At 70.3% G+C, this 91,344-nt stretch carries 79 protein-coding genes; 31 read left to right on the top strand and 48 right to left on the bottom strand.

The features are described 5' to 3' along the window. A partial coding sequence (locus HOW07_RS18525) for an HNH endonuclease signature motif containing protein (protein WP_175118209.1) occupies positions 1-896 on the top strand: 896 nt, incomplete at its 5' end. A 117-nt stretch (positions 897-1,013) separates the two neighbouring features. On the opposite strand, the gene HOW07_RS18520 is transcribed toward HOW07_RS18525, so the two are convergent. From HOW07_RS18520 to HOW07_RS18505, 4 genes are all read right to left on the bottom strand, one after another. Next, on the bottom strand, positions 1,014-2,075 hold the full coding sequence (locus HOW07_RS18520; RefSeq protein ID WP_175118207.1) for a hypothetical protein: 1,062 nt from the start codon (positions 2,073-2,075) through the stop codon (positions 1,014-1,016). Beyond that, positions 2,072-3,244 carry a sensor histidine kinase gene (locus tag HOW07_RS18515; protein WP_079002866.1) on the bottom strand — a complete coding sequence of 391 codons (1,173 nt, stop codon included), beginning with the start codon at positions 3,242-3,244 and terminating at the stop codon, positions 2,072-2,074. The genes HOW07_RS18520 and HOW07_RS18515 overlap by 4 nt, the downstream gene beginning before the upstream one ends. A gap of 67 nt (positions 3,245-3,311) precedes the next feature. After that, positions 3,312-3,968: a response regulator transcription factor gene (locus tag HOW07_RS18510; protein WP_064294846.1), complete on the bottom strand. Its 657-nt coding sequence runs from the start codon at positions 3,966-3,968 to the stop codon at positions 3,312-3,314. A 77-nt stretch (positions 3,969-4,045) separates the two neighbouring features. Then, complete coding sequence (locus HOW07_RS18505) at positions 4,046-5,350, bottom strand: class I SAM-dependent RNA methyltransferase (RefSeq protein ID WP_175118205.1); 1,305 nt, start codon at positions 5,348-5,350, stop codon at positions 4,046-4,048. 62 nt (positions 5,351-5,412) lie between these two features. Between HOW07_RS18505 and HOW07_RS18500 the strand changes: the two genes are divergently transcribed. From HOW07_RS18500 to HOW07_RS19915, 3 genes are all read left to right on the top strand, one after another. After that, complete coding sequence (locus tag HOW07_RS18500) at positions 5,413-6,063, top strand: nucleoside triphosphate pyrophosphatase (RefSeq protein WP_175118204.1); 651 nt, start codon at positions 5,413-5,415, stop codon at positions 6,061-6,063. Positions 6,064-6,158: 95 nt separating this feature from the next. Continuing rightward, on the top strand, positions 6,159-7,919 hold the full coding sequence (locus HOW07_RS18495; RefSeq protein ID WP_121291919.1) for a biotin carboxylase N-terminal domain-containing protein: 1,761 nt from the start codon (positions 6,159-6,161) through the stop codon (positions 7,917-7,919). Positions 7,920-7,973: 54 nt separating this feature from the next. Further along, positions 7,974-9,611, top strand: coding sequence for a LuxR C-terminal-related transcriptional regulator (locus tag HOW07_RS19915; RefSeq protein WP_175118202.1), 1,638 nt, complete (start codon positions 7,974-7,976; stop codon positions 9,609-9,611). Positions 9,612-9,649: 38 nt separating this feature from the next. Here HOW07_RS19915 and HOW07_RS18485 read toward each other — a convergent pair whose 3' ends face one another. Continuing rightward, positions 9,650-11,086, bottom strand: coding sequence for an NAD(P)H-quinone dehydrogenase (locus HOW07_RS18485; protein ID WP_079002871.1), 1,437 nt, complete (start codon positions 11,084-11,086; stop codon positions 9,650-9,652). A 128-nt stretch (positions 11,087-11,214) separates the two neighbouring features. On the opposite strand from HOW07_RS18485, the gene HOW07_RS18480 reads away from it, so the two are divergent. Both HOW07_RS18480 and HOW07_RS18475 read left to right on the top strand, forming a co-directional pair. Further along, the gene (locus HOW07_RS18480; protein ID WP_079002872.1) at positions 11,215-12,048 is read left to right on the top strand and encodes a purine-nucleoside phosphorylase; all 834 of its coding nucleotides are present in this window, start codon (positions 11,215-11,217) and stop codon (positions 12,046-12,048) included. Further along, positions 12,045-13,742 (top strand): phospho-sugar mutase, encoded by a 1,698-nt coding sequence (locus HOW07_RS18475; protein WP_175118200.1) that lies wholly within the window; start codon positions 12,045-12,047, stop codon positions 13,740-13,742. The genes HOW07_RS18480 and HOW07_RS18475 overlap by 4 nt, the downstream gene beginning before the upstream one ends. Before the next feature lie 58 nt (positions 13,743-13,800). Here HOW07_RS18475 and HOW07_RS18470 read toward each other — a convergent pair whose 3' ends face one another. From HOW07_RS18470 to HOW07_RS18420, 11 genes are all read right to left on the bottom strand, one after another. Then, the gene (locus HOW07_RS18470; RefSeq protein WP_175118198.1) at positions 13,801-14,073 is read right to left on the bottom strand and encodes a PTS sugar transporter subunit IIB; all 273 of its coding nucleotides are present in this window, start codon (positions 14,071-14,073) and stop codon (positions 13,801-13,803) included. Further along, entirely contained in the window at positions 14,070-14,537 is a 468-nt protein-coding gene (locus tag HOW07_RS18465; RefSeq protein ID WP_064294837.1) for a PTS sugar transporter subunit IIA, read from the bottom strand. The genes HOW07_RS18470 and HOW07_RS18465 overlap by 4 nt, the downstream gene beginning before the upstream one ends. Positions 14,538-14,657: 120 nt before the next feature. After that, positions 14,658-15,815 (bottom strand): adenosine deaminase, encoded by a 1,158-nt coding sequence (locus tag HOW07_RS18460; RefSeq protein WP_064294836.1) that lies wholly within the window; start codon positions 15,813-15,815, stop codon positions 14,658-14,660. Between the two features lie 62 nt (positions 15,816-15,877). Then, positions 15,878-17,170: a thymidine phosphorylase gene (locus HOW07_RS18455; RefSeq protein ID WP_175118196.1), complete on the bottom strand. Its 1,293-nt coding sequence runs from the start codon at positions 17,168-17,170 to the stop codon at positions 15,878-15,880. After that, complete coding sequence (locus HOW07_RS18450) at positions 17,167-17,586, bottom strand: cytidine deaminase (protein WP_064294834.1); 420 nt, start codon at positions 17,584-17,586, stop codon at positions 17,167-17,169. Before HOW07_RS18450 ends, HOW07_RS18455 begins: the two co-directional genes overlap by 4 nt. 2 nt (positions 17,587-17,588) lie before the next feature. Beyond that, a complete protein-coding gene (locus HOW07_RS18445; RefSeq protein WP_121291931.1) occupies positions 17,589-18,890 on the bottom strand; it encodes an ABC transporter permease in 1,302 nt (433 codons plus the stop codon). Further along, entirely contained in the window at positions 18,887-20,173 is a 1,287-nt protein-coding gene (locus HOW07_RS18440; RefSeq protein WP_079002876.1) for an ABC transporter permease, read from the bottom strand. The genes HOW07_RS18445 and HOW07_RS18440 overlap by 4 nt, the downstream gene beginning before the upstream one ends. Further along, positions 20,170-21,684 carry an ABC transporter ATP-binding protein gene (locus HOW07_RS18435; protein ID WP_064294832.1) on the bottom strand — a complete coding sequence of 505 codons (1,515 nt, stop codon included), beginning with the start codon at positions 21,682-21,684 and terminating at the stop codon, positions 20,170-20,172. The genes HOW07_RS18440 and HOW07_RS18435 overlap by 4 nt, the downstream gene beginning before the upstream one ends. A gap of 140 nt (positions 21,685-21,824) precedes the next feature. Next, complete coding sequence (locus tag HOW07_RS18430; RefSeq protein WP_064294831.1) at positions 21,825-22,931, bottom strand: BMP family protein; 1,107 nt, start codon at positions 22,929-22,931, stop codon at positions 21,825-21,827. A 251-nt stretch (positions 22,932-23,182) separates the two neighbouring features. Continuing rightward, positions 23,183-23,533: a VOC family protein gene (locus HOW07_RS18425; protein WP_175118194.1), complete on the bottom strand. Its 351-nt coding sequence runs from the start codon at positions 23,531-23,533 to the stop codon at positions 23,183-23,185. 100 nt (positions 23,534-23,633) lie between these two features. Next, complete coding sequence (locus HOW07_RS18420; RefSeq protein ID WP_254628487.1) at positions 23,634-25,334, bottom strand: ABC-F family ATP-binding cassette domain-containing protein; 1,701 nt, start codon at positions 25,332-25,334, stop codon at positions 23,634-23,636. A gap of 263 nt (positions 25,335-25,597) precedes the next feature. Between HOW07_RS18420 and HOW07_RS18415 the strand changes: the two genes are divergently transcribed. Continuing rightward, positions 25,598-26,599 carry a hypothetical protein gene (locus HOW07_RS18415; protein ID WP_175118192.1) on the top strand — a complete coding sequence of 334 codons (1,002 nt, stop codon included), beginning with the start codon at positions 25,598-25,600 and terminating at the stop codon, positions 26,597-26,599. A gap of 40 nt (positions 26,600-26,639) precedes the next feature. Here the strand turns inward: HOW07_RS18415 and HOW07_RS18410 are convergent, their stop codons facing one another. Both HOW07_RS18410 and HOW07_RS18405 read right to left on the bottom strand, forming a co-directional pair. Further along, complete coding sequence (locus HOW07_RS18410) at positions 26,640-27,128, bottom strand: hypothetical protein (protein WP_137243432.1); 489 nt, start codon at positions 27,126-27,128, stop codon at positions 26,640-26,642. A gap of 13 nt (positions 27,129-27,141) precedes the next feature. After that, the gene (locus HOW07_RS18405; protein WP_064294827.1) at positions 27,142-28,257 is read right to left on the bottom strand and encodes a mannose-1-phosphate guanylyltransferase; all 1,116 of its coding nucleotides are present in this window, start codon (positions 28,255-28,257) and stop codon (positions 27,142-27,144) included. A 107-nt stretch (positions 28,258-28,364) separates the two neighbouring features. On the opposite strand from HOW07_RS18405, the gene corA reads away from it, so the two are divergent. The 5 genes from corA (at position 28,365) to HOW07_RS18380 (ending at position 33,157) form a co-directional block, all read left to right on the top strand. After that, complete coding sequence (gene corA, locus HOW07_RS18400) at positions 28,365-29,489, top strand: magnesium/cobalt transporter CorA (protein WP_071262530.1); 1,125 nt, start codon at positions 28,365-28,367, stop codon at positions 29,487-29,489. A gap of 194 nt (positions 29,490-29,683) precedes the next feature. Further along, positions 29,684-30,112, top strand: coding sequence for a succinate dehydrogenase, cytochrome b556 subunit (gene sdhC / locus HOW07_RS18395; RefSeq protein ID WP_255376691.1), 429 nt, complete (start codon positions 29,684-29,686; stop codon positions 30,110-30,112). After that, the gene (locus HOW07_RS18390; RefSeq protein WP_064294824.1) at positions 30,112-30,558 is read left to right on the top strand and encodes a succinate dehydrogenase hydrophobic membrane anchor subunit; all 447 of its coding nucleotides are present in this window, start codon (positions 30,112-30,114) and stop codon (positions 30,556-30,558) included. The genes sdhC and HOW07_RS18390 overlap by 1 nt, the downstream gene beginning before the upstream one ends. 26 nt (positions 30,559-30,584) lie before the next feature. Next, positions 30,585-32,387, top strand: coding sequence for a succinate dehydrogenase flavoprotein subunit (gene sdhA / locus HOW07_RS18385; RefSeq protein ID WP_071262531.1), 1,803 nt, complete (start codon positions 30,585-30,587; stop codon positions 32,385-32,387). A gap of 2 nt (positions 32,388-32,389) precedes the next feature. Next, on the top strand, positions 32,390-33,157 hold the full coding sequence (locus HOW07_RS18380; protein WP_064294822.1) for a succinate dehydrogenase iron-sulfur subunit: 768 nt from the start codon (positions 32,390-32,392) through the stop codon (positions 33,155-33,157). An 84-nt stretch (positions 33,158-33,241) separates the two neighbouring features. Here HOW07_RS18380 and ptsP read toward each other — a convergent pair whose 3' ends face one another. Continuing rightward, entirely contained in the window at positions 33,242-34,900 is a 1,659-nt protein-coding gene (gene ptsP / locus HOW07_RS18375; protein ID WP_175118190.1) for a phosphoenolpyruvate--protein phosphotransferase, read from the bottom strand. Between the two features lie 57 nt (positions 34,901-34,957). On the opposite strand from ptsP, the gene HOW07_RS18370 reads away from it, so the two are divergent. The 3 genes from HOW07_RS18370 (at position 34,958) to trpS (ending at position 38,195) form a co-directional block, all read left to right on the top strand. Continuing rightward, positions 34,958-36,265 carry a YihY/virulence factor BrkB family protein gene (locus HOW07_RS18370; protein WP_175118188.1) on the top strand — a complete coding sequence of 436 codons (1,308 nt, stop codon included), beginning with the start codon at positions 34,958-34,960 and terminating at the stop codon, positions 36,263-36,265. Positions 36,266-36,274: 9 nt separating this feature from the next. Beyond that, a complete protein-coding gene (locus HOW07_RS18365) occupies positions 36,275-37,120 on the top strand; it encodes an exodeoxyribonuclease III (RefSeq protein ID WP_064294819.1) in 846 nt (281 codons plus the stop codon). Positions 37,121-37,190: 70 nt separating this feature from the next. Beyond that, positions 37,191-38,195 carry a tryptophan--tRNA ligase gene (gene trpS / locus HOW07_RS18360; protein ID WP_159879465.1) on the top strand — a complete coding sequence of 335 codons (1,005 nt, stop codon included), beginning with the start codon at positions 37,191-37,193 and terminating at the stop codon, positions 38,193-38,195. Between the two features lie 59 nt (positions 38,196-38,254). Here the strand turns inward: trpS and HOW07_RS18355 are convergent, their stop codons facing one another. From HOW07_RS18355 to HOW07_RS18340, 4 genes are all read right to left on the bottom strand, one after another. After that, on the bottom strand, positions 38,255-39,154 hold the full coding sequence (locus tag HOW07_RS18355) for a hypothetical protein (RefSeq protein WP_082915972.1): 900 nt from the start codon (positions 39,152-39,154) through the stop codon (positions 38,255-38,257). Between the two features lie 451 nt (positions 39,155-39,605). Further along, a complete protein-coding gene (gene glpK, locus HOW07_RS18350) occupies positions 39,606-41,120 on the bottom strand; it encodes a glycerol kinase GlpK (RefSeq protein ID WP_064294818.1) in 1,515 nt (504 codons plus the stop codon). A gap of 101 nt (positions 41,121-41,221) precedes the next feature. Beyond that, positions 41,222-41,974 carry an MIP/aquaporin family protein gene (locus HOW07_RS18345; protein ID WP_175118186.1) on the bottom strand — a complete coding sequence of 251 codons (753 nt, stop codon included), beginning with the start codon at positions 41,972-41,974 and terminating at the stop codon, positions 41,222-41,224. Positions 41,975-42,121: 147 nt separating this feature from the next. Further along, entirely contained in the window at positions 42,122-43,858 is a 1,737-nt protein-coding gene (locus HOW07_RS18340; RefSeq protein ID WP_121291945.1) for a glycerol-3-phosphate dehydrogenase/oxidase, read from the bottom strand. 134 nt (positions 43,859-43,992) lie between these two features. On the opposite strand from HOW07_RS18340, the gene HOW07_RS18335 reads away from it, so the two are divergent. From HOW07_RS18335 to HOW07_RS18305, 7 genes are all read left to right on the top strand, one after another. After that, the gene (locus HOW07_RS18335; RefSeq protein WP_064294816.1) at positions 43,993-44,979 is read left to right on the top strand and encodes a sugar-binding transcriptional regulator; all 987 of its coding nucleotides are present in this window, start codon (positions 43,993-43,995) and stop codon (positions 44,977-44,979) included. A gap of 332 nt (positions 44,980-45,311) precedes the next feature. After that, entirely contained in the window at positions 45,312-46,388 is a 1,077-nt protein-coding gene (gene ribD, locus HOW07_RS18330; RefSeq protein ID WP_175118184.1) for a bifunctional diaminohydroxyphosphoribosylaminopyrimidine deaminase/5-amino-6-(5-phosphoribosylamino)uracil reductase RibD, read from the top strand. A 21-nt stretch (positions 46,389-46,409) separates the two neighbouring features. After that, positions 46,410-47,105, top strand: a complete 696-nt coding sequence (locus HOW07_RS18325) for a riboflavin synthase (protein WP_175118182.1) — start codon at positions 46,410-46,412, stop codon at positions 47,103-47,105. After that, a complete protein-coding gene (locus tag HOW07_RS18320; RefSeq protein WP_064294814.1) occupies positions 47,102-48,385 on the top strand; it encodes a bifunctional 3,4-dihydroxy-2-butanone-4-phosphate synthase/GTP cyclohydrolase II in 1,284 nt (427 codons plus the stop codon). The genes HOW07_RS18325 and HOW07_RS18320 overlap by 4 nt, the downstream gene beginning before the upstream one ends. An 82-nt stretch (positions 48,386-48,467) precedes the next feature. Then, on the top strand, positions 48,468-48,938 hold the full coding sequence (ribH, locus tag HOW07_RS18315) for a 6,7-dimethyl-8-ribityllumazine synthase (RefSeq protein ID WP_064294813.1): 471 nt from the start codon (positions 48,468-48,470) through the stop codon (positions 48,936-48,938). Between the two features lie 202 nt (positions 48,939-49,140). Beyond that, the gene (locus HOW07_RS18310) at positions 49,141-50,487 is read left to right on the top strand and encodes an MFS transporter (protein WP_064294812.1); all 1,347 of its coding nucleotides are present in this window, start codon (positions 49,141-49,143) and stop codon (positions 50,485-50,487) included. A 182-nt stretch (positions 50,488-50,669) separates the two neighbouring features. Then, on the top strand, positions 50,670-52,598 hold the full coding sequence (locus tag HOW07_RS18305) for an ABC transporter ATP-binding protein (protein WP_175118180.1): 1,929 nt from the start codon (positions 50,670-50,672) through the stop codon (positions 52,596-52,598). 70 nt (positions 52,599-52,668) lie between these two features. On the opposite strand, the gene HOW07_RS18300 is transcribed toward HOW07_RS18305, so the two are convergent. Then, positions 52,669-53,631: a hypothetical protein gene (locus HOW07_RS18300; RefSeq protein ID WP_175118178.1), complete on the bottom strand. Its 963-nt coding sequence runs from the start codon at positions 53,629-53,631 to the stop codon at positions 52,669-52,671. 167 nt (positions 53,632-53,798) lie between these two features. Then, complete coding sequence (locus HOW07_RS18295; RefSeq protein ID WP_175118217.1) at positions 53,799-55,664, bottom strand: phosphoenolpyruvate carboxykinase (GTP); 1,866 nt, start codon at positions 55,662-55,664, stop codon at positions 53,799-53,801. 123 nt (positions 55,665-55,787) lie between these two features. On the opposite strand from HOW07_RS18295, the gene HOW07_RS18290 reads away from it, so the two are divergent. Continuing rightward, positions 55,788-57,245: a helix-turn-helix transcriptional regulator gene (locus HOW07_RS18290; RefSeq protein ID WP_064294809.1), complete on the top strand. Its 1,458-nt coding sequence runs from the start codon at positions 55,788-55,790 to the stop codon at positions 57,243-57,245. On the opposite strand, the gene HOW07_RS18285 is transcribed toward HOW07_RS18290, so the two are convergent. Beyond that, positions 57,230-58,417, bottom strand: coding sequence for a DUF4192 family protein (locus HOW07_RS18285; RefSeq protein ID WP_158596611.1), 1,188 nt, complete (start codon positions 58,415-58,417; stop codon positions 57,230-57,232). The two genes, HOW07_RS18290 and HOW07_RS18285, sit on opposite strands and share 16 nt — an antisense overlap. 223 nt (positions 58,418-58,640) lie before the next feature. On the opposite strand from HOW07_RS18285, the gene HOW07_RS18280 reads away from it, so the two are divergent. Together HOW07_RS18280 and HOW07_RS18275 are read left to right on the top strand one after the other, a co-directional pair. Further along, the gene (locus HOW07_RS18280) at positions 58,641-60,365 is read left to right on the top strand and encodes a thiamine pyrophosphate-binding protein (protein WP_175118176.1); all 1,725 of its coding nucleotides are present in this window, start codon (positions 58,641-58,643) and stop codon (positions 60,363-60,365) included. Positions 60,366-60,399: 34 nt separating this feature from the next. Further along, positions 60,400-61,194 (top strand): alpha/beta fold hydrolase, encoded by a 795-nt coding sequence (locus HOW07_RS18275; RefSeq protein ID WP_371743719.1) that lies wholly within the window; start codon positions 60,400-60,402, stop codon positions 61,192-61,194. 19 nt (positions 61,195-61,213) lie between these two features. Here HOW07_RS18275 and HOW07_RS18270 read toward each other — a convergent pair whose 3' ends face one another. From HOW07_RS18270 to HOW07_RS18260, 3 genes are all read right to left on the bottom strand, one after another. Continuing rightward, entirely contained in the window at positions 61,214-63,484 is a 2,271-nt protein-coding gene (locus HOW07_RS18270) for an efflux RND transporter permease subunit (RefSeq protein ID WP_175118174.1), read from the bottom strand. Positions 63,485-63,562: 78 nt separating this feature from the next. Further along, positions 63,563-64,138 carry an isochorismatase family protein gene (locus HOW07_RS18265; RefSeq protein WP_121291961.1) on the bottom strand — a complete coding sequence of 192 codons (576 nt, stop codon included), beginning with the start codon at positions 64,136-64,138 and terminating at the stop codon, positions 63,563-63,565. 99 nt (positions 64,139-64,237) lie between these two features. Continuing rightward, a complete protein-coding gene (locus HOW07_RS18260) occupies positions 64,238-64,432 on the bottom strand; it encodes a hypothetical protein (protein ID WP_064294803.1) in 195 nt (64 codons plus the stop codon). 60 nt (positions 64,433-64,492) lie between these two features. Between HOW07_RS18260 and HOW07_RS18255 the strand changes: the two genes are divergently transcribed. Both HOW07_RS18255 and HOW07_RS18250 read left to right on the top strand, forming a co-directional pair. After that, positions 64,493-65,356 (top strand): endo alpha-1,4 polygalactosaminidase, encoded by an 864-nt coding sequence (locus HOW07_RS18255; RefSeq protein ID WP_175118172.1) that lies wholly within the window; start codon positions 64,493-64,495, stop codon positions 65,354-65,356. A 128-nt stretch (positions 65,357-65,484) separates the two neighbouring features. Continuing rightward, complete coding sequence (locus HOW07_RS18250) at positions 65,485-66,390, top strand: LysR family transcriptional regulator (protein WP_175118170.1); 906 nt, start codon at positions 65,485-65,487, stop codon at positions 66,388-66,390. Between the two features lie 12 nt (positions 66,391-66,402). Here the strand turns inward: HOW07_RS18250 and HOW07_RS18245 are convergent, their stop codons facing one another. The 13 genes from HOW07_RS18245 to HOW07_RS18185 all read right to left on the bottom strand — a co-directional run bounded on the left by HOW07_RS18245 (position 66,403) and on the right by HOW07_RS18185 (position 81,218). Then, positions 66,403-67,857 (bottom strand): LCP family protein, encoded by a 1,455-nt coding sequence (locus tag HOW07_RS18245; protein ID WP_175118168.1) that lies wholly within the window; start codon positions 67,855-67,857, stop codon positions 66,403-66,405. Between the two features lie 82 nt (positions 67,858-67,939). After that, positions 67,940-69,097, bottom strand: coding sequence for a CPBP family intramembrane glutamic endopeptidase (locus tag HOW07_RS18240; RefSeq protein ID WP_217485415.1), 1,158 nt, complete (start codon positions 69,095-69,097; stop codon positions 67,940-67,942). Positions 69,098-69,171: 74 nt separating this feature from the next. After that, complete coding sequence (locus HOW07_RS18235; RefSeq protein WP_175118166.1) at positions 69,172-70,161, bottom strand: LacI family DNA-binding transcriptional regulator; 990 nt, start codon at positions 70,159-70,161, stop codon at positions 69,172-69,174. Positions 70,162-70,248: 87 nt separating this feature from the next. After that, the gene (locus tag HOW07_RS18230) at positions 70,249-71,169 is read right to left on the bottom strand and encodes a hypothetical protein (protein WP_217485414.1); all 921 of its coding nucleotides are present in this window, start codon (positions 71,167-71,169) and stop codon (positions 70,249-70,251) included. A gap of 84 nt (positions 71,170-71,253) precedes the next feature. Next, positions 71,254-72,663 carry an L-fuculokinase gene (locus HOW07_RS18225; RefSeq protein WP_205847526.1) on the bottom strand — a complete coding sequence of 470 codons (1,410 nt, stop codon included), beginning with the start codon at positions 72,661-72,663 and terminating at the stop codon, positions 71,254-71,256. A 159-nt stretch (positions 72,664-72,822) separates the two neighbouring features. Then, positions 72,823-73,878: a DUF4432 family protein gene (locus tag HOW07_RS18220; RefSeq protein WP_175118165.1), complete on the bottom strand. Its 1,056-nt coding sequence runs from the start codon at positions 73,876-73,878 to the stop codon at positions 72,823-72,825. Positions 73,879-73,961: 83 nt separating this feature from the next. After that, positions 73,962-74,729, bottom strand: coding sequence for an SDR family oxidoreductase (locus tag HOW07_RS18215; protein ID WP_175118163.1), 768 nt, complete (start codon positions 74,727-74,729; stop codon positions 73,962-73,964). A gap of 56 nt (positions 74,730-74,785) precedes the next feature. Next, complete coding sequence (locus HOW07_RS18210; RefSeq protein WP_121291975.1) at positions 74,786-75,532, bottom strand: SDR family oxidoreductase; 747 nt, start codon at positions 75,530-75,532, stop codon at positions 74,786-74,788. Beyond that, positions 75,529-76,371 carry a class II aldolase/adducin family protein gene (locus HOW07_RS18205; protein ID WP_175118161.1) on the bottom strand — a complete coding sequence of 281 codons (843 nt, stop codon included), beginning with the start codon at positions 76,369-76,371 and terminating at the stop codon, positions 75,529-75,531. The genes HOW07_RS18210 and HOW07_RS18205 overlap by 4 nt, the downstream gene beginning before the upstream one ends. Then, positions 76,368-77,849 carry a rhamnulokinase family protein gene (locus HOW07_RS18200; protein ID WP_175118160.1) on the bottom strand — a complete coding sequence of 494 codons (1,482 nt, stop codon included), beginning with the start codon at positions 77,847-77,849 and terminating at the stop codon, positions 76,368-76,370. The genes HOW07_RS18205 and HOW07_RS18200 overlap by 4 nt, the downstream gene beginning before the upstream one ends. Continuing rightward, positions 77,846-78,850: a 1-phosphofructokinase family hexose kinase gene (locus HOW07_RS18195; RefSeq protein ID WP_175118158.1), complete on the bottom strand. Its 1,005-nt coding sequence runs from the start codon at positions 78,848-78,850 to the stop codon at positions 77,846-77,848. Before HOW07_RS18195 ends, HOW07_RS18200 begins: the two co-directional genes overlap by 4 nt. Further along, positions 78,847-79,632: a DeoR/GlpR family DNA-binding transcription regulator gene (locus HOW07_RS18190; protein ID WP_175118156.1), complete on the bottom strand. Its 786-nt coding sequence runs from the start codon at positions 79,630-79,632 to the stop codon at positions 78,847-78,849. The genes HOW07_RS18195 and HOW07_RS18190 overlap by 4 nt, the downstream gene beginning before the upstream one ends. Then, a complete protein-coding gene (locus HOW07_RS18185; protein ID WP_175118154.1) occupies positions 79,629-81,218 on the bottom strand; it encodes an FGGY-family carbohydrate kinase in 1,590 nt (529 codons plus the stop codon). Before HOW07_RS18185 ends, HOW07_RS18190 begins: the two co-directional genes overlap by 4 nt. 132 nt (positions 81,219-81,350) lie before the next feature. Here HOW07_RS18185 and HOW07_RS18180 point away from each other — a divergent pair, with 132 nt between their 5' ends. Both HOW07_RS18180 and HOW07_RS18175 read left to right on the top strand, forming a co-directional pair. After that, entirely contained in the window at positions 81,351-82,121 is a 771-nt protein-coding gene (locus HOW07_RS18180; protein WP_175118152.1) for a DeoR/GlpR family DNA-binding transcription regulator, read from the top strand. 55 nt (positions 82,122-82,176) lie between these two features. Further along, complete coding sequence (locus HOW07_RS18175) at positions 82,177-82,995, top strand: class II fructose-bisphosphate aldolase (protein WP_175118151.1); 819 nt, start codon at positions 82,177-82,179, stop codon at positions 82,993-82,995. 38 nt (positions 82,996-83,033) lie between these two features. Here the strand turns inward: HOW07_RS18175 and HOW07_RS18170 are convergent, their stop codons facing one another. The 6 genes from HOW07_RS18170 to HOW07_RS18145 form a co-directional block, all read right to left on the bottom strand. Further along, entirely contained in the window at positions 83,034-83,333 is a 300-nt protein-coding gene (locus tag HOW07_RS18170) for a hypothetical protein (RefSeq protein WP_175118149.1), read from the bottom strand. A gap of 122 nt (positions 83,334-83,455) precedes the next feature. Further along, positions 83,456-84,451, bottom strand: coding sequence for an ABC transporter substrate-binding protein (locus HOW07_RS18165; protein ID WP_064294787.1), 996 nt, complete (start codon positions 84,449-84,451; stop codon positions 83,456-83,458). Between the two features lie 72 nt (positions 84,452-84,523). Further along, a complete protein-coding gene (locus HOW07_RS18160) occupies positions 84,524-85,609 on the bottom strand; it encodes an ABC transporter permease (RefSeq protein WP_064294786.1) in 1,086 nt (361 codons plus the stop codon). Then, positions 85,606-86,367, bottom strand: coding sequence for an ATP-binding cassette domain-containing protein (locus HOW07_RS18155; RefSeq protein ID WP_064294785.1), 762 nt, complete (start codon positions 86,365-86,367; stop codon positions 85,606-85,608). Before HOW07_RS18155 ends, HOW07_RS18160 begins: the two co-directional genes overlap by 4 nt. Positions 86,368-86,497: 130 nt before the next feature. After that, positions 86,498-87,592, bottom strand: a complete 1,095-nt coding sequence (locus HOW07_RS18150; RefSeq protein WP_175118147.1) for a class I mannose-6-phosphate isomerase — start codon at positions 87,590-87,592, stop codon at positions 86,498-86,500. Next, a complete protein-coding gene (locus tag HOW07_RS18145; protein ID WP_175118146.1) occupies positions 87,589-88,626 on the bottom strand; it encodes a LacI family DNA-binding transcriptional regulator in 1,038 nt (345 codons plus the stop codon). Before HOW07_RS18145 ends, HOW07_RS18150 begins: the two co-directional genes overlap by 4 nt. 356 nt (positions 88,627-88,982) lie before the next feature. Between HOW07_RS18145 and HOW07_RS19910 the strand changes: the two genes are divergently transcribed. Continuing rightward, complete coding sequence (locus HOW07_RS19910) at positions 88,983-90,191, top strand: HAD-IA family hydrolase (RefSeq protein WP_175118144.1); 1,209 nt, start codon at positions 88,983-88,985, stop codon at positions 90,189-90,191. A gap of 315 nt (positions 90,192-90,506) precedes the next feature. Next, positions 90,507-91,344 (top strand): hypothetical protein (locus tag HOW07_RS18135; protein WP_175118142.1); only part of this gene is annotated, 838 nt, incomplete at its 3' end.

The following is a 91,344-nucleotide window of genomic DNA, read 5'->3' as shown; positions in this document are numbered from 1 at the left end:
TCGACCAGCTCAGTGACGTGCCGACCGCGGGGCGGGCGGTGTTCCTCGCGGAAGTCCTGCCGGTCGCGGAACACTCCACCAATGCGTACCTCCGGAAGCGCGCCCGCGTTCTGCGCGAGCGCCTGCACCCGGAATCGATCACTGCGAGAGCGGTCCGGTCCGAGGCGGACCGCCGGGTCGAGTTCGAACCCGCCGCGGACGGCATGGCGTGGGTGCACCTGTTCACGACGGCACCCATTGCGCAGGGCATCCTCGAGCGCGTCGAAGCGGCCGCCGCGGAGTCACGTAAGGTCGGTGACAACCGCACCTGCGCCCAGCTGCAGGCGGACGCCCTCGCGGCGCTCGCGCTCACCGGCGTAACCCCGGAAGACGTGATGTCGAGCCCGGTCCTCCCGCACCCGATCGAGGTCCAGGAGCACATCAAACCGACCGTACAGATCACGGTCCCGGCGTTGAGCATGGCCGGTGCCTCAGAGGCCCCGGCAACCCTCGACGGCTACGGGCCCATCGACCCGGAGACCGCAGCACGTATCGCGGTGAACGCCCCCAGCTTCACCCGGATCCTCATTCAGCCAGAGACGGGTGCGATCCTCTCCGTCGGCCGCAACCAGTACCGCGTCCCGGCCGACCTGCAACGGGCGGTGCGCCTGCGGGACGGCACCTGTCGGGCACCTGGCTGCGGGAGACGTGCTCGGGCGTGCGACCTCGATCATTCGGTCGCGTGGGAGGACGGCGGGACGACGGATGTCGGCAATCTCTCCTGCCTGTGTCGACATCACCATCGGATGAAGCATCTCCCCGGATGGGACCTCGACCATGGTCCCGGCGGCGTCCTCGAGTGGACGACACCCGACGGGAAACACCACCGGACCGAACCGGACCCGGCACCGTTCTGAACCCGCCGACGAAGGGTTCCTCGTGGGCACTTCGACAAGCTCAGTGACCGGAGGAGGTGTGTCCGCGCCGTTTCGGTCCCTGAGCCTGTCGACGGGCGCTGCCCTCGTCGGAGCGGTTCAGTCCTCGTCGGACACGCCGACCGCACCCACGCCAGCACGGGAGCCGTCGCGCGGGATCTCGAGCCAGACGTCGAGTTCCTCGTCGTCGTCGTCCGGACCCGCAGCCACGCCCGGTTCCCGGTGCACCGCACGCAGGCCGACCACGGTCACCGCGACGCGTTCGTCGTCCGGGACGCTCCGCACGATGAGGCGCGTCGCGTGCGAGGCGGCGAGCGCTTCGGCGATCTGCTCGTGGATCGCGTCGAGGACGCCGGCGTCCAGCTCCTCGAGGCCACCTTCGTCCAGCATGTTCACGATCGCGCCGCGCCGCCGGGCCGCGAGCACCTCGGACCGGACCGGGTCGCTCAGGAGGTGGCGGCCACGGATCTCGTCGCGGAGACTGGCCTCGAGCGTCCGGCACTCCGTGCGATCGGCCACCGACAGCCTGCCGCCGTTGGCGATGATCGTACGGAGCATCGGGGTCGCCAGTCGGCCCGTCTGGCTGAGGCGTCGTCTCCGCTCGTGCACGTGCGCGTACTGCGCAGCCTGCCAGTCCGAGGTCGCATGCTCCGCCTGTGTCAGGCGCTCGGCGTCGTGCTGCGCCCCGGCGATCGATCGGGTGAGCACACTCGCGAGGACGACCCAGATCAGGCTGCCCGTGACACCCATCCCGAGCGCCAGTCCCGGACCCGCCCAGAGGAGCGACTGGACCGTGAGGAAGACGATCCCGATGTAGGCGACCGCCTCCCGCTGCCGGACCACGGTGATCGTCATCAGTGTTCCGATCGACGCGACGTGCCAGGTGGCGTAGCCGTTGTTCCGCGTGGGGTCGAGCTGGCTGGTGACGAGCAACGGGACGACGATCGCGGTCGCGAGGTTGATGCTCGCGAGCCACGACGGCATGCGCGTCGTGCCCATCGGCCAGAGGCTCAGGACGCTCGCGACGGCGTAGACGAGCATCGCGATGAGGACGGGGACGACGTCGCGGGGTGTCTCGAGCGTCAGCGCCGCGCGGAGCAGGTGGTAGGCCGAGAACAGCGCGGCGAGGATGACGAGGGCGTACCGCGGTGCCGGGGTCACGAGTCGTGCTCCGGTGACCACTCGATGCGGATCACGGCACCCTCACCCGGACGGGAGATCACCGTCGAGCGTCCGCCGACCGCGGCGACCCGCTCGACGATCGAGACCTTCAGCCCGAGCCGCTCCTCGGCGACCTGCTCGGGGCAGAACCCGACGCCGTCGTCGCCGACGATGACGCAGACGCCGCCGGAGACCGTGCCCTCGATGGACAGGCTCCGCGCCACTCCCGAACCCGCGTGCTCGACGCTGTTGACCATCGCCTGCACCGTCGCCCAGTAGACCGCGTTCGCGACCGTGACGGGCAGGACCCGGCCGGACGCCCCCTCGACCGTGACGGAGAACGGTTCACCGAGCATCGACGCGGCCGCACGCAGCCGTTCGATGAGTTCGGCGAGACCGGTGACCTCGTCCTCGTTCGTCATCGGCGCTCCGACACCCTCCAGCTGTTCGATCGCGACCCGCGCCATCATGACGGCGAGCGCCTCCGACTTCGGGGTCAGCGCCCGATCCGCGGCGAGCAGGGAGGCGAGGACGCTGTCGTGGACGATCGAATCGACCTCGACGCGCTCCACTTCCGTGGCGTGCTGCTTGACGGCCGCGTCGTAGGTGGCGAGGGCAGCCGCCCTTGCGATGTCGACCCGACCGGCCAGCACACGGAACAGCCCGACGAGGACGACGATGAGCCCTCCGATGATCGTCGCGTACGAAGCGTCGAGCGCACCGATCTCGAAGGACGCCGGCGCGAAGTCGGCGTCGATGACGCGGTTGACGCCGTACATGACCGAGGTCACGACGAGGTACACGATGGCCCCCCGCAACTGCAGCGGGATGCAGGCGAACGCGACGGCGATCGTGCAGAGGTACCAGATCCACGGTTCCTGGTTGATGTCCGCCGACGCCTGCGCGTTCACCGCCGGCCAGATGAGGAGGGCCACGAAGAACACGGCGGCGAAGACGCCGGAGGCGATGCGGTGGTGCCACAGGAAGAGGCAGCAGATGATGGCGCCGAACATCGTCCCGAAGACGAGCGAGACGTAGACCACGCCGAACCAGCCGGTGATCTGGACGCCCTGTCCGAGCGTGGTGAACGCGGTCTGCAGTCCGAAGACGAGTCCGATGATCGCGACCGACCGGCCGAGGAGGCGTTCGAAGTTCGCGGTGTTCAGCATCCGGCGCTGAACCTGGACATCTCTCGTGGTCGCGGGGATCGCGGGATGCCTGGTCGGTGCCCGGAAGCTAGGAGACATCCGTCCCGCCTTGATCGAGGCCGGGGAGGATCCCGTCCTCGACCGCTCGGCGCAGCAGGTCGACCTTCGTCGGTGCCGGACGCCCCACCTCGACGTACTTCACCCGGATGCGGTCGATGTGCTCTCGGGCCGTGGAGTAGGCGATGCCGAGCTGCATGGCGACGGTCTTCAGCGGCAGGCCGGACGCGTAGAGGTGCAGGACGTCGCGCTCGCGACGACCAAGCTGCGCTCGCGCGAAATCGCTGTCGGCGTCGATCGCACTCGCCCACTCGATGTTGTTCAGGGCCTCGCCACGGGCCACCGTGCCGATGGCGGCGATGACCGTGTCCGTCGGCGACGACTTGGGGATCACCCCGGACGCTCCGGCGGCCAGCGCCTCGCGCACCAGTGCGACCCGATCGGCGATCGAGTGGATGAGGACGTGTGCCCCCACAGCCTGCACCGCGTGGATGTTCGAGGTCGGCGTACTGCCGTCGGAGAGCGAGAGGTCGAGGACGACCACGTCGGGCACCACACCGTTCAACGCGGCGATGCACTCGACGGCGGTCGGGGCACTCGCCACGACCTGATACCCGGCGTGCGCACACACCGCTTCGATCCCGAGCCGCACGGACTCGTGATCATCAATGATTGCGACGGTCACCACGGCACCATCGTAGCGAGTGACGGACCCGCCGGGCGCGACGGCCGGATCGCGAGTCGCCTCCGTCGGCTCGGGCCCGCTCAAGCCGTCCGTGAGAAGCCCGCGACGGCCTCGAGGTGGTGCGTGTTGGGGAAGAGGTCGTAGGCCGCGAGGTGGTCGAGCTCGTAGCCCTGCTCCGCCAGGAGGGCGACGTCGCGGGACAGCGCGATGGGGTCGCAGGCGACGTAGACGATCGACGCGGGCCGCAGCTCGCCGAGCATGGCGACGATCTCCGCGCCGGCGCCCGAGCGGGGCGGGTCGAGCACGACGGTCGCGGTGGCGTACCGGGACCGCTCGATCCGACTGCCCGTCGCGATCTCCGACCGCAGGAAGGCGTCGACCTTCGCGGTGACGGCCTGTGCGCCCACCCACTCGGACAGGTTCTCGCCCGCGTACTCGGTGGCGCGTTCGTCACTCTCCACGGTCGTGATGCGGGTGGTCGCGCCGAAGCGGTCCCCCACGCCCGCGGCCAGGAGGCCGACGCCGCCGTAGAGGTCGAGGTTCGCGGCGCGCGGGTCGAAGCGTGCGTCGTCGATGGCCGCGGACACGGCCTGCTGGAGGGTCGTCGCAGCCTGACGGTGTACCTGCCAGAATCCGTTCGCGTCGACGATGAACTCGCGCTCGCCGACGAGCTCGCGGATCGGGTCTGCTGCGGGACGGACCGGCTTCGGTCCCCCGCGTCGACCGCGCCCGCCACCGCGTCGGCGGTCGCCGCCTCCGACCTCGTCCGTACGAGTCAGGACGCGGACCGCCCCGGTCGAGGAGGCGACGATGTCGATAGACGTGGTGCCGTCCGGCAACTCCTCGAGCTTGGCCGCTCCAGCGACCGCTTCGATCGCGAGCGGCAGGTCGTCGACGGGGACGACGTGGTGGGACCGCGAGGCGTAGGGACCGATGTTGCCGTGCTGGTCGACGTGCAGGGAGACCCGCGTCCGCCACCGGGTGCCGTCGGGCGTCTCGCCCTCGACCGCGGCGACCGTGAACTCGGGAGCGACTCCGGCGAACCGCTCGAGCCCCTCAGCGAGGACCTGGTGCTTCAACGCACGCTGGTGGGCGAGGTCGATGTGTCCGAACTCCGCTCCTCCCGCCCGCTCGCTCGGCTCGCGGTCGACGGAGGCCTCGGCCCAGACGTGCGGACGGCGGTGCTCGGACGGCGTGAGGACCTCCAGCGTCTCCGCCCGCCAGAAGCGCTTCTCGTTCTCGTCGACGATGCGTGCCCGCACGCGCTCGCCGGGGAGCGTGTCGGGGACGAAGACCACCCGGCCCTCGTGCCGGGCGACGAAGACACCCCCGTGGGCTACGTTGGTGATGTCCAGTTCCACGGTGCGTGCAGTCGTCGTGCTCATGCGTCGAGCATGTCACACGGGCGGCTGTGGGGAGTCCACCGTCCACTGCAGAAGGAACCGTCATGCGCCTCACGCTCGCCTCCACGTCACCGGCCAGACTCGCCCTGCTGCGGTCGAGTGGCATCGAGCCGATCGTCGTCCCGTCGTCGGTCGACGAGGAACGGGCCGTCGACGACGCGACCCTCGCCGCGGGTGCACCGCTCGCCCCCGACGAGGTGGTGGCACTCCTCGCCCGTGCGAAGGCGGAAGCCGCTCTGGCCGTCGTGCGCGAACGCGGCGAAGCGGCCGACCTCATCCTCGGCGGCGACTCGGTCTTCGTCCTCGACGGCGTCGTCCACGGCAAGCCCCACACACCCGAGCGCGCCCGCGAACGCTGGCACGCCCAGCGCGGGAGGACGGGGACCCTGTACTCCGGTCACTGGCTCATCGACTGCACCGGCGCCTCGCCGGTCGGGATCGGCGCGGTCGCAAGCGCCGAGGTGTCCTTCGCCGACGACCTCGACGACGCCGAGATCGACGCCTACGTCGCATCGGGGGAACCCCTCGCGGTCGCGGGTGCCTTCACGATCGACAGTCTGGGCGCCGCCTTCATCACCCGCATCGAGGGTGATCCGTCGACCGTCGTCGGCCTCTCGCTCCCGACCCTGCGGCGTCTCGTCCGCACGCTGGGACACGACTGGCACGAGCTGCGCAACCGGCGCGGCGCCCTCTGACGACCGGTCCTTGTAGAGGCGACACGTCGTTCCTGCGGCTTTTTTGTGCGTGTGAGCCAAAGGCTCACCCGGGCCTCCCGGTAGGCTCGTGGACTGTGCCACGTATAACCAAGGTCCTCATCGCCAACCGTGGCGAGATCGCCGTCCGCGTCATCCGAGCCGCGAAGGACAGCGGGATCGCCTCCGTCGCCGTCTACGCCGACCAGGATCGCGACGCCATGCACGCCCGTCTCGCCGACGAGGCCTACGCCCTCGACGGGACGACGAGCGCGGAGACGTACCTCGTCATCGACAAGCTCCTGTCCATCGCCCGACGGTCCGGCGCCGACGCCGTCCACCCGGGCTACGGCTTCCTCGCCGAGAACGCGGACTTCGCGCGTGCCGTCATGGCCGCAGGGCTCATCTGGATCGGCCCGTCGCCCGAGGCCATCGAACGGCTCGGCGACAAGGTCTCCGCCCGCCACGTGGCCGAGAAGGTGGGCGCTCCGCTGGCCCCCGGCACGCTCAACCCCGTATCGGGTGCCGAGGAGGTGCTCGACTTCGTCGACGTCCACGGCCTGCCCGTCGCCATCAAGGCGGCGTTCGGCGGCGGCGGTCGCGGCCTGAAGGTCGCCCGTGAGCGCGAGGAGGTCGCCGAGCTCTTCGAGTCGGCCACCCGCGAGGCCATCGCAGCGTTCGGCAGGGGCGAGTGCTTCGTCGAGAAGTACCTCGACCAGCCACGCCATGTCGAGACGCAGTGCCTCGCCGATGCGCACGGCAACGTGGTCGTCGTCTCCACCCGAGACTGCTCACTGCAGCGTCGCCACCAGAAACTCGTCGAAGAGGCACCGGCGCCCTTCCTCTCGGACGACCAGGTGGCGGAGCTCTACCGCGCGTCGAAGGCGATCCTCAAGGAGGTCGGCTACCTCGGTGCCGGCACCTGCGAGTTCCTCATCGGCAAGGACGGCACCGTCTCCTTCCTCGAGGTCAACACCCGCCTGCAGGTCGAGCACCCGGTCTCCGAGGAGGTCACCGGCATCGACCTCGTCCGCGAGCAGTTCCGTCTCGCCGAAGGCGGTGTCCTCGACTACGACGACCCGCAGCCGAGCGGCCACTCCTTCGAGTTCCGCATCAACGGCGAGGACCCGGGACGCGGCTTCCTCCCGCAGCCGGGCCCGATCCACGTGTTCAAGACCTTCGGCGGCCCCGGTGTCCGGCTCGACTCCGGTGTCACGGCCGGCGACACGATCTCAGGCGCGTTCGACTCGCTCCTCGGCAAGATCATCGTCACGGGACGTACCCGCGAGGAGGCGCTCGAACGGAGCCGTCGCGCACTCGACGAGTTCGAGGTAGCAGGCCTCCCCACCGTCATCCCCTTCCACCGCAAGATCGTCCGCGACCCCGCGTTCACCGCGGAGGACGGCACCTTCGGCGTCTACACCCGATGGATCGAGACGGAGTTCGTCAACGACATCGAGGCCTGGGACGGATCCATCGATGCGCAGCAGGCACCCGCTGCCCGCTCGACGGTGGTCGTCGAGGTCGGCGGCAAGCGTCTCGAGGTCAGCCTTCCGGGCGGACAGCTGGGACTGAACGTCGGTGCGCCGGTCGCCGCTCCCGCTCCGCACCGCCGCGGTGGTGCAGCGGTGGTCTCGGGTGCGACGGGCGACTCCGTCTCGGCGCCCATGCAGGCGACCATCGTGAAGCTCGCGGTCGCCGAGGGCGATGTCGTCGTGAAGGGCGACCTCGTCGTCGTCCTCGAGGCGATGAAGATGGAACAGCCCATCACGGCGCACAAGGACGGCACGGTCGGCGCGATCGACGCGACGGTCGGTGCCACGGTCTCGTCAGGTCACCAGCTCCTCACCATCAGCTGACCCGACCGGCGCCTTCGGGCGTCGCATCGGACCCGGCGACGATACGCTGAGCAGGTGTCAGCAGCCGACCTCCTCGAAGATGCGTTGGATCGTGTGGCGGACTTCGACGCCGCCGGTGCGATCGCACTGCTCGAGGCGGAGCCCGGCGCTGCGTCCGATCCCCGCGTCCTCGCCCTCCTGTCCTACGCCCGGTTCACCACCGCCGACTTCGCGGGTTGTCGCCGGGACGCGGTGGACGCGCTCGCCGCCTCGACGGACTCCGACCGGACGACCCGCCTGCTCGTGCTCGGAGCCGCCGGGCTGGCCCTCGGGTCGGACCGCTCGTCCGGCTCGGAGCTGGAGGGGTGCTTCGCGGAGGCGGACGCCCTCGTCGACGACGGCGGGGACCTCGAACCGACCCTCGCCTGGCTCGTCGGGTACCTGCTCGTCGAGGGTGCCGTCGTCAACGTCCTGATCCACGCCGCCCGGCGCTTCGCCGACGCGTTCGCCGACGACATCGCCGCCACCCCGGGGCGCTTGTACCGGACACTCGTCGACGGGGTCCTCGCCCGCCTCCTGCTCAACGAGGGACGCGTCGCCGAGGCCGAGGCCGCCGCGCTCGCGATGTTCGAGCGGGCCGGGAGCGGACCGACCGCGCTGTACGCGGAGGCCGTGCAGTGCCTCGTCGCCGGGAACCGTGCCGAGCAGGGGGCGACCAGGACGCTCGCGCGCCGCGTCCGTCAGGCCATCCCCGAACCCACGGGCGCCTTCCAGACGACGTGCTACCTCCTCGTCGGCTACGGTCTCGCAGCCCTCGCGGACGACCACGGCGCCGCGGCCCTCGCCCGCAGCGCTTCGGGGAACGACTTCAGCGGCCTGTCCGTCCAGGACCGGGCCCTCGCGATCGAACTGCTGGTCTCGAGCGCGTTCCTCGACCGCGACATCGTCGAATCGGAACGCCTCATCGACTTCATCGCCGCCGACGTCGACCGCAGGGTCCCCGGGCCGGCCATCCTCCGGATGCAGTGCAAGCTCGAACTCCTCCGTGGGCGCCCCGCCGAGGCGCTGGCGCTCGCGCGCACGGCGACCACCCGCGCGTTGGCCGACGGCCGCATGCTGGAAGCCGGGATCGGCGAGATCCTCGCGACGCGCGCCCTGATCGCCATGTCCGACCGGACGCAGGCCGTCCGCGAGTTGGCCGCACTCGCCGAGCAGGCGGTCCGCGGCGGACACACCGCCGCGACCCGCTCCGCCGCCCGGGAGCTGAAGGCGATCGGTCGACGTCTCGCGCCGGTCGCGGGATCCGGTTGGGACGGACTGTCGCCGCGCGAACGCGAGGTCGCCCTGCTCTCCGCGGAGGGCAACTCGACGGCGGAGATCGCGTCCGTCCTCCAGCTCTCCTCGCGTACGGTCGACGCGCACGTCACCCGGGTGCTCGCCGCGTTCGGGATCGTGTCCCGCCGCCAGCTCCCCTCACGGCTCCCGGCCACACTGCCGTTGACCGCCGTCCCCGTCCCGACCGCACCGCTCACGCCCCGACAGCGGGACCTCACCGAACTCGTCGCGGACGGACTGTCCAACGACGAGATCGCGACGGCCCTCGGCATCTCCCGCAAGACCGTCGAGAAGCATCTCAGCGCCGTCTTCCACGCCTGGGGCGTGCGCTCGCGGGTCGCCGTCGCGCGCATCGTGCTCGCGAACCGCGATCGGTGACGTCCAGCTCCTCGGCGATGGTTCGACGAGGACGACGTCTATTCGACGATGTGCATGGCGCGCGCCGCGTCGGTGATCGACCCGGTGAGTGACGGGTAGACCGTGAAGGCACGCGCGACCTGGTCGACGTTCAGCCGCTGCTCGACCGCGAGGGCGAGCGGGAAGATGAGCTCGCTGGCCTTCGGGGCGACGATGACCCCGCCGATGACCGTCCCGCTGCCGGTCCGCGCGAACAGCTTGACGAAGCCGTCCTTGATGCCCATCATCTTCGCGCGCGGGTTCTGGGCGAGCGGCAGCTTGTAGATCTCACCCTGGGCGATGCCGTCCTCGATCTGCTTCTGGGTCCAGCCCACGGTCGCGATCTCGGGCTGCGTGAAGATGTTCGCGGCGACGTTGCGGATCTCGGTCGGGTTCACCGCGTCGCCCATCGCGTGCAGCATCGAGGTGCGACCCTGCATCGACGCGACGGACGCGAGCGGCAGGAAGGTCGTGCAGTCACCGGCTGCGTAGATGTTGGGGACGCTCGTGCGCGCCACCCGGTTGACGCGGATGTGTCCGGAATCGGTCAGCTGCACGCCGGCCTCCTCGAGGCCGATCCCGGCGGTGTTGGGCACCGAACCGACCGCCATGAGACAGTGCGACCCCTCGACCGTGCGGCCGTCGGAGAGCGTGGCGACGACGCCGGTCTCGGTCCGGGTGACGGAGTCGGCCCGCGACTTCGACAGGACCGTCATGCCGTTGCGCTTGAAGACGTTCTCGATGACCGCCGCCGCATCGGCGTCCTCACCGGGCAGCACCTGGTCGCGGCTCGAGATGAGCGTGACCTTGGAGCCGAGCGCAGTGTAGGCGGAGGCGAACTCGGCGCCGGTGACGCCCGAGCCGACGACGATGAGGTGCTCGGGGACGGAGGTGAGGTTGTAGAGCTGCGTCCAGGTGAGGATGCGCTCGCCGTCCGGCAAGGCGGAGGGCAACTGGCGTGGGCTCGCGCCGACGGAGACGACGACGGTGTCGGCTTCGATGCGGTCGAAGTCGGTGCCGGCGGACAGGTCGGTCGAGACGATGACCTCATTCGGTCCGTCGAGCCGCCCCTGACCGTTGACGATGCGGACACCGGCACGGATGAGACTCGCCCGCATGTCCTCGGACTGCTGGCGGGCCAGTCCGAGCAGTCGCTTGTTGACGGCAGCGAGGTTCACCGCGACCTCGGGACGGCTGGGCTTGCCGGTGGTCTCCGAGCGGACGAAGAACTGCACACCGAGGTCGGCGGCCTCGCCGATGGCCCCGACGGCGTCGGCCGTGGCGATGAGGCTCTTGGACGGGACGACGTCGGTGATGACGGCCGCTCCGCCGACGCCCGAACGCTCCACGAGCGTGACGTCGGCCCCGAGCTGCGCCCCGGCGAGGGCAGCCTCGTACCCGCCGGGTCCGCCTCCGATGATCGCCACTCGCTGCTTGCGTTCGAACTCGTAGGCCATGCCTCCATTCTCGCGCGCCACCAGGGGCGGGACCAAACCCGTTCGGGCCTGCGGCGGCCGGGATCGTGCGCGGATGAGCGGGGTCGGCACGGTTGGGCGGCGGCCCCACCCCTGTCTAGAGTGAGAGGATGTCCGAAACCTCTGCGAATCCACTCGATCTGTCCGACGTCGATCCCTTCGAGATCGCCCGCGAAGCCGCCGGCCAGATCGCCGAGAAGACCGGCGTGGAACACCACGACATCGCGCTCACACTCGGCAGTGGCTGGGGCAAGGCGGCCGACCTGATCGGTGAGACGACGGCGACGATCCCGGCCTCGGAGATCGTCGGGTTCTCGAAGCCGGCGCTCGAGGGCCACGTGGGCACCCTGCGCTCGATCCTGCTCCCGAGCGGCAAGCGTGCGCTCGTCATCGGCGCCCGGACGCACTACTACGAGAACCACGGTGTCCGCCGCGTCGTGCACAGCGTCCGGACGGCTGCGGCTGCCGGTGCCCGCATCATGGTGCTGACGAACGGCGCCGGCGGCATCAAGGACCACTGGACGCCGGGGACGCCCGTGCTGATCAGCGACCACATCAACCTCACTGCCGACTCGCCGCTCGAAGGTGCGACCTTCATCGACCTCACCGACCTCTACGCCAAGCGGCTGCGGGACATCGCGCACAGCGTCGCTCCGGAGCTCGACGAAGGCGTCTACACGCAGTTCCGCGGTCCGCACTACGAGACCCCGGCCGAGGTCCAGATGGCGAAGGCGATCGGTGGTCACATCGTCGGCATGTCGACCGCGCTCGAGGCGATCGCCGCACGTCAGGCCGGCATGGAGGTCCTCGGGATGTCGCTCATCACGAACCTCGCCGCCGGCATCCAGCAGACACCGCTCAGCCATGCCGAGGTCATCGAGGCCGGCCAGGCGGCCGAGCCGGTGATCAGCAAGCTCCTCGCGCAGATCGTCGCGGCCCTGTGAGCGAGGCGACGAGCCTGCTCGCGACCGCCGAGGCCTGGCTCGCCCAGGATCCCGACGACGAGACCCGGGCCGAACTGGCAGGCCTCGTCGAACGCGCCCGCGTGTGCGACGACGTGGCTGTCGCAGAACTGCACGACCGCTTCGACACCCGTCTGCAGTTCGGCACGGCCGGGCTCCGCGGACGCATCGAGGCCGGTTCCAACCGGATGAACCGGGTCCTCGTGTCGCAGGCCGCGGCCGGACTCGCCGCCTACCTGCTCGAGCAGGCACCGGAAGGCGTGACGCCGAGCGTCGTCATCGGCTACGACGGCCGGAAGAACTCCGCCGTGTTCGCCGGCGACACCGCCGAGCTGATGGCCGGTGCCGGTGTCCGTGCCATCCTGCTGCCACGGCTCCTGCCGACGCCCGTCCTCGCGTTCGCCGTGCGGTTCTTCGACGCCTCGGCCGGCGTCATGGTGACCGCGAGTCACAATCCGCCCGCCGACAACGGCTACAAGGTGTACCTGGGCGGCGAGCACCACGGGTCCCAGATCGTCTCCCCCGCCGACGCGGCCATCGCCGCCCACATCGGGCGCATCGCCGAGACGGCGCTCGTCCAGGACCTCCCGCGCAGCGACGGGTTCGAGATCGCGGGCGAGGACGTCGTCGACGCCTATGTCGCCGAGACCGCAGCCGTCGCTCCCGCCCCGGCGGGCGGCCAGCTGCGCGTCGTCTATACGGCCATGCACGGCGTGGGTTGGGAGACGACCCGACGCGTCCTCGAGACCGCCGGGTATCCGGCACCGGAACTCGTCGCCGAGCAGATCGATCCCGATCCCACCTTCCGGACCGTCAGCTTCCCGAACCCGGAGGAGCCGGGCGCACTCGACCTGTCCTTCGCGACGGCGCGAGCAGTCGGCGCAGACCTCATCATCGCCAACGACCCCGATGCCGACCGCCTGGCGATCGCGATCCCCGACGACGCGGCGGGGTTCCGTCGACTCACCGGCAACGAGGTCGGTCTCCTCCTCGGCTGGCGGGCCGCCCAGGCCGCCAGTGCCGCACTCGACGGCGATGCGGCTCCCGAGGGCACGCTCGCGTGCTCGATCGTCTCCTCCCCCGCCCTGCGCCTCGTCGCCGAGGCGCACGGCCTCGAGTTCCGCGAGACGCTCACCGGGTTCAAGTGGATCTCCCGGACGCCGGGCATGCTCTTCGGTTTCGAGGAGGCCCTCGGCTACCTCGTGAACCCCGGGACCGTGCGCGACAAGGACGGCATCTCGGCCGCCGTCGCGTTCCTCGGTCTCGCGACGGCGTCGGCGCAGGCGGGCGAGAGCGTCGCGGGGCTCCTCGACCGGTTCGCGGACACCTTCGGCTCCTTCGGCAGCGACCAGATCTCCATCCGCTACACCGAACTCAGCCGCATCGGCGAGGTCATGGCCGGGCTGCGGGCGCTCCCGCCGACGGAGCTCGCGGGAGCTCGGGTGACCCGGATCGACGACCTCGCCGACGGGTTCGAGGCGCTCCCGCCGAGCGACGTCCTGCGCGTCTGGCTCGACGACGGCACCAGGGTCATGATCCGGCCGAGCGGCACGGAGCCGAAGCTCAAGGTGTACGTCGACGTCCAGTCCGCCGACGGCGACGCCGCCGAGCGGGCGGCCACGGTCACCGCACGGCTCGCCGCTCTGCGGACGGACCTCACGGCGCTCGTCTCCTAGCCCCTCGACGGGCTCGGCGCCCGGTGGTATGCGGCCCGGAGACCGGGGCGCACACCACTCAGCCGATGGCGCGTTCGAGCTTCTCGGTGAGTTCGGCGAGGTCGAAGTAGTTGTCGATGACGACGACGTCGGCGAAGGTCTTGCCGATGCGCTCGACGAGCTCCGGCGAGGTCAGGATCACCTGGGCGTCGGCCGCGGTGGTGCCGAGGCTCTCGATGTCGCCGGCGACGACGTCGGCCTCGAGGTCGACGCGTTCGAGCGCGCGTTCGGCGTTGAGCTTGAGGATGGCCGAGGAGCCGACTCCCGAACCGCAGACGGCGACGATCTTCATGCCTGGCCTCCGCCGGACAGCGGCGACGCACCGAACACGGCTCGCACCTCGTCGAGCGTCGTGGCCGCAGCGAGCCGCGGGATGGCGGTCTCGTCGTTGAAGACGTTGGCGATCTCCGCCACCCAACCCACGTGTGACTCAGCGGTGGTGACCGCGAGGCCGAGGACCACCGAGACGGGGTCGTTGTGGGGGTGGCCGAACCGCACCGGAGCAGCGAGGGTCGCGACGACGAGGGCGTCCTCGTGGACGTCGGCACCCGGTCGGGCGTGCGCGAGCGCCAGGCCCGGCGCGATCACGACGTACGCGCCGAACTCCTCGACGACGTCGATCATCCGTTGCGTGTACGCGACGTCGGTCGCGCGGGTGTCGGACAGCAGCGCTCCGGCTACGCGGATCGCCTCGCGCCAGTCGTCGGCATCGACGTGGAGCGCGACGCTGGCTTCGGACAGTTCTGGGAGTGGCATCGCTTCAATCAGAGGATCGGTCGACCCGAGTGGATCGGAACCATCGTAACGCTCCGAGGCTGGAAGCCTGCCGCGCAGGTGCCGCCCAGGCGGTCGCCGGAACAGCACCTGCCGACATCGTCAGTCCTCGTCGTCGTCGAGGAACTCGTCGAACGCCTCCGAGATGCGGTCCGCCAAGGCCTCGCGGATCTCCAACGGCTGGAACGTCGCGGCGGCGGCGTTCAGCTGGAAGGTCTCCAGGTCGGTCAGGTCGTAGTCGAACGCCTCGGAGAGGAGCGCGAGCTCCTTCGTCAGGCTCGTGTCGCTCATGGTGCGGTTGTCGACGTTGACCGTGACGGCGAAGTCGAGCTGGTAGAGCAGGTCGAACGGGTGGTCCTCGAGCTCCTCGCCCCAGGCCGCGATGGCTCCGGTCTGCAGGTTCGACTGCGGGCTGAGCTCCAAGGGGATCTTGCGGTCGCGGACCCACTCCGCGACGGGACCGAGCGTGGCGTAGAGGGACTCGGCGTCGTCGCGCTCGATGAAGATGTCCTCGGCGATGCGGACACCGTGGCCGAGTCGCAACGCACGGCCGTCGAGCAGGGCGCTCCGGATCGACTCGATGCCGTCGGCCTCCCCCGCGTGGACGGTCACGGGGAACAGCTCGGCCGCCAGGTAGTCGAACGCCAGGCGGTGCTTGCTGGCGGGGAAACCCGCCTCGGCGCCGGCGATGTCGAACCCGACCACGCCGCGCTCGCGATGGCGCACGGCGAGCTCCGCGATCTCGAGCGCGCGGTCGGCGTGCCGCATGGCCGTGACGAGCTGGCCGATCTGGATGTCGGAGCCGGAGTGGGCCGCGTCCTTGACACCGAGCTCGATACCCTCCTGGACGGCCTCGACGACCGCGTCGAGGCTGAGGCCGCGGGTGAGGTGCTGCTCGGGAGCCCAGCGCACCTCGCCGTAGATGACGCCGTCCGCAGCGAGGTCCTGGACGAACTCGCGCGCGATGCGGACGAGCCCCTCCTCCGTCTGCATGACCGCGGTGCTGAGGTCGAAGGTCTTGAGGTACTCGACGAGCGAGCCGGCGTTGCACTGCGTGTAGAACCAGTCGGCCAGGCCGTCGGGGTCCGACACGGGGACGTCGACACCGATTGCCTCGGCCAGCTCGATGATCGTGGCCGGCCGCACACCACCGTCGAGGTGGTCGTGGAGCGAGATCTTCGGGAGCGCGCGGAGGTCGACGCCGGAGAGGGGGGATTCGTCTGCAGAGGTCACGGGGTTCACTGTACCGCTCACGCGCATCCTGCGACATGGCTCAGTCCGTCGCCTCGAGGACCGGGCGACGGACTGAGCGTCTGCGGCTGTCAGGCCTCGATGCGGGCCCGGACGATGGGGCCGCGCGGTGGCGCGGTGTCCTCGATCGTGTAGGCACCCTCGAGAGCCTCGAGCGCCCGCGGGAAGCGGGCGGCGTCGTCGGCGCTCAGCGTGAAGAGCGGCTGTCCGGCCCGGACCTCGTCACCCGGCTTCGCGTGCAGGTCGATGCCCGCCGCGTGGATGACCGGGTCCTGCTGCCTGGCCCGACCGGCACCGAGGCGCCAGGCCGCGATGCCGAACGGCAGTGCCTCCTGCGTCGCCAGCACGCCGTCGCGCGACGCCGTGACGACGTGCGTCTCCTTGGCGACCGGCAGCGGTGCGTCCGGGTCGCCGTCCTGTGCGCGGATCATGCGCTTCCAGACGTCCATGGCCCGACCGTCCGCGAGGGCGCCCTCGACGTCCGCGTCCGGCTGCCCGGCGAGGGTCAGCATCTCCCGCGCGAGGGCGAGCGTCAGCTCGACGACGTCCGCCGGACCACCACCCGCCAGGACCTCGACGGACTCGCGCACCTCGTTCGCGTTGCCGATCGCGAGGCCGAGCGGGACGTTCATGTCCGTCAACAGCGCGGTCGTCGCCACACCGGCGTCCGTCCCGAGCGCGACCATCGTGCGCGCCAGTTCCTCGGCGCGCTCGTAGTCCTGCATGAAGGCGCCGGAGCCGAACTTGACGTCGAGGACGAGCGCCCCGGTGCCTTCGGCGATCTTCTTCGACATGATGCTCGACGCGATGAGCGGGATCGCCTCGACCGTGCCCGTCGTGTCGCGCAGGGCGTACAGGCGCTTGTCCGCCGGGGCGAGACCGGAACCGGCGGCGCAGATGACCGCGCCGACGTCCGCCAGCTGCGCCATCATCTCGTCGTTCGTCAGCGCCGCGCGCCATCCCGGGATGCTCTCGAGCTTGTCGAGCGTCCCACCCGTGTGCCCGAGCCCGCGGCCCGACAGCTGCGGCACCGCGACGCCGAACACGGCGACGAGCGGGGCGAGCGGCAGGGTGATCTTGTCGCCCACGCCGCCGGTCGAGTGCTTGTCCGAGGTCGGCTTGTCGAGCGACGCGAAGCTCATCCGCTCACCGCTCGCGATCATCGCCATCGTGAGGTCGCGGATCTCGCGCCGCTCCATGCCGTTCAGCAGGATCGCCATCGCCAGCGCCGACATCTGCTCGTCGGCGACGTAGCCCCGGGTGAAGGCGTCGATCAGCCAGTCGACCTCCGGCGTCGACAGCTCACCGCGGTCGCGCTTCGTGCGGATGAGGTCGACGACGTCGAATGCTTCTACGGAACTCATGCGTGGTACTCCTCGAGTTGACGTGGTCCGAAAGCGTCCGGCAGGACCTCGTCGATGGTGCGGATGCCGGAGACGGTGTCGAGCAGCATGCCCGCCGTCGAGTGTTCGTACAGCAGCTGTCGGCAACGGCCGCACGGCATGAGGCGTTCGCCCTTGCCGTCGACGCAGGCGAACGCCACGAGGCGTCCTCCGCCCGACATGTGGAGCGCGGAGACGAGCGCGCACTCGGCGCACAGCGTCAGACCGTAGCTGGCGTTCTCGACGTTGCAGCCGGAGATGATCCGGCCGTCGTCCACGAGGGCAGCCGCGCCGACCGGGAAACGGCTGTAGGGCACGTAGGCGTGACCCATCGCCTCCCGGGCCGCGGTGTGCAGCGCCTCCCAGTCGACGGGTGGCGTGGTCGTCGTGTCGCTCACGGTCAGCCCTTCACGTAGGGCTTGCCGGCGGCCGCCGGTCCGCGGGAGATGCCGACGAGTCCGGCGACCGCGAAGATCGTCACGACGTACGGCAGCATGAGCATGAACGCGCTCGGCACCGGGGAGCCGATGGCGCTCAGCGCGAACTGGAGGTTCTGCGTGAAGCCGAACAGCAGCGCGGCGAGGGTCGCCTTGAGCGGGTCCCAGCGTCCGAAGATGACCGCCGCGAGTGCGATGTAGCCGGCACCCGCCGTCATCTCCTTGTTGAACGCACCGACCGAGCCCAGGGTGAAGTAGGCCCCACCGAGGCCGACGATCGCGCCCGCGAGCGCGACGTTCCAGAAGCGCGTCCGGTTCACGTTGATGCCCACGGTGTCGGCCGCCTGCGGGTGCTCCCCCACGGCGCGCAGGCGGAGGCCCCAGCGCGTGTAGAACAGGCAGAAGAACACCACGGCCACGGCGATGTACATCAGGTAGATGATGATCGTCTGGCGGAACAGCACGGGTCCGATGAGCGGGATCTCGCTGAGGATCGGGATGTTGATCCGGGGGAACTTCGGCGGGCTGTTGAAGAGCGCCTCGTTCTTCGTGAGCACCTGCGAGTACAGGAAGCTCGTCAAGCCGACGACGAGGACGTTGAGCACGACACCGACGATGACCTGGTCGACGAGGTACTTGATCGAGAACGCCGCGAGCAGGAAGCTCACGAGCGTCCCGGCGATCATCGCCGCGACGAGCCCGAGGAAGGCGTTCCCCGTCACCGAGGCGACGAAGGCGGACGAGAACGCGCCGGCGAGCAGCTGTCCCTCGATCGCGATGTTCACGACGCCGACCCGCTCGGAGATGACGCCGCCGAGCGCGCCGAAGATGAGCGGGACGCTCAGCGCGACCGTGCCGAGCAGGAGCCCGGTGATCGGGATCGCCTTGCCCGCGGCGGCCCACGACAGGAACCCGACCATGAACAGCACCCCGAACACGGTGATGAGCCAGAGCGGGATCTTCTTGCCCGTGGTGACGAGGTACGCGCTCAGCGCCGCGGTGGCGGCCAGGAGGATCGTGACGACGATGCCGGTGGCCGTGGACGGGAGCACGACCGTCGGCAGTTGGATGACGTCGCCGTCACTGGAGAGCCGGAACGTGCTGTTGCCGTCGCGGTGCCAGATGACGAACAACAGGAACGCGATGACGGTGAAGATCCCGAACGCGATCGGAGCCTTCCAGCTGCGGACGACGACCGTCTCGAGGACGATCGGGGCGTCGGGAGCCGGCTGCGGCGTCTGCTTGTCGAGCGTGAATCCACTCATGCGGACACCTCCTTCTTGGCGGAGCGACGCGTTCGGCGCGTCGAACCGTCGGGCTTCGGCAGGAAGAAGATCGCCCGCACGAGCGGCGGAGCCGCGATGAACAGCACGATGAGCGCCTGGAGGACGAGCACGATGTCGATCGGCACGTTCACGCCCTGGGTGGCCTGCATGGAGTACCCGCCGGCCTTGAGCGCACCGAACAGGATGCCGGCGATGAGGATGCCGCCCGGCCGGCTGCGTCCGAGCAGCGCGACGGTGATGGCGTCGAAGCCGATGCCGGCGTCGATGCCGTTGTCGAACCCGGAGGTCACCGTTCCGAGCACCTGCGAGACGCCGGCGAGACCGATCAGTCCGCCGGAGAGCAGCATGGCGTACACGTAGGTGTTCTTCACGTCGATACCCGCGACGCGCGCGGCGTTCGGGTTCTCTCCGACCGCTCGGAAGCGGAACCCGATCGACGACCGGCTGAACAACCACCACACGAACACGACCGCGAGGATCGCGATGAGGAAGCCGGCGTGCAGGTTGTAGCGGTCACCGAGGAGCTTCGGCAACACCGCGTTCGGTGCCATCGCAGCACTCTTCGGCACATTCGAGCCGGGAGCCTGCAACAGCCCCTGCGTGGAGAGCATGAAGGTGATGAGGTAGAACGCGACGTAGTTGAGCATGATCGTGATGATCACCTCGTGCGCACCGGTGCGGGCCTTCAGGACACCGACGATGCCGCCCCAGAACGCGCCACCGATGATGCCGGCGGCGATCGCGACGAGCAGGTGCACCACGGGCGGGAGGTCGAGCGTGAAGCCGACCCATCCGGCGCAGGCGGCGGCGATGAGCATCTGACCACGCCCACCGATGTTGAACATGCCGACCCGGAACGCCAGGCCGACACCGAGTCCGGCGAGGATCAGCGGGGTCGCGAAGGTCAGCGTCTCCGTCAGCGGGCGGATGCCGTTCAGGAAGTCCGGGCGCTTGAAGTTGTAGATCGACCCCTGGAAGAGCGCGCCGTACGCACCGGTCGCCGACTGCCAGACCGCCGCGATGGTGTCACCCGGGCGCGCGAAGAAGTACCCGGCGGCGGTGTGGACCTTCGGATCGGTCAGCGCGATGAGGATCGCACCGACGACCATCGCCAGGACGACGGCGAGGATCGAGATGACGATGCTCGAGTTGAGGATCTCGGCGAGCACCTTGTTCGAGCGCGGCTGGGTCGTGTCGGGCTTCGCCTCACCCGGTGCCACCGGCTGGACCGTTCCGGGCGGGGTGTGGGACGTCTCGCTCATGCTGCTGCTCCTGCCGGGAGTTCGCCGGCCATCATGAGGCCGAGGACCTCTCTGGGGGTCGATGCCGGGACGATCCCAACGATGCCGCCGCGGTACATGACGGCGATGCGGTCGGCGAGCGCGACGACCTCGTCGAGCTCGGTCGACACGACGATGACGGGGATGCCTGCGTCGCGCGTGGCGACGATGCGCTTGTGCACGAACTCGATCGAGCCGACGTCGATGCCGCGGGTCGGCTGTGCGGCGACGAACAGTCGCAGCTCACGGCTGAGCTCACGGGCGAGGACGACCTTCTGCTGGTTGCCACCGGACAGGGAGCCTGCCGGCGATTCGATGCCCTGCGACCGGACGTCGAACTCCTGCGACTTCTCGCGGGCGAACTCGTCGCGGAACCCCCGCTGGACGTTGCCGCCCTTCACGAAGGGCGCACCGGTCGATCGGTCCAGCATGAGGTTCTCGGCGATGGTGAACTGTTTGACGAGCCCGTCCTCGGACCGGTCCTCGGGCACGAACCCGACGCCGGCGTCGAGCACCTTCCGTGGGGTGGACCCGACGAGTTCGACGCCGTCGAGCTTGATGCTGCCCTTGGTGTGCGGCTGCAGCCCGAGGATCGCCTCGGTGAGCTCGGTCTGTCCGTTGCCCTGCACGCCGGCGATGGCGAGCACCTCGCCCTCGCGCACCTCGAAGCTGACGCCGTTGACGACGAGCTGGCCGAGGTGGTCGACGACGGACAGGTCCTGCACGGTGAAGGTGGTGTCGCCGAGGTTCGGCGCCTCCTTGTGGACCGTGAGTTCGACGGGACGCCCGACCATGAGGGACGCCAGCTCGGCGTTCGTCGCGGTGGGCGAGGCCTCGCCGACGACCTTGCCGAGGCGGATGACGGTGATGCGGTCGGCGACTTCGCGGACCTCGCGCAGCTTGTGGGTGATGAAGACGATGGACGTCCCCTCCTCCTTGAGCTGCTTCATGATCGCCATGAGCTCGTCCGTCTCCTGCGGCGTGAGCACGGCGGTGGGCTCGTCGAAGACGAGGACGTTGGCGTTGCGGGACAGCGCCTTGACGATCTCGACGCGCTGCTGCACCCCGACCGGGAGGTCGCCGACGATGGCGTCCGGATCGAGGCTGAAGCCGAACCGCTCGGAGATGTCGATGACGAGCTTGCGGGCCGCGGCAACGTCGAGGCGGCCACCGCCCTTGGTCTGCTCGTGGCCGAGCATGACGTTCTCGGCGACGGTGAAGACGGGGATGAGCATGAAGTGCTGGTGCACCATGCCGATGCCTGCGCCCATGGCGTCGCCAGGGCCCTGGAAGTGCTGGACGACGTCGTCCAGGAGGATCTCGCCCTCGTCGGCCTGATACAGGCCGTACAGGACGTTCATGAGGGTGGACTTGCCGGCACCGTTCTCGCCGAGGAGACAGTGGATCTCCCCCGGTTCGACGGTGAGGTCGATGTGGTCGTTGGCGGTGAGTGCGCCGAACCGTTTGGTGATGCCGCGGAGCTCGAGCTTCATGGGTCCCAATCTAGTCACGTGTCGGATGTCGGCACAGGCGGTCGGGATCGCCGTCCGACCGTGCCGCGGACAAAGCGAGGGGAGGTCGCGGATCGCGACCTCCCCCCGGAGTCCCGGGCGATGGCCCGGGTGAAGAGGGACTACTTGACGGGCGAGGAGACCGAGGTCGCCTTGATGGAACCGTCGATGATCCCCTGCTTGATCGTGTCGAGTTCGTCGGCCAGGGTCGGCGAGACCTTGGACTCGAAGTCGTGGAACGGCGCGATGCCGACGCCCTCGTTCTCGAGGGTGCCGATGTACGCGGCGGCGTCGAACTTGCCGCCACCCGCCTCGGTCACGACGTCGCCGACGCCGGCCTTCATGTCCTTCAGGACGGAGGTGAGGAAGAGGTTGCCGGTGTCCGCGTTCGTGACGAACAGGTCGGCGTCGACACCGACCATCGCGATGTCCTTGCCGGTCTCCTGGATCTCGGCGATCGCGCTCAGGAAGATCGGGCCACCGACGGGCATGAGCACATCGGCGTTCTGGTCGATGAGCGTGCGGGCGAGCTGCTTCGCGGTGTCGTTGGCCTCGAAGCCACCGGTGAACGAACCGGTCTGAGCGGCGACGTCCCAACCGACGACCTGGACGCTCTTGCCCTTCTGCTCGTTGTAGTACGCGACGCCCTCGGCGAAGCCGTCCATGAAGATCTGGACGGACGGGAAGGGCTGGCCGCCGAAGGTGCCGACGACGCCGGTCTTCGAGTAGTCGGCCGCTGCGTAGCCGGCGAGGAAGGCGGCCTGGACGGTGTCGAACAGGATCGGCTTGATGTTCGGGGCGTCGACCTTGCCGTCGAAGTCGTTGTCGGCGGCGTCGTCGATGATCGCGTAGTCGATGTCGGGGTTCGCGAGTGCGGCCGTGACGGTGTCGGCGGAGAGGGCGAAGCCGACGCTGACGATGAGCGAGCAGCCCTGATCGGCCAGGCTCTGCAGGTTCGGCTTGTAGTCGTCGGCCTTGTCGGACTGGACGGTGATGGGCTCGACGCCGAGCTCCTTCGCCGCCTCGGTCAGACCCTCGTAGCCGAGCTGGTTGAACGACTTGTCGGTGAAGCCACCGGCGTCGGAGACCATGCACGGGAGGAAGTCGGATGCGGCACCGGTCGAGTCGCCGTCGCCGGTGCTGGGAGCCGATGCGCAGCCGGCGAGCAGTGCCATGAGACCGACGCCGGCGATTGCGCCCGCAGCGGCCTTCCGAGTTGAGATTGCCAAGGTAGCCTCCAAGATGCAGCCCCGCGGGTCACGGGGCGTATGGGGTTACGTTACCCAATGCGACGACTGCCGGACGGACGATCCCGGCTTCGCGACCGAAGCGTTACAGAACGGTGGCACCGGCGTCATCCGCCGGAAACACGGCGATGCGCAGACGCGCATCACCGGACCGCGCTCCTGCGCACGTGAGCAGGACGGACCCGGGCGTCGGATGCGTCTTGCGCATCGGGTGTTCGCGTGCCGCGGCCGGATCAGCGCTGCACGACGCAGAACAGGTTGCCGTCGGGATCCGAGAGGACCACGTAGTCGGCGTCCTCCTCGTACTCCCAATCCACGGGACCGGCGCCCAAGCCGAGCAACCGCTCGACCTCGGCCTCGCGGTCGTCGGCGAAGAGGTCGAGGTGGTGCCGCCGACGGTCCTCCGCGCGCGAGGAGACGAGCATGAGGGACAGCTGCACGCCGTCGCCGTCGCGGGGGACGAGCGAGGCCCAGTCGTCCTGCGGTTCGTCTCGAGGGACGTAGTCGAGCGCCCGGGTCCAGAAGGCGACACCGCGCGCGATGTCCTGCACGCCCCACACCGGGGCTCCGATCGAAAGACTCATGCCCGTATCCTCCCGGCGTCGGGGCGTGCGCGCACGGGCTTGACGGCGACGGGCGGAGGAGTCGAGGTCGGACGGCCCACCGCTCCCCCACCCGGCGTCATCACCCGAGTCGGAGCCGGTCGCCGGTCCAGCGCCGACGGAGCCACCGGTCGTGGCTCGCGATGACGACCGCACCCGGGTAATCGCCCAGCGCGTCCTCGAGCTCCGTCGCGAGCGCGAGCGACAGGTGGTTCGTCGGCTCGTCCAGGAGGAACAGATGCGGAGGCCTCGCGATGATGAGCGCCAAGGCCAGACGGCGCTGCTGCCCGACGGAGAGCCGACCGATCGGACGGTCGAGATCGCGAAGCGCCAGGAGCCCGAGACCTGCGAGCGGGGTGCGCGCTGCACGCGCCTCGCCGAGCGTCCGGTCGTAGACCTCCCGAGGTGATCGATCCGCATCCGGGAACGCGACGTCCTGCTCGAGGAGCCCCACCCGGAGCCCCTTCCGCCGGAGGAGGGTCCCCGTATCGAGACGCAGCGAACCGGCGAGCACCGACAGGAGCGTCGACTTCCCCGAACCGTTCGCCCCGGTGACCAGCACGCGCGACCGGGGCGCCAGCTGCAGGCGTTCGAGGTGCAGCCGGCCGTCGACGCGGGCGTCGGCGAGGTCGAGCAGCTGCTCCCCCTCGTCGAGGACCGTCGAGCCGCTCGGGATCCCTGCGAACGAGAGTCGGCGAGGCGGGCGCCGCACCTGCTCGCGCTCGAGGACCTCGAGTCGGAGCTGCGCGTTCCGCACCCGCCGACTGATCTGCTGCTCGACGCGGTCGCCTCGCATGCCGAACGCCATCCGGTTGTTGTCGCGGATGCCCCGATCGTGGTTGATCCGCGGGGCCACGTCGTGCACCGCGGACGCGAGCCGTCGTAGCTCGGCCTGCTCCTCCTCGTAACGCGTCGACCACCGGTCGAGTTCTGCGGCCTTCCAGCCGAGGTACTCACTGAACGGCCCGCCGAACTCCACGACGGGTGATGCCTCGCCGACGGGGACCGGGCGGGACGGATCGATGTCGACGAGCCCCGTCGCCACCTCGTCCAGGAAGGCGCGGTCGTGGCTCGCGAAGAGCACCGGGCCCGGCCACTCCGACAGGTGGCCGCGGAGGAAGGCGACCGCGTCGTCGTCCAGATGGTTGGTCGGCTCGTCGAGCAGCAGTGCGGTCGGTCTGGCGACGAGGAGCGCGGCGAGGGCGAAGCGGGATCGCTGTCCCCCGCTCACCTCACCCAGTCGTCGCGACCGTTCGATCCCGGCGATACCGAGGCCGTCGACGACCGCGTCCAACCGGGCGTCCGCCGTCCAGACGTCGGCGCGTTCCGCCGCGTCGAGCGCGGCGGCGTACCGCTGCTCGGCGGAACCGTCACCGGCGGTACCCAGCTCACCGAGTGCCGCCGCCGACGTCGCGAACTCCTGCTCGACGGCCCGGACCTCGCCGAGCGCCTGCTCCAGCAGCTCGCCGACCGTCGTGTCGTCCGGGAGTTCGAGTTCCTGCATGAGGATGCCGGTGCGCACCGGGCGGACGGCCTCGCCGTCGTCCGGCTCGTCGATCCCGGCGAGGATGCGCAGCAGCGTGGACTTCCCCGCGCCGTTCTCGCCGATCAGGCCGAGACGGTCTCCGGCCGACACGACGAGGTCGACGTCGCGCAACACGACGCGGTCGCCGTAGGAGCGGGTGACGCCGTCGGCGCGGAGCTGCTGGATGTCGATGGATCGCCCGAACCTCGAAGCGGTGCGGCGGTGGACTGGTGTCGCGTGGGTCATGGGTGCTCGCATGGAGGCCCCTTTCGAGATGGGGCACGCCGCGTACGGTCGTCGTCCGACACGTCAGGAGCGAGCGCTGGGCTCGAACTCCTGGGCGGACCTGGAAGCGTCTGGCGTACCTCGATGGATTCCCGCCGGGCACATCACGTTCGTGATGGTCTGCCGCAGGCGCGGGACGTCGATTCGCTCAGTTCTTCACAGTGCCTTCAGGCTATCCGTCGGTTGTCGGCCGCCGCAAGCCCTGCACGTCACCGGTCCCGATTAGGCTGGTCGTCATGCGTGCTCCGTCGGTCCCCTCGCCCGCGCGGCGTCGCCGTGCGCACCGATCGGCCGCGGCCTCGCTGCTCGCCGCGCTCGGTATCGGTGCGCTCGTCGCACTCGGCGCACTGCCGACCACGCCGGCGACCGCGGCCGCTGCGAGCTTGCAGCTGAGCCGGACGCAGACGCCCACCCCGAGTCCCTCGCCGACCACGCCCTCGACGGCGACCCCGAAGCCGACGAAGCCGGCCACGCCGGCTCCCGGCAAGCCCACCCAGCCGGCGCCGCCCACGGTCCGCGGCACGGACTTCGACCCGGGCGAGATCATCAGCGACGCGAACTTCTACGACGCGAACGCCATGAGCGAGGCTGACGTCCAGGCGTTCTTCGCCTCCCAGCCCTGTACCCCGAAAGACGGCGTGCCGTGCCTGGCGGACTTCCGTGCCAGCACCGAGTCCGTCCCGGCGGCCGAGCCCGGACACTGCGAGGCCTACCGCGGCGCCGTGAACGAGTCGGCGGCGAGGATCGTCGCGAAGGTCGCCCACGCGTGTGGGATCAATCCCAAGGTGCTGCTCGTCCTCATGCAGAAGGAGCAGTCGCTCATCACCGGGCCGAGCGAATACGGCTACGCGCGCGCCATGGGCTGGGGCTGTCCCGACACCGGCCCGAACTTCAGCGCGAGCTGCGACGCGGACTACTTCGGGTTCCAGAACCAGGTCTACCGTTCCGCATGGCAGTTCCGGCAGTACACGCTGTACCCGCTCAACGTGCCGGGTGAGTCCTACCAGCGGGCGTATCACCTGGGATCGGTCTACATCCAGTACAGCCCCGACGCTGCCTGCGGCGGCACCCAGGTCGACATCCGCAACCAGGCGACGGCCAACCTCTACCTCTACACGCCGTACCAACCGAACCCCGCAGCCCTCGCGAACGTCTCGGGCACGGGCGACGCCTGCAGCGCCTACGGCAACCGCAACTTCTGGCGGCTCTACACGGAGTGGTTCGGCCCCGCGGTCTGATCGCCCCGTCGGTCCGCCCGTTCTCGGGCGAACGGACGGGTCACTCGCCGATGAGGAGTGAGACGCGGTCGTCGAGGTAGGCGTCGAGCGGGGTGAGCCCGAGGTCGTGCCCGGCCCAGCGGAGCATGACCGTGTCGTCGACGAGGCGCAACGGACCCGAACCCTCCCGGAGTGACGCCTCGTCCAGCGCGAGCTCGACGACCTCGAAGTTGACGACGTCGCCTTCGGCGAACGGGCCGCGGTGCGCCGCCTGCTGCGCGATCCGACGGTGCTCAACCTCAGAGGAGCGGTGGTTGAACCACTTCGGCTCCACAGCCCGAGTGGACTCGGCCGCGGTGAAGAGGCGACCGTCGGCCGAGAGCAGGACGACCCCGAGGCGCCACGCCCGGCCGATCGGCCGCAGCGCGGGTGCCCGCTTCACGAGCGGGAGTCCGCGGGGTGTGTAGACCTCCGCCAGAGCCTCGTCACGGACGCCTGCGGCCTGGAGACGCGCGCCCGCCTGCAGGAGCAGCTCGCGCAGCGCGGTCACCGACGGTCGCCGATCAGAGGACGTCGTCGCGACCGGACAGCTTGAGGGCGTCGACGACGCTCTTGACCCGCTGCGCGTTGGCACTCGTGGTGACGAGCAGGGCGTCCGGGGTGTCGACGACGACGATGTCCTGCACGCCGATGAGGCTGATGACCCGACCGGTCTGGCTGACGACGATGCCGCTGGAAGCGTCCGAGAGCACGCGCGCGTTCTCGCCGAGGATGGCGAGGTCGGACTTGCGCCCACCGGAGTTGAGCTTGGCGAGCGAGGCGAAGTCCCCCACGTCGTCCCAGTCGAAGTGCGCCGGCACGACGGCCATGCGACCGGCGGCCGCGGCGGGCTCCGCCACGGAGTAGTCGATCGCGATCTTCTCGAGCGCCGGCCAGACTCGGTCGACGACCGGTCCGCGGGCCGCCGCGTCGTCCCAGACCTCGGCGAGTTCGAGGAGGCCGGCAAGGAGTTCGGGCTTCTGTCGGCCGATCTCCTCGAGCAGGACATCGGCCCGCGAGATGAACATCCCGGCGTTCCAGAGGTGCTCGCCGCTCGAGACGTACCGCTTGGCCGTGGCGAGGTCGGGCTTCTCGACGAAGGAGTCGACCAGCATGACCCCTTCGGCCCCGCGGATGCCGAGGTCGCGGGCGCTCTTGATGTAGCCGAACCCGATGGCGGGCTCCGTGGGCTGGATGCCGATCGTGACGATGTAGCGCTCCTCGGCGGCCGTGACGGCCTGGGCGACCGCGGCGCGGAACAGCCGGTCGCCGCGGATCACGTGGTCGGCGGCGAACGAGCCGACGATGACGTCGGGTTCGCGGCGGACGAGGATCGCTGCGGCGAGCCCGATCGCGGCGGTCGAGTCGCGCGGCTCGCTCTCGAGGACCACGTTGGCGTCGGCGAGGTCGGGCAGCTGCTGTTCGACGGCCGCGCGGTGCGCACGCCCGGTGACGACCATGATGCGCTGGTCACCGGCGATCGGCGCGAGGCGGTCCCAGGTCGCGCGCAACAGCGTGCTGCCGGAGCCGGTGAGGTCGTGCAGGAACTTGGGTGCGTCGGCTCGCGAGAGCGGCCAGAGACGACTGCCGATGCCGCCGGCCGGGATCACTGCGTAGAAGCGTTCGAGGGGCGTGGTCATCCCCCGAGCGTACCGCCAGGCTCCACCCTGAGGACGACGGCACGGAAGCGTCATCTGACGGGTTTACGATGAGCGCCAGATCGAGCATGAGAAAGAACGGTACGAGCATGGCTGGACGCAACGTCCTCGGGATCCCGATCCCGTCCTTCGGCAGCAAGCAGGCTCCCCCGGTCCCCGTCGGTCCGCCGGACGCAGCGGACCTCGACGGCCGCAACAGCATCGTCAACGCCTGCATCTACCGCCACGGATCCCGCAGCTCGACGCTCACCTCGCTCGAGGACACCTTCCGCGCACTCCATGAGACCCCGGACGGCGTCGCGTGGATCGGGCTCTACCGGCCCGACGCGGGCGAGCTCGGCGTCCTGGCGGCGGAGTTCGGTCTCCACCCCCTCGCCGTCGAGGACGCCATCACCGCGCACCAGCGGCCGAAGATCGAGCGGTACGACGACGTCCTGTTCGTCGTCCTCCGGGCCGCCAACTACGTCGACGAGACCGAGACCGTCGAGTTCGGCGAACTGCACGTCTTCGTCGGCCCGAACTTCGTCATCACGCTGCGGCACGCCGAGTCCCCCGACCTCTCGCACGTGCGGGCGCGGATGGAGCAGGAGCACGAACTCCTCGCCTACGGTCCGCAGGCCATCCTGTACGCCATCATCGACGCCGTCGTCGACGGCTACGGCCCGGTGGTCGCCGGGCTCTCGAACGACATCGACGAGATCGAGGAGCAGGTCTTCGTCGGCGAGTCCCAGGTCTCCCGCCGGATCTACCAGCTCTCCCGCGAGGTCATCGCCTTCGAGCGGGCGACGCACCCGCTCAGCGATGTGATGCTGTCGCTCGAACAGGGCAGCGCGAAGTACGGCGTCGCCGACGAACTGCAACGCGGCCTCCGCGACGTCGCCGACCACCTCACGAGCGTCAACCAGCGGATCGACGCCTACCGGGAGCTGTTGCGCGACATCCTGACCGTGAACAGCACCCTCGTCGGTCAACGCCAGAACGAGGAGATGGCGAAGATGACCGAGGCGAGCCTCAAGCAGGGCGACGAGGTGAAGAAGATCTCCTCCTGGGCCGCCATCCTGTTCGGCCCGAGTCTCATCGCGGGGATCTACGGCATGAACTTCACCCACATGCCGGAGTTGTCGTGGTGGTTCGGCTACCCGATGGCGCTCGCGCTCATGGCCACCACGAGCGTCATCCTCTACAAGGTGTTCAAACGTCGGAACTGGTTGTGAACACCCGGTGTCGCCCGGTCGTCGCGCAGATGTCCGGCCTCTCTCGACGTCGAGACAGTTAGGCCAGCCTTAGCGGCGGGACGGCGCATCCCCCGCCTACACTTGGTCCAGCGCGCCGATTCGACGCACGGCAGGCAACAACCCCCGCACGGCAGAACGATCTGCCGCAGATAGCGACTATCAGGGAGGACCTCGTGACCGCGAGTCTCACGCGAACGTCACCGTTGGAATCCACGACATCCAAACGCCCGGCCGGCACCCTGTACCGGGGCCGTGAGGGCATGTGGTCGTGGGTGCTCCACCGGATCACCGGCGTCGCCATCTTCTTCTTCCTCCTCGTGCACGTCCTCGACACCGCGCTGGTGCGGGTCTCCCCCGAGGCGTACAACGCGGTCATCGGCACGTACAAGAACCCCATCATGGGGCTCGGTGAGGTCGCGCTCGTCGCCGCCATCGCCTACCACGCGTACAACGGCATCCGCATCATCCTCATCGACTTCTGGTCGAAGGGCACCAAGTACCAGCGGCCCATGTTCTGGATCGTCATCGGTCTCTGGGTCGTGACGATGCTGGGCTTCACGCCGCGCCACCTGATCAACGTGTTCAGCGAGATGGGCCACTGATGACGACGATCGCCGCTCCCCGCACCCCCGCTCGTCCCGCGCGCCGCAAGGGCGTCAACTGGGAGAAGTGGGGCTGGATCTACATGCGCGTCTCCGGCGTGATCCTGCTGGTCCTCATCTTCGGCCACCTGTTCGTCAACCTCATGGTGGGTGACGGCATCAAGGCCATCGACTTCGCCTTCGTCGGCGGCAAGCTCTCGAACCCCTTCTGGCAGTGGTGGGACGTCGCCATGTTGTGGCTCGCGCTGATCCACGGTGGCAACGGCATGCGCACCATCGTCAACGACTACGCCACGGGTCGCACGATCCGCGGCGTCCTCAAGGTCGCGATCCTCGCCGCCGTCACCATCCTCATCATCCTCGGGACCCTGGTCGTCTTCACCTTCGACCCGTGCCCCGCCGGCGCACCTGCAGACCTGCTCGCGTCGTTCTGCCCCGCCAACTGAGCAACCGAGACCGAGCAACGGAAACCGTGACTACAGAAACCACCGAGTCCACCGTCATCGACGGCATCCACTACCACCAGTTCGACATCGTGATCGTCGGTGCCGGCGGTGCCGGCATGCGCGCCGCGATCGAGGCCGGCCCCGGAGCGAAGACGGCCGTCATCTCCAAGCTCTACCCGACGCGGTCCCACACGGGAGCGGCGCAGGGCGGTATGGCCGCTGCGCTCGCGAACGTCGAGGAGGACAGCTGGGAGTGGCACACCTTCGACACCATCAAGGGCGGCGACTACCTCGTCGACCAGGATGCTGCGGAGATCCTCGCGAAGGAGGCCATCGACGCGGTCATCGACCTCGAGAACATGGGTCTGCCGTTCAACCGCACCCCAGAGGGCAAGATCGACCAGCGTCGCTTCGGCGGCCACACCCGCGACCACGGCAAGGCTCCGGTCCGCCGCGCCTGCTACGCGGCCGACCGCACCGGCCACATGATCCTGCAGACGCTGTTCCAGAACTGCGTCCGCCTCGGCATCAACTTCTTCAACGAGTACTACGCACTCGACCTGATCATGACGAACGTCGACGGCGTCGACAAGCCGTCCGGTGTGGTCGCGTACGAGCTCTCCACCGGCGAGATCCACGTCTTCCAGGCGAAGGCGGTCATCTTCGCCACCGGTGGCTTCGGCAAGATCTACAAGACGACCTCGAACGCGCACACCCTCACGGGCGACGGCGTCGGGATCATCTGGCGCAAGGGACTCCCGCTCGAGGACATGGAGTTCTTCCAGTTCCACCCCACCGGCCTCGCCGGTCTCGGCATCCTCCTCACCGAGGGAGCCCGAGGCGAGGGTGCGATCCTCCGGAACGCGAGCGGTGAACGCTTCATGGAGCGGTACGCGCCGACCATCAAGGACCTCGCACCGCGAGACATCGTCGCGCGCTGCATGGTCCAGGAGGTCGCGGAAGGCCGCGGTGCCGGTCCGAACAAGGACTACGTCTACCTCGACTGCACCCACCTCGGTGCCGAGGTCCTCGAGACCAAGCTGCCCGACATCACCGAGTTCGCGCGCACCTACCTCGGCGTCGACCCGGTGACGGAGCCCGTCCCGGTCATGCCGACGGCGCACTACGCCATGGGCGGCATCCCGACGAACGTCAAGGCCGAGGTCCTGAGCGACAACAACACCGTCGTCCCCGGCCTGTACGCCGCCGGTGAGTGCGCGTGTGTGTCCGTCCACGGCTCGAACCGACTCGGCACGAACTCCCTCCTCGACATCAACGTGTTCGGCAAGCGCGCCGGCAACAACGCCGTCGAGTACGTCCAGAGCGTCGACTTCACGCCCCTGCCCGAGAACCCCGCCGGCTTCGTCTCCGGCCTCGTCGAGCAGATGCGGAACTCCAACGGCACCGAGCGGATCTCCACGATCCGCAAGGAGCTCCAGGAGGAGATGGACCGCAACGCCCAGGTGTTCCGGACGGACGAGTCCCTCGCCGGCGTCACCGCCACCATCCACAACCTGCGCGAGCGGTACCAGAACATCGCCGTCCAGGACAAGGGCAAGCGTTTCAACACCGACCTCCTCGAGGCGATCGAGCTGGGCTTCCTGCTCGACCTCGCCGAGGTCGTCGTCTACTCCGCTCGCAACCGTCAGGAGAGCCGTGGCGGTCACATGCGCGACGACTACCCGAAGCGCGACGACGAGAACTACATGAAGCACACGATGGCGTACCTGTCCGGCGACCCGCACTCGTCCGACGCGGCCGACCACATCCGGCTCGACTGGAAGCCCGTGGTCATCACGCGGTACCAGCCGATGGAGAGGAAGTACTAGCGATGAGCACTGCAACGCTCGAGAACCCGCCGGCCGCAGCACCGGAGGAGATCCAGTCCTTCACGGTCACCCTGATCATCCGTCGGTTCGACCCGGACGTGGACGCCGAGCCGCGCTGGGAGGACTTCGACGTCGAGATGTTCCCGACGGACCGCATCCTGGACGCGCTCCACAAGATCAAGTGGGAACAGGACGGGACCCTCACCTTCCGTCGCTCCTGCGCACACGGCATCTGCGGCTCCGACGCCATGCGGATCAACGGCCGGAACCGCCTCGCCTGCAAGACGCTGATCAAGGACCTCGACATCTCGAAGCCGATCTACGTCGAGGCGATCAAGGGTCTGCCGCTCGAAAAGGACCTCGTCGTCGACATGGACCCCTTCTTCGCGTCGTTCCGCGAGGTGCAGCCGTTCCTCATGCCCGGCAAGCCCGCGGAGAAGAACAAGGAGCGCGTGCAGTCGGTCGCCGAGCGTGCCCGCTTCGACGACACCACGAAGTGCATCCTGTGCGCCGCGTGCACCTCGTCGTGCCCGGTCTTCTGGACCGACGGCCAGTACTTCGGCCCGGCGGCGATCGTGAACGCGCACCGCTTCATCTTCGACTCCCGCGACGACGCCTCGCAGGTCCGCCTGGACATCCTGAACGACCAGGAGGGCGTGTGGCGCTGCCGCACCACCTTCAACTGCACCGAGGCGTGCCCCCGCGGCATCCAGGTCACGCAGGCGATCGCCGAGGTCAAGCAGGCCATGATCTCCGGCAAGGTCTCCTAGCCAGCACCCGGTTCATCCGTCCGGCCCAGCGCACCGCGCTGGGCCGGACGTGTTCGTGCGGGAAGATCCGAGCATCGAGCGAGGTCAGGCCAGCGCGGCAGCTCTCGCTTCAGCCGGCGACGCGGCGCTCAGGGCGTCCATCGCCATGGCGCGAGCCGCCTCGAGCGTGTAGCGGCGCAGCTCGCTCCGGACGTCGCCGAGCGCGGCCGGGGTGACCGAGAGACTCGTCGCCCCGAGGCCGACGAGCACGACCGCGAGGGCCGGATCCGCTGCTGCCTCCCCACACACGCCGATCGAGCGCCCGGAGGCGAGACCGGCGTCACCGACGAGCTTGACGAGCCGCAGCACGGCCGGGTGCCACGGATCCTGGTACGGGCCGAGGGGCCCGAGGAGACGGTCCGCCGCGAGCGTGTACTGCGTCAGGTCGTTGGTCCCGATGCTCACGAAGTCCGCGACCCCGAGGATCTGCGCGGCGAGCAGTGCACTCGACGGCACCTCGATCATCGCCCCGACCGTGCGCAGCCCGAGCCGCTTGGCGAGCGTCACGAACGCCGCGGCTTCGGGAAGGTCGGCGATCATCGGGGCCATCACCCAGAGGTCCGCCTCGTGGGCGTCCTGTGCGAGCGCGAGCGCCGTGAGCTGGTCTCGGAGCACCTCGTCATGAGCGCGGAGCGCCCGGATGCCCCGCACCCCGAGCGCCGGATTGGGCTCGGCGTCGTCCGGTCGGAGGAAGGCGAGCGGCTTGTCGGCTCCGGCGTCGAACACCCGGACGACGACGCGCTTGCCCGGGAACGCCGCGAGCAACTCGCCGTAGCGGTCAGCCTGTTCGGCGACGCCAGGCGCCTCCGCGCGATCGAGGAAGAGGAGCTCGGTGCGGAACAGCCCGACCCCTTCGGCGCCGAGCGCCAGGGCACCGGCCGCGCCGGCGACGGACCCGAGGTTCGCGAGCAGGGGCACCGGGGTGCCGTCGGCGAGTTCGCCCGGCGAGCGCGGTGAGACCCGCACGCGCTCGGCCGCGGTGGACCGGGCCGACCGCACCTCGCGCTTCGTCGGCGACCCCGTGACGACCCCGGCTCCGGCGTCGACGAGGACGATCTCACCGTCCTCGAACTGCTCGGCTCCGGCGACGCCCACGACGGCGATGAGCGACTGCTCGCGCGCGAGGATGGCCGTGTGCGAGGTCGCCGAGCCGCCACTCGTCACGAGGGCCAGCACCCGATCGAGATCGAGGAGTGCGGCGTCCGCCGGAGCGAGGTCCGCGGCGACGAGGACGAACGGCTCGTCCGACTCGGGCGGACCGGGGACAGGCCGACCGAGCAACCGTGCGATGACCCGTTGCGAGACGTCGCCGACGTCGGTCGCGCGCGCCGCCATGGGCTCCCCCAGGTTGAAGAGGACCTGCTGGACCGTCGCCAGGGCCTCGAACACGGCGCGCTCCGCAGAGCGCCCCGCTGCGATGCGCGTCGCGACGTCCTCCGCGAGCGCCGGATCGTCGGCCATGACCGCCTGCGCTTCGAGCACGTCCTGCGCATGGCCGCCGGCTCGTCGAGCCCGCTCCTCCAGGTCGACCCGCGTCGCGCTGAGCGCCGCGACGGCCCTGGCCTGTTCGAGCGTGACGTCCCCGCCGAACGGGTCGGCACTCGGTTCGGGCAACGGCTCCGGCATGCGGAGCACGGGACCGGCCACGACGCCGCGTCCGATGCCGGTGCCGGTGAACGTGCGTTGCCCCTCCGCCTCGCGCATGGTTCGACCCTAGTGCACCGCCTCTCCCCCGGTCCGGCCCGCTTGTAGGCTGGTCCGGTGACCAATCCGCGTGCGCCGAGGAAGGACTCCGCCGACGCGCCGGACGTCAGCACCACCCCCAGAGTGCGGCTCCAGCAGACGCCACCTCCGCTGGTGTTCCAATGGATCCAGAACAGCGAGAACCCGTTCATCCGACGACTCGCGCCCCGCGCGGCGAGAGCGGAGCGCGCCACGACGTGGGTCATGCGCTTGAAGCCCTATCGCGTCATCCATCGGTATCTCGCCATGGACGGCAACCTCCTGGCCGCCGGGATCAGCTTCCAGGCCGTCTTCGCCGTGTTCGCAGCGGTCTACGTCGGATTCGCCATCACCGGCATCTGGCTCGGTAACAACGCCGAGGTCTTCCAAGCACTGGTGGAGATCATCAACCGCGCCGTCCCCGGCCTCATCGGCACCGACGGCGAAGGCATCATCGCCGAGGAGCAGTTGTCGAGCGCCTCCCTGCTCGGGTGGACCGGGGTCATCGCCGCCGTCGGACTCATCTGGACGGCGATCGGTTGGTTGTACTACACCCGGCAGGCGGTCCGGTCCATCTTCGCGCTCCCGAAGGTCGCCGCGAGCTTCTTCCTGCTGAAGGTCGTCGACCTCGTCCTGGCGCTCGCCTTCGGCGTCCTCCTCCTCGTCTCCGCGACGCTGTCGGTCGCCAGCACCCAGGCGCTCAGCTGGCTGCTGTCGCTCGTCGGACTGGAGGGCACGTTCTGGGTGACCGTCGGCAGCCGGGTCGTCGGACTGATCGTCGCGGTCGTCGTGAACCTCGTCACCCTCGGCGCCATGTACCGCGTGCTCAGCCGGATCCGGATCCCGTGGCGCAACCTCTTCGGCGGCGCGCTGCTCGGCAGTCTGGTGCTCTCGCTCCTGAGCGTCGCGAGCAGCGCGGTGATCGCCGGGGCCTCCCGGAACCCGTTGCTCGCGACCTTCGCGGTGTTCATCGGCCTCATGCTGTGGTTCAACCTCGTGAGCCGCGTCATCCTCGCCTCCGCCGCGTGGATCGCCGTGGGTCTCGACGACCAGGGCATCAGTGTGCGCACGACGACACCGGAGGAGCAGGCGGCCGAAGAGCTGGCGGCCAGGAGACTGATCGCCGAGGCGGAACTGCGGGAGGCTCGCGAATCCCTCCGGCGCGCCAAGGGCCCGGCGGTCTGGTTCGCCCGCCGACGCGTGCGGCACGCCGAGGAGGCCTCGGCCGAGCTCATCCGACAGCACGGCGAAGCCCCCGAGTCGCTCGCGGCGGACGCGTCGGACCCGCCCCATCGCCGACGCCCGGGCGGACGCCGGGGCCAGGGCGTTGTCGGCCCCCGCGACTAAGCTGGAGGCATGTCTGCACCCCTCCGCATCGCCAGTGTCAACGTCAACGGAGTCCGCGCGGCCTTCCGCAAAGGGATGGGCGACTGGCTCGAAGACCGCGGGGTCGACATCCTCGCCCTGCAGGAGGTCCGCGCCGCGACGAGCGACCTCGAGACGCTGTTCGGACCGGAATGGAACATCCTGCACGACGCCGCGACCGCCAAGGGGCGCGCAGGTGTCGCGATCGTCAGCCGTCGATCGGCGGGCATCCACCGCGTCGCCCTCGGAGCCGACGACTTCGACAGCGCGGGTCGTTGGATCGAGGCCGACTTCGACATCGACGGCACCCTCGTCACGGTCGTGAGCACCTACGTGCACTCCGGCGAAGTCGACACCCCCAAGCAGGTCGAGAAGTTCCGCTTCCTCGAGGCGATGCTCGAGCGGCTGCCCGCACTGCGCGAGCACAACCCACTGTCCCTCGTCGTCGGCGACCTCAACGTGGGCCACACCGAGCTCGACATCAAGAACTGGAAGGGCAACGTCAAGCGTGCCGGCTTCCTGCCCGCCGAGCGGTCCTACTTCGACCGCTACCTCGGCCCGGCGGGCGAGCCGGTGACGGGCGTCGACGGCGTGACCGGCACCGGCCTCGGCTGGGTCGACATCGGGCGCCAGTCCGCCGGCCAGGTCCCCGGTCCCTACACCTGGTGGTCCCAGCGCGGCCAGGCCTTCGACACCGACACCGGCTGGCGCATCGACTATCAGCTCGCCACTCCCGAGCTCGCAGCCCTCGCGTCCGGTTACACGATCGACCGGGCCGCGGCGTACGACCAGCGATGGTCCGATCACGCCCCCGTCGTCGTCGACTACGCCGTCTGACCACCGGCACCACACCACCCAGACCACCCGTGCCCCGGCTCCGGCCGCTCATCACTCTGCGAGAACCCACATGACCAAGCCACGCCTGTACTCCGGCATGCAGCCCTCCGCCGACTCGCTCCACCTCGGCAACTACATCGGCGCCCTCCTGCAGTGGAAGCAGATGCAGCAGGAGCACGACGCCTTCTTCAGCATCGTCGACCTGCACGCGATCACGGTGCCGCAGGACCCCGCCGAGCTCCGGGAGAAGACCCGTCGCACGGCCGCCCAGTACATCGCCGCAGGCATCGACCCCTCGGCCTCGACCCTGTACGTCCAGTCGCACGTCCCGGCGCACGCACAGCTCGCCTGGGTGCTGAACACGATCACCGGCATGGGTGAGGCCGCGCGCATGACGCAGTTCAAGGACAAGTCGGCCAAGCACGGACGCGACGCCTCGTCGGTCGGACTCTTCGCCTACCCGATCCTCATGGCGGCCGACATCCTGCTCTACCAGACCGACATCGTGCCGGTCGGCGACGACCAGCGGCAGCACATCGAGCTCACGCGCGACCTCGCCGAGCGGTTCAACGCCCGCTTCGGCGACACCTTCGTCGTCCCGAAGGCGCAGATCCAGAAGGACTCCGCACGCATCTACGACCTCCAGAACCCGACGTCGAAGATGTCGAAGTCCGCCGAGACCCCGGCAGGCATCATCTGGTTGCTCGACGAGCCGAAGGTCACGCAGAAGAAGATCATGCGTGCCGTCACCGACAACGACGGCGTCATCGCCTTCGACGCGCAGGAGAAGCCCGGCGTCTCGAACCTGCTGAGCATCTACTCCGCGATCACCGGCTCCCCCATCGAGGCGGTCGTCGGCGAGTTCGAGGGTCGTGGCTACGGCGACCTCAAGAAGGGTCTCGCCGAGGTCGTCGTCGGCGAACTCGAGCCGGTCCGTGCGCGCGCGCTCGAGCTCCTCGACGACCCCGCCGAGCTCGACCGCCTGCTCGCGGTCAACGCCGCGCGCGCGACCGAGGTCGCCGAGCAGACCCTCGCCGAGGTCTACGACCGCGTCGGACTCCTCCGCCGCGCCTGATCCCGCCGTCCGTTCGCAACTCCTGCTCGTCGCTGTCCGCAAGCCCGCGCCCGCCGCATTCAGCGCGCAGCCCGCGAAGTGCCCGCGCGGTGGGCAGGAGTTGTGCGCACCTCCCCGATCAGACCGGTGATGGCCGCCGCAACGAGGCCGGGCTCGTACACCACATGCTGGTAGAGCGGCCGCAACGTCGTCAGCCCGCGCGAGGCGGCTCTGAGGTCACGGGTGCGGTCTGAGACGGCGTGCGACCACCCCTCATGATGGGCTCGACTGTCGACCTCGATCAACAACGACTCAGCCACCAGGAGATCACCGCGTCCACCCTCCGCCAGGCGGGGCTGCACCTCGTACGACAGACCGAGGCTGCGGACGATCAAGCGCAGGAGTGTCTCCGGACCTGACTCGGCGCGTCCATCGATCAACGCCATGAGCGCACGAAAGCGTTCGGGCACCAGGGCGAAGACTCGACGGAGGTCAGGTTCATCGACCAAGCCGAGATGGACCGCGCTGTCGAGCGTCGCAAGTGCCATACGCGGCGCCTGGCACCGGATGGACTGTGCCAGTGCGTCGATGATCGACACGTCGCAGTCGAACGTGCCGCACGGCTGGTCAAGCGGTCTCCAGTGGAGGCTGAACTCCCGTCGATCGCTGGTAGCCAGCCGTCGGTCCTCCGCCCGCGGTCCGCGAAGTCGTGAGGCGCTGCGGTCCACATGCACATGGACCCGGGTGGCGTCGAACACGAACACACCACGGGCGGCCAGGGTGGACAGGCACGCTCGCCTCCCCCCGATGCGGACTGCGGCACGGATGTCATCGTGCACTCCGGGGAGCGCGTATCGATCGCGCCGCACGCGAACGATCGTTCCGTCGCGCACCGCCTGGGTGATCTCACGCGGTCGCATCCCTTCCTCGAGAAGCGTCGAGCGGGCGAAGATCGTGTGACCAGAAGATGCGCTGTCCATCCATCGATGGTTGGGGCACCGATCGAGCGGGCGGTCACAAGCGATGGCTTCATCGTCGGTCGAGGACTGCCGGAACCCTGTGGAGGAGGGTCACGGCCGGGACTTCACCGTCGCGCATGGTTCACAACTCCTGCTGGCCACTGGTCAACGCTCAGGATCAGCCCCAGAGAGGCAACGCAGCAGCGACGAGCAGGAGGTGTGCGCAGATGGGACCCCCCATCTCGACGAGATGGGGGTCGGAGCGAGTCGTGCGGGAGTAGTTCGTCTGCGCAGAACTCCTGCGCCTGACAGGACCGATCGGCGCGGGCAGGCGGAATGGCGCGGTTGTTCCCGTGCCGGTCCTCAAGCTGCAGGAGTTCTGCGCAGATGCACCCTTCGGGAGCCGAGCGAGGACGGACGACAGAACGGCCCGCCCTCCGCGAGGAGGACGGGCCGTTCCGGTCGGTCGTGACTACTGCACGTCGTCGTCGACCCAGTCGAAGGTCTTCGTGACGGCCTTCTTCCAGTTGCGGTAGAGGCGGTCGCGCTCTGCGGAGTCCATGTTGGGCTCCCAGCGCTTGTCCTCCTGCCAGTTCTTCGCGAGGTCGTCGAGGTCGGACCAAAAGCCGACGGCGAGACCGGCCGCGTAGGCCGCGCCGAGCGCCGTGGTCTCCGCGACGACCGGTCGGATGACCGGGACACCGAGGATGTCGGCCTGGAACTGCATGAGCGTGTCGTTGGCGGTCATGCCGCCGTCGACCTTGAGCTCCGTCAGCGGGACACCGGAGTCGGCGTTGACGGCGTCGATGACCTCTGCCGTCTGGAACGCCGTCGACTCGAGGGCGGCCCGGGCGATGTGGCCCTTGTTGACGTACCGGGTGAGCCCGACGAGCGCGCCGCGGGCGTCCGGACGCCAGTACGGCGCGAACAGCCCGGAGAACGCCGGCACGAAGTACGCGCCACCGTTGTCCTCGACGGTCTTGGCGAGCGCCTCGACCTCGGGAGCGGAGGAGAACATGCCGAGGTTGTCGCGCAGCCACTGGACGAGCGAACCGGTCACGGCGATCGAACCCTCGAGCGCGTAGTGCGGCTTCGCGTCACCGAGCTTGTAGCCGAGTGTCGTGAGCAGACCGTTCTCGGAGTGGACGATCTCCTCACCGGTGTTGAAGATGATGAAGTTACCGGTGCCGTAGGTGTTCTTGGCCTCGCCCTGCTGGAACGCGGCCTGACCGAAGGTCGCCGCCTGCTGGTCGCCGAGGATGCCGGCGATCGGCGTCTCGCGAAGGAGGCTGTCGTCGGACGCGTGGCCGTAGACCTCGGAGGAGCTCTTGATCTCCGGGAGCATCGACTTCGGGACACCGAACGCCTTGAGGATCTCGTCGTCCCACTGCAGGGTCTCGAGGTCCATGAAGAGCGTGCGCGAGGCGTTGGTGACGTCCGTGACGTGCACGCCGCCGTTGACACCACCGGTGAGGTTCCAGATGACCCAGCTGTCGGTCGTGCCGAACAGGAGGTCGCCCGCCTCTGCCTTCTCGCGAGCACCCTCGACGTTCTCGAGGATCCAGACGATCTTGGTGCCGGAGAAGTAGGTCGCCAGCGGCAGGCCGACGGTCTTCTTGAAGCGCTCGACGCCACCGTCCGCAGCGAGGCGGTTCACGATGTCCTGCGTGCGCGTGTCCTGCCAGACGATCGCGTTGTAGACGGGCTGACCGGTGGTCTTGTCCCAGACGACGGCGGTCTCGCGCTGGTTCGTGATGCCGATGGCCGCGATGGCGTGCCGGGTGATGTTGGCCTTGCTGAGCGCCTGGCCGATGACCTCGCGGGTGTTGTTCCAGATCTGGTTCGGGTTGTGCTCGACCCAGCCGGCCTTCGGGAAGATCTGCTCGTGCTCGAGCTGGCCCGTCGAGACGATCGATCCGCTCTTGTCGAAGACGATGGCCCGGGAACTCGTCGTCCCCTGGTCGATTGCGATGACGTAGTCCGCCATTGGATACTCCTTCGTTGCGTGCGTTGCGAGGTGAGGCACCGGAACCGGTGCCCCGGGGTGCCGCGGCGGTGATCGTGTCCGGTCACCGCCGCAGCGTCAGGTCAGACGGCCGGGAGCAGCACCATCGAGGCGAGGGCCGCGAGGACACCACCGAGCAGAGGACCGACGACCGGCACCCAGGCGTAGGACCAGTCGCTCTTGCCCTTGCCCTTGATGGGGAGGAGGGCGTGGGCGACGCGCGGACCGAGGTCACGTGCCGGGTTGATCGCGTAGCCGGTCGGGCCACCGAGGGAGGCTCCGATACCGACGACGAGCAGGGCGACGGGGAGGGCGCCCAGGGCTGCGAGTCCTCCGGGCACGCCCTCGATGACCACCGCGTCGGGGCCGGTCTTGCCGAAGGACATCACGACGAAGACGAGGACGAAGGTCGCGATGACCTCGGTGACGAGGTTCCAGCCGTAGCTGCGGATCTCCGGACCGGTCGAGAAGACGCCGAGCTTCTTGCCCGGGTCCTCCTCCTGGTCGAAGTGCTGCTTGAAGGCGAAGTACGTCAGCACGGCACCGATGAAGGCACCGACCATCTGCGCCGCCCAGTAGACGAGCGCCGTACCGAAGTCGATCGAGCCCGTGGTGAGGAAGCCGATCGTGACAGCCGGGTTCAGGTGACCGCCGGAGGCGTAGGACACCGTGACACCGGCGAAGACCGCGAGGCCCCAACCGAAGTTGATGAGCAGCCAGCCGCCACCGAGGCCCTTGGATTTCGTGAGGATCGCCGTGGCGACCACACCGGTACCGAGCAGGACGAGCATCGCCGTCCCCACGGTCTCGGAGAGGAAGATGGTTCCGAGGTTCATGTCTTCATTGACCTTTCATAGGTGTGGCCGTGTGGGGGCCGACGCCGAGGCGCGAGCCCCCGCTGGGCGAGGTTGCACTGACCAGTTGCTTGTAAGGTAGCCAGCTCCTGTTGCACAGGACAAGGGCCTTGCCTGCACATTCGTGCATTATGAGAACGCCGGGGCCTCCTTGGCGGCGTCGACCCGGAGGTCGACCTGGTGGGCGTCGCGCAGGCGGTCGAGCGCTGCGGAGATCTGCGCGGTCCGTTCGGCGTCGTCCCACCCGAGGACACCGCCGACGACGCGGGCGATCTCGTCGACGAGGCCGGCGGTCAGCGATCCGGTGAACGCGAGGCTCGTGCGGCGGTGCAGCACGTCGGAGAGGTGCACGACCTGCTCCTGCTCGACGAGGTACTCCAGCTCCTGCACGCTGTAGTCGGCAGCGCCCTGCAAGCGGTCATCGCCGTGCTCGGACAGGTGCTCGAGGAGTGCGGCGGCCTTCGTGCCGTACCGGCCCAGCAGCTGCTCGGCGCGCTTGGCGCCGGTGCCGTCCTCGTGCGCGGCGACCCAGGTGCGCGTCGCGGCGTCGGTGCGCGGGAAGCCGGCGCCGCCACCGATCGCGAGTCCGAGGGTCTCCACGGGGCGCGGGGCTCCGATGGTGTTGAGCACGTCCGTGCTGAGGTGCTCGGCGAGGGCCCGGAAGGTGGTCCACTTGCCACCGACGAGGCTGAACACGGTGGTGGACGGACGTGCAGCGGCGGCCCGGCGCTCGATCCGGTAGTCGCGCGACACGAAGCCGGGGGCCTCGTCGTCGTGCTTCGGCAGCGGACGGATGCCGGAGAACCGGTAGACGATCTGCTCACGTGAGGTCGCGATGGTCGGGAAGACGTGCTTGACGAGGTCGAAGAAGTAGTCGACCTCCTCCTCGGTGCAGACGCTCGGGGTGCTCGGGTCGGCGTCGATGTCGGTCGTGCCGACCATGACCTTGCCCTTGAGCGGGTAGATGAGGACGATGCGGCCGTCCTCGTGCTCGAAGAAGATCTCGCGCCCCTTGGTGGCCGCGTAGAGCTCCGGGTTGTCGAGGACGATGTGCGAGCCCTTCGTGCCACCCATGTAGGTCGTCGGCTCGCCGAGGCCGGCGTTCGTGAGGTCGGTCCAGGGGCCGGAGGTGTTGACGACGACGTCGCTCGTCACGGTGAAGGTCTGGCCGGTGACCGTGTCGCGGAGCTCGACGCCGTCGGCACCCATGCCGACCGCCTCGACGTAGTTGACGGCACGGGCGTGGGGGCCGGCGGCGAGGCCGTCCATGAGGACGTCGAGCGCGAGGCGCTCCGGGTCGTGCATGGAGGCGTCGTAGTAGGTCGCCGTGTACTTGAGGCCCGGGTTCATCTTCGGCAGGTCGGCGAGGGACTTCTTGCGGCCGTGGAAGCGGTGACGCGGCACGCTGCCACCGTCACGGGAGAAGGAGTCGTACGCGGTGAGGCCGACCTTGATGAGCAGCGCGCCACGCTCCTGCGGCTTGCCCTGCTTGTGGGTGAGGAAGCGCAGCGGTGCGGAGAGGATGCCGGAGAAGGTCGAGAAGATCGGGACCGTGGTCTCGAGCGGCTTCACGTAGTGCGGGGCGATCTTGATGAGCCCGTTGCGCTCCTGCACCGACTCCTGGACGAGACGGAACTCGCCGTTCTCGAGGTACCGGATGCCGCCGTGGATCATGTGGCTCGACGCGGCGGAGGCGCCGGAGGCCCAGTCGTTACGTTCCACGAGCGTGACGTCGACGCCCTGGAGCGCCAGGTCGCGGAAGGTCGCGATGCCGTTGATACCGCCGCCGATGATGAGCACCGACGCCTGCGGGCGGTCGATGACGGACTGGACGGTGGAACGGGGAGCTGACGACTTGAGGGACATGAGATGCCTCGCTTCTTCGCGGTTGGAACGCGACGCTGCCGGGATTGCGCGCCGCTGAATGATGTGACTGAATACATCGTGACACCCGCTGCAACTCTGAACAGCCCTAGTGAACAAACGTGCAAGGAGACCCGATGTCGCTCGCAGACGCGCTCAGCCAGCCGGACCGGACGGCCGAGGCGCTCCGTGCCGCACAGCTGTATTACGTGCAGGACCTCACCATGGAGGCCATCGCCCAGGAGCTCCACACCTCCCGGTCGTCGGTGTCCCGCCTGCTCGGATATGCGCGGGAAAGCGGGCTCGTCGACATCCAGGTGCGCTCCCCGCACGACATGCCATCGCGGCTCGAAGCGGAGTTCCGCGACCGGTTCGGCGTGACCGCCCACATCGTCCCGGTCCCCGACCACACGAGCGACATCGACCGCCTGGAGCGGGTCGCCCTCTCGGCTGCACGTTTTCTCGGCTCCGTGTTCGACTCGAACATGACGCTCGGCCTGGCCTGGGGCTCGACCGTGAGTGCGGTGGCGAGGCACCTCACCCCCAAGCGGACCCACAACTCGCAGATCGTCCAGCTGAACGGTGCGGCCAACACGCGCACCTCGGGCATCCTCTACGCGAGTGAGATCCTGCATCGGTACGCGGACGCCTACGGGGCCTACGCGCAGCAGTTCGCGGTGCCGGCCTTCTTCGACGACCCGTCGACCAAGCTCGCCCTGTGGCGGGAGCGCAGCATCCGACGCGTGCTCGAGATCCAACGGCGCATGGACGTCGCCCTGTTCGGTCTCGGTTCGCAGCTCTCGGGCGTACCCAGCCACGTGTACGTCGGCGGCTACCTCGACGACAGCGACTTCGAAGCGCTCGCGAGCGCCGGGGCGGTCGGGGACGTCGCGACCGTTTTCTTCCGCGCCGACGGTTCGTGGCGGGACATCCCCTTCAACAACCGCGCATCCGGACCCGACCTCGACGTGCTGCGCGGGGTCTCCCGTCGGATCTGCGTGGTCGCCGGTGCCGCCAAGGTTCCGCCGCTCCTCGGGGCGTTGGCGGGAGGGCTCATCTCCGACCTCGTGGTCGACGAGGGAACCGCCCGCGCGGCGATCGATCAGCATGACGCCCAGCGCTGACCCCGGCCGCTTCAGGCGCTGCAACCGGGCGTCATCCGAACCGGGAATAGGGCACCCACTCAGCCCGTTGACCTAGAATCGACAACACGTAACGTGCTCCGGGGTCGGTGAGAGTCCGAACCGGCGGTGATAGTCCGCGACCCGTGTCTCGCGCAAGCGAGGCCCGGTTGATCTGGTGGAACTCCAGGACCGACGGTTATGAACGCGTCTGCTCGCAGACGGCGTTCGAGTCCGGATGGAAGGAAGCACGGGCGTCGGCCGATGGTCGACGCCGGCGAGCACCTGCCCGCGACCCCGGAACTCGTGTCAGTACCGACCGAGATGACGGACAGATGAGCGCAGGAACCGAAGCACCGCGGGCGAGTGTCCGCGAGGAGCAGGCCATGCTGCGCGCGCTCGAACTCGCCGCCAACGGCCCCGCCCGCGGCGTCAACCCCCGCGTCGGCTGCGTCATCCTCGACGCCGACGGCACCGTGCTCGCCGAGGGCTGGCACCGCGGAGCCGGCACCCCGCACGCGGAGGTCGACGCCCTGTCCCACCTCGCGCCCGGGGCGGCCCGTGGCGCGACCGCCGTCGTCACCCTGGAACCGTGCAACCACACGGGCCGGACCGGTCCGTGTGCCGTCGCCCTCCTCGAGGCCGGCGTCGAGCGCGTCGTGTTCGCCGTGGACGACCCCGGCCACCACTCCGGGGGTGGAGCGGAACGGCTCCGCGGCGGCGGCGTGACCGTCATCGGCGGCGTGCTCGCCGGACCGGCGGAGGACCTCCTCGGTGACTGGCTCACCACCGCCCGCCTCGGGCGTCCGCTCGTCACCGTGAAGTGGGCCTCCAGTCTCGACGGGCGGATCGCCGCGAGCGACGGCACGAGCCGCTGGATCACCGGCGATGTCGCGCGCGACGACGTCCACCGTCGGCGGGCCGCCCACGACGCGATCCTCGTCGGCACGGGGACGGTCCTCGCCGACGACCCGAGCCTCACCGCTCGCGACGACCACGGCGATCTCCTGCCCGAGCAGCCCCTGCCCGTCGTCATGGGGGATCGCCCGATCCCCCGGGACGCCGCCGTCCACCGCCACCCCCGGCCGGTCGTCCTCCACCACGGGCATGATCCGGCCGCGCTGCTCGCCGAGCTCCGCGCCGCGGGCGTCCGGAGCGTGTTCATCGAGGGCGGCCCGACCATCGCCACGGCGTTCCTCCGCGCAGGACTCGCCGACACGGTCCTCACCTACCTCGCCCCCATGCTCCTCGGCGGCCCTCGCCTCGCGATCGGCGACCTCGGTGTCGACAGCATCGGCGAAGCGATCCGACTCACCACCGTCGGCGTCGAACCACTCGGCGACGACCTCCTGGTCATCACGACACCCGACCGCAGCGCCTCCGCCTCGGCCGCCCACCACCTCACCGCCTGAACCCCAGAGAACGGACCACCCATGTTCACGGGCATCATCGAAGAACTCGGCACCATCGTCGCCATCGACCACGGCGACGACTCGGCACGTTTCACCGTCCGTGGCCCGCTCGCCCTCGAGGGCACCCGGCACGGGGACTCCATCGCCGTGAGCGGTGTCTGCCTCACCGTCGTCGAGCAGACCGGTGAGACGTTCACGGCCGACGTCATGGCCCAGACCCTCGCGATGAGCTCGCTCGACGGCGTCACGGTCGGATCTCCGGTCAACCTCGAACGTGCGGCCCGCGTCGGTGACCGCCTCGGTGGACACATCGTCCAAGGGCACGTCGACGGCACCGGCACCATCCTGGCCACGGTGCCCGGCGAGGCTTGGCGCATCGTGCGCGTCTCGCTCCCCGCGGCACTCGCGCCGCTCGTCGTCGACAAGGGGTCGATCACCGTCGACGGCGTCTCGCTCACCGTCAGCGCCATCAGCGCACCGGACGCACCGGAGGCCTGGTTCGAGGTGTCCCTCATCCCCGAGACGCTGGCCGCGACGACGCTCGGCGATCGGGTCCCCGGCGACCGTGTGAACCTCGAGACCGACATCCTCGCCCGGCACGTCGAGCGCATGCTCGCCTTCAGCCGTCTCGAGTCGGCACTCCCCAGCAACATCGGCCAGGATCCGCAGTCCGCGGACCCGGTCGGCACCACCGCCACCGGAAGGGGCAACGTATGAGCATCGCCAGCATCCCGGAGGCCCTCGAGGCACTCCGCCAGGGCCGTCCGGTCATCGTGGCCGACGACGAAGGCCGAGAGAACGAGGGCGACGTGATCCTCGCTGCGGAGTCCGCCACCCAGGAGTGGATCGCATGGACGGTCCGGCACTCCTCCGGATTCATCTGCGCACCGATGACGAACGAGATCGCCGACCGCTTGGCCCTCCCGCCGATGGTCGCGCTCAACGAGGACCCCAGAGGCACCGCGTACACCGTCACGGTCGACGCGGCCGACCGACTCAGCACCGGCATCAGCGCCGCCGACCGGGCCCACACCCTGCGCGTGCTCGCCGACCCGGCGTCCGTGCCTGCCAGTCTCTCGCGCCCCGGACACATCGTCCCGTTGCGCGCCGTCGACGGCGGGGTGCGCGAGCGCGACGGGCACACGGAGGCGGCCGTCGACCTCATGAAGCTCGCGGGGCTCGTCCCGGTCGGGGCGATCTCCGAGATCGTCGCCGACGACGGCGAGATGATGCGTCTGCCCGGCCTCATCGCGCTCGGCGAGCGGGAGGGCGTGCTCGTCACGACGATCGCCGCGCTCGTCGCGTTCCTCGAGGAGAACCCCGACGCGGCCGCGGTCTGCGCCGAGGAACGCGCCGCCCAGGCGGCCATCCCCGAGTCGTCGAACGTGTCCTTCGAGGTAGAGACGACCGTCCCGACGACGCACGGCTCGTTCCGGTTGCGCGCCTACCGCGACCGCAGGACCGGTGCCGACCACGTCGCCATCATCGCCGGCGACCCGCAGGCCACCGGTGCGCTCGTGCGCGTCCACTCGGAGTGCCTGACCGGCGAGGCGTTCGGCTCGCTCAAGTGCGAGTGCGGTCCGCAGCTCGACAGCGCCCTCGACACCATCCAGCGCCACGGCGGTGTCGTCGTCTACCTGCGTGGGCACGAGGGGCGCGGCATCGGTCTCGTCAACAAGCTGCGTGCGTACCGGTTGCAGGAGGACGGTCTCGACACCCTCGACGCCAACCTCGCGCTCGGGCTGCCGGCCGACGCCCGCGACTACACGGCGGCGAGCGCGATCCTGACGGACCTCGGCATCACCTCCGTGCGCCTGCTCTCGAACAACCCGGAGAAGGAGCGACAGCTCACGAACCACGGCATCGCCGTGAGCGAGCGCGTCCCGCTGGTGGTCGGCGTCGGCCTGTTCAACGAGGGCTACCTCGAGACGAAGCGCGACCGCATGGGCCACAGCATCGGCTTCGAGCTCGCACCGGAACCGCACCCGCACCAGTAGTCCACCATCGCGCCTCGATTCCTCCGAGGAGCGGGAACACCACCAACCCCCGATGCGCTCGGGGACGAAGACAGGAGACCGCATGAGCGGCGAAGGATCCCCCACCATCAGCGTCGACGGCACCGGCCTCGACATCGTCGTCATCGCCGGCACCTGGCACGAGACCATCACCGACGGTCTCATCGCCGGAGCCGTCAAGGCCCTCGATGCGAGCGGTGCCAACCATCGCCTCGTGCGGGTCCCCGGGAGCTTCGAACTCCCGGTCGTCGCCAAAGCCGCCCTCGAGGCCGGGGCCGACGCGGTCGTCGCGCTCGGCGTCATCATCCGCGGCGGCACGCCGCACTTCGAGTACGTCTCCGACGCCGCGACGAGCGGCCTCACCCAGGTCAGCATCCAGACGGGCAAGCCCGTCGGCTTCGGCGTCCTCACCCTCGACGACGAGAAGCAGGGGCTCGACCGCGCGGGGCTTCCCGGGTCGAAGGAGGACAAGGGGGCGGAGGCCGCCGACGCCGCCGTGGCCACCGCGGTCGTCCTCCGCGAACTGCGCGGCTGACCGGAGCGCGTCGCATCACGCGGCATTCCGGTATCGGCATCCGCCCCGCTGGGCAACCGAATACCGGAATGCCGCACTTCGGCGTACAGTGTCATGGTCCTGCCACAAGCGGGCGAACCTCTGATCCTGCCGTCGTCGGCGGGCGTGCGCGACCGGTGCTGATGCTTCGACGGCGTCCATTCCCGAACCGAAACGCGCACGCATGTCTCTCGAAGCAACCCCAGTCACCAAGGCCCCGGTCAATCCGCGCTCTCGTGTCGTCCTCGCCAGCCTCATCGGCACGACGATCGAGTTCTACGACTTCTACGTCTACGCGACGGCCGCCGTCCTCGTCTTCCCGCACCTCTTCTTCCCGAGTGAGGACCCGACCGCGGGTCTCCTCGCCTCGTTCGCCGTGTTCGGCGCCGCGATGGTGGCCCGCCCCGTCGGCGCCGTCATCTTCGGGCACCTCGGCGACAAGCGCGGTCGGAAGGCGACGCTCGTCGGCGCCCTCCTCACCATGGGGATCGCGACCTTCCTCATCGGCCTCCTGCCGACCTACCAGCTCGTCGGCTGGGTCGCCCCGCTGCTGCTCGTGATCCTCCGCATCGGTCAGGGCTTCGCGCTCGGCGGCGAATGGTCGGGTGCCGCCCTCGTGGCGACCGAGAACGCGCCGACCGGCAAGCGAGCCCTGTTCGGCACGTTCCCGCAGCTCGGTGCGCCGATCGGCTTCATCATCGCCAACGGACTCTTCCTGATCATCGCGGCTATCCTGCCGAGCGACGACCCGTCCATGCCGTCCGAGGCGTTCCTCGAGTGGGGTTGGCGCATCCCGTTCCTGTTCTCCGTCGTCATGGTGATCGTCGGCCTCTGGGTCCGACTCCGCCTCGTCGAGAGCAACGCGTTCACGAACGCGAAGGAGCAGGGCAAGGTGCAGCGGTCGCCGCTCGCGAGCGTCGTCAAGTTGCACTGGCGCAAGCTGCTCCTCGGCACCTTCTTCATGCTCGCCACGTACGTCCTCTTCTACCTGATGACGACGTTCTCGCTGAGCTACGGCCGTGCGCCGCTCGACGCACCGGTCGCCGGCCTCGGCTACAGCTACACGACCTTCGTCCTCATGCTCATCGCCGGCGTGGTCTTCTTCGGGATCTTCACGCTCGTGTCCGGCCCCTTCGCCGACAAGTACGGACGCCGGAGGACGCTCATCGTCGTGACGAGCGCGATCCTCGTGTTCGGGCTCGTCTGGGTCCCGCTGCTCGGCGCCGGGTTCACCGGGGTCATGATCTGGCTCATCATCGGGTTCAGCCTCATGGGGTTCACCTTCGGACCGATGGGCGCCCTGCTGCCCGAGCTGTTCCCGACGAACGTGCGGTACACCGGGTCGGGGATCTCGTACAACGTGTCGTCGATCCTCGGCGCAGCGGTCGCACCGTTCATCGCCGTCGCACTGTGGAGTGCCGGCGGCGGCAGCCCGTTCTGGGTCGGCGTCTACCTCTCGGTGATGGCCCTGATCACGCTCGTCGCCCTCATCGTCTCCAAGGAGACCAAGGACGTCGACATCGACGCCTGATCGAGGCGATCACCGAGGGCCGGTGCGTGGAGGACACCTCCGCGCACCGGCCCTTGCTGCGTCGGCGCTCGGCGCGTCGGCTTCGGGCTCGGCGCGTGCGACCGTCGCCTAGAGTTGAACCACGGTGCGCCGTCGCCATGGACGTCTCGGAGCCGCGCACCGCACCTCGGAGGAAGAGCACCATGAGCACCCCAGCGCGCCCGGCACGCAGCCGCAACCCGTTCAGCCGACCGAAGGACGACGGTCCCCGCGCGAGCCTCAAGCAGCTCATGCCGTACATCTTTGAGCACCGCTCGATCCTCATCGTCGTCATCATCCTGAGCGTCATCGGAGCGGCCGCGTCACTCGCCCAGCCGCTCATCGTCAGCCAGGTGATCGGGGTCGTCGAGGCGGGCCGGTCGCTCGGCAACCTGGCGTGGCTCCTCGTCGGGCTCGTCGTGATCTCCGGCGTCATCAGCGGGTATCAGCACTACCTGCTGCAGCGCGCAGGCACCGGGGTCGTCTACTCCTCACGGCGCCAGCTCATCGCGCGCATCTTCCGGCTGCCGATCAGCCAGTTCGACACGCGCCGCACCGGCGACCTCGTCTCGCGGGTCGGCAGCGACACGACCATGCTCTACGCCGTCCTGACGCAGGGCTTCGTGGACGCCGTCGGCGGTGCCATCACCTTCCTCGGCGCACTCATCGCCATGGCGATCATCGACCCCGTCCTGCTGGGTCTCACCCTCCTCGTCGTCATCGTCTCGGTCGTCGTCGTCGTCGCGCTGAGCGGACGCATCCGCGTCGCCAGCCGCGAGCAGCAGACCAAGGTGGGTGAGCTCGCCGCCGCGGTCGAGCGGGCCATCAGCTCCATCCGCACCATCCGCGCGTCCAACGCGACCGACCGCGAGATCGACGCGGTGGACGGCGTGGCCAAGGAGGTCTACGGCGTGGGCGTGCGGATCGCGAAGATCTCCTCGCTGGTCGTCCCGGTCGCCGGCATCGCCATGCAGACCTCGTTCCTGGTCGTCCTCGGCGTCGGTGGGTTCCGCGTCGCGTCCGGGGCCATCACCATCGCGAGTCTCGTCGCGTTCATCCTCTTCCTGTTCATGATGATCATGCCGCTCGGCCAGGCCTTCGGCGCGATCACGAGCGTCAACCAGGCGCTCGGAGCGCTCGGCCGGATCCAGGAGATCCTCGACCTGCCCGACGAGGGCGACGACGACGCGGCCATCGCCGCGCGGGTCGGACGTCCCGGGGCCGCCTCAGCGTCCGCTCCGGCGATCGAGTTCGACGGGGTCGAGTTCGCCTACCCGGACGCGGCGGTCATCGAGCGCGAACGGGCCGCAGCGGAGGCACTCGCGACCGAGGCGCTGAGCGAGGGCACCAGCGCACCGGAGGTCGTCGCCGCCGACGCCGCCCGGCTCACCGAGGCGCAGTCGGCGCTCGGTCGTCAGGTGCTCCGTGGGGTGTCCTTCGCCGCGATGCAGGGCAGACGCACGGCGCTCGTCGGACCGTCCGGCGCCGGCAAGAGCACCATCCTCGGGCTCATCGAACGCTTCTACGACCCGACAGCCGGTGCCATCCGGCTGGGCGGCGTCGACATCCGCACGATCCCCCGCGCCGACCTCCGGGACCAGATCGGGTACGTGGAACAGGACGCCCCGGTCCTCGCCGGCACGCTGCGTGACAACCTGCTGTTGTCGTCACCTGATGCGAGCGACGCCGACTGCGAGCGTGTGCTGCATGCGGTCAACCTCGGCGGGGTCCTCGACCGCAACCCGCTCGGTCTCGCCGCTCCGGTCGGCGAGGACGGCATCATGCTGTCGGGTGGCGAGCGGCAACGCCTCGCCATCGCTCGCGCCATCCTCGCGGCTCCCCCGATCCTGTTGCTGGACGAGTCGACCTCGAGCCTCGACGGTGTCAACGAGCAGATGATGCGGGAAGCCATCGACGCGGTCGCGACGGGACGCACGCTCATCGTCATCGCGCACCGGCTCTCGACCGTCGTCGACAGCGATCAGATCGTCGTCCTCGAGGAGGGTCGGGTGGTCGGCGTCGGCACCCACAGCGACCTCGTGACCGAGGTCCCGCTCTACCGCGAACTCGCCAAGCACCAGCTCCTCGTGTGACGCCCGGTTCATTCGCCCATTTTTGGGCGAATGGGTGCTCCGTCGCCCGAAAATGGGCGAATGAACGGTGTCACGGGCGCCATCCTGCCGCGATGAGGCGCTCGCGTGCTCGGTCGATCGCGACCGCGGCACCCGCTTGCAGGTGGTGTGCGAGGAAGCGGTCGTGGGACCAGCCGAGTCTGGTGACGGCATGGATCCGGTCGACGTCCTTCGCGAACTGCCCCGGGTCGGTGGCGTGCTGGCGCCCGTCGTACTCGAACGCTGCGCGATACGCCGGGTAGGCGAGGTCGAGACGTGCGATGAATCGCCCCCAGCGATCGCGGAGTTCGTGGTTGAGCACCGGCTCCGGGAGGCCGGCACGAACGAAGGCGAGTCGGAGTTCCGTTTCCTTCGGCGATTCGGAACCAGCGCGGATCTGCGGGAGCGCGGCACGGAGTGCCCCCGCGCCGAGATGCCGGGATCCGCTGAGCGCCGCTCCGAGGTCGTCGAGCGAGCAGAGCGCTGGAAGGCGCTGGTTGAGCCACCTGCCGGAGGCACCACGCTCACGGACGAGATGATCGCCGACCGCGATCAGCTCATCGATGTCGAGACTCGGTCCGAGCTGACACCACATGTCGGCGGGACTCACGACCGCGAGCCTCTCGACGAGGATCGGATCGCCGGAGAGGCCCGCCAAGCGATGGCCGACGACCCCGGCAACCCGGGGCGCTCGGTCCGGCGGCCGGACGCCGACGTGCACCTCGTCCCAGCGCAGCCGCGCCGGGAGCGGAGCCTCCAGGAGATGCGCGGCCGACAGGTGCGAGAAGAACTGCGCCGGTGCCATTCGCAAGGCGTACGCCCGACACAGCTCCAGGTGCGCGAGATGACGCTGTTCGGGAGGCAGGTCCGCGCCCCTGCGCGGTGCAGCGAAGCTCCGAACCCCCGGGAACGGTGCCGGGACACGCGTCGTGCGGAGGCGCTCCGGCGAGACGCCCTGCTCCAGCGCCGAGCGGACGGAGAAGGCGTGGTGATCGGGTAGATCGGTCGGCGTCATGCTTCGATCGTCGCGCGATCGGTCGGTCCGCGACCGGCGTACCCTCCTCGTATCGACGAGCCGCCGCGGTCTCCAGCCTGTGGAGCACCCTCGTCACCGGTTCATTCGCCCATCTTTGGGCGCCTGAACCTCCATTCGCCCGAAATTGGGCGAATGGAGGACGAGGATCAGGATCGGAGGCGGTAGCGCAGGGCGGCGAGTTCCGCACGGAGGGCGGCCGGGACGCGGCTGCCGAAGGTGTCGAAGAAGGACTCGGTGAGGTCGCACTCGACGAGCCAGGACTCGCGGTCGACGGCGAACAGGGCATCGAGGTCGGCCTCGGGCACGTCGATGCCGTCGAGGTTCAGCTCGTCGAGGAGCGGCAACCGGCCGATCGCCGACTCCCGTGCGTCGACCTCGTGCTCGAGCCGCCGCACGATCCACTCGACGACCCGGGAATTCTCGCCGAAACCAGGCCACAGGAAGGAGCCGTCGGCGTCCTTCCGGAACCAGTTGACCTGGAAGATCCGCGGCGCCTTGCCGTGCTCGAGTGCACCGCCCACTCGGAGCCAGTGACTCCAGTAGTCCGCCATGTTGTAGCCGCAGAACGGGAGCATCGCGAAGGGGTCGCGACGGAGCTCCCCGACCGTGCCCTCGGCGGCGGCGGTCTGCTCGGAGGAGATCGTCGCCCCCATGAACACGCCGTGCTCCCAGCTGCTGGCCTCGACCACGAGCGGGACGTTCGTGGCACGACGCCCGCCGAAGAGGATCGCGTCGAGCGGGACGCCGTCGGCCGCGTCCCAGTCGTCGGCGATCGACGGGCACTGCGCCGCCGCGACGGTGAACCGCGAGTTCGGATGGGCCGCCGGGCGCCCCGACTCGGGCGTCCAGTCCTGCCCCTGCCAGTCGACGAGGTGGGCGGGCGGCTCGGGGGTCAGTCCCTCCCACCAGACGTCTCCGTCGTCGCGGAGCGCGACGTTCGTGAAGATCGTGTTGCCCCACAGGGTGTCGACGGCTGTCGCGTTCGTGCCGGCGCCCGTGCCGGGCGCGACCCCGAAGAAGCCGGCCTCCGGGTTGATGGCGTACAGACGGCCGTCGTCGCCGGGTCGGATCCACGCGATGTCGTCGCCGAGGGTCTCGACCGTCCACCCGGGGATCGTCGGCCGCATCATCGCGAGGTTGGTCTTGCCGCAGGCCGACGGGAACGCGGCGGCGATGTGGAACGCCCGGCCCTCCGGCGAGACGACCCGGACCAGCAGCATGTGCTCGGCCAACCAACCCTCGTCGCGTCCGATGACCGAGGCGATCCGGAGTGCGAAGCACTTCTTCGCGAGGAGTGCGTTACCGCCGTAGCCGGAGCCGAAGGACCACACTTCGCGCGTCTCCGGGAACTGGACGATGTACTTGGTGTCGTTGCACGGCCAGGCCACGTCGGCCTGCCCCGCGTCGAGCGGGGCGCCGACCGAGTGGACGGTCCTGACCCACGGTTGTCCGTCGGCGATGAGCTCCAGCACGCGGTCACCCATCCGCGTCATGATCCCCATGCTGAGCACCGCGTACGCCGAATCGGTGATCTGCACACCGAGCTGCAAGAGCGGCCCGCCGACCGCGCCCATCGAGAACGGCACGACGTACATGGTGCGACCGCGCATGCTGCCGGCGAAGACCCCGTGCAGTTCGTCACGCATCACCGCGGGATCCCGCCAGTTGTTGGTCGGGCCGGCGTCCTCCTCCTGCTCGGAGCAGATGAAGGTGCGGTCCTCGACGCGCGCGACGTCGCGCGGATCGCTGCGGGCGAGGAAACTGTTCGGCCGCCACTCGGGGTTGAGCTTGATCAGCTTCCCCTCCTCGACGAGCTGGTGGGTGAGCCGGTGCGACTCGCTCGCGGAGCCGTCGACCCAGTGGATCGCGGACGGCTCCAGGAGGGCGGCGAGGTCGTCGACCCAGGCGTGCAGCTCGGCGAGGCCGGTCCGCTTCGGGCGCGGCACCGCTCGGAGCTCCGCGCGGGCGGCGAGGGTGGGTGCGGTATCGGGAATCAGTTCGGCGATGGACATGCGTTCCTCCGGCGTTGGTGGGACGGTCAAGAAGTGGTCGTAGAGCCACCATGCGCCTGATTCTGACGATCTTCGCGGGTGTTCACCCTTCAAGAATCGCGGTTCTTTCGATACGGTGAAGGAATGACGCCGACTCCCGCATCGACCGCCGCTGCCGAACTCCTCACGCTCGGCCATCGGATCCGGCACTTCCGGACCCGGCGAGGCCTGACCCTCGACGACCTCGGCGAACGGGTCGGGCTGGCGGCGAGCCAGCTCTCCCTCATCGAGAACGGGAAACGCGAGCCGAAGCTGTCGGTCCTGCAGGAGCTGACGACCGCGCTCGGGGTCGACCTGACCGACCTGCTGTCGAAGGAGGCACCGAACCCCCGCGCGGCACTGGAGATCGAGCTGGACCGCCTCCAGCGCAGTGCCCTCTACGGCGAGTTGACCCTGCCGATCGTCAAGCCGTCGAAAGGCATCCCCGACGAAGCCCTCCGCGCACTCGTGGGCCTGCACCGCGAACTGCAGCGGCACGCGAGCGAGGCGATCGCGACCCCGGAGGAGGCACGGCGTGCCAACACCGAGTTGCGGGAGTGGATGCGGGAGCGCGACAACCACCTGCCCGAGATCGAGGAACTCGCGGAGTCGCGCGTGCTGCGCGCCGGGCACAGCACCGGCGCACTCACCCACCGCACGGTGAGCATCATGGCGGAACAGCTCGGCTTCGACCTCATCTACGTCAACGACCTGCCGCACTCCGCCCGCAGCGTCACCGATCTCGAGAACGGGCGCATCTACCTGCCACCGGCTTCGATCCCCGGCGGACACGGCCTGCGGTCCATGGCCCTGCAGGCGATGGCGCACCGCCTGCTCGGGCACCAACGTCCGACGAGTTACGCCGAGTTCCTCCGGCAACGGCTCGAGATCAACTACTTCGCTGCGGCGGCGCTCATGCCGCAGACGGCCGCGGTGTCGTTCCTGCAACAGGCCAAGCGCGACCGCAACCTGGCCGTCGAGGACTTCCGCGACGCCTTCGGGGTCACCCATGAGGCCGCGGCGCTGCGCCTGACGAACCTGGCGACCGCCCGGCTCGACATGCGCCTGCACTTCCTGCGGGTCTCCGAGGATGGAGCGATCTCGAAGGCCTATGAGAATGACGCGCTGCCGCTGCCCGTCGATGTGACGGGCGCGGTGGAGGGCCAGATCGTGTGCCGGAAGTGGAGCGCACGGAACGCCTTCGCGCGGACGAACCGCACCACGGAGCTCTACCAGTACACCGACACCCCGGCCGGTACCTTCTGGTGCGCGACGCAGACCGGTACGACCGAGGCCGGGGAGTTCTCGATCTCGGTCGGCGTGCCCTGGGGCGAGGCGAAGTGGTTCCGCGGACGGGAGACCACGACGCGTGCGGTCTCCACCTGCCCGGACCCGACCTGCTGCCGTCGACCGCCGTCGGACCTCGCCGACAAGTGGCGGGAGCAGGCCTGGCCGAGCGCCCGGTTGCACACCCACATCCTCTCCCCGCTGCCGAGCGGCACCTTCCCGGGCGTCGACGACTCCGAGGTCTACGACTTCCTGGAGCGTCACGCGGCGGGCTGATCGCTGGGGGCGGCCACGCCGTCGCGTGTTCCCGGGGTACTGCAGAACGCCCAGGCCGGGAGGTGCCCCTGGCGGATCAGCGACCCGACGGTCGCCGCCAGCGGGTGGTCCAGCTCCTCGTCGACCAGCTCGGCGAGGAAGGTGGTCGCGCGCGTGCTCTGGCCGAGCGCCCACGACAGCCAGGCGAGCATGGCGAGCGGTGCGACGCGTGCGGACTCCGACGCTCGCGCCGCGACGCCGAGGAGCAGGCTGCTCGCTGCACGGATGCGTTGGACGTCGGGATGCGGTCCGTCGCCGACCAGCAGGTGGGCGACCCGATGGAACACCTCCGGGTCGTCCGTCCCGACCGGCAGATGCCCGTACGCGCGTTCGGCGTCGTCGAGTTCCTCGCCCAGCTCGCGCCCGAACGCCCACTGCATGAGTGCGAGATCGCTCGCCCACGGACGTGAGAGGCTCAGCAACAGGAAGGCCACTTCCCGGGCGGTCATCCCCTCGACGCCGCGGGCGAGCGCGTCCTCGAAGACCGCAGGAAGGCCGTCGAGTCGTTCCACGGCGTCTCCGACGTCGATCCGCCAGGTCATGCGGGCACGATCGGCGGCCTTCTCGAGCATGGAGGCCAGTCGCGCGCAGAGCACCCGGTACTCGAGGTCGACGGCTGCGAACGTCGCCACGTCCACCGACGGGACCTCGGTCGTGACGAGCTCCCAGGGGAGCGGTGGGACCGGCGGGACCGCCGCCGAGGCCACGATCGCCGGCGGACGCCCTCCGGCGGGGAGTCCGGGGTCGAGGTAGGAGCCCCAGCCGTCAGCGGCCGAGCAGAGGGCGTCCTTGACCGTGAAGCCCTGCGCGCTCGCCAGCTCGAGGACGGCGTCGGCGATCGTCCTGCCCGGTGGCTCCGCCCCGGCTCCGAACGCGTCGTCCGTGTAGACCACAGGCACGATGGCGTCGACACCCGGTGCCCGGCAGGCGAACCCGAGGGCGCGCTCCGCGGCGGCGTCCGCCACCTGGCGTTCGACGTCCGTTCCGGCCGGCAGGTGCACCTGGAGTGCGCCGCGGCTGTGACGGCCCGCGAACAGGACGACGACGAGACTCGATCTCGGAGTGCTTCCGACGAGTCCGGGGATGAGGGCGAGGAGGTCTTCGGCCGCGTTGGCCTGCACGATGTGGTTCATGGAGCCAGCCTCCGTCGAACCCGGGTCCGACTGTCCGGCAGGCGTCACGGATGTGGAGCGGATGCTGTCGCGGCCGCACTGTGCAGCGCGGTCGCCGCGGAGTAGAGTGTGCTCGTCAGACTCCGCAGCACGGGGGTCGTTGCTCGAAAAAAGGGCGATAGCGCGGCCAGCACCGGCGAGACACACACGGAATCCCATCCGTCCACGTTCTCGAAGGTCTCCCATGTCCGAACACGCTTCGTCGACCGTTCCCACGTCGACCCGCTCCTCCACCGTCTCCGCCCGGGTGGCACAGGCACTCAGCCGCCATATCTCCGAGGTGTTCGGCGTCATGGGCAACGGCAACGCGCACCTCCTCGACGCACTCGCCGCGACCACGACCCGCTTCACCGCCATGCGTCACGAGGCCGGGGGCGTCGCCGCAGCCGACGCCTACGCCCGCGCCGGCGGCGGTCTCGCTGCCGCGACCGCGACCTACGGAGCCGGATTCACCAACACCCTAACGCCCCTCGCGGAGGCGGTGATGGCCCAGATCCCGCTGGTCCTCGTCGTCGGTGACGCCCCGACCACCGGGGCCCGCCCCTGGGACGTCGACCAGTTCCAGATCGCCGCCGGGCTCGGTGCACCGACCTTCACCGTCGGCCGTGACGACGCAACCGCGACCACGCTCCGTGCCATCGAGCACGCCGTCCACCGCCGGACCGCGGTCGTGCTCGCGATCCCCTACGACCTCGCCGCCGTGGCGTCCGACGAGCCGCTGCGGGCGGACGGCACACCGCACCACCCGGCACTCGTCCGGCCGTCCCGCGTGGAGCCCGTCGCGCGGCGCCTGGACACCGCCGCCGCCGCTCTGCGCGGCGCACACCGTCCGCTCATCCTGGCCGGGCGTGGAGCCTGGCTGGCCGACGCCGGCCCGGTCCTCGGTGAGCTCGCGGAGCTGCTCGACGCCCACACCGCGACCACGGCGCTCGGACGCGGGCTCTTCGGTTCCAGCCCCCGTGATCTCGGGGTGGCCGGCGGCTTCGCGACGGAGCACGCCGCGAGGCGTATCGCCGAAGCGGACGTCGTGCTCGTCGTCGGCGCCGGCCTCAACCAGTTCACGATGCGGTTCGGCGAGGCCTTCTCCCCCGATGCGCACGTCATCCAGGTCGACCTCGCCGACGCCCCGACGAACGCCAGGGTCGACGAGCTCATCCACGGTGACGCGGCCCTCGCAGCCGCAGGTCTCCTGGAACGGCTCTCCGACGGTGCGGGGTCCGGATGGGTCACGTCGGCCGGTCACGCCCGCCCAGCACCGCACCTCGACCGCGACCCGGGTGACGGCTCGCCCGGCGACGGACTGTGCGCCGACGGGCGCCTCGACCCGCGCAGCCTCGCGCATCGACTGGACGAGCTGCTCCCGGCCGACCGCACGGTCGTGCAGGACGGCGGCCACTTCATCGGCTGGGCGCCGATGTACTTCGACATCCCCTCCCCCGACCGCCTCGTCATGGTCGGGACGGCCTACCAGTCGATCGGGCTCGGGTTCCCGAGCGCAGTCGGTGCCGCGGCGGCCGGGCACACGGGCACCACCGTCCTCTGCACCGGCGACGGCGGCGGCCTCATGGCGCTCCCCGACCTCGACACCGTCATCCGCACGGTGCCGAGCGGCGTGATCGTGGTCTTCAACGACGCCGCCTATGGAGCCGAGATCCACCAGTACGGCTCGCGAGGACTCGACCGGGCCCCGATGCTCATCGACGAGGTCGACTTCGCCGCCCTCGCGCGGGCGTTGGGTGGCCAGGGCGTGACGATCGACACGCTCGCGGACCTCGACGGACTCACCGACTGGGTCCACGCCGGGGCGCAGGGGATCCTGCTGCTCGACTGCCGCATCTCCACGAGCGTCGTCGCCCCGTACCTCTCCGAGATGATGCACCAGGGACCACGACCGGTGGCCGTCGACTGAGCCTGCGCCGCGCCACCGCGGGTATCGTTGACGGGTGCTTCCTCAGCCTGCCCCGACCGCACCCACCTACGTCATGTCGACGGACGGCATCCGGATCGCGACGTACCTCCACGAACCGGCTCCCGGCACAGGCGACCTCGGTACGATCGTCGCGGTGCACGGCTTCGCCTCGAGCGCCGGCCTCAACTGGGACCTCGCCGGGTGGACGCGCACACTGACGCGTGCCGGGTACCGCCTGCTGAGCCTCGACCAACGCGGTCACGGAGCCTCCGACAAACCGACGGATCCCGCCGCATACCGACTCGACATCCTCGTCGACGACGTCCTGTCCGTCCTCGACGGCTACGGCGTCGACGAGCCGCACTACCTCGGGTATTCGCTGGGCTCCCGGGTGGGTTGGCGGTTGGGCGTCCGACACCCGGACCGTGTGCGTTCCCTCAGCCTCGGCGGTCTCCCCGAGGGCGACTCGCTCCGCGACTTCGACCTGGAGTCGGCCCGTCGCCATGTCAGGACCGGGACGACGATCGCGCACGCCCTGACCGACACCTACGTGACGATGGCAGAGGGCGTCCCGGGCAACGACGTGGAGGCCCTCATCGCCCTGGTGGAAGGCCTCCGCGGAGGACCCCAGCCGAGCACGGCCGAGGTGCCGCCGCTGCCGATGCTGCTCGTGACCGGAGACGACGACGCGGTCGCCGCCGGCAGTCGGCGGCTCGCCGAAGCCGCCGGTGCCCGCTACGTGGGGCTGCCCGGCCGGGAGCACTTCAACGCGGTCTCGTCGCGAGCGTTCAAGGACGCCGTGCTGGCGTTCCTCGCCGAGCAGGGGTAACCGGTCGCGTCCGCCTCGGTCAGGCCGCGTGCCGGTGCTCGACACGACCCTTCGCGAGCTTCGACGGCCACCAGATGGCGCTCCCGATGTCGTGGCTGAGGGCTGGGACGAGCAGCGTCCGGACGATGATCGTGTCGAGGAGGACCCCGAACGCCACGATGAACGCGATCTGCGCGAGGAAGAGGATCGGGATGACGCCCAGCGCCGCGAACGTGGCCGCGAGCACGAGGCCGGCCGAGGTGATCACGCCGCCCGTGATCGCCAGCCCCCGCAGCACGCCGGCCCTCGTCCCGACCCGCAGCGACTCCTCGCGGACCCTCGTCATGAGGAAGATGTTGTAGTCGATCCCGAGCGCCACGAGGAAGACGAAGCCGTAGAGCGGCACACTCGGGTCCGCGCCCGGGAACCCGAGCACGTGGTCGAACACGAGCGCGGAGACCCCGAGGGCCGCAGCGAAGGACACCACCACGCTGAGGATCAGCAGGACCGGGGCGAGCACCGAGCGGAGCAGCAGCATGAGGATGAGGAGGATGACGGCGAGCACCACCGGGATGATGAGGTTCCGGTCGTGGATGGACGCGTCGTTCGAGTCGACGGCGGTCGCCGTGACGCCGCCGACCGGCGTGTGGGTGCCGACCTCGGCGTCGAGGGTCGAGCGCAGCTGTCGCACGCTCTCCTCCGCCGTCGCGGAGTCCGGTGCCGCGTCGAGCGTCGCCTGGAGAACAACGCGGCCGTCGTCGACCGTCGGTTCGGCGGACGCCACCGGGGTCCCCGGCGGCCCCGCGGCGGGAGCCGTGAACACCGCCTCCCCGTCGCTCACCGTCGCATCCGCGGTGCCCGTCGCGGCGTCGCTCGACAGCACCTGGACGCTGTCGAGACCGTCAGCCTCCTCGAGGATCCCGATGACCTGCGCGGCATCGCCCTCTTGCGTGAGGACGTACACGGGGCTCGCCGAGCCGGCCGGGAAGTGCTCACCGAGGGCGGCCTGACCGTCACGGGCCTCGGACGTGCCGAGGATGAGGTCGCTCTGGGCGACGCCGTCCGCCTTGAGCTGGAAGACCCCGAGGCTCGCGACCAGGAGGAGCAGGGTGCTCCCGATCCAGACGACGCGCGCGTGTCGGGAGATGAGACGGGCGATCCCACCCCACAGACCGGTGGTCGGCACGGCGGTGCCGTCGGTCGATGAGGCGCGCACCCGGTGCTCGCTCCCGTATTTCGGGCGCAGCGGCCAGAACGAGGTGCGACCGCAGGCCAGCAGGAGCGCGGGGAGGAAGGTGAGCGCCGCGAGGACCGAGAAGACGATCCCGATCGAGGCGACCGGCCCGAGCGCCTTGTTCGAGTTCAGGTCGCTGAGCAGCAGGCAGAGCAGTCCGGCGATGACGGTGCCGCCCGACGCGACGATCGGCTCGAACGATCCACGGAGCGCAGCCCACGTCGCATCCCACCGCCGCTCATGGTCGCGGAGGGCCTCCCGGTACCGCGAGACGTACAGCAGCGAGTAGTCGGTCGCCGCACCGATCACGAGGATGAAGAGGATGCCCTGCACCTGGCCGTTCAGCAGGACGACGCCGGCCTTCGCGAGCCACCACACGGTGAGGAGAGCGGTGCAGAGGGCGAACAACGAGGTGCCGAGCACGAGGAACGGGAGGACCGGCGAGCGGTACACGACGATGAGGATGAGGAAGACGGCGCCGAGCGCGGTCAGGAGGAGGATGCCGTCGATGCCGGCGAAGGCGTCGGTGAGGTCGGCGGTGAACCCCGCCGGTCCGGTGACGAAGACGTCGAGGCCGGCCGGGGCCGCTTCGGCGAGCTGTGCACGGATGGCCTCGACGACGTCGCCGACCTCCGCGTCGCCGCTGATCGGGACGAAGACCTCGACCGCGGCGCCGTCCTCGGAGGGGATGGCCGGAGAGACGCCGTCGGCGACGCCCTCGGTGGAGGAGAGGGCTGAGACCTCGTCGTCGATCGCCGCCCGGTCCTCGTCGGTGATCCCGCCGTCGCGGACGAACAGCACGAGGGCCGGGATGTCGTCGCCCTCTCGGAACCCGTCGAGTGCTGTCTGCACCTCCGTCGCGTCCGCGCTCGCGGGGAGGAAGCTCGTCTGGTCGTTGGTCGCGACCTCGCTCACCTTCCCGAAGTACGGACCGCCGACGCCGGCGGCCGTGAGCCAGAGGAGGATGAGGACCGCGGGGAGCACGACCCGCAGCCACCGCGGCGCACCCGCGCGGTTCCGCCGCTGCGTCCGGGTGTCCGCGTCCGTCCGCGTTCCGCCGTGTCGTCCGTGCGTCATGCGCGCGCCCCGTTCTCGCCCTGCTCGAAATAATATGCAGCTAGCTTACTATCTGCGTCGGGTACCCGGCGACGGAGTTCAGGCGGGGACGACGACTCCCCCGGCCTCGGCGATCTCGGCGAGCGCCGCATCCCCGGCGGCCTGGTCGACGGGCGCGACGAGACCGGCGAGGACGCGGACCTGCAGGCCATGCTCGATGGCGTCGAGGGCGCTGACCCGGACGCAGTAGTCCGTCGCGAGGCCGACGACGTCGACGTCGGTGATGCCCTCCTCGGCGAGGACCTCCCCGAGGGCCCGTCCCTCCGGCGTCACGCCCTCGAAGATCGAGTACCCGTGGGCACCCTGGCCCTTGCGGATGTGGGTGTCGACGCTCTTGGTGTCGAGCGCGTGGTGGTACTCGGCGCCGGCACTCCCCGCGACGCAGTGCACCGGCCAGTTCGTCTCGTAGTCGGGCTCACCCGTCGCGAAGTGACCGCCGTTGTCGCCCTCGGCGTCGTGCCAGTCACGTGAGGCGAACACGTGCACGTACTCGTCGCCGTGCTCGGCCAGCAGCCGCGTGATCCCCGCGGCGACGGCCTCGCCGCCGTCCACACCGAGCGCACCGCCCTCGGTGAAGTCGTTCTGTACGTCGATGATGAAGAGCGCGCGCGCCATGATGCCTCCGGGTTGTCGTCGTCCCGCCTCGGTGGAAGTGGGTTCCATCGAGGGTAACGCCGGGGAACCGACCGGGTGAGGTGGTTGCGCCGCGGTGACTCAGAGGCGACGTGCGCGTTCCTTGCGGCGATCGAAGAACTGCAGACCGATGTTGACACCCATCAGGACCGTGCCGAGCAGCATGGACACGAGCCCGGCGATGCGGAACCCGACGGGCAGCTCCAGGAGCAGCGCGAAGACGATCCCGAGCACGATGAGCGCGGCACCCGCGGAGAACAACACCAGATACTTCATGCCCCAACGGTACCGGCTGAGCGACGACCCCCGGACGGGACCGCGACCTAGGGTGGAGACATGAACCGTCTCCCTCGTCGCGCGCAGCTGCTCATCGCGGCGGGCGCCGCCGTCCTGCTCACGGTCACCGCCGCCGGCTGCTCCACCTTCCCGAGTGGTGCGAGCTCCGACACCGGACCGACCCATTCAGCGGGCGGGTTCCCCACGGACGTCGTCTTCGACTACCAGCTCGGCGGCGGCTACGAACCGGCGGCAGGGGTGGGCGGCGTCGCGCGCGACAGCACCGACTCCCCCGACCCCGACCGGTACTCCATCTGCTACGTCAACGGGTTCCAGAGCCAGCCGGCCGATCGCGAGGCATGGCTGGCCGAGCCCGACCTGGTCCTCACCGACGACACCGGTGAACCGATGGTCGACGAGAACTGGCCCGACGAACTCATCTTCGACCTCTCCACCGACGACCGTCGTGCGCGCATCGCCGAGCGGGTCGGTGCGAGCATCACCCGCTGCGCTGAGGCGGGCTTCGACGCCGTCGAGATCGACAACCTCGACTCGTACACCCGGTCCGACGGTCGACTCACCGTGGAGGACGCGATCGCCCTCGCCACCCGGTACGCCGACCTCGCCCACGATGCCGGCCTCCTCATCGGGCAGAAGAACGCCGCCGAGCTCGGCACACGTGGTCGGGACGACGTCGGGTTCGACTTCGCCGTCACGGAGGAGTGCCACCGCTTCGACGAGTGCGCAACCTACACCGAGGTGTACGGAGGCGCCGTGCTGGACATCGAGTACACCGACGACCTGCGCGGCACCTTCGACGAGGTGTGCGCCGATCCGCAGGTCCCGTTCTCCACGATCCTGCGGGACCGCGACCTCACGCCGTCGGACGACCCCGACCACGTGTTCGAGGCCTGCGCTCCGTAGGCACCTCCCGTGCATCCGCTCCGGGGCAGGAGCCCCCGCAGCGGGGCATCCTGCTGTGGGGATCCCCGGCGCTCAGGCATATCCAGCAGGTGTCGGTACCGTGGAGGCATGATCCGGATCCACGACGCATGAACCTGGAGCAGCTGGAGGCGGTCGTCGCCGTCGTCGACTACGGCTCCTACGCCGCAGCGGCCGACGTCCTCCGGATCTCGCAGCCCTCGCTCACGAGACGCATCCAACGCTGCGAGACAGACCTCGGGCTCGCGCTCTTCACCCGGGTGGGTCGGCGCATGCAGGTCACCGATGCCGGCCGGTCCGTGCTCGGTCCGGCGAGACGGATGCTCCAGGAGGCGAAGGGGCTCCGCGCGCTCGCCGACGCGCAGCAGGCGCTCACCGCCGGCACGCTCCGGATCGGTGCGCTCCCCTCGCTCGTCGCGACCCACGTCCCGGAACTCGTCGCCCGGTTCCACGCCGCGCACCCAGACGTCCGCATCGAGGTCACGGGTTCCGTCGACTCCGCCGAACTCCTCGAAGCCGTCGACCTCGGGCGCATCGACCTCGGTGTCGCCGATGTGGCCACCGCCGGCCCCGGTGTCGAGGTGCGGCTCCTGGAGGAACAGCGGTTCGCGATCGTCCTCCCCGGCCTGATGACCGTCGCCGAGCGCGAGGCCGGCCACACGCCGCCGACCATCACCGGCGACGAGCTGGCTGCGCACACCCTGGTGACCCTCCCGCGCGGGACGTCGATGCGCGCCGTGACCGACGAGGCCTACGCCCGCTTCGGCGTGCAGCCGCCGCGGGTGATCGTGACCACCCAGCGCGACGCGCTCACGCGGTTCGCGACCGCCGGTGTCGGGCTGACCGTGGTCCCCGAGCGGCTCGCCGACTGGGCGGCGGCGAACGGCGGCCGGGTCCGCCGGTTCCCGACACCGGTCACGAGGGACATCGGCCTGCTCGTCCGCCACGACAGCCTCGGGACGCCGGCCGTGAGTGCCTTCCTCCGCTTGGCGGAGCGGGTCCCACCCGGGGTCTGACGACGCCCCGCGTCAGCCGCAGAGGTCCGCGGCGGCGTTGCGGGACTCGACCTCGACGGGCGCCGGCGCGGCAGGCGGGGTCAGCGAGCCGAAGTCGTCACCGATGACGAGCACGACGTCCTCCTCGTCCGGCCCCGGTTCGCCGCTCACGACGACCGTGATCCCCAGCTCCTGGGCGAGGGAGGCGGCCGTCGCCCGAGCCGCGTCCGAGTCGCGCGCGAGCAGGACCGTCACCGGGGTGTCCGTCTCCGCGTCACCGATCGACGCGACGGTGTAGCCGAGGGCGGTCAGTCGGTCGGCCGTCGCCGTCGCGACCCCGTTCGTCTGCGAGCCGTTGAGGACGCTGACCGCCTCGACCCGCACCGGTTCGACCGGGGCGACCGGCTCCGCCGGGGACGCGTCAGCGACTCCCGCGATCGGCACCGGGACATCGGCGGCGAGGCTCGAGAAGACGATCGCCGCGTCATCGCTCGGGACGACCCGGTTGGCGTCCGACGGTGCCTCGGTCCACGGCATCGTCAGGAAGGTGATGGCCGACGCCGGCACCTGTGAGACCCGGTGCGCGAGCGAGGTCAGGCTCGCGAGGTCGCCGAGCGCGGTGTCGACGGTGAGCGAGGAGGTGACCGCGTCCAGGAAGCGGATGAGGCGGTCCGGCCGGGTGAGCACCTCGGCACTCAGCGCCCGCTGCACGATCGCGGACATCACCATCTGCTGGTTGCCGAGGCGCGAGATGTCGCTGCCATCACCCACCGCGTGCCGGGTGCGGGCGAGCGCGAGCGCCTGCGTCCCGTCGATGACCTGTGCTCCGGCGGGCAGCGCGAGGTTCGAATAGGGGTCCTCCATGTCCGCCGGTAGACACACAGCCAGCCCGTCCATGCCGTTGACGATCGCCTGGAAGCCGCTGAAGTCGAGCTCGACGAAGTGGTCGATCGGCACACCGGTCATCGCCTGCACCGCGGCGACTGAACAGGCGGCCCCCGAGTTCAACGCCGCGTTCACCATCCCGTAGTCGTCGGGCGTCCCCCGCCCGGTGTCCGTGCACATCGACAGGTCGGTCAGCGTGTCACGCGGGATCTGCATCGCGTCGATCCGCGTGTTGCCCTCGGACACATGCACGAGCACCATCGCGTCGCTGCGCTTGGTACCGGTGTCCTCGCCGTAGTCGCCGACCGCGAGGTCACGACTGTCGGAGCCGAGGAGGAGGACGTTGATAGCCGGGTCCGGTGCGCCTGGCTCCGCAGGCTCGGTCGAACGTCCGGTCGGGGCGGCGATGGCCTCGGAGCTGAGGTTGCCCTGCAGCCGCAGCGCGAGCGCACCGACACCTCCGAGGAGCGCGAGCACGAGGCCGCCTGCGATGCCGACGATGAGGCGCCGACGGCGGACCCGTGCGCTCACCCCACCGCCGTGACGGCGAGCGTGGGCGGCACGTGGGCGGACGGGTGCCTCGGGGAGATCGGGTCTGCGCATCGTCCCAGTGCACCAAGCGTCGAAGCGGCGGACAAGCAGCCTGCCCGGTGCGACTCATACGCGGCGCGCATGCGTCGGAGGATCAGCTCACGGGCGAGGCGACCTCCGAGCCACGCAGTCCGGGCACCGCACGCTTGCCGAACTGGCCGGTGACGACCAGGATGAGCGCCGTCGCTGCGAGGAGGATCCAGCCCGGCCAGCCGAGCAGGGTGCCGAACACACTGCCGGTGTCCTGCATCGACTTCGGGCTGGCGAACAGCAGCAGTGCCCCGACGGCGGCGTTCACCGCGCCGTGGGCGATCACCGCCGGCCACACCGAGGCGGAGCGGAGCCGCAACCAGCCGATGAGGACGCCGAGCAGCATGCACCAGCCCACCATCAGGAGCAGGCCGACCAGGTCGGTCCGCTGGTAGTTGTAGCCGAGGAGGATGAGTGGTGCGTGCCACACGCCCCAGACCGCCCCGGACAGCAGGAGAGCGGGCCAGGTGCCGAGCGGCAGGAGGTTCGGCAGCAACCAGCCGCGCCAGCCGAGTTCCTCCCCGAACGCGGACAGCGATGCCACCAGGACGCCGAGGGGCAGGGTGAGGAGCTGGACCAGGGCGACCGTGGTGAGGTCGTCCCGCCCGAGCTCGCCGGCGCCCGAGGCGGTCATGATGGCGGCCAGACCGGACAGGCCGACGAGGTCGAGCTCGATGAGCCCCATGGCCTGCCCGAGCAGCATGGAGCAGAACGCGAGGACGGGGAACCCGACGAGCGCCGCCGCGCAGAGCCCGAGGGTCCGGCCGAGGGGGCGCAGCGGCGCGAGTCCGAGCAGCCGCGGGATGCTCCTCGGCCGGGCGACGAACAGCACCACGACGAGCGCGGCGATGGTCGGGGTGTACATCATGCCGAGGGCGATGAGCTGGAACCAGGGGTTCGCGAGTCCCTCACCCGACAGCCACAGCGGCGCGGCGACGAGCCAGGCGAGGCCCACGGCGAGCACGGCGAAGACCGTGACGGCGACCCACGGGACCCTGGTGGGCAGGATCGGGGCCAGCTCGCGGTTGCGCCGGCGCTGGCGGTCCGCCGCCGACTCCGGCTGCTGCGCGAGCACGGCGCGCCCGGCGGCACCGATCACCGGAGCCGCGGCCGGTGCTGGTGCCGGCGATCCGTCGGCGAGCGTCGTCCGGATCGGTCCAGGCGCGGGCTGTCCGATCGGCGCCCAGCCGCCCTCGGTCGGTGTGTCGTCCGGTCGCTGCATGTGATCCCCCGTGGTCGCGAACAGCTTCCCACGCTACGGAGCGACGGCGCGGGGCGCATCCGCCGCCCGGGGGATCACGCGGTGAGGTGACAGCCGCAGGACTCCCGCAGGAGGAGCCCGACGGGGACGACGGTGCTGCGCTCGTGCTCGCCGTCCGCGTCACCGAAGCGGGCGAGCGCCCGGGTGGCGGCCAGGCGGCCCAGGCGTGCCGGGTCCTGTTCGATGACGCTGACCGCCGGATCGAGCTGGTCGGCCATCGGGAAGTCACCGAAGCCGAGCGAGGCGATCCCCCGTGAGCGCAGCGCGGGGACGAGCGCCATCGTCACGCGCGCGTTCGCCGAGAACAGGGCCGTCGGTGGGGAGGCGAGGGCGAGGAGAGCGTCGACCACGGCGGCGGCCGGTCCGCGGTCCGTCGCGTCGAGGCTGACGATGGCGTCGTCGAGGTCGATCCCGCTCTCGGCGAGCGCCGAACGGTAGCCCTCGAGCCGGCGACGGGTGCTCGGCGGGTGTGCCGAGTCGGCGATGAAGGCGACCCGGGTGTGCCCGTGCTCGAGCAGGTGCCTCGTCGCGAGGTAGGCACCGCGGTGGTCGTCCTCGACGAAGCTGTCGGCGTCGAGTCCACCGGGGGCGCGGTCGACGAACACGATGGGCGTGTGCTCGGCCCACGGCGCGAGCCACGACTGGTCCTCCGCGACGGGCGCGAGGACGAGCCCCATGAGCTGTGACCGGAGCAGCGAGTCGAGCACGGCACGCTCGCGCGCCGGGTCGTCGCCGATGCTCGTGACGAGGGTGGTGATGCCCGAGACGGAACAGACCTCCTCGACGGCGCGGACGACCGCGGCGAAGAAGGGGTCGACGACGTCCGGGACCGCGACGCCGACGGAGGAGGACCGCCCGGCGCGGAAGGTGCGCGCCAGGACGTTCGGGACGTAGTTCAGCTCCCGCATGGCCGATTCGACCCGCGACCGCGTCTCGGGGAGCACGTGCGGGTCGTCGTTGAACACGCGGGAGACCGTCTTCGAGCTCACTCCGGCGAGGGACGCCACGTCCTGCATCGTGGCCATGGCTGCTCCTCGGGTGGTTCCACCTGCGTGGCGTGGTCGGATCGGGCTGGTTCGCGGGCGGCGACCGAGGACGCCGCCCGCGATCCGTCAGCGACCGGCGAGCGCGGTCTCGATGACCTGCTCGAGCTCACGGAGGCGAGGCAGCGCACGGTTCGTGAGCAGTTCCTCACGCTTCGCCGACGAGATCGAAAGGCTATCCTTCCACAGCGAACGACCGGCCATCGCGCCGCCGGCACCGTTCTCGACCGCGGTGCGGACCTGGCCGACGAAGGTCTCGTGGTCGACGCCGGCGGACAGCACGGCCCACGGCACACCGGCGGCGGCCTCGGTCACGGCTGCTGCGGCCTCGGCGGAGCCCGGGTACTGGAGCTTCAGGACTTTGGAACCGGCGGCGACGGAGATCTCCGCGGCGCCGCGCACGAGCTCGGGGAAGATCTCGGCGTAGGCCTCGTCGCTCTCGCCGTCGAGCTGGTAGACGAGGATCTCGACGATGAGCAGCACGCCCTCGGCGGTGCACTCCTCCACGAGGCGGGCGATCTCGTCGATGACGACCTGCTCGGCCTCCCGCTGGTCGGAGCGCAGGTAGAAGAGCATCTTGGCGGCGTCGCCACCGAGTTCGCGGACCCGGCGGGCGTCCATGCCGGGGACGTACTTCGTCCGGCGCAGACCGTTCTCGGTGTCGAATCCCGAGGAGTCCATGCCGACGACGAGACCGGTCGTGCGGGAGAGGGTGCGCTCGTCGACGACGAGCGGGAGGGCGACCTCCGGGTCGAGGAGGATGGCGGGTGCGTGGTTGCCGAGGAACCGGACGAGGTCGCTCTTGGCCTCGGCGAGTTCGTCACGGCTGATGCCGGCCGCGCCGTTCGGGGCGTCGGTCATGACGGCCTTCATGCCGTTGCGCTGGTCGCCGGCGACGATGAGCATGCCACCGCCCGGGGTGCTGATCGTGTCCATGGCGCGGCGTTCGAGCGTCGTCAGCTCGTTGGTCCTGGTGGCTACTGCGTTCATGAGGTGCTCCTTGTGCTTCGGATGGGGTCTGGTCCCGGCAGCGGTCGCGCCGGCGAGGATCGGTCTGAGTGGTCGGGTGGTCGGTCAGGGATGTGATCGGGAGGTGGCGGGTTCGAGGAGGGCCCCGGCGAAGACGGCTGCGCCGTATGCCGTGTCCTGAGACCGGTGCGACACCTGCACGCCGGGCAGGACGGCCGCTCGGGCGCGTTGCACGGACCGCATGCCGGCCCAGCCGCCGGTGAGCAGCGCCGAGGTGGCCGGGGCGACCTCGCGGTCCATCGCCGCGATGAGCACGGCGAGTTCGTCGTTGCCGTGCCGGAGCACCGCTTCGAAGATCTCGGCCGGTCCCGCGCCGTCGGCACGGACCGTGAGCTTGAGGACGCCGTCGTCGTTCCGGGCGCCCGCGACCGAGACGTCGCCGTCGCCGAGCAGCCCGCCCGCCGGGAGCGCCATGACCTCGTCGTCCAGGCGGTCGCGCCCTGCGCGGTCGGTCACCCCGACGAGCTGGAGGGTGCGACGCATGAGCAGACCGGTCTTGACGCCGGCGACGAGCACCCAGGTGCCCGGCACGACGTGACGGACGCAGTTGATGAACACCTCGGCGAGCCGCTCGCGGGCGGCGAACGGGAGTGGTTCGTCGAGGCGTCGCAGCAGGACCTCGGCCGTGCCCATCGACACGTGGTAGCGCTCGGCGGGGAACGAGCCGGTGGAGACGGCCGACACGAGGTGGTCGTGGCCGGCGACGGTCAAGGCCGCACCGGAGAAGACCGCCGGCACCCACTGGCTGCTCGCGGCGCCGAGCGGGGCACCGGCGTCGGTGAACGGCGGGAGGAACGACGCGTCGACGCCGAGGTGGTCGAGCAGTTCGGGCCACGGTTCACCGGTGTCCTGATCGAGCAGGCCGGTGCGCGACGAGAGCGAGTACTCGGCTGCCTCCTCGCCGCCGAGGGCCGCGACGAGGTACTCCGGCAGGTTGAGCCAGCGCGTTCCGGCGAGGTCGAGTCCGGCGTCACGGAGGTGGAGGAGCTTGATGACCGAGACCTGCACGCCGAGCGGCAGGCCCGTCCGACCGGCGAACTGCTCCGCGATCTCGGCGGGGAGGGCCGCGAGCTGTTCGGCGCCGCGCGGATCGAACCAGGCGATGGCGGGCGCGACGGGCCGGCCGACGGCGTCGAGGACGATCCCGGACTCCCCCATGCCGGAGACGGCGAGCGCGCGGACCCGCGCGGCCGGCCCGAACCGGTCGACGAGTTCCGCACCGACGTGGTCGAGGAGCTCCCGGACGGTGGCGATGAGGGACGCCGCCTCCATCACGGTCGTGCCGCCTGGACCGGCGAGCCACGGGGTGGGCAGCTGGTGGATGAGGACCTCGGCACCGTCGGCGTCGGTCACGAGGATCTTGACGCCGGTGCTGCCGAGGTCGAGGCCGGCGACGAGTCGATCCGAGGCCACGGAGGTGACGGCGGTCGAGTCGAGGTTCGCAGCAGGGTGCACGGCGGTGTCCGTTCAGGTTCCGACGTCCGTGTCGGCTTCCGACGATGACTCCATGTCATCGATGTCATGGCGAGCATACCTCGTTCATGTCATCGATGACATACCCCAGCGCGAATTCTTCGGAAACCGGGAATGTGATGGTGACGGAGGCCGGTGGGCTCAGTCGCCGAAGTCGTCGGCCGCGGGCTCGAAGACGATCTCGAGGTCGACTTCGAACGACTCCCCGGGCTCCACGATCCGGCCCGCCTTCCCGCGATCCGGACCGGCCGCGTGACTCGGCCAGCAGGTGCCGGGTTCGATGCCGAGGGCGTACGACCCCGCGGCCGTGCTCCGCCACACCGTGAGGAACGGCAACTGCTCCGGTCGGAACCGGACCGTGACCGTGCCGGCCTCGCCCGAGAGGGTCGCGATGGACCAGCCGTCGGGCCCGGCGACCGCGTCGAGGGCGTCGACCTGCTCGTCGGCGGCCGGCTCGGGCTCGCCGATCACCCGCCGCCAGCCGCCACCGTCCTGGCGTTCGGATACCGCCCCGCCGGGGACGTCGGCCTCGGCCGCCACGACGGCACCGCCGTGCAGCACCGGCCAGCCGAGGTTCACGTGGTAGAGCAGGCGCACCGGCTCTGCGACGAACCCCTCGTTCCGGACGACGTCGTGCAGGCGGATCCGCGCGACGCCGACCTCGGCTCGGATGCTGCGGGTCACCGTGAGGTTCTGCTGGAACACGGCGCCCTCGCGGAGCAGGCCGTCGACGAGGAGCTCGTACCGACCCGCCGCGGTCCATCGCCCCTCGCGGCGGGTGAGGGTCGCCGGGATGCGATGCGCCCGACCGTGCATCCCACCGTCCGCCTCCGCGGCCAGGCCGACCGCGGTGAGCCCGCAGGTCGTCAGCAGGCCGCCCTGCCAGCGGCGGGCCCAGCTCTCGGCCTCCGGAGCGGTCGTCGGTGCGACGAACGACACGACCTCGCCGTTCCAGGAGGCCTCGCCGAGGTCGAGGAACTGGTCGACCTCGACCGTGACCTCGAGTCCGCCGAGGTGGCGCAGCTCGACCTGGCGCCGGCCCGTCGACGGCCCGTCGTCGACGCGGACTGCACGCGGAGCCCACGCACGCTCGACCGCACCGGATCGGGCCTCGACGAAGCGTCGACGCCGTGCGCCCCACACGGCGTCGCGGTCGGCCTGGTCGTCAGGCGTCTGTTCGGGCGGCGTCGTCGTCATTGGGGGTCCTCGGGTCGGTGCGGTCGGGTCGGTGTGGTCGGGTCGGTGTGGTCGGGTCGAACGGTTCGGCGGGTGGGGCCTGCTCAGAGCGCGGTGTAGCCGCCGTCGATGACGAGGCTCTGGCCCGTGAGGTACGAGGAGGCGTCGGACGTGAGCAGCAGGACGAGCCCGTGGAGGTCCTCCGGCTGCCCCATCCGGCCCGCCGGGATGTCCGCGGTCCACTCGGCGGCGAGGTCGGGGTTCGCCTCGGTGAACTCGCGGGTCATGTCCGAGAGGAAGTACCCGGGGGCGATCGCGTTGACCCGGACGCCGGAGGGTGCCCACTCGACCGCGAGCGACGACGCGAGGTGACTGACCGCCGCCTTCGACGCGTTGTAGGAGGCCTGGAACTGCGGCTGGTTCACGATGAACGCCGACATCGACGAGATGAAGACCGCCGAGGCGGGCCGGCCCGCGGCGATGGCTCGACGGGCGAAGGACTGCGCGGCGAAGAAGGTGCCGTCGAGGTTCACGGCGAGCACCTTCCGCCAGGTGTCCGCCGGCACGTCGACGCTGTCGCCCCAGATGGTGATGCCCGCCGCGGTCACGAGCAGCGACGGCACGCCGAGCTCGGCCTCGGCAGCGGCGAAGGCGGCCTCGACGGCGATCGCGTCGGTGACGTCGACCGCATGCGCCGAGGTGCGGACGCCGTACTCGGACGCCAACCGCTCGGCCGACTCGTGGACGGTCGGCAAGAGATCGAGCAACGCCACCTGGACGCCCTGCGCGGCGAGCGCCGTGGCGATCGAGTAGCCGAGCCCGCGGGCCCCGCCGGTGATGACGGCCGTACGGCCGTGGAGGTCAGCGAACATGTGTGGTCCTTCGATCGGGCGGGCTGGTGGAGGTGTCGGCGGGCGACGCGAGTCGCTCAGATCTCCTGGTCGGTGGGCAGGACGACGAGGTCGCGGATGGTGACGTGTCGGGGTCTCGTGAGCATGAAGAGCACGGCGTCGGCGACGTCCTCGGAGCGGATGCCGGTGCGTGCGGCGATCTGCTCCTCCACGCCTGAGGCCCCCTCGGCGATCCCCCACAGCTCGTTGAGCACGACGCCGGGCGCGACCGCGCCCATCCGCACCCCGGATCCGACGAGGTTCCGCCGGGTGGTGTGGACGAACGACTGCATGGCGTGTTTCGTCGCGGAGTAGACGGGCTCCCAGTGGATGTCCTGGTGACCGGACACCGAGCTCGTCACCAGGACGTCGCCCGCACCCTGCTCGACGAGGTGCGGCAGCGCTGCGCGAACCGTCGCCATCGCTCCGAGGACGTTGACGCCGACGAGCTCCTCGATCGCGGTCATCGGGGTGTCGACGACGTCACCACCGACGTAGAGGCCCGCGTTGGCGAGGACGATGTCGAGGCGTCCGAAGGCGGCGAGCGCCAGCGCGACGGCCTGCTCGGACACGGCGGGGTCGGCGAGGTCGCCCGCCAGGAAGACGCTCGGTGTCGGCAGGGCGTCGGCGACGGCCGAGAGTCGCTCGGTGGAGCGTCCCACGAGGACCGTGCGCACCCCGGCGGCGGCGAGCGCCTGGGCGTACGAGCGGCCGATGCCCGAGGACGCTCCGGTGATGATCGCGACCTGCCCGGTGAGGTCGGTGGCGCTGGTCGGCTGGCTCATGTCGTGGTCCTTCCGTGCGCCGTCCCGGCGCGGTCGGTCGTGGATTCCTGTGCGGCGAGCGCGGCTCGACGCAGCACTTCGTCGGGTCTCGTGTCGATGCGTGCGACGGCCTCGTCGCTCAGGTACACCGGCCCGCCGGCGGCGAGTGCTCCGAGGAGCACCTGGGCGACCTTCACGGCCATCTCGGTGATCCGGAGGACCTCGGCCGCACTCGAACCGAGGGCGAACATCCCGTGGTTCTGCAGGTACACGACCTTCGGCACCCGGCCGGTCGCGGCGAGCTGCCCACGGAGCATGCGGCGGACCGCGCGGGCGAGCTCGAGTCCGGGGTCGACGTAGGGCACGAGCAGCGGATCGGTACCGAGGACCACGATCTGGTCGGGGAAGAGCGAACCGCGGGTCAGGGCGTCGGCCGACGGCGAGCAGAGCAGGGCGTTGACCGGCACGGGGTGGGTGTGGCCGACCGCGACGACGCCGGGCAGGTCGAGGCAGACCGCATGGAGGATCGCCTCCACCGAGGGGCGCCGACCGTTCCCCGCGAGCGCCGCGGCATCGAACAGCGCGGCCACCTCGGCGTCCCCGCCCGCGTGCGAGTCGACGAGGTCGAGCACCGGTCCGATCGCGAGACGGACCGCGTCGTCGGCGGTCGCCACGGCCATGGACGCGCCGCTCGCCTTCACGAGCATCGCCCGAGCGCCGTCCTCCGGCAGGAGCAGGGAGGTGTTGCCCTCCGCCAGGAGCGCCCACGCCCGATCAGGACGCCCGAGATCGCGCGAAAAGGCGACGAAGCGGTCGAGGAGGTCCGTCTCGGTCTCCGGCTGGTCGGTGCGGTCGGTCATGTCGGTGTCCGCTCATGGTCATTGTCATGGTCGTGATCGTCCTGGCCGTGCCGGTAGACCGCGTCGAGCGACGGCGCGTGACCGGCCGCGACGACTTGCACGGCCAGGTTGCCGAGCGCCGAAGCCTCCGCCGGGCCGGCGGTGACCGGAAGACCGGTCCGTGCCGCCGTGCGGGCACACAGGAGCCGGTTGCGCGACCCGCCGCCGACGATGCGGACCGAACGGATCGTCACCCCGGTGATCGCCTCGCAGGCCCGGACCGTCTCGGCGTAGGCGACCGCGAGGCTCTCGACCACGCTGCGCACGGTGTCGCTCCGTCCGCCCGGTGGACGCTGTCCGGTCTCCCGGCAAAGCGTCGCGATGCGTCCCGGCATGTCCCCCGGCACGAGCAGCCGTGGGTCGGCGACGTCGAACACGGCGGGCGTGAGGTCCGTGGCCGCGTCTGTTTCTGCCTCCGACACGTCCGCCACGAGTTCGACGAGGTCGACCGCGCTCCCGTCCTCTGCGGACCAGGCGCGGGCGCACTCCGTGAGCAGCCACATCCCCGCCAGGTTACGGAGGAGCAGGGAGGATCCGGCGGCACCGGCCTCGTTCGTGAAGCCGGCGTCCCGCGCGTGCTCCGTGAGCACCGGCGCCGGCAGGCACACCCCGACGAGGGACCAGCTGCCGCTCGAGACGAGGAGCTCCGCGCCGTCCGGGCGGGCGAAGGCGAGTGCGGACGCGGTGTCGTGCTCCGCGACGCGGTGGACGGGGATCGGCAGGCTCGACCCGAGACGCGCGGTGACCTCCGGCGTCGTCGGGCCGGCGACCGTCCCCGATGCGACCACCGGCGGGAAGTCGAAGCCGTCGAGACCCCAGCGACGGATGAGCTCCGCCGCCCAGTCGCCGGTGCCCTGATCGAGCAGCTGCGTCGTCGAGGCGATCGTGCGCTCCGCTCCGACGACGCCTGTGAGCAGCCACACCCAGAGGTCCGGGACGAGCAACACGGTCGGGCGATCGCCGTCGGCTCGGCGGACGTCGAGCTCCTCGGCGCGGGACCGCAGCTGGTAGGAGGTGTTGATGGTCTGCTCCAGCACGCCGGTCACCGCGTAGGCCGTCGCGGCGTCGACGAGCACGGCGGCACGGGCCGGACCGTCGGCGTCGGCGCCGCGGTGATGCGGCACGGTCGGGAACGCGGTACCGCTGCCGACGCCCACGAGCGCGATGTCGACGCCCCAGCTGTCGACCCCGATCCCGTCGAGCACACCGCCCGCGGCCGCTGCGATCCGGACGGCCTCCGCGAGCCCGACGAGGGTCTCCTCGAACAGGCGCTCCGCATCCCACCGGAGTCGACCGTCCTGCGTGATCGGGCCGTTGGGGAACCGGTGCACCTCGGTGAGCGCCAAGCGGCCGTCGGCCCAGCGGCCGAGCATGACGCGACCGCTCGACGCACCGAGGTCCACGGCGGCGTGGAAGCGTGGAACGGCCTGATCGATCATGGCGTCGTCGTCTCGTCGCGTGGCGGCGTGGCCGGTTCGCTCAGCGGTGTCGTCGGGTCGGGGTCCTGGACGGCGACCGGTGTGGTCAGCGCCTCGAGGGAGGTGAGGATGGTCGTCGCGCTCGACACGGCGAGCGCACCCCAGGCGGCGGCCGACGCTACCGCGGCCGCCGGGTCGTCCCGGCCGTCCTCGCCGTGGAGTCCGACGAGGAATCCGGCCAACGAGGCGTCGCCGGCACCGGCGGTGTTCACGACCGTGGCTGCGACGTGCGCGTGCCACAGCCCTGCCGTGGTGCGGAGGAGCGCCCCGTCTGCCCCCATGCTCACGTAGACGAGGTCGCAGCCGGCACGGTGCAGTTCGTCGGCGGCGGAGGCGACATCGCCGATCGTCAGCAGCTCACGGCCGGTGAGCTCGGCGAGCTCGTGCGCGTTCGGCTTGAGCAGGTGGACGAGGTCGAGGTTCGCGACGGCGGTCTCGAGCGCCGCACCCGCGGTGTCGACGGCCACGCGCGCTCCCCGGTCACCAGCCTGACGGAGCAACTGGAGGATGTCGACGGGGCCGGTGCCGCCCTGGACCGTCGGGATCGTGCCGGAGACGACGAGCCAGTCCGCGCCGATCCGGTCGATCTCCGCGCCGGAGGTGGCGACGACGGCGGCCCAGTCCTCGGCACGCAGCGGGATCGCCGGTTCGTTGACCTTGGTCGTTCCGGTCGCGGCGTCGAGGATGGTCGTGTTCACCCGCGTCCGACCGTCGGTCGGGACGACGGCGAGCAACGTCCGGAGCGCCGGGTCGTCGGCGAGGATCCGTCCGTCCGCACCCATCGGCACCACCGCACGGACCGGGAGCGGCGAGAGGGTGACCGCCCGCGCGACGTTGACGCCCTTCCCGCTCAGCTCGGTGGACACGCCCACCGCCCGGTTGACGTCGCCGAGTCGGAGCCCGTCGACGCGATAGGTCTGGTCGATCGCGGCTGCCGGCGTGACCGTCACGATGCCGCTCATGCGTCCGCCCCGACCGTCTCGACGCTGACGCCGGTCGAGCGGAGGCTGTCGAGGGTCGGTTCGTCGACGCCCTGATGCACCACCGCCACGTCGAGACGGGTGGCCGGGACGGAGGCCGCGAGGCCGTCGGCGCCGAACGTCGCCGGGTCGGCCAGGAGGATCGCCGTGGAGGCGAGTTCGACCGCGGCCGCGACGACCGCCGCCTCCTCCGGCGAGGCGTGGAGCAGTCGGCCGTCCGCGGAGACGCCGAGCGCCTCGACGACCGCGACGTCGAGGCGGAGGCCGGCGAGCTGCTCGCGCGCCCAGGCACCGGTGAGGACGCCGCGCCCGTCCGCCGTTCCGCCGACGAGGTGGACGACGGCCGCTTCCTCGGCAGCGGCCGCGGCCAGGGCGACCGGCACCGAAGCGGTCACGATGACGGTCCCGGCGGTCGTCGCGAGGCCCCCGGCGAGCGCTTCGCAGGCTGAGCCCGCGCCGAGGAAGACCGCTGAGCCCGGGTCGACCAGGGTCAGCGCCCGCGCGGCGAGCGTACCGGACACCCCGGAGTCCTGGCCCGGGTCGAGGTCGGTGCGCACCGCCCCGCCGTGCGCGCGGCGGAGGCGTCCGTCGAGTTCGAGGACGCGGAGGTCGCGTCGGATCGTCTCCTCGGTCACGCCGAGGCCCACTGCGAGCAGGCCGACTTCGACCCGCCCGTCCTGCTCGAGTCGGGTGAGGATCTCCCGACGCCGGTCGTCCACCGGACTGGACGCGGCCGTCCCGCGGCCGCCGACGGACGCGCTCATCGTTCCACCCCGGCACGGTCGTCGCGTTCCGACGCCGGATCGTTGGGGCTCGACTCCCCATCCCGCCGTCGCCACCAGGGGCTGAGAGCCTCGACGAGCTCGTCGAACGCGGTTCCGACCCCGGCCCAGTACGCCGCCGAGGCGTCCGTCGGCAGGACGGCGGGTGCGTGTCGGACGACGTCGCGCTGGGCCTGTTCCACCGACGGCAGGAGTCCGGTGGCGACCCCGGCGACGATCGCGGCGCCGAGGGCTCCGGCCTCCTCCGAGTCGACGACCGTCACGGGCGCCCGGAGGGCGTTGGCCACGAGTTGCACGTACAGCGGCGACCGCGCGAGGCCGCCGCCGAGGACGATCGGCTCGTCCCACCGGAACCGTTCGCCGAGCGCCCGGGTGTGCCAACGGTGCATGAGCACGACGCCCTCGAGGGCTCCGCGCAGCACGTGTGCCCTCGTGTGCCAGTCGCGGACGCCGGCGAGCGTGGCAGAAGCCTCGGCGCCGAGTGGGGAGTCCGATTGGAAGGGCAGGACGAGCGGCACCTGCTCCTCCGGAGGGAGTGCTGCGGCCTCGGCGATCAGCGCGTCGCGGCCGGTGGCGTCGGTCACGCCCAGGAGCCGGAGCGTCCAGTCGAAGGAGGGTGATGCCGTCGCCGAGGTGGACATCGCGATCCGCAGGTCCGGGGTGATCGAGAGGCGGGACTGCCACCGCGGGTCCACGTCGGGCTGGGTCGTCGTCACGCCGTTGGTGCTGAACGAGCCGGCCACGAGGGCTAGCCGCCCGGGGAAGAGTGCTCCCATGCCGATCGACGATGCCTGCACGTCGTGGAGTCCCGACACGACCGGCGTCCCGGCGACGAGGCCCGTGACCGCGGCGGCCGCCGGCAGCACCGACCCGACGATCGTGCCGCTCGGGTTGATCGGCGGCAGCAGACGGAGCAGTTCGGCGGGCAGGCCGTAGGCGTCGAGGACCTCGGCGCTCCAGGTGGCGGTCCCGACGTCCAGGAAGGAGGCGCAGGCGTCGGAGTAGTCGGTGGAGATCTCGCCGGTGAGCCGCAGGCGGACCACGTCCTTGCAGAAGAGCATCGCGTCTGCCTGCTGGACACGCTCCGGGTCGTGGCGGAGCAGCCAGCGGAGGAGGTTGCCGGCGGCACCCGGCGTCGGCAGCTGTCCGGAGCGTTCGAGCACCACGCGCAGCCGGTCGGGATCGGAGGCGAGTTCGGCGGCCTCGACGTGCGCCCGGGAGTCCATCGCCGTGATGGCCGGGCCGACCGGCGCTCCGGCGGCGGTCACGAGGTGCAGGCCGTCGCCGTGGCCGGTGATCCCGACGGCGGCGACCAGCCTCGGGTCGACACCCGACGTCGCCATCACCTCCGACACCGCGTCGGCGACCGCGGCCCACAGGTCGTCCTGCGACCGCTCGGCGTGCCGGGCGACCGGGCGGTCGACGGGGCTCGCGCGCCGAGCGACGGCGACCGGGTGCAACCGCTCGTCGTGCAGGACGGCCTTGACGGCGGTCTGCCCGACGTCGATCCCGAGCAGGAACCGCGACCCCGACTCGTGGGGTGCGCTGCGCGGCCCGTGCTCAGCCATCGGCGGCCTTCCGTTCGTCGTCATCGTCGTCATCGGGTGCGCCCGATCATGTTGATCTTTGCACCGATCCCACCGAATCGGAAGAGATATCGGACAGATTCGGATACGCTGGCCAGACCGGACGGAGCAGTCATGTACCCAGCAGAGCGTCACGCCGCGATCCTCGCGGGTGCCCGCGACGGCGACGGCGCCCTGTCGGTCGCCGAGCTGAGCAGCCGACTCGGCGTCACGCCCGAAACCATCCGTCGCGACCTCGCGGTACTCGAGCGACAGGGGCTCATCCGCCGCCACCATGGTGGCGCGGTCCTCGCCCGGCGACCCGCGTTCGAGCCCAGCCTCCAACGACGCCGCGAAGGCGAGCGCATCGAGCGCGCCGCCGTCGCGCGGCTCGTCGTCGAGCAGCTCCCCGAGGAGGGAGTCGTCCTCCTCGACTCCGGTGCGATGACCCTCGAGGTCGCCGCCCTCCTCCCCCACGCCAGCCGACTCCTCGTGGTGACGAACAGCCTGCCGATCGTCGCCCTGCTCGGTGGCCGGCCGCGACTCACCGTGCTCGCCCTGCCCGGGAGGGTCCGCGCCGTCACGCAGGCGACCGTCGGCGCGTGGACCGTCGAACGGCTGTCGGGGCTCCACGCCGACGTCGCCGTCCTGGGCGCCAACGGGGTGGGGCTCACCTCGGGCGCCACGACGACCCTGCCCGAGGAGGCCGAGGTGAAGCGGGCGATGCTCGACGTCTCCAGACGACGCATCCTCGCCGTCACCGCCGCCAAGTTCGGCACCACCTCGTTCCACCGGGCCGCGGGACTCGACGAGTTCGACCAGATCGTGACCGACGACGGGCTCGACCCGGACACGGTCGACGCACTCGCCGCAAGCGGTCCCGAGCTGCTGCTGGCCACCACCTGACCATCCCCACCGGCACCGGGTCGATCGTCCCGCGTGCACCCCGAGAGGAACCACCATGACGCTCGTCTCCACCGCCGCGCTCCTCGACGCGCAGCGCGCCGTCCTCGCCTTCAACGTCATCCAGCTCGAACACGGCGAGGCCATCCTCCGCGGCGCCGAGCTCGCGGGCCGGGGTGTGATCCTGCAGGTGTCCGAGAACGCGGCGAGGTACCACGGCGGCCTCGCGCCGATCGGGCTCGCGAGTCTGGAGCTCGCCCGCGAGGCCGGCACCGCGACCGCCGTGCATCTCGACCACGCCGAGGACGAGACGCTCGTCGACGAGGCGGTACGACTCGGTTTCACCTCGGTCATGTTCGACGCGGCAACCCTCCCCGACGAGGAGAACCGCGAGCGCACCGCAGTGGTCGCCCGCGCGGCTCAGGCGCAGGGCGTGTGGGTCGAGGCGGAACTCGGGGCGATCGGCGGCAAGGGTGGCGCACACACACCCGGCGTCCGGACCGACCCCGGTGAGGCTGCGGCGTTCGTCGCGGGCACCGGCGTCGACGGCCTCGCGGTCGCGGTCGGCAGCTCGCACGCGATGACGTCGCGGAGCGCGACCCTGGACTTCGGCCTCATCCGCGAACTCGCGTCGGCCGTCCCCGTCCCGCTCGTCCTGCACGGTTCGAGCGGCGTGAGCGACGAGGACCTCGTGCGGGCGGTGGACGCGGGCATGCGCAAGATCAACATCTCGACCCACATCAACGGCGTCTACACCCGAGCCGTCCGTGAGCGCCTCGACGCGGACCCGTCGCTCGTCGACCCGCGGAAGTACCTCGGCCCGGCACGCAACGCCGTCGCCGCCGAGGTCGCGCGGCTCCTCACCCTCGTCGCCTAGGACTCGTCACCGACCCGACCGTCAGTCGATCGAGTCGTTCACAACCAGTGGACGATGTCCGGGTCCAGGCAGATTCCGCCGAGGCCATCGGTGGTGGTGACGCCGTCCGCGAACCGGATCACCACGGCCGGTCCCTCCATCCGCACGTACTCGGCCCGGAGCCCGATTCGGAACAGGACGTCGGTCGACGCGGTGACCGCACGGCTCGCGCGTTCGGGGACCGTGATGACCAGGCGGTGGGCTCGCCCCGCCGCATCGACGACCTCGGCCTCGATCCGTCCCGGAGCATCGTCGGACAGCCGGCGCACCGCGGTCGCCGCGACGATCACCTGGGTCATGTCGCGATTCTCGCACCCCGTGGAGGGTGGCGTCGAGGCAGAGCGCCGGACGCAGCGCGACGGCGCCGGAGCTCGAAGCTCCGACGCCGTCGCGGTCTGGTGATGCGGAGTGGCTGGAAGGCCTAGCCGCACTTGGACTGGTAGACGGCATCCTTCGCGTCGCCGTCGACGTTGTCCTTGGTGATGATGGTGAAGCCGGTCTGGATCTTGGCCTCGACCTTGTCGCCGTTCAGCGCAGCGATCGCCTGGGCGACACCATCGGAACCGATGGTGGCCGGCTCCTGAGCGACGAGCGCCTGGACGGTGCCCTCCTTCAGCTGCTTGACCTGGGCGGGACCCGCGTCGAACCCGACGATGGTGACCGAGTCCTCCTTGCCGGCCTGCTTGACACCGGTCGCGGAACCTTCGGCCGCGAACAGGTTCGCTGCGAAGATGCCCACGATGTCGGGGTCCTTCTGGAGCGCCGCGGTCACGATCTCGGCAGCCGTGGACGGCTCGTTGTGGCTGTACTGCACGCCGAGGTCGGTGAACTTGTCATCGCCCTTGACCGCTTCCTGGAAGCCCTCGGCACGGGCGTCCGTGGTCGAGATGCCGGGGTCGACCGAGACCACGAGGACCTTGCCGCCCTCAGGGTGCGCTTCCTTGATCGCGTCGAACGCCGCGGCGCCGCCGCCCTTGTTGTCGCTCGAGATCTGCGAGACCGCGAACGACGGGTCGTCGACGGTGGTGTCGACGAGGACGACCTTGATGCCCGCGTCGGCCGCAGCCTTCAGCGGGGCCTCCATGGCCTTCACGTCGGTCGGGGCGACCAGGATCGCGTCCGGCTTCGAGGCGACGACCGAGTCGACGAGCGGCTTCTGCAGCGTCGGGTCGAACTTCTCCGGACCCTGGGTCGTGACCGTCGCGCCGGCATCCTTCGCCGCCGATTCGATACCGCACTGCATCGAGATGTAGAACTCGTCGCCTGCGACGCCCTGGATGAACGCGATCTTGTAGCCGTCGGAACCTGCGCCTGCGCTGCTGCCGCCCGAGCTCGCGCCACCGGAACACCCGGTGAGCATGAGGCCTGCCGACGCGCCGAGCGCGAGGACTCCGAGAACTGACTTCTTCCACTTCATTGTGATTTCCCGTTTCTCTTGAACTGCTGGACTACTGGGATGGTGCGGGGGGGGTGTTGATCTGTGTGGGGGTTATTTCTTCTTCCTGCTGACGAGGGCTCGCCAGAAGCTCGTGGATCCACCGCGGGCTGCGGAGGAACGGCGGACCTGGTCGACGTAGACGGCCAGGATGAGGACGGCGCCGACCGCGACCTGCTGCCAGAAGGGCTGCACGCCGGTGATGACGAAGCCGTTCTGGAGGACGGCGGGGATGAACAGACCGACGACGGTGCCGAAGATCGTCCCGTAGCCGCCGAAGAGCGAGGTGCCACCGATGACGACCGCGGCGATGACGTTCAGGTTGGTCTGCGACTGACCGGCGATCGCGGTGGTGCCGAACTGCGACAGCGACAGGATGCCGGCGAGACCCGCGAGGCCACCCGAGATCGCGTAGATGCGGATGAGGTGACGGTCGACCTTCACGCCGACGCGTCGTGCCGCCTCCTCGCTCGAGCCCACCGCGTAGGTGTACAGGCCGAACTTCGTCTTGTGGAGGACGAGCGCACCGATGATGACGACGACGAGGGCGATGACCGAGATGATCGGGACTGCGCCGAAGATGTTGCCGTACCCGATCGAGTCGGTGAGGACCGACGGCACCTCGCGGATGTCGACGCCGCCGGTGAGGATCTGGGCGAGGCCGAGCGCCATGCCGAGGCTACCGAGGGTGACGATCAGCGGCGGCACCTTCGCTTTGGAGATGAGGATGCCGTTGAACGTACCCCAGAGGATGCCGACGCCGATCGACACGAGGATGCCGACGATCGCGGTCCCCCAGTCGTCGCCGCCCATGGCCCGCATCGTCGTCGCGGACACGACGCCCGAGAAGACGAGGACGGAGCCGATCGAGAGGTCGATGCCGGAGGTGATGATGACGTAGGTCATGCCGACGCCGAGCACCGCGAGGATGGAGGCGTTCTGCACGACGAGCCGCAGGTTGGACAGCTGCGCGAAGGTGTCGGGTGCGATCGCGGAGAAGATCGCGATGACGACGAGGAGGACGATGAAGATCTGGAAGGCCTGAGCCTTGAAGAGCTTCTTGATCGGGGTCTCCCGGTCCTTGGCCGTCTCGATGGCGGTCGTCTCCGGCCCCATCTCGGCCTGCTTCACCGCGCTCATGCGACGTTCCTCGTGCTGGCACCGGTCATGAGACCGACGAGTTCTTCCATGTTCGTGTCCTTCGTGTCGACCGTCGCCGCGCGGTGGCCGAGCCGCAGCACCTGCACGCGGTCGGACACCTCCATGACGTGCGGCATCGAGTGGCTGATGAAGACGACCGCGATGCCCTTGTCGCGAACGCGGCGGATCGTCTCGAGCACGTTCTTCGTCTGACGGACGCCGAGGGCGGCCGTCGGTTCGTCGAGGAAGACGACCTTGTTGGCCCAGTGCACCGCACGGGCGATGGCGATCGCCTGGCGCTGCCCGCCGGACATCGCGCCCACCGGGTCGGTGAGCGAACGGACGGTCGCGCCGAGTTCGTCGAAGGCGTGACGCGACTGCTTGCTCATCTCCTTGACGTTCATGAGGCCGAGCAGGCCGCCGAGGCCGGGCCGCATGATCTCGCGGCCGAGGTAGACGTTCTGCACGGGGTCGAGGTGGGGCGCGAGTGCGAGGTCCTGGTAGACCGTCTCGATGCCGAGCGCACTCGACTGCATGGGCGAGGTGAGCGTGATCGGTTCGCCTTCGAACCTGATCACGCCGCTGTCGACCGCGAGGTTGCCGGAGAGTGCCTTGACCAGGGTGGACTTGCCCGCCCCGTTGTCGCCGATGAGGGCGGTGACCTCGCCGGGGTAGACCTCGAAGTCCGCTTCGTCGAGGGCGCGGACGTGCCCGAACTGCCGGGTGAGGCCTCTGGCCTCCAAGACGGGAGTCGTCATGTCGTTCTCGTTCCTTTCCAGCCGGCCCCGGTGGACGGGTCCGGCGTGTGGTGGCTGTCGTACCGCCGCTCGGGGCGGTGGTGTGTGGTGCGCTGCTGCGTGATCGTGGGTCCTGCGTCGAGGGGTGGCGTCATCGGATGCCTCCCGATGCGAGGGTCGCCGGCCAGCCCGCACCGGGGCCGGCGGCGAGCACGGTGGCCGAGCCGCTGACGGTCCACGGCCCGAACCCGGCCGGGACGGCGAAGACCTCTCCGGCGGAGAACTCGACGGCCTCGGCGCCGGTCTCAGAGACCAGTGCGCCTGCGCCGGTGAGCGCGAGGGCCACCGAGAAGCCGGCGTCCACGGGCGCGCTGCCGTCGGTGCCGGGCGCCACGGCGAAGAGCTGGAAGTAGGGGTCGGCGGCCGCGGGCAACAACGAGACCGGCGCATCCGTCCGGGCGTCGAGGTCGTGCAGCACGACGAGGTGTTCGATCTCGGACTGCGGGAGCGCCTTCGTCGACACCGCGCCCATCACGGTCTCGAACCCGAGGCCGAGGTGGGACTCGTCGCGCGTCGAGGTCGTGACCGACCACTCCAGGAGGATGGAGAGGTCGGTCGGTTCCTGCACCTCCGCGAGGAAGATGCCGCCGTCGATCGCGTGGGCCGTGCCGGCCGGCACGAGGATGCCCATGCCGCGCTCGACGACGATCCGGTTCATGTGCGACAGCATCCACTCGCTGTCCTGGGCGTCGCGACGGCGGTCGAGTTCGTCGGGATCGACGTCCTCGCTCCATCCGAGGTGGACCGCCGAGCCGGGCTCGGCGTCGAGGATGAACCAGGCCTCCGTCTTGCCGTAGGCGCAGTCGAGGTGGGAGGCGGCGAACGCCCGGTCCGGGTGGACGTGGACGGGGAGCCGCTGACGGGCGTCGAGCAGCTTGACGAGGATGCCGGTGTCGGCGGCGTCGGTGCCGTGGTCCTGTCCTGCCCCGGTCCACTGCTCGGGGTCGGCCGCGACGAGGTCTCGGAGGAGGACGCCGTCGACGGTGCGGGCGAGGCCGATGGCGCCGCCGGGCTCCTGGTCGGCGCGGCTCACGGTCGCTCCGAGCCACTCCTCCGGCTGGAACTCGCTCTGCTGCTCGATACCGCGCAGGCCGGCGATGCGGTCGCCGCCGCGGTAGAAGTGCTCGATGAGGTTCGGCGCGAGTCGCGTCGGCTGGGCGAGCCTCGTGGGCTGGGTCGTGCTCATGCTGCTGGTCCTCCGACCATGCTCGTGGTGGACGCGGTGCGTGCGTCCACGGTGTGACGCGGTGCCGGGCCTGGGATCTCTCCGGAACCACGCGACACCAGGGAGGTCGGGACGACCCACTCGCGCGGTTCGTCGGCCGGTGATTCGCGCAGTTCGAGGAGTCGCTCGATCGCGGCGGTGCCGATGACGAACGGATCCTGGTTGATGCAGCTGACGGCCGGCCGCAGGACGTCGGCGAGGGTGAAGTCGCCGAACGCGATGTGCGCCGTATCCTCGCGCCCGATGCGGTGCAGGGAGCTCGTCAGACCGATCGCCGCCTTCGCGTTCGACGCGAAGAACGCGGTGGGCGGGTCCTCGAGCCCGAGCAGGCGCTCCGTCTCGGCGGCGTAGTCGAGCGAGCCGTCGATGGTCCAGGAGACGAGTGACGGGTCGAGGTCGATCCCCGCCTCGGCCAGGACGTCGGTGTAGCCCTGGTAGCGCCGACGGATGGTGAGGAAGCGTTCGTCCCGGTCGTAGAAGGCGATGCGGGTGTGGCCGAGCTCGACGAACTGGCGGATCGCGAGCTGGGTGGCGGCGTAGTCGTCGACCACGACGCTGTCGAAGGCGGCGAGCGGACGGTCGACGGCCACGACGGGTGTCACGTTCCGGAACGCCTCGAGGTAGGGCAGCTCCGCGGCGACCGGGGCGATGATGACGCCGGCGACCTGGTGGCCGGCGATGAACCCGGTCAGCTGGTCGCGCTCGCGCCCCTCGTCGAGCCCGGTGCTCGCCACGAGGACGCTCAGGCCCTCCTTGAGCGCGCGGGCCTCGATGGCGCTCACGAGCGAGGCGAAGAACGGGTCGGCGAGCGAGTCGATGAGGACGCCGATCGCGCCGCCGGTGCCGGACTTCAGCGAGCGGGCGGCCGTGTTGGGCACGTACCCGAGGCGATCGATCGCCTCGAGCACGCGGCTTCGGGTCTCGGGGTGCACGGACGGTTCGCCGTTCACCACCCGCGAGACGGTCTTGATGCTGACGCCGGACTGCGCAGCCACATCCTTGATCCCGGGCGGCCGCATCAGCGGGTCCCCCTGACGGGAAGCGGAACGGGTCGGACGTCGCAGCCGGTCCGGAGCGATGGGACGTGCACACGTGTCCGGATCGGACTGGTCGCGGTGATCGCGGGGTTGCAGGTGTCCATGGGCTCCACCTCCTGACAGCGTTGTCATCGGTCGGGGTGGTGCAGCTGCAGAACCCCGTCGTTCCTTCGTGCGCCTATACTGACCGCAGACCGACAACGTTGTCAAGCAACGTTGTCTGAAAGAGATCAAATTCATTTGGAACTTGCATCGAAGAGGCGTGCAGCCCCCTCGGATGCGGGTCGCCATCCCGGAGTCATCGAGGAGTCAGCGTGATCGTCGTCGTCGCAGGAGCAGCCGGAAGCGGCAAGACCACCCTCGGACGTGAGCTCGCCCGGGCCCTCCGACTCCCGCTCCTCGACCTCGACACCATCACCAATCCGTTGCTCGACGGTCTCGGTCCGGTGACCGATCCCGACGGTGCCGAGCCGCTCCACTGGAACGACGCGAAGTTGCGCCCGACCATGCGTCCGGCACGGTACGCGGCCCTCCGAGCGGTCCTCGCCGACCAGCGCGGCAGCGGTGTCGGCGCGGTGCTCGTCGCACCCTTCACCGCGGAGCTCCGCGGCGGCGCCGAATGGGACGCGCTCGTCGAGGCGGCAGGGGTCGCCCCGAAGGTCGTCTGGCTGCACGCCGATGCCGCCACGCTCGCAGCCCGCCGGGCCGAACGCGGTGCCGAGCGGGACACGCACATCGTGGACCCGTCGACCGACACCCCACCCGCCATCGAGCACCTGTCGATCGAAGCGGCGTTGTCCACCTCGCAGCAGCTCGCCGCCGTCCAACGCGCGCTCGGCCTCGGACGGACGATCGAGGCCTCCGCACCGATCTTCGACCAGGTCTTCGCTGCCGGACTCTTCGACCTCGACGGGACCCTCATCGACTCGACGCCGGCCGTGAACCGGTCATGGGCGCAGCTCGCCCGCGAATACGGTCTCGAGGGCGACCTGCTCGCCGCGGGACACGGCCAGCCCGCCGCCCAGGTGCTCGCCGCGATCTTCCCGCCCGAGCAGGTCGCCGAAGCACTCGCACGGATCATCGAGATCGAGGCCGACGAGGTCGCCGACGTCATCGCGCTCCCGGGGGCGGCGGAGGCACTGGCGGCGCTCGGCGACGACGCGAAGGCGATCGTCACGAGCGGCACGAGGCTCATCGCCGGCAACCGGATCACGGCCGCCGGGCTCGTGCGGCCGGAGGTCGTCGTGACCTTCGACGACGTCACGAAGGGCAAGCCGGACCCCGAACCGTTCCTGCTCGGCCGCACGCGGCTGGGCATGGAGTCGCAGCCGTGCGTCGTGTTCGAGGACGCGCCCGCCGGGCTCGCCGCAGCGCGCGCCGCCGGCTGCTGGACGGTCGGCATCGCCGGGACGCACGAGGCGCACGAACTCGATGCGGACCTCGTGATCGACGGCCTCTTCCAGCTGCGGCTCGAGCCGGTCGCCGAGGGCGGGTTCCGGCTCGTCCCGGCGTCGCTCGACTGAGCAGCGGCCCGCTCCCTGAGCGCGTCGGAACAGCCTGAGGCTGTCGATGCTCTTCGGCAACCGCGGAGTCTCGTTTCCTGAGCCTGTCGAAGGGCCCACGAGCAACCTTCCCCACCGCACCTCGAGCACCGAGGACACACGTTCCCTGAGCCTGTCGAGGGGCCTCCCCGCACCTCGACAGACTCCGCGACCACCTACGGTCCCTGAGCCTGTCGAAGGGCACCCCGAGCAAGCATCAACTGTGGGATAAATACGCTGATCAGCGGCTTATTCCGCATCCGTTCCAATGTCAGTGGTCCGTGTTTGGATGGACCCATGACCAGCACCGCACGGAACCCGCTCACCGCCGCCGCGGCCGGGTTCGATGCGGTCTGGCAGGGCGCGCTCGACGCGATCCGTCCAGGCTCCGGTGTCGCGGAGCAGCTCGAGAACATGAACGATGAGGCGATCCTCCGGGTCCTCGACGAGCTCGGTGCCGTGCAGCACGCGGTCGAGGTCCTCGCCGCACGCGTCACCGGCGCGATCGCATTGCGCCCGTCGCCTTCCCGCCGTGACGGCACCCTGGTGCGCGCCGCCGGTTACGCCAACCCGGGTGTCATGGTGTCCGAGCGGTGGCGGGTGGCGCGCGCCCGCGGCGCGGCGATCGCGGAGGTCGGTGCCGCCATCACGCGGCCGCGCGGGTTGCTCGGCGAGCTGGAGGAATGTCCGTTCCCAGCAGTCGCGGCATCGCTCGAACCGGTTGCCGCCGATGACCCATCCGATTCCGACACAGGCCCGGACGACACCCACCCATCAAGCACTGCCGGCACACCCAGAGCACCCCTCAGCGTCGACGGGGCAGCGGTCATCGTCCGGGAGCTCCGCAACGCCGGCCGCATCTGCACCAGAAGCGAACTCGAGACGGCCTCCGCCATCGCGGTCGAGCACGCCGCCCACGCGCCCCTGCAAGACGTCACCCGCATCGCCAAACTCGTCCGCACCCGCCTCGACCAAGACGGCCGCGAACCCCGCGACGAACTCCTCAGACGCGCAGAACGCTGCACCATCCACGAACTCCCCACCGGCATGACCCTCCTCCGCGCCGAACTCGCCCCCGAAAGCGCCGCCTTCATCCGCGCCGGCCTCGACGCCCTCATCGGCGCCACCACCCGCA

This window comes from Plantibacter sp. MCCC 1A11337 (assembly GCF_013349365.1).
GTDB lineage: Bacteria > Actinomycetota > Actinomycetes > Actinomycetales > Microbacteriaceae > Plantibacter > Plantibacter flavus_A.
The sequence above is the reverse complement of the archived record's forward strand: the minus strand, read 5'-3'. Positions and strand labels throughout refer to the sequence as shown.

Coding starts and splice junctions, on each gene's coding strand:
- HOW07_RS18515 (WP_079002866.1), bottom strand. CDS start 3,244: ATGCTGAACACCGCGAACTTCGAACGCCTCCTCGGCCGGTCGGTCGCG.
- HOW07_RS18505 (WP_175118205.1), bottom strand. CDS start 5,350: ATGAGCACGACGACTGCACGCACCGTGGAACTGGACATCACCAACGTA.
- HOW07_RS18500 (WP_175118204.1), top strand. CDS start 5,413: ATGCGCCTCACGCTCGCCTCCACGTCACCGGCCAGACTCGCCCTGCTG.
- HOW07_RS18485 (WP_079002871.1), bottom strand. CDS start 11,086: ATGGCCTACGAGTTCGAACGCAAGCAGCGAGTGGCGATCATCGGAGGC.
- HOW07_RS18480 (WP_079002872.1), top strand. CDS start 11,215: ATGTCCGAAACCTCTGCGAATCCACTCGATCTGTCCGACGTCGATCCC.
- HOW07_RS18470 (WP_175118198.1), bottom strand. CDS start 14,073: ATGAAGATCGTCGCCGTCTGCGGTTCGGGAGTCGGCTCCTCGGCCATC.
- HOW07_RS18465 (WP_064294837.1), bottom strand. CDS start 14,537: ATGCCACTCCCAGAACTGTCCGAAGCCAGCGTCGCGCTCCACGTCGAT.
- HOW07_RS18460 (WP_064294836.1), bottom strand. CDS start 15,815: ATGCGCGTGAGCGGTACAGTGAACCCCGTGACCTCTGCAGACGAATCC.
- HOW07_RS18455 (WP_175118196.1), bottom strand. CDS start 17,170: ATGAGTTCCGTAGAAGCATTCGACGTCGTCGACCTCATCCGCACGAAG.
- HOW07_RS18445 (WP_121291931.1), bottom strand. CDS start 18,890: ATGAGTGGATTCACGCTCGACAAGCAGACGCCGCAGCCGGCTCCCGAC.
- HOW07_RS18440 (WP_079002876.1), bottom strand. CDS start 20,173: ATGAGCGAGACGTCCCACACCCCGCCCGGAACGGTCCAGCCGGTGGCA.
- HOW07_RS18435 (WP_064294832.1), bottom strand. CDS start 21,684: ATGAAGCTCGAGCTCCGCGGCATCACCAAACGGTTCGGCGCACTCACC.
- HOW07_RS18425 (WP_175118194.1), bottom strand. CDS start 23,533: ATGAGTCTTTCGATCGGAGCCCCGGTGTGGGGCGTGCAGGACATCGCG.
- HOW07_RS18420 (WP_254628487.1), bottom strand. CDS start 25,334: ATGCGAGCACCCATGACCCACGCGACACCAGTCCACCGCCGCACCGCT.
- HOW07_RS18415 (WP_175118192.1), top strand. CDS start 25,598: ATGCGTGCTCCGTCGGTCCCCTCGCCCGCGCGGCGTCGCCGTGCGCAC.
- HOW07_RS18405 (WP_064294827.1), bottom strand. CDS start 28,257: ATGACCACGCCCCTCGAACGCTTCTACGCAGTGATCCCGGCCGGCGGC.
- corA (WP_071262530.1), top strand. CDS start 28,365: ATGGCTGGACGCAACGTCCTCGGGATCCCGATCCCGTCCTTCGGCAGC.
- HOW07_RS18390 (WP_064294824.1), top strand. CDS start 30,112: ATGACGACGATCGCCGCTCCCCGCACCCCCGCTCGTCCCGCGCGCCGC.
- HOW07_RS18380 (WP_064294822.1), top strand. CDS start 32,390: ATGAGCACTGCAACGCTCGAGAACCCGCCGGCCGCAGCACCGGAGGAG.
- ptsP (WP_175118190.1), bottom strand. CDS start 34,900: ATGCGCGAGGCGGAGGGGCAACGCACGTTCACCGGCACCGGCATCGGA.
- HOW07_RS18365 (WP_064294819.1), top strand. CDS start 36,275: ATGTCTGCACCCCTCCGCATCGCCAGTGTCAACGTCAACGGAGTCCGC.
- trpS (WP_159879465.1), top strand. CDS start 37,191: ATGACCAAGCCACGCCTGTACTCCGGCATGCAGCCCTCCGCCGACTCG.
- HOW07_RS18355 (WP_082915972.1), bottom strand. CDS start 39,154: ATGGACAGCGCATCTTCTGGTCACACGATCTTCGCCCGCTCGACGCTT.
- glpK (WP_064294818.1), bottom strand. CDS start 41,120: ATGGCGGACTACGTCATCGCAATCGACCAGGGGACGACGAGTTCCCGG.
- HOW07_RS18345 (WP_175118186.1), bottom strand. CDS start 41,974: ATGAACCTCGGAACCATCTTCCTCTCCGAGACCGTGGGGACGGCGATG.
- HOW07_RS18340 (WP_121291945.1), bottom strand. CDS start 43,858: ATGTCCCTCAAGTCGTCAGCTCCCCGTTCCACCGTCCAGTCCGTCATC.
- HOW07_RS18335 (WP_064294816.1), top strand. CDS start 43,993: ATGTCGCTCGCAGACGCGCTCAGCCAGCCGGACCGGACGGCCGAGGCG.
- ribD (WP_175118184.1), top strand. CDS start 45,312: ATGAGCGCAGGAACCGAAGCACCGCGGGCGAGTGTCCGCGAGGAGCAG.
- HOW07_RS18325 (WP_175118182.1), top strand. CDS start 46,410: ATGTTCACGGGCATCATCGAAGAACTCGGCACCATCGTCGCCATCGAC.
- HOW07_RS18320 (WP_064294814.1), top strand. CDS start 47,102: ATGAGCATCGCCAGCATCCCGGAGGCCCTCGAGGCACTCCGCCAGGGC.
- ribH (WP_064294813.1), top strand. CDS start 48,468: ATGAGCGGCGAAGGATCCCCCACCATCAGCGTCGACGGCACCGGCCTC.
- HOW07_RS18310 (WP_064294812.1), top strand. CDS start 49,141: ATGTCTCTCGAAGCAACCCCAGTCACCAAGGCCCCGGTCAATCCGCGC.
- HOW07_RS18305 (WP_175118180.1), top strand. CDS start 50,670: ATGAGCACCCCAGCGCGCCCGGCACGCAGCCGCAACCCGTTCAGCCGA.
- HOW07_RS18300 (WP_175118178.1), bottom strand. CDS start 53,631: ATGACGCCGACCGATCTACCCGATCACCACGCCTTCTCCGTCCGCTCG.
- HOW07_RS18295 (WP_175118217.1), bottom strand. CDS start 55,664: ATGTCCATCGCCGAACTGATTCCCGATACCGCACCCACCCTCGCCGCC.
- HOW07_RS18290 (WP_064294809.1), top strand. CDS start 55,788: ATGACGCCGACTCCCGCATCGACCGCCGCTGCCGAACTCCTCACGCTC.
- HOW07_RS18285 (WP_158596611.1), bottom strand. CDS start 58,417: ATGAACCACATCGTGCAGGCCAACGCGGCCGAAGACCTCCTCGCCCTC.
- HOW07_RS18280 (WP_175118176.1), top strand. CDS start 58,641: ATGTCCGAACACGCTTCGTCGACCGTTCCCACGTCGACCCGCTCCTCC.
- HOW07_RS18270 (WP_175118174.1), bottom strand. CDS start 63,484: ATGACGCACGGACGACACGGCGGAACGCGGACGGACGCGGACACCCGG.
- HOW07_RS18265 (WP_121291961.1), bottom strand. CDS start 64,138: ATGGCGCGCGCGCTCTTCATCATCGACGTACAGAACGACTTCACCGAG.
- HOW07_RS18260 (WP_064294803.1), bottom strand. CDS start 64,432: ATGAAGTATCTGGTGTTGTTCTCCGCGGGTGCCGCGCTCATCGTGCTC.
- HOW07_RS18255 (WP_175118172.1), top strand. CDS start 64,493: ATGAACCGTCTCCCTCGTCGCGCGCAGCTGCTCATCGCGGCGGGCGCC.
- HOW07_RS18250 (WP_175118170.1), top strand. CDS start 65,485: ATGAACCTGGAGCAGCTGGAGGCGGTCGTCGCCGTCGTCGACTACGGC.
- HOW07_RS18245 (WP_175118168.1), bottom strand. CDS start 67,857: ATGCGCAGACCCGATCTCCCCGAGGCACCCGTCCGCCCACGTGCCGCC.
- HOW07_RS18240 (WP_217485415.1), bottom strand. CDS start 69,097: ATGCAGCGACCGGACGACACACCGACCGAGGGCGGCTGGGCGCCGATC.
- HOW07_RS18235 (WP_175118166.1), bottom strand. CDS start 70,161: ATGGCCACGATGCAGGACGTGGCGTCCCTCGCCGGAGTGAGCTCGAAG.
- HOW07_RS18230 (WP_217485414.1), bottom strand. CDS start 71,169: ATGAACGCAGTAGCCACCAGGACCAACGAGCTGACGACGCTCGAACGC.
- HOW07_RS18220 (WP_175118165.1), bottom strand. CDS start 73,878: ATGACGACGACGCCGCCCGAACAGACGCCTGACGACCAGGCCGACCGC.
- HOW07_RS18215 (WP_175118163.1), bottom strand. CDS start 74,729: ATGTTCGCTGACCTCCACGGCCGTACGGCCGTCATCACCGGCGGGGCC.
- HOW07_RS18210 (WP_121291975.1), bottom strand. CDS start 75,532: ATGAGCCAGCCGACCAGCGCCACCGACCTCACCGGGCAGGTCGCGATC.
- HOW07_RS18205 (WP_175118161.1), bottom strand. CDS start 76,371: ATGACCGACCGCACCGACCAGCCGGAGACCGAGACGGACCTCCTCGAC.
- HOW07_RS18200 (WP_175118160.1), bottom strand. CDS start 77,849: ATGATCGATCAGGCCGTTCCACGCTTCCACGCCGCCGTGGACCTCGGT.
- HOW07_RS18195 (WP_175118158.1), bottom strand. CDS start 78,850: ATGAGCGGCATCGTGACGGTCACGCCGGCAGCCGCGATCGACCAGACC.
- HOW07_RS18190 (WP_175118156.1), bottom strand. CDS start 79,632: ATGAGCGCGTCCGTCGGCGGCCGCGGGACGGCCGCGTCCAGTCCGGTG.
- HOW07_RS18185 (WP_175118154.1), bottom strand. CDS start 81,218: ATGGCTGAGCACGGGCCGCGCAGCGCACCCCACGAGTCGGGGTCGCGG.
- HOW07_RS18180 (WP_175118152.1), top strand. CDS start 81,351: ATGTACCCAGCAGAGCGTCACGCCGCGATCCTCGCGGGTGCCCGCGAC.
- HOW07_RS18175 (WP_175118151.1), top strand. CDS start 82,177: ATGACGCTCGTCTCCACCGCCGCGCTCCTCGACGCGCAGCGCGCCGTC.
- HOW07_RS18170 (WP_175118149.1), bottom strand. CDS start 83,333: ATGACCCAGGTGATCGTCGCGGCGACCGCGGTGCGCCGGCTGTCCGAC.
- HOW07_RS18165 (WP_064294787.1), bottom strand. CDS start 84,451: ATGAAGTGGAAGAAGTCAGTTCTCGGAGTCCTCGCGCTCGGCGCGTCG.
- HOW07_RS18160 (WP_064294786.1), bottom strand. CDS start 85,609: ATGAGCGCGGTGAAGCAGGCCGAGATGGGGCCGGAGACGACCGCCATC.
- HOW07_RS18155 (WP_064294785.1), bottom strand. CDS start 86,367: ATGACGACTCCCGTCTTGGAGGCCAGAGGCCTCACCCGGCAGTTCGGG.
- HOW07_RS18150 (WP_175118147.1), bottom strand. CDS start 87,592: ATGAGCACGACCCAGCCCACGAGGCTCGCCCAGCCGACGCGACTCGCG.